At 29.6% G+C, this 115,343-nt stretch carries 111 protein-coding genes and 1 riboswitch (2 of these 112 running past the window's edge); of the genes, 68 read left to right on the forward strand and 43 right to left on the reverse strand.

The features are described from left to right. Window positions 1-108: the 3' end of a carboxypeptidase-like regulatory domain-containing protein gene (locus Q0997_RS08500; RefSeq protein WP_299887399.1), read on the forward strand. 690 nt of this gene lie to the left of the window's left edge; only the last 108 of its 798 coding nucleotides appear in the window; its start codon lies off the left edge, out of view; it ends in the stop codon at window positions 106-108. Here Q0997_RS08500 and Q0997_RS08505 read toward each other — a convergent pair whose 3' ends face one another. From Q0997_RS08505 to Q0997_RS08515, 3 genes are read right to left on the reverse strand one after another with little or no spacing between them, the layout of a single operon-like run. Further along, window positions 109-486: a VOC family protein gene (locus Q0997_RS08505; RefSeq protein ID WP_299887401.1), complete on the reverse strand. Its 378-nt coding sequence runs from the start codon at window positions 484-486 to the stop codon at window positions 109-111. It abuts the gene before it with no gap. 5 nt (window positions 487-491) lie between these two features. Continuing rightward, window positions 492-1,016, reverse strand: a complete 525-nt coding sequence (locus Q0997_RS08510) for an SRPBCC family protein (RefSeq protein WP_299887403.1) — start codon at window positions 1,014-1,016, stop codon at window positions 492-494. Window positions 1,017-1,048: 32 nt separating this feature from the next. Then, entirely contained in the window at window positions 1,049-1,708 is a 660-nt protein-coding gene (locus tag Q0997_RS08515; protein WP_299887404.1) for an RNA methyltransferase, read from the reverse strand. 31 nt (window positions 1,709-1,739) lie between these two features. Here Q0997_RS08515 and Q0997_RS08520 point away from each other — a divergent pair, with 31 nt between their 5' ends. Beyond that, window positions 1,740-2,411 carry an NAD-dependent deacylase gene (locus Q0997_RS08520; protein ID WP_299887406.1) on the forward strand — a complete coding sequence of 224 codons (672 nt, stop codon included), beginning with the start codon at window positions 1,740-1,742 and terminating at the stop codon, window positions 2,409-2,411. A 194-nt stretch (window positions 2,412-2,605) separates the two neighbouring features. Beyond that, window positions 2,606-3,550, forward strand: coding sequence for a DUF4421 family protein (locus tag Q0997_RS08525; protein WP_299887408.1), 945 nt, complete (start codon window positions 2,606-2,608; stop codon window positions 3,548-3,550). 17 nt (window positions 3,551-3,567) lie between these two features. Here the strand turns inward: Q0997_RS08525 and Q0997_RS08530 are convergent, their stop codons facing one another. From Q0997_RS08530 to Q0997_RS08540, 3 genes are all read right to left on the reverse strand, one after another. After that, a complete protein-coding gene (locus tag Q0997_RS08530; RefSeq protein ID WP_299887409.1) occupies window positions 3,568-3,768 on the reverse strand; it encodes a helix-turn-helix transcriptional regulator in 201 nt (66 codons plus the stop codon). Further along, a complete protein-coding gene (locus tag Q0997_RS08535) occupies window positions 3,768-4,217 on the reverse strand; it encodes a hypothetical protein (RefSeq protein ID WP_299887411.1) in 450 nt (149 codons plus the stop codon). The genes Q0997_RS08530 and Q0997_RS08535 overlap by 1 nt, the downstream gene beginning before the upstream one ends. 276 nt (window positions 4,218-4,493) lie before the next feature. After that, window positions 4,494-6,128 carry an ABC-F family ATP-binding cassette domain-containing protein gene (locus Q0997_RS08540; RefSeq protein ID WP_299887413.1) on the reverse strand — a complete coding sequence of 545 codons (1,635 nt, stop codon included), beginning with the start codon at window positions 6,126-6,128 and terminating at the stop codon, window positions 4,494-4,496. A gap of 214 nt (window positions 6,129-6,342) precedes the next feature. On the opposite strand from Q0997_RS08540, the gene Q0997_RS08545 reads away from it, so the two are divergent. Together Q0997_RS08545 and Q0997_RS08550 are read left to right on the forward strand one after the other, a co-directional pair. After that, entirely contained in the window at window positions 6,343-6,744 is a 402-nt protein-coding gene (locus Q0997_RS08545; RefSeq protein WP_299887415.1) for a DUF6326 family protein, read from the forward strand. Window positions 6,745-6,917: 173 nt separating this feature from the next. Beyond that, window positions 6,918-7,364, forward strand: coding sequence for a KTSC domain-containing protein (locus Q0997_RS08550; protein ID WP_299887416.1), 447 nt, complete (start codon window positions 6,918-6,920; stop codon window positions 7,362-7,364). A gap of 60 nt (window positions 7,365-7,424) precedes the next feature. Here the strand turns inward: Q0997_RS08550 and Q0997_RS08555 are convergent, their stop codons facing one another. The 4 genes from Q0997_RS08555 to Q0997_RS08570 all read right to left on the reverse strand — a co-directional run bounded on the left by Q0997_RS08555 (window position 7,425) and on the right by Q0997_RS08570 (window position 11,421). Then, window positions 7,425-8,030: a carboxymuconolactone decarboxylase family protein gene (locus tag Q0997_RS08555; protein WP_299887418.1), complete on the reverse strand. Its 606-nt coding sequence runs from the start codon at window positions 8,028-8,030 to the stop codon at window positions 7,425-7,427. Between the two features lie 2 nt (window positions 8,031-8,032). Beyond that, complete coding sequence (locus Q0997_RS08560; RefSeq protein WP_299887420.1) at window positions 8,033-9,601, reverse strand: serine hydrolase; 1,569 nt, start codon at window positions 9,599-9,601, stop codon at window positions 8,033-8,035. A 48-nt stretch (window positions 9,602-9,649) separates the two neighbouring features. Further along, entirely contained in the window at window positions 9,650-10,885 is a 1,236-nt protein-coding gene (locus Q0997_RS08565) for a glycosyltransferase (RefSeq protein ID WP_299887422.1), read from the reverse strand. 62 nt (window positions 10,886-10,947) lie between these two features. Continuing rightward, complete coding sequence (locus tag Q0997_RS08570) at window positions 10,948-11,421, reverse strand: heme-binding domain-containing protein (RefSeq protein WP_299887424.1); 474 nt, start codon at window positions 11,419-11,421, stop codon at window positions 10,948-10,950. A 75-nt stretch (window positions 11,422-11,496) separates the two neighbouring features. Between Q0997_RS08570 and Q0997_RS08575 the strand changes: the two genes are divergently transcribed. The 3 genes from Q0997_RS08575 (at window position 11,497) to Q0997_RS08585 (ending at window position 13,691) form a co-directional block, all read left to right on the forward strand. After that, complete coding sequence (locus Q0997_RS08575; RefSeq protein ID WP_367180210.1) at window positions 11,497-12,033, forward strand: adenylosuccinate lyase; 537 nt, start codon at window positions 11,497-11,499, stop codon at window positions 12,031-12,033. Window positions 12,034-12,134: 101 nt separating this feature from the next. Beyond that, complete coding sequence (gene purB, locus Q0997_RS08580) at window positions 12,135-13,478, forward strand: adenylosuccinate lyase (RefSeq protein ID WP_299887427.1); 1,344 nt, start codon at window positions 12,135-12,137, stop codon at window positions 13,476-13,478. Window positions 13,479-13,481: 3 nt separating this feature from the next. Beyond that, a complete protein-coding gene (locus tag Q0997_RS08585) occupies window positions 13,482-13,691 on the forward strand; it encodes a hypothetical protein (protein WP_299887429.1) in 210 nt (69 codons plus the stop codon). Between the two features lie 110 nt (window positions 13,692-13,801). On the opposite strand, the gene Q0997_RS08590 is transcribed toward Q0997_RS08585, so the two are convergent. From Q0997_RS08590 to Q0997_RS08605, 4 genes are all read right to left on the reverse strand, one after another. Then, the gene (locus Q0997_RS08590; RefSeq protein WP_299887431.1) at window positions 13,802-14,347 is read right to left on the reverse strand and encodes a DUF4252 domain-containing protein; all 546 of its coding nucleotides are present in this window, start codon (window positions 14,345-14,347) and stop codon (window positions 13,802-13,804) included. Window positions 14,348-14,355: 8 nt separating this feature from the next. Continuing rightward, complete coding sequence (locus Q0997_RS08595; RefSeq protein WP_299887434.1) at window positions 14,356-14,916, reverse strand: DUF4252 domain-containing protein; 561 nt, start codon at window positions 14,914-14,916, stop codon at window positions 14,356-14,358. A gap of 163 nt (window positions 14,917-15,079) precedes the next feature. Continuing rightward, window positions 15,080-15,541, reverse strand: coding sequence for a hypothetical protein (locus Q0997_RS08600; RefSeq protein WP_299887436.1), 462 nt, complete (start codon window positions 15,539-15,541; stop codon window positions 15,080-15,082). Beyond that, window positions 15,528-16,037: a sigma-70 family RNA polymerase sigma factor gene (locus Q0997_RS08605; RefSeq protein WP_299887439.1), complete on the reverse strand. Its 510-nt coding sequence runs from the start codon at window positions 16,035-16,037 to the stop codon at window positions 15,528-15,530. Before Q0997_RS08605 ends, Q0997_RS08600 begins: the two co-directional genes overlap by 14 nt. Before the next feature lie 125 nt (window positions 16,038-16,162). Here Q0997_RS08605 and Q0997_RS08610 point away from each other — a divergent pair, with 125 nt between their 5' ends. Beyond that, a complete protein-coding gene (locus Q0997_RS08610; protein ID WP_299887441.1) occupies window positions 16,163-17,578 on the forward strand; it encodes a S41 family peptidase in 1,416 nt (471 codons plus the stop codon). Continuing rightward, window positions 17,568-18,281, forward strand: coding sequence for a diphthine--ammonia ligase (locus Q0997_RS08615; RefSeq protein WP_367180211.1), 714 nt, complete (start codon window positions 17,568-17,570; stop codon window positions 18,279-18,281). The genes Q0997_RS08610 and Q0997_RS08615 overlap by 11 nt, the downstream gene beginning before the upstream one ends. 52 nt (window positions 18,282-18,333) lie before the next feature. On the opposite strand, the gene Q0997_RS08620 is transcribed toward Q0997_RS08615, so the two are convergent. Together Q0997_RS08620 and Q0997_RS08625 are read right to left on the reverse strand one after the other, a co-directional pair. Next, window positions 18,334-19,383 (reverse strand): YncE family protein, encoded by a 1,050-nt coding sequence (locus Q0997_RS08620; RefSeq protein WP_299887443.1) that lies wholly within the window; start codon window positions 19,381-19,383, stop codon window positions 18,334-18,336. Between the two features lie 12 nt (window positions 19,384-19,395). After that, a complete protein-coding gene (locus Q0997_RS08625) occupies window positions 19,396-21,228 on the reverse strand; it encodes a TonB-dependent siderophore receptor (RefSeq protein WP_299887446.1) in 1,833 nt (610 codons plus the stop codon). A gap of 27 nt (window positions 21,229-21,255) precedes the next feature. Continuing rightward, window positions 21,256-21,465, reverse strand: a riboswitch (cobalamin riboswitch). A 69-nt stretch (window positions 21,466-21,534) separates the two neighbouring features. On the opposite strand from Q0997_RS08625, the gene Q0997_RS08630 reads away from it, so the two are divergent. From Q0997_RS08630 to Q0997_RS08640, 3 genes are read left to right on the forward strand one after another with little or no spacing between them, the layout of a single operon-like run. Further along, complete coding sequence (locus Q0997_RS08630) at window positions 21,535-22,692, forward strand: ABC transporter substrate-binding protein (RefSeq protein WP_299887449.1); 1,158 nt, start codon at window positions 21,535-21,537, stop codon at window positions 22,690-22,692. Between the two features lies 1 nt (window position 22,693). Continuing rightward, complete coding sequence (locus tag Q0997_RS08635) at window positions 22,694-23,725, forward strand: iron ABC transporter permease (RefSeq protein WP_299887452.1); 1,032 nt, start codon at window positions 22,694-22,696, stop codon at window positions 23,723-23,725. Next, window positions 23,725-24,519: an ABC transporter ATP-binding protein gene (locus Q0997_RS08640; RefSeq protein WP_299887456.1), complete on the forward strand. Its 795-nt coding sequence runs from the start codon at window positions 23,725-23,727 to the stop codon at window positions 24,517-24,519. The genes Q0997_RS08635 and Q0997_RS08640 overlap by 1 nt, the downstream gene beginning before the upstream one ends. 21 nt (window positions 24,520-24,540) lie before the next feature. Here the strand turns inward: Q0997_RS08640 and Q0997_RS08645 are convergent, their stop codons facing one another. Continuing rightward, window positions 24,541-25,185, reverse strand: a complete 645-nt coding sequence (locus tag Q0997_RS08645; protein WP_299887458.1) for a hypothetical protein — start codon at window positions 25,183-25,185, stop codon at window positions 24,541-24,543. 202 nt (window positions 25,186-25,387) lie between these two features. Between Q0997_RS08645 and rmuC the strand changes: the two genes are divergently transcribed. From rmuC to Q0997_RS08680, 7 genes are all read left to right on the forward strand, one after another. Continuing rightward, window positions 25,388-26,707 (forward strand): DNA recombination protein RmuC, encoded by a 1,320-nt coding sequence (rmuC, locus tag Q0997_RS08650; RefSeq protein WP_299887460.1) that lies wholly within the window; start codon window positions 25,388-25,390, stop codon window positions 26,705-26,707. A 27-nt stretch (window positions 26,708-26,734) separates the two neighbouring features. Next, complete coding sequence (locus Q0997_RS08655) at window positions 26,735-27,094, forward strand: 6-phosphogluconate dehydrogenase (protein ID WP_299887462.1); 360 nt, start codon at window positions 26,735-26,737, stop codon at window positions 27,092-27,094. A 3-nt stretch (window positions 27,095-27,097) separates the two neighbouring features. Continuing rightward, on the forward strand, window positions 27,098-27,652 hold the full coding sequence (locus Q0997_RS08660) for an acyl-CoA thioesterase (RefSeq protein WP_299887464.1): 555 nt from the start codon (window positions 27,098-27,100) through the stop codon (window positions 27,650-27,652). A gap of 80 nt (window positions 27,653-27,732) precedes the next feature. Continuing rightward, window positions 27,733-28,119, forward strand: coding sequence for a hypothetical protein (locus Q0997_RS08665; RefSeq protein ID WP_299887467.1), 387 nt, complete (start codon window positions 27,733-27,735; stop codon window positions 28,117-28,119). 7 nt (window positions 28,120-28,126) lie between these two features. After that, window positions 28,127-28,978: a DUF5777 family beta-barrel protein gene (locus tag Q0997_RS08670; RefSeq protein ID WP_299887469.1), complete on the forward strand. Its 852-nt coding sequence runs from the start codon at window positions 28,127-28,129 to the stop codon at window positions 28,976-28,978. A 9-nt stretch (window positions 28,979-28,987) separates the two neighbouring features. After that, window positions 28,988-29,359, forward strand: coding sequence for a hypothetical protein (locus tag Q0997_RS08675; protein WP_299887472.1), 372 nt, complete (start codon window positions 28,988-28,990; stop codon window positions 29,357-29,359). Window positions 29,360-29,409: 50 nt separating this feature from the next. After that, complete coding sequence (locus Q0997_RS08680; protein WP_299887475.1) at window positions 29,410-29,961, forward strand: YceI family protein; 552 nt, start codon at window positions 29,410-29,412, stop codon at window positions 29,959-29,961. Between the two features lie 74 nt (window positions 29,962-30,035). Here the strand turns inward: Q0997_RS08680 and Q0997_RS08685 are convergent, their stop codons facing one another. Further along, on the reverse strand, window positions 30,036-30,395 hold the full coding sequence (locus tag Q0997_RS08685) for a T9SS type A sorting domain-containing protein (RefSeq protein WP_299887478.1): 360 nt from the start codon (window positions 30,393-30,395) through the stop codon (window positions 30,036-30,038). Window positions 30,396-30,660: 265 nt separating this feature from the next. Here Q0997_RS08685 and Q0997_RS08690 point away from each other — a divergent pair, with 265 nt between their 5' ends. From Q0997_RS08690 to Q0997_RS08725, 8 genes are read left to right on the forward strand one after another with little or no spacing between them, the layout of a single operon-like run. Continuing rightward, window positions 30,661-31,554 (forward strand): nucleotidyltransferase domain-containing protein, encoded by an 894-nt coding sequence (locus Q0997_RS08690; protein WP_299887480.1) that lies wholly within the window; start codon window positions 30,661-30,663, stop codon window positions 31,552-31,554. A gap of 2 nt (window positions 31,555-31,556) precedes the next feature. Further along, window positions 31,557-32,993, forward strand: a complete 1,437-nt coding sequence (locus Q0997_RS08695) for a radical SAM protein (protein WP_299887482.1) — start codon at window positions 31,557-31,559, stop codon at window positions 32,991-32,993. A 9-nt stretch (window positions 32,994-33,002) separates the two neighbouring features. Then, the gene (locus Q0997_RS08700) at window positions 33,003-33,944 is read left to right on the forward strand and encodes a hypothetical protein (RefSeq protein ID WP_299887485.1); all 942 of its coding nucleotides are present in this window, start codon (window positions 33,003-33,005) and stop codon (window positions 33,942-33,944) included. Next, window positions 33,945-34,739 carry a bifunctional 2-polyprenyl-6-hydroxyphenol methylase/3-demethylubiquinol 3-O-methyltransferase UbiG gene (locus Q0997_RS08705; protein WP_299887487.1) on the forward strand — a complete coding sequence of 265 codons (795 nt, stop codon included), beginning with the start codon at window positions 33,945-33,947 and terminating at the stop codon, window positions 34,737-34,739. A gap of 5 nt (window positions 34,740-34,744) precedes the next feature. Further along, window positions 34,745-36,142: a radical SAM protein gene (locus tag Q0997_RS08710; RefSeq protein ID WP_299887490.1), complete on the forward strand. Its 1,398-nt coding sequence runs from the start codon at window positions 34,745-34,747 to the stop codon at window positions 36,140-36,142. Then, window positions 36,132-36,887, forward strand: a complete 756-nt coding sequence (locus Q0997_RS08715; RefSeq protein ID WP_299887493.1) for a bifunctional 2-polyprenyl-6-hydroxyphenol methylase/3-demethylubiquinol 3-O-methyltransferase UbiG — start codon at window positions 36,132-36,134, stop codon at window positions 36,885-36,887. Before Q0997_RS08710 ends, Q0997_RS08715 begins: the two co-directional genes overlap by 11 nt. Before the next feature lie 30 nt (window positions 36,888-36,917). Further along, window positions 36,918-38,003: a GDSL-type esterase/lipase family protein gene (locus Q0997_RS08720; protein WP_299887496.1), complete on the forward strand. Its 1,086-nt coding sequence runs from the start codon at window positions 36,918-36,920 to the stop codon at window positions 38,001-38,003. Between the two features lie 3 nt (window positions 38,004-38,006). Then, a complete protein-coding gene (locus Q0997_RS08725; RefSeq protein ID WP_299887499.1) occupies window positions 38,007-39,110 on the forward strand; it encodes an SGNH/GDSL hydrolase family protein in 1,104 nt (367 codons plus the stop codon). A 5-nt stretch (window positions 39,111-39,115) separates the two neighbouring features. Here Q0997_RS08725 and Q0997_RS08730 read toward each other — a convergent pair whose 3' ends face one another. Both Q0997_RS08730 and Q0997_RS08735 read right to left on the reverse strand, forming a co-directional pair. Further along, a complete protein-coding gene (locus Q0997_RS08730) occupies window positions 39,116-40,534 on the reverse strand; it encodes a radical SAM protein (RefSeq protein WP_299887502.1) in 1,419 nt (472 codons plus the stop codon). Between the two features lie 30 nt (window positions 40,535-40,564). Beyond that, window positions 40,565-41,305 (reverse strand): glycosyltransferase family 2 protein, encoded by a 741-nt coding sequence (locus tag Q0997_RS08735; RefSeq protein WP_299887505.1) that lies wholly within the window; start codon window positions 41,303-41,305, stop codon window positions 40,565-40,567. Between the two features lie 101 nt (window positions 41,306-41,406). Between Q0997_RS08735 and Q0997_RS08740 the strand changes: the two genes are divergently transcribed. The 6 genes from Q0997_RS08740 to Q0997_RS08765 are packed head-to-tail and all read left to right on the forward strand — an operon-like array spanning window position 41,407 to window position 47,812. Beyond that, window positions 41,407-42,831: a hypothetical protein gene (locus Q0997_RS08740; RefSeq protein ID WP_299887507.1), complete on the forward strand. Its 1,425-nt coding sequence runs from the start codon at window positions 41,407-41,409 to the stop codon at window positions 42,829-42,831. Next, on the forward strand, window positions 42,803-43,819 hold the full coding sequence (locus Q0997_RS08745) for a polysaccharide deacetylase family protein (protein ID WP_299887510.1): 1,017 nt from the start codon (window positions 42,803-42,805) through the stop codon (window positions 43,817-43,819). Before Q0997_RS08740 ends, Q0997_RS08745 begins: the two co-directional genes overlap by 29 nt. A gap of 1 nt (window position 43,820) precedes the next feature. Next, window positions 43,821-44,747 carry a GNAT family N-acetyltransferase gene (locus Q0997_RS08750; RefSeq protein ID WP_299887512.1) on the forward strand — a complete coding sequence of 309 codons (927 nt, stop codon included), beginning with the start codon at window positions 43,821-43,823 and terminating at the stop codon, window positions 44,745-44,747. 2 nt (window positions 44,748-44,749) lie between these two features. Continuing rightward, window positions 44,750-45,595, forward strand: coding sequence for an FkbM family methyltransferase (locus Q0997_RS08755; protein ID WP_299887515.1), 846 nt, complete (start codon window positions 44,750-44,752; stop codon window positions 45,593-45,595). A gap of 32 nt (window positions 45,596-45,627) precedes the next feature. Then, window positions 45,628-46,677 carry a glycosyltransferase gene (locus tag Q0997_RS08760; RefSeq protein ID WP_299887518.1) on the forward strand — a complete coding sequence of 350 codons (1,050 nt, stop codon included), beginning with the start codon at window positions 45,628-45,630 and terminating at the stop codon, window positions 46,675-46,677. Then, window positions 46,670-47,812: a hypothetical protein gene (locus tag Q0997_RS08765; protein WP_299887521.1), complete on the forward strand. Its 1,143-nt coding sequence runs from the start codon at window positions 46,670-46,672 to the stop codon at window positions 47,810-47,812. The genes Q0997_RS08760 and Q0997_RS08765 overlap by 8 nt, the downstream gene beginning before the upstream one ends. 60 nt (window positions 47,813-47,872) lie before the next feature. On the opposite strand, the gene Q0997_RS08770 is transcribed toward Q0997_RS08765, so the two are convergent. After that, complete coding sequence (locus tag Q0997_RS08770; protein ID WP_299887524.1) at window positions 47,873-48,706, reverse strand: 2OG-Fe(II) oxygenase; 834 nt, start codon at window positions 48,704-48,706, stop codon at window positions 47,873-47,875. A 136-nt stretch (window positions 48,707-48,842) separates the two neighbouring features. Here Q0997_RS08770 and Q0997_RS08775 point away from each other — a divergent pair, with 136 nt between their 5' ends. Beyond that, the gene (locus tag Q0997_RS08775; protein WP_299887527.1) at window positions 48,843-49,898 is read left to right on the forward strand and encodes an SGNH/GDSL hydrolase family protein; all 1,056 of its coding nucleotides are present in this window, start codon (window positions 48,843-48,845) and stop codon (window positions 49,896-49,898) included. Between the two features lie 113 nt (window positions 49,899-50,011). Next, on the forward strand, window positions 50,012-50,725 hold the full coding sequence (locus Q0997_RS08780; protein WP_299887530.1) for a class I SAM-dependent methyltransferase: 714 nt from the start codon (window positions 50,012-50,014) through the stop codon (window positions 50,723-50,725). Window positions 50,726-50,796: 71 nt separating this feature from the next. Here Q0997_RS08780 and Q0997_RS08785 read toward each other — a convergent pair whose 3' ends face one another. Together Q0997_RS08785 and Q0997_RS08790 are read right to left on the reverse strand one after the other, a co-directional pair. Then, window positions 50,797-52,407 (reverse strand): glycosyltransferase family 39 protein, encoded by a 1,611-nt coding sequence (locus Q0997_RS08785; RefSeq protein WP_299887533.1) that lies wholly within the window; start codon window positions 52,405-52,407, stop codon window positions 50,797-50,799. Continuing rightward, complete coding sequence (locus Q0997_RS08790; protein WP_299887536.1) at window positions 52,404-53,465, reverse strand: hypothetical protein; 1,062 nt, start codon at window positions 53,463-53,465, stop codon at window positions 52,404-52,406. Before Q0997_RS08790 ends, Q0997_RS08785 begins: the two co-directional genes overlap by 4 nt. Window positions 53,466-53,710: 245 nt before the next feature. Here Q0997_RS08790 and Q0997_RS08795 point away from each other — a divergent pair, with 245 nt between their 5' ends. Genes Q0997_RS08795 through Q0997_RS08815 form a run of 5 tightly spaced genes read left to right on the forward strand, consistent with a single transcriptional unit; the run spans window position 53,711 to window position 59,156 of the window. Beyond that, the gene (locus Q0997_RS08795) at window positions 53,711-54,781 is read left to right on the forward strand and encodes a radical SAM protein (protein WP_299887538.1); all 1,071 of its coding nucleotides are present in this window, start codon (window positions 53,711-53,713) and stop codon (window positions 54,779-54,781) included. Window positions 54,782-54,806: 25 nt separating this feature from the next. Then, window positions 54,807-56,327: a radical SAM protein gene (locus tag Q0997_RS08800; RefSeq protein WP_299887541.1), complete on the forward strand. Its 1,521-nt coding sequence runs from the start codon at window positions 54,807-54,809 to the stop codon at window positions 56,325-56,327. A 12-nt stretch (window positions 56,328-56,339) separates the two neighbouring features. After that, complete coding sequence (locus Q0997_RS08805) at window positions 56,340-56,996, forward strand: methyltransferase (RefSeq protein WP_299887544.1); 657 nt, start codon at window positions 56,340-56,342, stop codon at window positions 56,994-56,996. Between the two features lie 5 nt (window positions 56,997-57,001). Further along, complete coding sequence (locus Q0997_RS08810; protein WP_299887547.1) at window positions 57,002-57,967, forward strand: acyltransferase; 966 nt, start codon at window positions 57,002-57,004, stop codon at window positions 57,965-57,967. 13 nt (window positions 57,968-57,980) lie between these two features. Next, window positions 57,981-59,156: an SGNH/GDSL hydrolase family protein gene (locus Q0997_RS08815; protein ID WP_299887550.1), complete on the forward strand. Its 1,176-nt coding sequence runs from the start codon at window positions 57,981-57,983 to the stop codon at window positions 59,154-59,156. Here the strand turns inward: Q0997_RS08815 and Q0997_RS08820 are convergent, their stop codons facing one another. From Q0997_RS08820 to rpmH, 6 genes are all read right to left on the reverse strand, one after another. Beyond that, the gene (locus tag Q0997_RS08820) at window positions 59,157-60,152 is read right to left on the reverse strand and encodes a hypothetical protein (RefSeq protein WP_299887552.1); all 996 of its coding nucleotides are present in this window, start codon (window positions 60,150-60,152) and stop codon (window positions 59,157-59,159) included. Window positions 60,153-60,159: 7 nt separating this feature from the next. Further along, complete coding sequence (locus Q0997_RS08825) at window positions 60,160-60,318, reverse strand: DUF5989 family protein (protein WP_299887555.1); 159 nt, start codon at window positions 60,316-60,318, stop codon at window positions 60,160-60,162. Between the two features lie 2 nt (window positions 60,319-60,320). Then, window positions 60,321-60,731, reverse strand: coding sequence for an SxtJ family membrane protein (locus Q0997_RS08830; RefSeq protein ID WP_299887558.1), 411 nt, complete (start codon window positions 60,729-60,731; stop codon window positions 60,321-60,323). Continuing rightward, window positions 60,718-62,472 carry a carbamoyltransferase gene (locus tag Q0997_RS08835; protein ID WP_299887561.1) on the reverse strand — a complete coding sequence of 585 codons (1,755 nt, stop codon included), beginning with the start codon at window positions 62,470-62,472 and terminating at the stop codon, window positions 60,718-60,720. The genes Q0997_RS08830 and Q0997_RS08835 overlap by 14 nt, the downstream gene beginning before the upstream one ends. 128 nt (window positions 62,473-62,600) lie before the next feature. Further along, window positions 62,601-65,453 carry a carbamoyl-phosphate synthase large subunit gene (gene carB, locus Q0997_RS08840; protein ID WP_299887563.1) on the reverse strand — a complete coding sequence of 951 codons (2,853 nt, stop codon included), beginning with the start codon at window positions 65,451-65,453 and terminating at the stop codon, window positions 62,601-62,603. A 101-nt stretch (window positions 65,454-65,554) separates the two neighbouring features. Further along, a complete protein-coding gene (rpmH, locus tag Q0997_RS08845) occupies window positions 65,555-65,716 on the reverse strand; it encodes a 50S ribosomal protein L34 (protein WP_013870629.1) in 162 nt (53 codons plus the stop codon). Between the two features lie 303 nt (window positions 65,717-66,019). On the opposite strand from rpmH, the gene Q0997_RS08850 reads away from it, so the two are divergent. After that, complete coding sequence (locus Q0997_RS08850; protein ID WP_299887567.1) at window positions 66,020-66,604, forward strand: DUF2892 domain-containing protein; 585 nt, start codon at window positions 66,020-66,022, stop codon at window positions 66,602-66,604. 73 nt (window positions 66,605-66,677) lie between these two features. On the opposite strand, the gene Q0997_RS08855 is transcribed toward Q0997_RS08850, so the two are convergent. From Q0997_RS08855 to Q0997_RS08865, 3 genes are all read right to left on the reverse strand, one after another. After that, entirely contained in the window at window positions 66,678-67,052 is a 375-nt protein-coding gene (locus tag Q0997_RS08855) for a sulfite exporter TauE/SafE family protein (RefSeq protein ID WP_299887731.1), read from the reverse strand. A 66-nt stretch (window positions 67,053-67,118) separates the two neighbouring features. After that, window positions 67,119-68,045, reverse strand: a complete 927-nt coding sequence (locus tag Q0997_RS08860) for a lytic transglycosylase domain-containing protein (RefSeq protein WP_299887734.1) — start codon at window positions 68,043-68,045, stop codon at window positions 67,119-67,121. Window positions 68,046-68,098: 53 nt separating this feature from the next. Next, window positions 68,099-68,761 carry an alpha/beta hydrolase gene (locus tag Q0997_RS08865; protein ID WP_299887570.1) on the reverse strand — a complete coding sequence of 221 codons (663 nt, stop codon included), beginning with the start codon at window positions 68,759-68,761 and terminating at the stop codon, window positions 68,099-68,101. Between the two features lie 123 nt (window positions 68,762-68,884). Between Q0997_RS08865 and Q0997_RS08870 the strand changes: the two genes are divergently transcribed. Continuing rightward, window positions 68,885-69,181 carry an N-acetyltransferase gene (locus tag Q0997_RS08870; RefSeq protein ID WP_299887573.1) on the forward strand — a complete coding sequence of 99 codons (297 nt, stop codon included), beginning with the start codon at window positions 68,885-68,887 and terminating at the stop codon, window positions 69,179-69,181. Between the two features lie 59 nt (window positions 69,182-69,240). On the opposite strand, the gene mtaB is transcribed toward Q0997_RS08870, so the two are convergent. Next, complete coding sequence (gene mtaB / locus Q0997_RS08875) at window positions 69,241-70,563, reverse strand: tRNA (N(6)-L-threonylcarbamoyladenosine(37)-C(2))-methylthiotransferase MtaB (protein ID WP_299887576.1); 1,323 nt, start codon at window positions 70,561-70,563, stop codon at window positions 69,241-69,243. Window positions 70,564-70,661: 98 nt separating this feature from the next. Here mtaB and Q0997_RS08880 point away from each other — a divergent pair, with 98 nt between their 5' ends. Then, window positions 70,662-72,290 (forward strand): ABC transporter substrate-binding protein, encoded by a 1,629-nt coding sequence (locus tag Q0997_RS08880; RefSeq protein ID WP_299887578.1) that lies wholly within the window; start codon window positions 70,662-70,664, stop codon window positions 72,288-72,290. Here the strand turns inward: Q0997_RS08880 and Q0997_RS08885 are convergent. The 6 genes from Q0997_RS08885 to Q0997_RS08910 all read right to left on the reverse strand — a co-directional run bounded on the left by Q0997_RS08885 (window position 72,277) and on the right by Q0997_RS08910 (window position 77,000). Then, window positions 72,277-72,981: a lysoplasmalogenase family protein gene (locus Q0997_RS08885; RefSeq protein ID WP_299887581.1), complete on the reverse strand. Its 705-nt coding sequence runs from the start codon at window positions 72,979-72,981 to the stop codon at window positions 72,277-72,279. The two genes, Q0997_RS08880 and Q0997_RS08885, sit on opposite strands and share 14 nt — an antisense overlap. Window positions 72,982-73,151: 170 nt before the next feature. Continuing rightward, window positions 73,152-73,856, reverse strand: a complete 705-nt coding sequence (locus Q0997_RS08890) for a lysoplasmalogenase (protein WP_299887584.1) — start codon at window positions 73,854-73,856, stop codon at window positions 73,152-73,154. Window positions 73,857-73,942: 86 nt separating this feature from the next. Beyond that, complete coding sequence (locus Q0997_RS08895; RefSeq protein WP_299887587.1) at window positions 73,943-74,629, reverse strand: lysoplasmalogenase; 687 nt, start codon at window positions 74,627-74,629, stop codon at window positions 73,943-73,945. A 42-nt stretch (window positions 74,630-74,671) separates the two neighbouring features. Further along, window positions 74,672-75,382 (reverse strand): lysoplasmalogenase, encoded by a 711-nt coding sequence (locus Q0997_RS08900; RefSeq protein ID WP_299887589.1) that lies wholly within the window; start codon window positions 75,380-75,382, stop codon window positions 74,672-74,674. 65 nt (window positions 75,383-75,447) lie between these two features. Then, window positions 75,448-76,623 carry a GlmU family protein gene (locus tag Q0997_RS08905; protein WP_299887592.1) on the reverse strand — a complete coding sequence of 392 codons (1,176 nt, stop codon included), beginning with the start codon at window positions 76,621-76,623 and terminating at the stop codon, window positions 75,448-75,450. Between the two features lie 125 nt (window positions 76,624-76,748). Further along, window positions 76,749-77,000 (reverse strand): type B 50S ribosomal protein L31, encoded by a 252-nt coding sequence (locus Q0997_RS08910; RefSeq protein ID WP_299887594.1) that lies wholly within the window; start codon window positions 76,998-77,000, stop codon window positions 76,749-76,751. 158 nt (window positions 77,001-77,158) lie between these two features. Between Q0997_RS08910 and Q0997_RS08915 the strand changes: the two genes are divergently transcribed. From Q0997_RS08915 to Q0997_RS08945, 7 genes are all read left to right on the forward strand, one after another. Further along, the gene (locus Q0997_RS08915; RefSeq protein ID WP_299887596.1) at window positions 77,159-77,689 is read left to right on the forward strand and encodes a DUF4199 domain-containing protein; all 531 of its coding nucleotides are present in this window, start codon (window positions 77,159-77,161) and stop codon (window positions 77,687-77,689) included. A 37-nt stretch (window positions 77,690-77,726) separates the two neighbouring features. Next, window positions 77,727-78,683: a glycosyltransferase family 2 protein gene (locus Q0997_RS08920; protein ID WP_299887598.1), complete on the forward strand. Its 957-nt coding sequence runs from the start codon at window positions 77,727-77,729 to the stop codon at window positions 78,681-78,683. Between the two features lie 62 nt (window positions 78,684-78,745). Continuing rightward, on the forward strand, window positions 78,746-80,476 hold the full coding sequence (locus tag Q0997_RS08925) for a phospho-sugar mutase (RefSeq protein ID WP_299887600.1): 1,731 nt from the start codon (window positions 78,746-78,748) through the stop codon (window positions 80,474-80,476). Next, the gene (locus Q0997_RS08930; RefSeq protein ID WP_299887602.1) at window positions 80,477-82,306 is read left to right on the forward strand and encodes an ABC transporter ATP-binding protein; all 1,830 of its coding nucleotides are present in this window, start codon (window positions 80,477-80,479) and stop codon (window positions 82,304-82,306) included. 318 nt (window positions 82,307-82,624) lie between these two features. After that, a complete protein-coding gene (locus Q0997_RS08935; RefSeq protein WP_299887606.1) occupies window positions 82,625-83,167 on the forward strand; it encodes an RNA polymerase sigma factor in 543 nt (180 codons plus the stop codon). A 33-nt stretch (window positions 83,168-83,200) separates the two neighbouring features. Beyond that, the gene (locus Q0997_RS08940; RefSeq protein ID WP_299887608.1) at window positions 83,201-83,677 is read left to right on the forward strand and encodes a hypothetical protein; all 477 of its coding nucleotides are present in this window, start codon (window positions 83,201-83,203) and stop codon (window positions 83,675-83,677) included. A gap of 13 nt (window positions 83,678-83,690) precedes the next feature. Further along, window positions 83,691-84,104, forward strand: a complete 414-nt coding sequence (locus Q0997_RS08945; protein WP_299887610.1) for a hypothetical protein — start codon at window positions 83,691-83,693, stop codon at window positions 84,102-84,104. A 103-nt stretch (window positions 84,105-84,207) separates the two neighbouring features. Here Q0997_RS08945 and Q0997_RS08950 read toward each other — a convergent pair whose 3' ends face one another. Further along, window positions 84,208-85,269, reverse strand: coding sequence for an oxidoreductase (locus Q0997_RS08950; protein ID WP_299887612.1), 1,062 nt, complete (start codon window positions 85,267-85,269; stop codon window positions 84,208-84,210). A gap of 123 nt (window positions 85,270-85,392) precedes the next feature. On the opposite strand from Q0997_RS08950, the gene Q0997_RS08955 reads away from it, so the two are divergent. The 17 genes from Q0997_RS08955 (at window position 85,393) to Q0997_RS09035 (ending at window position 111,684) form a co-directional block, all read left to right on the forward strand. After that, window positions 85,393-86,604, forward strand: coding sequence for an RsmB/NOP family class I SAM-dependent RNA methyltransferase (locus Q0997_RS08955; RefSeq protein ID WP_299887615.1), 1,212 nt, complete (start codon window positions 85,393-85,395; stop codon window positions 86,602-86,604). Between the two features lie 12 nt (window positions 86,605-86,616). Beyond that, entirely contained in the window at window positions 86,617-87,612 is a 996-nt protein-coding gene (locus Q0997_RS08960) for an endonuclease (protein WP_299887618.1), read from the forward strand. 47 nt (window positions 87,613-87,659) lie between these two features. Next, window positions 87,660-90,101, forward strand: coding sequence for an endonuclease (locus Q0997_RS08965; protein ID WP_299887620.1), 2,442 nt, complete (start codon window positions 87,660-87,662; stop codon window positions 90,099-90,101). A 174-nt stretch (window positions 90,102-90,275) separates the two neighbouring features. Continuing rightward, window positions 90,276-93,932, forward strand: a complete 3,657-nt coding sequence (gene purL / locus Q0997_RS08970; protein ID WP_299887623.1) for a phosphoribosylformylglycinamidine synthase — start codon at window positions 90,276-90,278, stop codon at window positions 93,930-93,932. 145 nt (window positions 93,933-94,077) lie between these two features. Next, window positions 94,078-94,884 carry an AraC family transcriptional regulator gene (locus Q0997_RS08975; protein ID WP_299887625.1) on the forward strand — a complete coding sequence of 269 codons (807 nt, stop codon included), beginning with the start codon at window positions 94,078-94,080 and terminating at the stop codon, window positions 94,882-94,884. Between the two features lie 263 nt (window positions 94,885-95,147). Then, window positions 95,148-96,920, forward strand: coding sequence for a long-chain fatty acid--CoA ligase (locus tag Q0997_RS08980; protein ID WP_299887627.1), 1,773 nt, complete (start codon window positions 95,148-95,150; stop codon window positions 96,918-96,920). A gap of 120 nt (window positions 96,921-97,040) precedes the next feature. Then, window positions 97,041-97,490, forward strand: coding sequence for a MarR family transcriptional regulator (locus Q0997_RS08985; RefSeq protein WP_299887630.1), 450 nt, complete (start codon window positions 97,041-97,043; stop codon window positions 97,488-97,490). A gap of 7 nt (window positions 97,491-97,497) precedes the next feature. Continuing rightward, on the forward strand, window positions 97,498-99,906 hold the full coding sequence (locus Q0997_RS08990; RefSeq protein WP_299887633.1) for a 3-hydroxyacyl-CoA dehydrogenase/enoyl-CoA hydratase family protein: 2,409 nt from the start codon (window positions 97,498-97,500) through the stop codon (window positions 99,904-99,906). A gap of 4 nt (window positions 99,907-99,910) precedes the next feature. After that, entirely contained in the window at window positions 99,911-101,104 is a 1,194-nt protein-coding gene (locus Q0997_RS08995) for an acetyl-CoA C-acyltransferase (protein WP_299887636.1), read from the forward strand. Between the two features lie 24 nt (window positions 101,105-101,128). Then, the gene (locus tag Q0997_RS09000) at window positions 101,129-102,931 is read left to right on the forward strand and encodes an acyl-CoA dehydrogenase family protein (RefSeq protein ID WP_299887737.1); all 1,803 of its coding nucleotides are present in this window, start codon (window positions 101,129-101,131) and stop codon (window positions 102,929-102,931) included. A gap of 95 nt (window positions 102,932-103,026) precedes the next feature. Then, a complete protein-coding gene (locus Q0997_RS09005; protein WP_299887639.1) occupies window positions 103,027-103,893 on the forward strand; it encodes a hypothetical protein in 867 nt (288 codons plus the stop codon). A 113-nt stretch (window positions 103,894-104,006) separates the two neighbouring features. Beyond that, on the forward strand, window positions 104,007-105,335 hold the full coding sequence (locus tag Q0997_RS09010; protein ID WP_299887642.1) for a M28 family peptidase: 1,329 nt from the start codon (window positions 104,007-104,009) through the stop codon (window positions 105,333-105,335). Further along, window positions 105,336-106,142, forward strand: a complete 807-nt coding sequence (locus Q0997_RS09015; RefSeq protein WP_299887645.1) for a M23 family metallopeptidase — start codon at window positions 105,336-105,338, stop codon at window positions 106,140-106,142. Beyond that, the gene (locus tag Q0997_RS09020) at window positions 106,135-107,787 is read left to right on the forward strand and encodes a M1 family metallopeptidase (RefSeq protein ID WP_299887647.1); all 1,653 of its coding nucleotides are present in this window, start codon (window positions 106,135-106,137) and stop codon (window positions 107,785-107,787) included. Before Q0997_RS09015 ends, Q0997_RS09020 begins: the two co-directional genes overlap by 8 nt. A 1-nt stretch (window position 107,788) precedes the next feature. Further along, window positions 107,789-108,361 carry a YdeI family protein gene (locus tag Q0997_RS09025; RefSeq protein ID WP_299887649.1) on the forward strand — a complete coding sequence of 191 codons (573 nt, stop codon included), beginning with the start codon at window positions 107,789-107,791 and terminating at the stop codon, window positions 108,359-108,361. A 50-nt stretch (window positions 108,362-108,411) separates the two neighbouring features. Then, window positions 108,412-110,466 carry a transporter substrate-binding domain-containing protein gene (locus Q0997_RS09030; RefSeq protein ID WP_299887652.1) on the forward strand — a complete coding sequence of 685 codons (2,055 nt, stop codon included), beginning with the start codon at window positions 108,412-108,414 and terminating at the stop codon, window positions 110,464-110,466. Between the two features lie 6 nt (window positions 110,467-110,472). Next, entirely contained in the window at window positions 110,473-111,684 is a 1,212-nt protein-coding gene (locus tag Q0997_RS09035; RefSeq protein ID WP_299887655.1) for a bifunctional alpha/beta hydrolase/OsmC family protein, read from the forward strand. Window positions 111,685-111,687: 3 nt separating this feature from the next. Here Q0997_RS09035 and Q0997_RS09040 read toward each other — a convergent pair whose 3' ends face one another. The 3 genes from Q0997_RS09040 to Q0997_RS09050 form a co-directional block, all read right to left on the reverse strand. After that, window positions 111,688-113,082, reverse strand: a complete 1,395-nt coding sequence (locus tag Q0997_RS09040) for a glycosyl hydrolase family 8 (protein ID WP_299887658.1) — start codon at window positions 113,080-113,082, stop codon at window positions 111,688-111,690. Window positions 113,083-113,144: 62 nt separating this feature from the next. Continuing rightward, complete coding sequence (locus tag Q0997_RS09045) at window positions 113,145-114,611, reverse strand: magnesium chelatase (protein ID WP_299887661.1); 1,467 nt, start codon at window positions 114,609-114,611, stop codon at window positions 113,145-113,147. Window positions 114,612-114,687: 76 nt separating this feature from the next. Beyond that, a protein-coding gene (locus tag Q0997_RS09050) for a VWA domain-containing protein (RefSeq protein WP_299887664.1) crosses the window boundary here: on the reverse strand, window positions 114,688-115,343 show its 3' portion. The gene runs 472 nt beyond the window's last position; 656 of the gene's 1,128 nt are visible here — the last part of the coding sequence; its start codon lies off the right edge, out of view; the stop codon is at window positions 114,688-114,690.

A 115,343-nucleotide genomic window follows, 5' to 3' on the forward strand; every position in this document is an offset into this window, starting at 1 on the left:
TCTAAAGAGTTTATAAATAGTGCAAACGATCTACAAATGCTAGATGCTATTAGCCAATGCTATGAAGAATACAAAGTTTTAAGTAGAAATAAGAAAAAGCGAATCTAATTAGGCATTAGTATATAAAGAAATTCTATTACCTTCAGAATCTATAAATACTCCCATATAACCAATTTCAGGTGAAATCTGTGTTTTCTCTTGAAGCACTTTCCCTCCATATTTTACAACATTTTTTAAATCTTTAGTAATATCATTTGAATTAAAATATACCATCACTCCTTTTGTTTCGCTTGGTATATATGCTTCATTATAAATTAATGAGCCAGATGCTCCTGGGTTTTTCTCATGCATTGGAAACCATCCCATTAATGTACCTTCAAAATCTTGTACAGTAACATTAATATTAAAAACGGCTTCATAGAATACTTTAGCCCTATCCATATTTAAAACTGGTATTTCAAACCAGCTAACTAAGTTAGCTTCCATAATAATTATTTTTCTAAAACTTGTTTTAACATTGTAAGACCTTCTTCAAAATCTTTCCCTACAGTTTTATCCATATTAAAAAACAGGAAAAACACATTTGATGGTGGTTTACTTTCTCCTTTAAATCCCCATGTCACTTTTGTTTGTCCATCACCAAGATCTTCTACTTTAGTAATAGCATCAGATTGTGATTTCCATGGTTTATAAAAACGTAATTGAGCCTCTATACTTTCGTTTTCTGTAATTCTTATAATCTCTTGTTCTCCAATTCCTACATCTTTATTGCCTTCCCATTTTGCAATGAAACCTACTTCTCCATCTGTACCAATATAATCTTGTTTCATATCTGGATCTTTAAGTTTCCATGGCGACCAATTATCTTGGTTCTTTATAAATTTTAAATACAGAAATACTTCAGCTAAAGGTTTATTAATAACAATACTCCTACTAACATTAAATTCTTTTGGCGCAATTAAAGTTAAAAGAATGAACAGCACTATAATTCCTAAAAAAACATATAAAATAAGCATAATAACGACGATTTTTGTAGACCTAAATATAGTTATTTTTTGCTTTCGTAAAACCGTCCAATAATGTCTTGATAGCTTTTTATTGTCTTTTTACACCAATCAAAACGCTTTTCAAGTGATTCGTTTTCAGTTATTTGCCAAGAAATATCAGTTTTTTTGAGTTTTGTAGTAACATGTTGTAATATAATTGCTGCAGACACAGATATATTTAAACTCTCGGTAAAACCAACCATTGGGATTTTTAAAAACACATCGGCTTCGTCTAAAACTTCTTGAGATAAACCTTCAGTCTCTCTTCCAAAGAAAAAACAAGACTTTTTAGTAACGTCGAAATCATGAAGTTCACAATCATCTGTATGCGGTGTAGTAGCAACAATTTGATAGCCTTTTGACTTTACATCGGTTATACAATCTTTAATAGAATGGTATCTATTTAAATCTACCCATTTTTGAGCTCCCATTGCAATCTCTCTATCAATACGTTTACTATTAATCTCTTCTACAATATTAATTTCCTGTATTCCAAACACATCACAACTACGTATAACTGCACTTGTATTATGTAATTGATAAACATCTTCAGTAGCTACTGTAAAATGTTTTGTTCTTTGTGACAGCACATTATGAAAACGTTCTAGACGATGTTCTGTTAAATAAGTTTCTAAATGCTCTAAGAGTTTAATATCTACCATAGAATTCAAAATTAAAGATTATTTTTAAAGCATGAAACATCTAGTTGTATTAACTGGCGCAGGAATGAGTGCCGAAAGCGGATTAAAAACCTTTAGAGATGCCAATGGCTTGTGGGAAGGACATAATGTTATGGAGGTTGCTTCTCCTGAAGGTTTTTTAAATAATCCAGAATTGGTTTTAGAATTTTATAATCAACGCCGTAAACAGTTATTAGACGTTAAGCCCAATAGCGCACATTTTGATTTAGCAGCTTTAGAAGAACATTATAAGGTAAGTATTGTTACACAAAATGTTGACGATTTACATGAACGTGCAGGAAGCAACACAGTTATTCATTTACATGGTGAATTACTTAAAGCACGAAGTATATTAAAAGAAGAGAATGTGTATTATTGGGATAAAGATTTAAATCTTGGCGATAAAGATAAAAACGGTCATCAACTACGTCCACATATTGTTTGGTTTGGTGAAGCTGTACCAATGATTGATACCGCTATAGACATCTGTAAAAGTGCAGATATTTTAGTTATTATTGGTACTTCTATGCAAGTGTATCCAGCTGCAAGTTTAAAAGATTATGTTCCAGAACATGTACATACATATTTTATTGATCCAAATCCAGCTGTAAATAATTCTACAAAATTAACGGTGATATCTAAAACGGCTACTGAAGGTTTAAAAGATTTAATTAATTTGCTCTAAATCTTTACAAAATTTCGTCAATTCGAGTGAATTTTATGTTGAAATATGTTTTCGATACGATTTTTTATTAAAAATCACTCGAACTGATAATAAATAATAAATATTGGAAATTAAATTTATCAATGAGTAAATTGTACATCTTTACAAAACAACATTTAACTGCTAACTGCGTTAAAATTACAAATGAACAATTAATGAAATACAGTCTCCTACTACTCTTTTTATGTGTTTACTCAAGTCTATATAGTCAAGAAAAAAACAGCCGTTCTATTGTTCAATTTTCAGATAAATTATTGATAAGAGCTAATTTAATTAAACAAAGTGAATCATTTTTAATTAACGACGATGATGAATCTACTATAATTGAAGCTAATAATACTTATAAGATTAAACTCTCAGGGAATTATAAGTTCTTAGGTTTAAGCATTGGATTTTCTCCAAATTCTGGAAATAGCAATTTTAAATCTAAATTTAGAAATGCGCAGCTAAGATTGTTTTATAACCAGTGGTTTCAAACTATAGAATATCGAAAAGTTCAAGGTTTTTATCAAGATGATTTTAATATAGGAGAACCTGTTGCTCAATTTCCCCATTTTAAAACCACAAATTGGACTGGAAGTACTTCTTATATATTTAATCCTGATTTCTCTTTAAAGCATTTGTTATCATTTAACGAATGGCAAGTAATAAGCGAAGGTAGTTTTGTTCCTAGTATAAATTATGGTTCTAATAGATTATCAGACTTTGTTGAAGATGGAAAATACGAACAAAATAATTTTGATATCGCCATAACACCTAGTTATTTTTATACTTGGGTTATTAAAGAACGTTGGTTTATATCATCATCTATTGCGCCAGCATTAGGTGTACGGTTTTCAAAAGAAAAAATAAGTGGTATTGAAACCGAAGATACATTTATTACTAAAGCACTAAACTTAAGTCTACAGTTTGGTTATACTTCAAATGATATAAGTGCTGGAGCCAAATTTAATTTCGATTCTAACGCTGCTAAAGAAAATGTTGAAAGAAACTTTGTGAACGATAAAAGTTATGCAAGCATATACTTTGGTTATCGTTTTAATCCTCCAAGATTTATAGAAAGAACTGCAGACTGGATTGAAGATAAAATTGGCTTATAATTTATACCAAATCTTATTTAATCTTCTTCAGTAAGTGAAAAGAAATCATTTATAGGCTTATTAAATACCTGCGATAATTTTAAAGCTAAAACTGTTGAAGGCACATATCTATTGGCTTCAATAGAATTAATAGTCTGCCTAGAAACACCAATTTTTTTTGCTAATTCATCTTGAGTTATGCTTAAAATAGCACGTTCTACTTTTATAGTATTTTGCATTATCTCATTTTTTTAAGTAACCAATAAAACCAGATTTGAATAAGTAACATAAAAAACAACAATTGAAAATCTCCTAACTGTAAAAAGTCTGCTTTATTTTCCTTACCTATTAAAGTAGCTATTAAATACGTTATATAAGGTTGAACCAAAGCATAAATTACAACAACAACAAATGCCATTTGAAACGCTTGAAGTCTTAATTTCTCTGTTAACTCATCTACTTCTACATCTTGAGAAATTGTTATTAATAACATTCCTGCAATCATTATTTTCTTAACTATATCTCTTAAAATTTCAGGTTCATTATCAATAAATCGCAATGCAATTAATATTGCAAAAGTTGTAAATGTTATAACAATTCCTGTTTTTTTAAAAGCATTAGGTAGTGTTAAATTCTGAAGCTTTTTAAATCGTTTTCTTTCACATTCTGCGATATTCTTTAAAGTCATAATCTCAAATTTTAATTAATAAGTATACTTTACATAAAGTAAAATTTAATTTACATAATGACAAATATACTTTACATTATTGAATTATGCAAATTTTTAGATTTAATAGAAGTAAATGTCAGTTTGAGTGATTTTGTAGCGATAACTATTTAGTACAGAATCTTATCGAGAGTAAATTTTAAGTTAAAACCTTTATTCTCGATACAAATTTTAATCATTGTATTCATATAATTTAATCGAATTGACGGGTTTTGTCAAAATGTATAGCTAGTAGTCTTAATTTAAATCTATAGCCTTTAAACTTTGAATACGATTACGCTCTAAGAAAGCATCAATAGTTTCGAAATGTTCTATAACACGTTGCTCTTTAAATTCGAATACTTTTTGAGATAAACCTTGTAAAAAATCACGATCGTGCGACACTAATATAAGTGTGCCATCGAAACTTAAAAGAGCTTCTTTTAAAACGTCTTTAGATTTTAAATCTAAATGGTTTGTAGGTTCATCAAGAATTAACAAATTTACCGGTTCTAATAATAGTTTCACCATCGCTAACCTTGTTTTTTCTCCACCAGATAATACTGATACTTTTTTATCTATATCATCGCCTTTAAACATAAAACGTCCTAAAATATTTTTAATCTGCGTTCTTACATCTCCTTTAGCAACCTCATCTACTGTTTGAAATATGGTTAAGTCAGGATCTAATAAAGCTGCTTGGTTTTGAGCAAAATAGCCAACTTGAACATTATGACCTAAACCACACTTACCTTCTACTTCTATTTCTCCTAAAATAGATTTTATCATAGTAGATTTACCTTCACCATTTCTTCCTACAAAAGACACTTTCTCTCCTCTAGCAATTGAGAAACTCGCCTTTTCAAAGACAACATGTTCGCCGTAACTTTTAGATAACTCTTCAACTATAACTGGGTAATCACCAGAACGTTGTGCTGGTGGAAATTTTAATTTTAATGCTGCATTATCTACTTCATCAACTTCTATTATCTCTAACTTCTCTAACATACGCTCACGAGAAGCCACTTGGTTTGTTTTAGAAAACGTGCCTTTAAAACGCTCTATAAAGGCCATATTATCTGCAATAAACTTTTGCTGTTCTTGGTATGCTTTTATTTGATGTGTTCTTCGTTCTTCTCTTAATTGTAGGTAATGAGAATAGTTCGCTTTATAATCGTAAATACGTCCCATAGTTACTTCTATAGTACGATTAGTAATATTATCTATAAACGCACGATCATGCGATATAACCATTACTGCATTAGCTTTATTTACTAAAAAATCTTCCAACCAAATCACAGATTCTATATCGATGTGGTTAGTAGGCTCATCTAATAATATCAAATCTGGCTTTTGTAATAAGATTTTGGCTAATTCAATACGCATACGCCAACCTCCAGAAAATTCATTAGTTAATCTAGTAAAATCTGCTTGTTTAAAACCTAATCCTTTTAGAGCTTTTTCTACCTCAGCATCGTAATTAATAGCTTCTATAGCATAGTATTGCTCCCCAAGTTCGCTTACTTTTTCTATAATAGACATGTATTCATTACTCTCGTAATCTGTTCTTGTCTCCAGTTGTTTGTTTAAAGCCTCCATTTCATCACGCATTTTAAAAATGTGCTTAAACGCTTTAGAAGCTTCTTCAAAAACTGTACAATTATCTTCAGTTAATAAATGCTGTGGTAAATAGGCAATTACAGTTTCTTTTGGATAGCTTACTTTTCCTCTAGTTGCTTTTTGTTCTCCAGCAACAATTTTCATCATTGTAGATTTTCCTGCGCCATTTTTACCCATTAAAGCAATTTTATCGTTTGGATTAATAACAAAATTAACTTCGCTAAATAAAGTGGTGCCACTAAATTCTACTGCTAAACCATCTACTGTAATCATATCGTACTTTTTGAAAGCGCGAAATTAAGAAAAAGTCCAATATTCTCCTTTATTAATGTCTTGACTTTATTTAAAATAAATATGACTATATAGATTAGAAATTTTCGCATTATACTATTTTAATTTATTGATGTAATTAAAAGTCAGGCAACCATATTGTCTTCTTTTACGTCTATATAAATAGATAAGCTAAACACCATTTAAATAGAATAAAATGTTAGAAAACCCAAAAGTTAATATCAAAATTAAACTATCAGCGTTATGGACATCTACCATATTTTGCTATCTATATGGAGACTATTTTGAGTTATATGTTCCAGAAAAAGTAAACAGTTTATTAAGTGGTATAAATATATTAGATAGTCCCACAAAATTACTTATTGCTTCAATAGTTTTAGCAATACCTTCAGTAATGGTTGCCTTATCTATTCTTTTAAAACCAAAAATTAATAGATGGTTAAATATTATTTTTGGATTATTATTTACCTTAATGATGTTATTAATTGCCGTCAATTCATTAACGGCTTGGTATAGTTTTTATGTTTTCCTAGCAATTCTAGAAAGTGTTATTACATCATTAATTGTATGGCACGCATGGAAATGGCCAAAAATATAATTAGAAAAATATTTCTTAAAAAAAACACTAATTTCTAAAATACTATTTGCAACTATTTTTATATTAGATTACTTCAATATGTTTATTCAAAAAATCGAACTTAAGCTAACATTCTAACCTCCAATCCAAAACAAAAGCCTACTTTCGCGCACTATTATAAAAAATCATTGATAATGAAGCGCATAAACGAATACAAAAAGCTATTTAATGTAGAGAAAGACATGACTTTAAAAAGTCTAAAAACAACCTATAGAAATTTAGTAAAAGAGTGGCATCCAGATAAATTTCAAGATAACGATGCTAAGGCTCAAGAAGCAGAAATTGTAAGTCGTAAAATTATTGATGGTTATCATTTTTTAGTAAGTATTGCTCCTGAAACTATTACAGCTAATTTAGATGAATACAATTCTACTATTAACACTACTATAATGGACTGGCAGCATAAGGGATTATTACTAGAAGTTACTTTCTTAGATGGTAATACTTACGAATATTTTGGTGTAAATAAAGCACTTTATATCAAGTTTTCTCAAAGTGATAAGCAAACGCGTTTTGGAAAACGAAATATTTTTAATTCTTTTACATATAGAAAGATAAAAAAACAAGACGTTATGGCTTAAACCAAGAATAAAGAGTAATAAAAAAGAGGAAGCCTTTATAGCTTCCTCTTTTTTATTACTCTATGAATGACTCCAATTATCTGGGTCATCACTATTATTAGGAGATAAGCCAATAATATCACCTTTAGTATTAACACCCAAACCTAAAACAGTTCTATTTACATAATTAAAATAGCTAGCAACTTGATTAAGTTCTAATACTTCGCCATCAGTAAACCCAGCAGTTCTAAGTTTTTCTATATTAGACTCCGTAATACTAGTATGTTCTAAGGTTAATAGTTTAGCATATTGTAATCCTTCCATATACTTTTCATTTAAGCACGCTTTAAAATCATCAATTTCAACAGCTTTAAAAATAGCTTTACTTTTATCATCGTTATCTAACAAACGACTTAATCCAGCAAAATGATGATCTACACAATAGCTACATTTGTTTAAATAACTTACATAAACGCCTATTGTTTCTAAATACCATTTTGGTAAGGTATTATTAGAGTTATGCAGTACATTTTTATACAATGCCATATGCCCAATTAAAGAGTGTGGTCTTAAGCTATGTATTGCTAATATATTATCTACATTATTATTTGGGCCTTTAACTTTATCATAAATGGTTTTTAAACGTGATTTTGCCTCACTATATGGTATTACTTTTATCCAGCTCATTCTTATTTTTTAACACGTTGTAAATCTAAATCTTGAAAATCGAAACTAAAATCAATATTTGGCGAAATTCCTTTTAAGGTCATACTTTGTGCTTTACCTTTATCATCTATACCAAAAGTTACAAAAGCATCTGCATTCATATCTTGATACTCCCATTTTACAGCAAATGTGTTGTCTTTATAATATTGTAATTCCCCATTTAATTTTGGAGAACGTAAAAACTTAATCCATAATTTACCTTTCGTTTTAAAAACTTCTGCTTTACCAAACCAATTATCTTTATAAAAACCAATATAGTTTTTAGGCTTTATAGTAGAAGCATCTACTATTGCAATCTCGTCCCATACTTTTTTTGTAATATCATCATTTCCTGTTGCTCGATTTTTAAAATAAGCAGCGTATTTATCTACCCAATTAAAATTATCTAAACCTAGGTAATCATCTGTAATTGCATTTGCAACCGCTGAAAATAAACCAGCACCATCATCACTTGTATTCGTTAAAATCACGACACCCAAGTTAAGATCTGGAATCATAACAGTATTAGATAACATTCCAGGTAAACCACCAGTATGCTCTACTTTCATGTTTCCTTTTACGTCCGATAAAAACCAACCTAGTCCATAACCTGCAAAATGAGAATTGTATCTAGGATTAGGATCTGCACTCATAACAGTATGCACTTTCCACATTTCTCTATGGTTCTGTTTAGAGAATAATTGTTTTTTTAAATCATCTCCAAACTTTCCTTTATTTAACTGTACTAACATCCATTGAGACATATCGTCTACGTTAGAAAATATCCCGCCAGCTGCACCATTCATCATTTCTTTAAAAGTAGGGATTATTCTAATTTCCCCTTTTTCTACAGCATGAGAAGCAGATAAATTACTAGTATCTTTTATTCTATCTAAAGATGCATAAGTATTATCCATATTTAATGGCTCAAGAATATTTACTTTAATAAACTCTTCCCAAGTCATACCACTTTTTCTAGCTATTAATTCTCCTGCTACTAGGTATAATAAATTATCATAGTCCCATTTGGTTCTAAAAGCAGATTCTGGTTTAAAATACTGAAAACTTGTTAGTAAATCGTTCATTGTAAAATCTGTACCATCCGGAAAGAACATTAAATCACCCATACCTAATCCTAAACCACTACGATGCGTTACTAAGTCTTGAATATTAAAATTATCTTCAACATACTTATTATACATTCTAAACTCCGGGATGTGATCTTTAACTTTATCTAGCCACGTTATTTTTCCTTCTTCAACCAAAATAGCTAATGCAGCAGTAGTAAATGCTTTACTATTAGATGCTATTGCAAATTGTGTATGCTCATTAACAGGACTTTTGGTGTTAATAGATTTTACACCATAGCCTTTATTATGTATTACTTTGCCTTCTTTTACAATTGCAACAGCACAACCAGCTACATTAAATTTACTCATGGCATAGTTTACTAATGAATCTAATTGTTTAGTATTCATTTGTGCATTTACAATGGTAGTAAATGCTATTGCAAATAATACTAGAGTTGTTGTTTTTAATGAGTCCATTTTCATGATAAAATAAGTATTTATAAGAATGAGTCGCCTGTTAAAGATAGGCTATTAAACTTTATTCTTCTCTTCAATCCATTTGCTCATAAACTTAGTACTTTGTAATGTATGGTGCATAAGCATGCTTCCCATAAAATTACTTTTTCTATGTACATCAAGTCCATTTTTAAGTGCTTCTATTCTATGAAGAAAATCGGCCGTAAATAATTGTTTATCAAAACGAAGATTAATAATATCTACGCCATGTTTTTGCTTTGCAGTCCAAAAGATTTTATTGGTATATAATTCTACTGCAATTTTTGCAAAATCTATAGGATCGTCTTCAATAAACCCATTAGGTTCTAAATTACCATACATGCCTTCTGCTCCAATACTAGTAGTAATACAAGGAATTCCGTTAAGCATAGCATCTACAATTTTACCTTTTAAACCTGCTCCATAACGTAATGGTACTAAACAAATTTTATAGTTCTTCATAACCTCATCAATATCATCAACAAAGCCTTTAATATAAAAGTCTTGACTTTCATCATTTAATTGTGTCACTTTTGCAGACTCGTAAGCACCATAAATATGCATTTCTGCTTTAGGTAATTTTTTCTTGATATATGGCCAAATAGATTCTTTTAGATATTTAATACCATCCATATTGGGTTCATGCAAAAAATTACCAACCGTAACAAAATGTTCACGTTGTTTAAAGTTTGGTAATGCATTCTGCTGCTTTAAAGAGACCGCTTCAAGTAAAAAAGGTAAATAACATAATAAATGCTCATCTACTTTAAACTGATGCATTAAAATTTCAACTTCTACTTGAGAAATCATTATACTTAAATCACATCTATAAATACTAGCTATTTCACGTTTAGCAGTATCATTATATAAATAATTAGTATCAAATATAGCTTGCTCTTTTAAAGCTTGAAACCTACCTTTTCTTAGACAATGTAAATCTTCTGTATCTAATAATCTTAAAGCATTAGGACAATGCTGTGCTACACGCCACCCAAATTGTTCTTCAATCATAAAACGATCGAAAAGTACTATCTCTGGATTTAGTGTTTTTATAAAATCATCAAAACTAGAATCATTTAGTTCTATAGTTTTAGTTTTTACTCCAATACTTTTTAAATCGAAAGCATTGTCACTTTTAGCACAGGCTGTTGCAAAAGTTATATCGTAATTTTTAGATTGAAAAATCTCAATAAGATGCATCATACGGCTTCCGGCGGCAGAACTTTTAGGTTCTGGCCATACGAAACCTATAATTAAAATATTATTATTCAAGAGGGAGAGAATTAATTAAGTTTTATTTTATGTATATATATAACTGTATTTTAAGTTAAAAATTATTCTGGTCTTGGTGCCAATGCATAACCAGCTCTTACAAGATTAGCCCAATCTACAATAGCTTTTATTTGCTCTTGAGTTAAATTAGCATCTCTATGCGTATAAGTATAACTTGGCAAAGGCATTTTTTTAGCTTCAACTTCTTCTACTAGCTCATCAAATTTATGGTCTTTTTTTTGTATTGAATAATTTTCCCACTTAGAAACGTTGAAATGCTTTTTTCCATGTTTAACGTGGTCTGCTAACCAATAATTCACCGGTGTAATATTATTATACCATGGATAATTAGTATTATCACTATGGCAATCAAAACAATTCTCTTTAAGTATTAGCTTTACATTTTCTGGCGGATTAGTTTCTGCTAAAAAGGCATTAACAGACTCTATAGAGCCACTGTTTTTTTCTGGCCTAAAAAATTGAGCAATTACGAAAGCTACTAATAAGACCAAAAGTATTTTTTTTACAATTTTCATTTTTGTTACATTTAAGCAATAAAAGTAATTAAAATCCTTTTGACAACAGAAGCTTTATACCAAGAATTAAATTACGTGAACCATTCGCGAGAGAAACGGTTATACTATGCAAATCTAGTGATCGATAATCCTAATTTAATTCCTAAATTATTAGATATTCTCTTTATGGTTGATGATAAAATTTCACCAAGAGCAGCATGGGTTTTCGAATTTATGTGTGGTGAAAATTTAGAAGCTATTATTCCTTATTTAGATATTTTTACAGAAAATCTTCATAAAGTACATTTAGATTCGGCAGTTAGACCAGTTGCTAAAGTTTGCGAATACTTAATTAAAGCATTTTACGGTAAAACAGAAACTAAAATAAAAGTCGCATTATTACCAAAGCATCGAGAAAAAATTATTGAAGCTTGTTTTGATTGGATGATAAACGACGAAAAAATTGCTCCAAAAGCTTATGCGATGAATAGTCTTTTTTTATTAGGCTATGATTACAACTGGATCCACTCTGAATTAATTATCATTTTAGAACGTGATTATCAAATGCAAAGTTCAGGTTTTAAAGCGCGTGCAAGGCATATTCTAAAAAAATTAGAAAAGAAAAAATTATAGTTAATAATTGCTTGATAACTAAGTAAAAGTTACGTTATACAGCTTCGGTCTTCTGTCTAAAAAAGTTATCTTTACTGCTTTCAAAAAAAGCAACACACACTATGTCATTAACTCACTTAAATGCCATCTCACCTATTGATGGTCGTTATAGAAATAAAATCGATAACTTAACTAATTATTTTTCTGAAGAAGCACTTATAAAATATCGTGTATTAGTAGAAATAGAATATTTTATTGCGCTTTGCGAACAACCTTTACCTCAACTATCTGGAGTAGATTCTTCAATTTTTGAAAGTTTAAGAGCTATCTACAAAGACTTTTCTTCTGAAGATGCTCAAGCTATAAAGGATATTGAAAAGGTTACTAATCATGATGTTAAAGCTGTTGAATACTTTATTAAAGAACAGTTCGACAAATTAAATCTTCAAGACTATAAAGAATTTATTCATTTTGGTTTAACCTCTCAAGACATAAATAACACAGCCGTTCCTTTAAGTATTAAAGAAGCTATGAACGATGTCTATGTTCCAGAATATTTTGAAATACTAAAGCGTCTAAAAGCATTAGCAACAGAATGGAAAGATATCCCAATGCTTGCAAGAACACATGGGCAACCAGCATCTCCAACGCGTCTAGGTAAAGAGATTCAAGTTTTTGTAGTACGACTAGAAGAGCAATTTAATTTATTGAATGATATTCCAAGTGCTGCAAAATTTGGTGGAGCAACAGGAAATTTTAATGCCCATAAAGTAGCATACCCTTCAATAGATTGGAAAGCTTTTGGAAGTACTTTTGTTCAAGAAAAATTAGGTTTACAACATTCGTTTCCTACAACTCAAATTGAACATTACGACCATATGGCTGCTTTGTTTGATTGCTTAAAGCGAATTAATACTATTATTATTGATTTAGATCGTGATATTTGGACCTACGTATCAATGGATTACTTTAAACAAAAAATTAAAGCTGGAGAAGTTGGAAGTAGTGCTATGCCACATAAAGTAAACCCAATAGATTTTGAAAATTCTGAAGGAAATTTAGGTATAGCTAATGCCATTTTTGAGCATTTATCTGCAAAACTACCTATTTCACGTTTACAACGCGATTTAACAGATAGTACAGTATTACGAAATGTAGGTGTGCCTTTTGGACATACTTTAATTGGTTTTAAATCTACTTTAAAGGGTTTAGGGAAGTTACTATTAAATGAAACTAAATTTGCTCAAGACTTAGAAAATAATTGGGCTGTAGTAGCTGAAGCGATTCAAACTATTTTACGTCGTGAAGCATATCCTAATCCATACGAAGCTCTAAAAGGTTTAACAAGAACAAATGAAGCAATTACTAAAACATCTATTTCAAATTTTATTGATACTTTAGAGGTTAGTGATAGTATTAAAACTGAGCTTAAGGCTATTTCTCCAAGTAATTACACAGGCATATAAATTATGTTTACTAATAGACAATCATTATTTCTATCTGGCGTAGTCGTTATAGGTTTTTTCCTGTCTGGCCTTTTAGGAATATTAGATTACTTTATCACAAAACTTGTACTAGCTAGTTTATTCTTATTGGTTATATTTAATTTATTTATGACTAAAAAAGACATTTCAAGTGAAACTGATGATGCAAATCCTGATGATAAAGAAGAAATGTAAATTATAAAAAAGATTCCTGCTTTCGCAGGAATGCATTAAAAAAGGACTGCGCCAACAGTCCTTTTTTCTATTTATATATCAACATATAAACTCTAATATATAAACATGAATTATTCTTTAAAATAATCCATAAGCTTATCAAGCTGGCTCCCATCAACATCTGCATTCTTCATTTGATCCATAAGCTTGTATAATTCTTCAGGTTTCATATTATCACCTAAAACTCTTACCACTGCAAATCCTGTTTCACGAGAACTTGCTAAAACTAAAAACTCATCTACAGTATCATCATTTCCAATAGTATTTACTCTAAATTTAAAGCCACTATCGCTAAATTCCATTAGTTCTTCATACTTTTCATTTTTAAAAACAGCTTTAGCTTTTTCAAATTCTCTAGTATAACTCTCGTCATCTCCATTAGTAGTTTTGTAAGCAATAATACTTATTTTCTCAAATGAATTATAAACTTCTAATTCCTCTTCACTTAATTCTGCCTGAGACAAATCAACCATTTTAGGAGATAAATCTAATGTTAAGAACTCAGGTCTATCTTGATGATCTACAACGTAGGTTTGTATTGAACCTTCGTCTTTACAGCTAACTATAGCTAATGCTAAAAGCAGCGTATAACATATGGTTTTTAATTTCTGGTTCATAACTGTTATTATTTTTTATCTAACTTATCTCCGCCTGGTAAATTCATCTGCTTAGTTAACTTAGAAACTTGATTTAAATCAATATTACCAGTTAAAGAGATAACTACAGTTTCAATGCTTCTCTTCTTACCATTAATAGTTACTTCAGAATCTTTCATCATAGCTTCCAAACCATTAACAAACATTAAAAGTTCTGCAACGTGATCGCTATCTTTTCCTTCTTTAACGTAGAATTTAACAATCATTCCATCATCTTTCACTTCCATTAATTCTTCAAGAGAATTAGAACGTGACTTTACCCATTTAGTAATATCTCCAGCTATAGCTTTATTGTCTGTAGCAATAGTTTTAAAACTAGTAATGCTGTTTACCATATCTATATAACCCTGTGATTCTTTATCATCCGATTCTATGTCCATTTTAGCTAACATTTGAAACATTTTTGGTTTAATAGATACATAAGTAACATCACTATTATCGCTATACTTAGCAAAAATATCGTTTTGAGCCATTGCAGTTAATGGCATTAATAGTATTGCAAAAGCAAATACAATTAGGGACTTTTTCATTGTGTTTAATTTATTTATAGTGTTCATTTTTGTTCTTTTTAATTTGTTAATACTGTAAAAATGTGTTCGCGTATTTATGTTCTTCTATAGAATAAACATCATCTTGCGCTCGGTTCATTTTTTCTATTTTTAATTGTTAATACTTTAATCCTAAGAGTGCAATTTATTTTTTAAATATGCGTCCCATTGGATTGTTAATCTCTTTTAAATAGTCAACTTGTGTGCCAGCTTTATTTATAGCATCTAAATAGCTCACTTGCGACGTAGCTTTATTTAAGTGTTTAGACACTAAAGCTAAAGCAGCTTTTGCATTATTGTAGTCTAATTTATCCTTAGCTGTGATTTCTTCAGCCTTATTAAAGTAGACACTTAACATAAGAACCGCAACTGCTGCGACAGATAACCACTTAAAATTAAATTTCCTTTTAGTGTTTAGTGGAATGTCTTTAGTGAACTGTTCTTGGTGGTTTACCAAAAAATACTGAAACATTGGTTTATACATTTCTAAATGCGGCGCTACAGTTTCTTGCGAAAAATAGTTTTTTAACTGCTGCTCTTCAATTAGTGATGTCTCACCGTTTTCGTACTTTTCAAGTAAATGTTCTATATTCTTATTTAACGCCATAATTATGGGTTTTAGTTAATTGTTCTCTTATTGTTTTTCTCGCTCTAGATAAAGCAACTCGCACTGCTGTTTCATTCATATCTAGCATTTTTGCAATCTCTTTAAAATCGTATTGTTCAATATCTCTTAATTGTATTACCATTTTTTGTTGTTCTGGCAACTGCTCCATAATTTTCCCAACCCAACCTATACTATCATTTAATTCAACTTGCTTCTGTAAAGCAACATTATGGTCTTGGTAATTACTATGTACTATTTTCAAATTTTGAGCTTGTTTAGATTTTAATTTATCGAAACAAAAATTCTTTGTCATTGTCATTGCAAAAGCTTCAATATTTCGATATTTTTTAAAATCATTATTCTTATTCCACAATTTAATTAACACTTCTTGCGTTGCATCTTCAGCTTCTTCTGTAGAAACTAGAAGTCGCTTTGCTAAACGAAAGACCTTGTCTTTAAAAGGTGTCACAATATTTATAAATTCTGACTGCGTCATTTAATTTGGTTGGTTTATGTTATTACGACGATACACTTTCAATTTTGTTACAAAAAATTTTTTGTTTCATAAAAAGTAAGTACATTGTAATCACACCTACAATAAAAAAAAGAAAAATTATTATAATGAAAAAAGCTGCAAAAGTCCTATTTCTATTAGTGTTTACTGTTTCATTATCTGGTTGTTTTGATGATTTTGACGACACTACTGTATCAACCTCTTCTATTAACGATTTTGTTTATAGAGCAATGGATATTTTTTACCTCTATAAAGAACAAGTACCAGATTTAGTTGAAGATAAACAATCTGGTTCAGATTATAATGGCTATCTAAATAGTTTTAATTCTCCTGAAGCTCTGTTCGAAAGTTTAATTTTTGATCGTCAAAATGTAGATAGATTTAGTTGGATTACTAGCGATTATATTGCTTTAGAGCAACAATTTAGTGGTGTCTCTAAATCTAATGGTATGGAGTTTGGCTTATTAAGATACACAGCTGGTAGTGATGATATTTTTGGTTATGTACGTTATATTTTACCAAATACAAGTGCCTCTAATACAACTTTGCAACGTGGTGATTTATTTTATGGTGTAAATGGCACGCCATTAACTGTAAATAACTGGAGAGATTTACTTGGACAGGATAATTATACTATTAATTTAGCTACATATGATGATAATGGTACAACAACTACAGATGATGATACTGTTAATCAAACAACAAACGAGATTAGCCTTAGTAAGGTAGTTTATACAGAAAACCCTGTTTTTAAAACAGAAATACTTCAAGTAGAAGGAGAAAATGTTGGCTATTTAATGTACAATAACTTTGTTTCTGATTTTAATACCGCTCTAAATGATGCATTTGCAAACTTTCAAGGTAATAGCATTCAACATTTAGTTTTAGACTTACGTTACAATCCTGGTGGCTCTGTAAATACTGCTACGCTTTTAGGAAGTATGATTACTGGACAGTTTAATGGTGATTTATTTTCGAAATTAGTTTATAACAATCAATTACAAGCTAATAATACCGATTTTAACTTTACTAATAGTTTTGATAATGGAGCTATTAACAGTTTAAACTTAACTAAAGTCTATGTTTTAGCTACAGGATCTTCTGCATCTGCTAGTGAGATGGTAATTAATAGTTTAAGTGAATATATTGAAGTTGTACATATTGGTAGCAATACTGTAGGTAAATCTCAAGCTTCGATAACGCGTTATGATTCTCCTGACTATTCTAGAAATAATGTAAATCCAACACATACTTATGCATTACAACCGCTAGTAGCAATAAGCGTAAATGCAAATGATGGTGTTGTACCATCTAATGGATTAGCTCCAGATATTTCGCTTAATGAACAAGTTAATAATTTAGGTATTCTGGGTGATGAGAATGAGCCGCTATTAGCAGCTGCCTTAGCAGATATAGCTGCTACTAATAGAGTTTCTACTACTAGACAAAGTATGCAAATAGAAAACATTGGTGATAGTAATGATCTATTACCCCATAAGAAAGAAATGTATATTGAGCATTAAAACTTATTTTAATTGGAGCTCTGGTAAAGATTCGGCTTTAGCGCTTTACTATTTGTTACAAGATTCTAATTATTCTATAAATAAGCTGGTAACTTCTGTTAATAGCCATTATAATCGTGTATCTATGCATGGTTTACCTATTAATTTATTAGAAGCACAAACCAATGCTATTGGTATTCCATTACAATTAATTAAACTACCAGAGCAACCTAGTATGCAAGATTACGAGGCAATAATGGATACTACGGTAAACACATTAAAAGCTGAGCAATTTACACATGCCGTTTTTGGAGATATTTTTCTAGAAGATTTAAAACGTTATCGAGAGGACAACTTATTAAAATATAATATAAAAACAGTTTTCCCTTTATGGAAGAAAGACACTACTAACTTGATAAATGAGTTTATAGACCTAGGCTTTAAAGCTGTAATAGTTTGTGCTAATGCTAAGTATTTTTCTGAAGATTTTGTTGGACAAACCATAACTAAAGAATTGATACAAAACTTACCTAAAGCTGTCGATGTTTGTGGAGAAAATGGAGAGTTTCACACCTTTTGTTATGATGGCCCCATTTTTAAAGCACCTATCGCTTTTTCAATTGGGGAGAAAATATATAGAGAGTATAATACACCAAAAACAGAAGACTCTGTTTGCGATTCCGGCAAAACAGGTTTTTGGTTTTGCGATTTGGTATTAAAATAAAAAAGCCTGCATTAATGCAGGCTTTTTTTATTACTGGTTTACTATACACTTTTTAGTTAAAATAAAAACCATTAGGAGCATTACCTTGAACCGTTCTAGATTCTAATAAATCACCATCTATACTATATTCAAAAGCTTGACCATTAGAATTAAAATCACCTGCATCTGAAATATGAATTACCCCATTTTCAACATTAAAACCGTACATAGATCCAAAAGCAGACGTCGATACATATGTAGCTATTGGAGTTGTAGAAATTGTTGTGTCATTTATTCCTAAACTATACACTGATGTTCCAGAAGTAAAATATAACATACCATTTTCTAAATCTAAATTCTTAGGAGATGTCAATACTGTAGGTATATCTATAGGTGTATCTAAAACATTATTAGTTAAATTAACTTTAATAAGTTTTTGAGAACTAGTTAATGTATATAACGTATTACCTTCTATTGACATAGAATTTGGAGAATTTCCAGCACCTAAATCTATAGGAGTAATAACTTCAGTAGTAGGATTTAAAACAGTAATCGCGTTACCACTACCAAAAGTTCCATTCATAATATAAATATTACCGTTATTATTAGTTATTCTTTCTACATAATCTCCAACAGCTATTTGAGATGTTGAATAATCCTCTAAATTAATAACAGTAATAAAATCATCTGTTCCTGTAGAAAAGGAATCTTGATTTGTTACATAAGCTTTTCCATTTAGAACTGTACCATATCTTGGTGTACTAATATTTGAAGTAATAGTAGTTATGTACTCAAAAGTATAACGATTGTATACAGTTACAGAATTTGTTGAACCTGAAACAATAAATGCTCTAGTATCATCAAAGAATATATTTTGTAAAAAAGTTCCTATTTCTGCTTGATCTGGGTTTTCTATTCTAAATACATCATCGGTTTGAGTTCCGTTTTCACTTATATAAGTAACAGAAGCTGTCATTGTATTAGAACCGCCTTCATTTAATATAAAGTATCCATTTTCATAAGCACCTAAAGGTTCTGGAGTCGTTATTGCATCATCATCATTACTACACGATGATAAAAAGGCAATACTAACTAAAAATAAAAATTTGCTTACTTGTTTCATTGTTTTTGTTTATTAAAAATTAAAATTGATATAAAAATTGTAATGTCTTCCTGGCATAAAACGACCAGCTATACTTTCGTAGTTTTCGTTAAATAAATTATTGACTTTAGCTCCTAATTTATATTGTTTACCTAAACTATAATCTAAACCAAAATTAGACACATAATACTCATCAACATTAAATTTAGGATTATTATCAGATTGCGTAAAAACATCTCCAACATATAAGTATTGATAATATGCTGACCATTTTTTATAATTATAACCGAGATTAGCAGTAACTTTATAAAAAGGAACATATATAAGTTGTTTCTTAGTTTGTTTGTTTTCTGAAATAGTATAGGCAAAAGTAGAATTGAATGTAAGTTTGTGATTATTAAAAGCTTTATTAGCTTCAAGCTTAGTTTCTATACCATAAGTAACAACTTCATCTGTATTAATTGGTTTCCAAACGCCATCTATAGGTAACCATCTTATCATATCTGTAATATCGTTATAAAAACCAGTAATATTAAAACCAATATTCTTAAACTGAAATTGTTGACTAACTTCAATTTGTTTTGAAGTTTCCGGTTTTAAATTCAAGTTACCACTACCTTCCCAATACAAATCGTTAAATGTTGGTATTCTAAAGTTTTTAGAACCGTTTATATTTATTGAATACACTTTAAATGGTTTGATTTTTAAGCCTATACTATATAGAAATGGGCTTGTGTAACTATTAGTAGTTTCTTGTCTTACAGTTGTCTCATATAAGAACCAATGAACAATTTTATGTTTAAATAATAGGTTAAACGCTCCAATTCTTCTGTTAACACTTTGAATACTTGTTCCATTACCTTTGTTTTGAGTGTAAGCTACAATAGCATTTAAAAGCATACTTTTATCAAAACTATATGAAGCATCATATTTTAGGATAGAACTATTAACTTTAGCTTCAGAAAAATCTGATCTTTGTATATTTTGAAAGTATTTATAAGCTTCTGTTAAATAAGCTAGTTTAATTTTAGATGTAAATTTCCCATAAAAACCATTCCACTCTAATAAATGTCTAGTATCAAAATTATCATACTTTGAAGGTGTTTCAGAAGGAAGCGCTAATGAAAAATTGCGACTTCCATCATAAATATTTGAATATAGCTTTAGTATGTTAGATTCATTAAATTTAAAACCTACATTAATTGATGCATTTTTATTATTAAACTGTCCGTTTAAATTTTGATTATCACTATCAACGTAATCATAATCATTATCACTATTCACGTAACCTAAAGCTGCGTTTATACTCCATTTTTTATTAGCAAAATCCCCTTTATAATTTGTGTTTAACGTGTTAAAACTTCCATAATTAATATTTAAATTATTAGAGAGTTTTTCTTTAAAACTAATGATATTATTTAAATGTACACTTCCTCCTATAGCTCCACTTCCATACAAAACACTACCTCCTCCACTTCTTAATGTAACCTGATCTGTAACGGTTACATTAATAGTATTAAAATCGGTTTGGCCATTTAATTGCGAATTAATATTAATACCATTCCAAACAACAGAAGTTTGTTGAGCTGTAGTACCTCTAAAAGCAACTGAAGAAACCATACCCAAACCATTTTCTTTAAAATAAATTGGACTATTATTATTTAATAAATCTGTTAGTGATGATTTACTTTTTTCTATAATACTGTCATTAAGTGTTAATAATGATTGTGTATTAGTAAAAGTTTTTAATTGAGAATCAGAAATCAACACTACTTCTTCAAGTTTTTGAATAGAGTCTTGCTTAGTTTGTGCCATAGAGCAAAAACCAACCAAAATAAATACTAAAAATAGAATTCCTTGTTTCATAAATCTTAAAATCTTTTTCCCGAAGATTTTTTTGATGTTGAAAATGGCAGGTCTCCTGACTCTCGTCTTATTATCTGTCTTCCCAGAACATTTTTCCAGTGACTTGAAGGTTGATAATAAGCATTCACAATAGTGAACTAAGATTACAGTTGCGGGAACAGCTCAAGATTTTCACTTGATTCCCTTTTAATCAATTTCGCTTCATTGCAAAATAGAACCAAAAATCGGTGCAAAAATAACCTTTTTGTTTAATGTTACACACAAAAGATTAAATAATATTACTTTTGGTATCTAAAACTTTCCATTTTGAAAAAAGTAGCCTTTTTATTTATATTCATTATTTTTTATTCTTGTAAACAAGATAAAGGTATTAGCGTACCATTGCCTCCATTAGAAACTGTAACTAAGGCAAATACCACTAGTATTGATTATGCTGAAGGTTTTACAATTATTAATAATAGTAATCATGATATTTTAGAGATTAAAAGTCCATGGCCAAACAGTGAACAGACGTTTCGTTATGTTTTAATTTCTGCTGAAGAGGCGGCCAAAACGACATTTATGAGCGATCAATATGATGGTATTATTTTAACACCTATTAAAACAATAGTAGTAACCTCTACAACACATATTCCTGCTTTAGAACTTTTAGGTGTCGAAGAAACGCTAAGTGGTTTTCCTGGCACTGATTATGTATCGTCTGAAAAAACAAGAACAAGAATTGAGAATAAAGAAATAAGAGAGTTAGGAAAAAACGAAGGTATTAATACAGAAGTTTTATTAGATATCAATCCAAATGTTGTCGTTGCTTTTGGAGTTGATGGCAAAAGCAAATCGTTAGAAACTATAAAAAAGGCTAATATTCCTGTAATTTATAATGGTGATTGGGTTGAAAAGTCACCTTTAGCAAAAGCAGAATGGATTAAATTTTTTGGAGCACTTTATAATAAAAACAAAGAAGCAGATTCTATTTTTAAACGAATAAAAAAAGACTATAATACAGCCAAAACTTTAGCAAAAAATGCTAGAAACAAGCCAACAATTTTATGTGGTGCAATGCACAAAGATGTATGGTATTTACCAAATGGCACTAGTACAGAAGCTCAGTTTTTAAAAGATGCTAATACTAATTATTTATGGAGTAACACCACTGGAAAAGGAAGCCTGTCATTAAACTTCGAAGTCGTTTTTGAAAAAGCAAAAAATGCCAATTTATGGTTAAGCCCATCATATTACACTAGTATTGAGGCACTAGAAAAAGCAAATGCACATTACACAAATTTTGATGCTTTTAAAAATAAGAAGATATATACTTTTTCAAATACTACTGGTAAAACTGGCGGCGTTTTATACTACGAATTGGGCACAGCAAGACCCGATTTAGTGTTAAAGGATATTATTAAAATTTGCCATCCAGAATTACTTAAAGATTACAAACCTTTCTTTTTTAAAGCTTTAGAATAAATTGATTACAAACAAATCATATAAAATTCCTTTTTTAATATTAGCAATCCTTTTATTACTTCTTTTTCTTGTTAATGTAAGTTTAGGTTCAATCTCTATTCCTTTAAAAACAATTATTAATAGTTTTTTTACTACAGCAGAAAACTATACTAATCAAGAATATATTATTCAAAATTACAGGTTACCAAAAGCCTTTACCGCTATACTTGTTGGCTCCGGTTTAGGCATTTCTGGATTATTAATGCAAACATTATTTCGTAATCCTTTAGCGGGACCTTTTGTATTAGGAATAACATCTGGCGCTAGTTTAGGAGTTGCTTTGGTTATTATGGGCTCTTCAATTTTTGGTGGGTTATTAGCTACATTTTTAATCTCTAAATGGAGTATAGTAATTGCTGCTAGTTTAGGTAGTTTTCTAGTATTATTAACTGTCTTAATTGTATCGTCAAGAGTTAGAGATACTATGGCCATTTTAATTATTGGTCTTATGTTTGGAAGCATTACTGCGGCTGTAGTTAGCGTGCTGTCTTATTTTAGTTCTGCAGAAGAATTACAGCAATACATTTTTTGGGGGTTTGGAAGTTTAGGTGATTTACAATGGAATGAATTAAAAGTCTTTACTATAATATACTGTATAGGAATACTATTCAGTATCGCTTCTATAAAAGCATTAAACACACTATTATTAGGTGAAAACTATGCAAAAAGCTTAGGTTTGAAGCTAAAACAAAGTCGACTATTAATTATAATTGCTACAAGCTTGCTAGCGGGAACTATTACAGCTTTTACTGGTCCAATTGCTTTTATAGGTTTAGCCGTACCACATTTAACGCGTCAAATATTTAATACTTCTAATCATAAAATATTATTACCAGCAGTATTCTTATTTGGTGCTATTATTATGCTTATTTGCGATAGTATTGCTCAATTACCAAGTACAGATTATACACTACCAATTAATGCTATTACCTCTTTAATTGGAGCACCTGTAGTTATATGGTTACTTGTGAGAAAAAAGAAGATGATTTTTTAATGACAAAAGAAAACCAAAATATAATCCTTAATACCACAGCACTTTCTATTGGATATCAATCTAAAAAGAAAGATAATATTGTAGCCTCAAATATAAATATTGAATTACAGCAAGGTGAATTAATTGGTTTAGTTGGCGCAAATGGTATTGGGAAATCTACACTATTAAGAACGCTTACTAAAGTTCAACCTCCAATAGATGGTGATATTGCTATTCATTCAAAATCTTTAAATAATTATACTTCTATAGAATTAGCTAAAGCATTAAGTCTTGTATTAACTGAAACTATAGCATCTAAAAATTTATCTGTTTTCGAATTGGTAGCTTTAGGAAGACAACCTTATACCAATTGGGTTGGTAATTTATCTAATGATGATATTTCTATTATAAATTTAGCAATTGAGAAAACTAATTTAACCGATTTAAAGCATAAAAAATGTTTTGAATTAAGTGATGGACAACTTCAAAAAGTAATGATTGCTCGTGCTCTAGCTCAAGATACATCATTAATTATTTTAGATGAACCTACAACTCATTTAGATATGTATCATAAAGCTTATGTATTGAAACTACTACAAAAGCTAGCAAAAGAAACAAATAAGACCATTCTTTTTTCTTCTCATGAAATAGATTTAGCGATACAATTATGTGATTCTTTAATTGTTATGACTAATAATGGTATTATTCAAGACTCTCCAACAAACCTTATTAAACAAGGTGCATTTAATACTTTATTTCCTCAAGACTTAATTGTTTTTGATGAGCATACTGGAGCTTTTAGAGTGAAAAAATAACTAATATTTAAAATATTTCTTCTAATTAATCACTTTAACACCATCAACTCCATTTAAAGTGAATTCGAAAGTACGCTCATGGCTTTCCCAATTAAATGCAAATTTAGCATCCGTTTTAATTTTTACATTCAATACCAATTGTGGAATTGGATTTTGTTTGGTTCCCATATTAGAGACATAAGTGCTATCTATTATAGCACTACCATTAATAATCCAAGGAAAATTTGCATCGCATTTTATAAAAGTAATATGCACATTAGGAATCCATTTCCCTCCAAAACTTGGATTAGTAGCCTTATAAGTACCTGCAGCTTTAAATTTCACAGTGTAACAATTAACGCCCGCAAAGTTATTAAGTTTATAGGTTATTTCTTCAGATTCAAAATTCTTAGCTAATTCATAATTTTCCCAGTTATCATCTTTCGCAGACAATACTCTAGATGTGGTTGCTTCTGTAGCTGCTTCTGCTTTAGAATCTTTAATAATATCCCACACAAATTTTGATACCTTAATAATATCATCTACACTTCCTTTAGAAGCCATTCTTACTCTACTATTCCTTAAGGACTTTTCTTTAGCAGCTAATTCTTTAAGTGTTCCTTCATTAGAAATCACTTCTTTACCACCAACTAATACAACTTCTACAAATCGCTCTTCTTGTGACATATATTTTATTTTTTTTAGTTTCAAATCAAAAATATAATATTAACTACTCATAAAATAAAGTACATCAACTCGGTTTTAATATCAGGTATTTCTACTTGTAAAGTTGAAATTATTACTAAATTAAGAATATAAAACTAGTACTTAGTTTCCGCAAAAATCTGTTTAAATTTTAATTACCTTTGATTTAATTTCAATTAAATAAATGAACGACAATTTCATTCTTATTCTTGCCATACTTATTTCTGCTGCTATTGGTGGCTATTTAGGAATACTATTCAATAAACTAAAAAGTAAAAGTGATAAAAGTACTCTAGAAGAGCGTCAAAATCAAATGGGTTTATCTATAGAGTCTTTAAAACGTAATCTTGCTAAAGTAGAAAATGAACGAGAAGACATTAGAAGAGAAAAAGAGTTTTTAAATACTGAGTTAGCTCGAAAAAACTCTGAATACGAAAACCTTCAGCAATTAAACCTAAAAAGAGATGAAGATTTAGCAAAACAACAAGAACAACTTCGTAAAGATTTTGAACTATTAGCTAATAAAATTCTAGAGGAAAAATCTGAAAAATTTACACTTCAAAATAAAGAGAATATCAAGAATATACTAAATCCACTTCAAGAGAAAATTCAAGTTTTCGAAAAGAAAGTAGATGAAACACAGAAGGAAAGTATAAGTATGCATTCTGCTTTAAAAGAGCAATTATTAGGTTTAAAAGATTTAAACCAACAAATGACAAAAGAAGCCACCAATTTAACAAAAGCCTTAAAAGGAGATAGTAAAATGCAAGGTAATTGGGGAGAATTAGTATTAGAACGCGTATTAGAAAAGTCTGGCTTAGAAAAAGACCGTGAATATTATGTACAACAAAATTTCACTTTAGATGATGGTTCTCGTGTTTTACCAGATGTAGTTTTACATCTACCAGATAACAAACGAATGATTATTGATAGTAAAGTATCTTTAACAGATTATGAACGTTATGTAAATGCAGAGCTTGAAGAAAGGGACCAATATTTAAAAGCGCATATTAACTCAATAAAAAGGCATGTTGAACAGCTATCTGACAAAAACTACCAAGATTTGTATGATATCGAATCTCCAGACTTTGTGTTATTATTCATTCCTATTGAACCCGCTTTTGCCATTGCCATAAATGAAGACAATTCACTCTACAACAAAGCATTCGAACGTAATATTGTTATTGTAACTCCTTCTACTCTTTTAGCTACATTACGTACTATAGATACCATGTGGAATAATGAAAAGCAACAACGAAACGCTATAGAAATAGCTAGACAAGCTGGAGCACTTTACGATAAATTTGAAGGACTTGTTAAAGATTTAACTGGAGTTGGGAAGAAAATAGATGACGCCAAAAAAGATTACTCTGCTGCAATGAATAAACTAGTTGAAGGGAGAGGCAATCTAATTACAAGTGTTGAAAAACTTAAAAAAATGGGGGCCAAAGCAAAGAAAGCATTACCAGATGCTATTATAAAACGAGCTAACGAAGAAGATTAGCTAAAAATTATAAAAACACCATAATACATGATAAAATTTCTTTTTAAATCACTAATAGTAATACTATTAATTGTTGCTGCCTATTTCAGTTTCATATACTTTATAAGTTATAGCGAAGGTGTACGTGCTGGTGAATTAGTAAAATTCAGCAACAAAGGTGTTATATTTAAAACTTGGGAAGGAGAAATTAGTCAAGGTGTTAGTGAATCACAAATTTTTATATTTTCGGTTGAAGATAAAGAAACTAAAGTAATAGAAGACCTTAACAAATATCAAGGTCGTTTAGTAAAACTAACTTATTTCGAACGTTATAAATCATTATTTTGGCTGGGTGACACAAAATACTTTATTACTAAAGTAGAACTAAATACTCCCGATAATTTATAACATATGGAAGCATACAAAAAAGTTGACGCCTCTCGCATAAGTATTTCAGAATTAATGTTGCCTTCACATTCAAATTTTAGCGGTAAAATTCATGGTGGTTATATTTTAGGTTTAATGGACCAAATAGCTTTTGCATGCGCAAGTAAACATTCTAAAATGTATTGTGTTACTGCTTCTGTAGATACTGTAGATTTTTTAAACCCAATAGAGGTTGGTGAATTGGTAACCATGAAAGCTTCGGTTAATTATGTAGGCAAAACGTCTATGGTAGTTGGTATTAGAGTTGAAGCAGAAAATATTCAAACTGGAAAAATTAAACATTGTAACTCGTCTTATTTCACTATGGTTGCTAAAGACAATAATGGAAAATCTATAGAAGTTCCTGGTTTAATTTTAAATGATAAAACAGAAGTAAAACGCTATCTTAAATCATTAAAACGAATAGAGACTAAAAAAGCAAGACAAGAAGAGTTTGATCATCAAAACTTTTCTCATCAAGATTATTTAGAGCAACTAAAAGGTTATAAAGTAAAAATAGAGCTTCCAGAAAATTATTAAAACTCCTTTTTTTTTAAATCCAGAAAAGTATCACAACTTTTCCGTATTTTAGTTTCCACGGTAATAAAACACAGATGATTATGAAAAAAATAAAATGGATTGCTTTACTCCTAATTGTTGTGCTTGCATATTTAGGTTATAATTACATTTATCAAGACCATAGAAACATTAGTGAAGAAAAAGCAGCATTTTCTGTAACAGCTGTTAGCCTTCAAGAAAAATTTAGTAATGACACACAGGCTTCTGAAACAAAATTTTTAAATAAAGTTATTGAAATCACTGGACAAGTATCAGAAATTAATGAAACAGATTTCACTTTAGACGATGCCGTATTTTGTAGTGTAGACAAGTCTAATGCATTATCTAAAGACAACTTGTCTAAAACAATTACCATAAAAGGCCGTTGCATTGGTTATGATGACCTTTTAGAACAAATAAAACTTGACCAATGCACAATAATTAACTAAAAACATAATGAAAAAATTTCTATTATTCTCTTTAATATTCATTCCATTATTTTTATTTTCTCAAGATGATTTACTTGGTGAAATAGACCAAGACTCTCCTGAAGACAATTATGCGACAGCTACATTTAAGGGTTTAAAAATTGTTAATTTTGAATCTACAAAACTTACAGCTAAAAAAGAATTAACTTTAGTAATAGCACACCGTTTTGGTAGTATTGAAAATGGTTTTGATAGTTTTTTTGGTTTAGATGATGCGTCTACAAGATTTAATTTTATTTATGGTTTGACTGATGCCATAAACATAAGTGTTTCAAGAAGTTCCTTCCAAAAAATATATGAAGGCGCTATAAAATATAGACTAGTTAAGCAACGCAAAAATGGCTCTCCTTTTACTATAGTAGGTTATAATTCCATATTAATAAACACCGCTCTTGATAAAAAGAATCTCCCAAAATTAGAGTTCAAAAATCGTATTGGTTATACTGCTCAAATGCTTATTGCTAGAAAATTTAGTAAAAAATTATCATTAGAACTAGCACCAACTTTTTTTCATGATAATTATGTTTTAGATAACAATCAAGATAATTCACAATTTGCATTAGGACTAGGTGGTCGTTACAAATTAGGTAAACGTTGGTCTCTAAATGCCGATTATGGTTGGCATTTAAATAGGTCTAGTACTTCTCCCTTTAAAAACCCACTATCCATTGGTATCGATTTAGAAACTGGAGGCCATGTTTTTCAAATGCATTTTAGCAATGCACAAGGCATGAATACCAATAGTTTTTTAGGTCAAGCAACAGGAGATTGGGGAGATGGAAACATCTATTTTGGATTTAATTTAAGTAGAGTATTTTAAAAAAAAAGCATGAAAAGAATTATATATACAACAGCATTACTCTATACAATTTTATTTGTAGGATGCTCAAATGTAAGTGAAGAAGATTTACTAGAACCTATTATTACAGGTGAAAAGGTTGTTTATGCAGATATTCAACCTATAATACAAAACAACTGTACATCTTGTCACAGTAATCCACCTCAATTTGGAGCTCCAATTGCTTTAGTTACATATGATAATGTAAAAAGCGCTGTTGAAAACTCTAATTTAATTAATAGGATTTCTTTACAATCTGGAGAAAGCGGAGCTATGCCATTTGGAGGTCCAAGATTACCTCAAGATTTAATCGATTTAATGATACAATGGGAAGCAGATGGCTTGTTAGAAGATGAAGAATAGCTACTATTTTTTTGGCAGGCTATTTGATTATTAATTAAAAAACTATTATTATGAAAAAACTTATTGCATTATCACTATTATTAAGCGTTAATTTTGCTATCTCACAAAATAAATTTCTAACTAAAACTGGTGTTGTTAACTTTGAAGCTTCAGTACCTTCTTTTGAAGAAGTCAAAGCTAAAAATGAAAATACAACTGCTATTTTAAATACAGGAAATGGAGAATTTGCTGCATTAGTATTAGTGAAAGGTTTCCGCTTTAAAAATGCTTTAATGGAAGAGCATTTTAATGAAAACTACGCAGAATCAGATGAATTTCCAAAAGCTACTTTTAAAGGTACTATTTCGAATTTTAATATTGAAGACTTAAACTCTTCTGAAAAAGAAATGGAATATAATGGTACATTAACGTTTCATGGGAAAACTAAAACATTAGATGCTAACAGTATAAAAATAACTCTTAATGCAGATAATACAATCTCTTTATCTGGAGAATTCAAAGCAAATGTTTCAGATTTTGATATAAAAATACCTAAGGTTGTTAGTAATAAACTATCAAAAACGGTGGATGTAAGCTATAATTTTACATTAACAAAAAAATAAAAAAAACTCCCATACAAAAAAACCTTCAGTAAAACTGAAGGTTTTTTTGTATAATCATTTATTATAATAACGCCTTATAACTTTACAAATCGCTTGGTTAATTTTATATCTTGTTTTTGATTTAAAGAAGTCAATCGTACTAAATACAATCCACTATTCCATTTAGATATATTAATTTTAGTGTTTAAATCACTTAATGTTTCAGAAAGTACTTTTTTACCTAATACATCAAAAACGTCTACTTTCAAACCATCATTAGACAAAAATGATACATCAATATTCATCTTATCATTTCCAGGATTTGGAAAAATGGAAAATTTAACTTGTTCTTGATCAACGCTATTTGATGAACCGACTACTTCATTTGTATTAGTTTGTGCATAAAACACTAAACTAAATAATAAAGTAAATATTAATAAAGTAGTTTTTTTCATGTTTAGTAGTAATTAAAATCTGGGGTATTATCTAAAGTTATAAAAATAATATTTTTTATGCAAAAAAAATGCCATAACTCTGATTAAAATGAACTTTAACTAAAAAAATGAGTATAAACTATTCTTTTTTTGCCTTATTACCTTAAACATGATAATTTTAAAATATAAATTATTATACAGTTTATTATTTGACTTTAAACAAAAAATAACTGTATTTATTTATGTGTTTATTTAAAAATATAAATTAATTTCACAAAAAAAAAGATTGCCTGTACTCGAAACATTACTGTATTTTTCTGTTTTTAATTACCCAGTAACTAAAGATGAAATTTTTAACTTTTCCAAAGTTGCCTCGCTTGAAGAAGTTGATAAACAATTAGAGTACTTATTAAATAAAGGCGTTATTTTTCAATTTGGTCTTTATTTTTCGGTTATAAATAATATACAAGATGTAAATCGTAGAGAGTTAGGAAACAAAAAGGCTAAAGCGATTCTACCAAAAGCTAAAAAAGTAAGTAAATTTATATCTAAATTTCCTTATGTAGAAAATGTAAGTATATCTGGTGCATTATCTAAAGGTTATTATGATGACGAAGGTGATTTTGATTTTTTTATTATAACTACTCCTAATAAATTATGGATAGCTAGAACACTATTAATTATTTTTAAAAAAATATTTTTACTTAATTCTAAAAAGTATTTTTGTGTTAATTATTTTATTAGTAGTAATCATTTAAATATACCTGAACGCAATAGATTTACTGCTACAGAAATTACGACTCTAATACCTGTTTATGGGAAAGCGCCTTTTTCTAAATTTATACAAGAAAACAATTGGGCTAAAAATGAATTCCCAAATAAAAAAATTGTTAATTCTGAAACGATAGAAGCTATAAAAAAACCAATAATAACTAAGTGTATAGAACGTGTTTTCAATACTCATTTTGGAGATTTACTAGATGATACTTTTAGAAAAATGACATTGAAAAAATGGAAGATTAATTTTAATCATATGAGTGAAGAAGATTTCAAAATAGCAATGAAATCTACAAAAAATGTATCTAAACATCATCCTCAACATTTTCAAAAAAAAGTAATAAATGAGCTAGAATATGCTTACAATGATATAACGCAAAAGTATAATTTAGAATACGTATAATAATGTTTGACGTACTTTTTTCACACTCTTATTTTTATAAGTTTGACCAAAAGCAATGGGATAACAAAACTCCTTTCCCTCCTTTGGGCACGTTATATGCAGCTTCATTTCTAAGAGAAAATGGTTATAAAGTATCTCTTTTTGACACTAATTTAATAGATAAACCTGAAAGTATTTTTGAAAAGTTAAAAACGGTAAAACCAAAATTTTTTGTTCTCTACGACGATGGGTTTAATTACCTAACAAAAATGTGTTTAACAACAATGAGAGAAGCAGCTTTTAAAATGATGTCTATAGCTAAAGAAGCTGGTTGTATTGTTATAGCGAACAGCTCAGATTCTACAGATCATTTTGAAAAATACTTAGATAATGGTGCCGACTTTATTATTAAAGGCGAAGGTGAAGAAGCTTTAAAAGAACTAATAGATAGCATTACTTTAAATCAAGCGACTACTACAATTAAAAGTATTGTATATAAAAAAGAAAATGAAATTATAGAAAACCCTAAAAGGCCTGTACTAAGAGATTTAGATGTATTACCATTACCTGCCTGGGATTTAATAAACATAGATGATTACAAAGCTATTTGGGAGTTAAGTGGTAAAGCATTCACTTTAAATATTGCAACAACAAGAGGTTGCCCTTTTAAATGTAATTGGTGCGCTAAACCCATATATGGCAATCGTTATAATTCGCATTCACCAGCTTATATTACAAAACACATTAAATACCTATCCGATACTTTTAATGTTAAACGTTTTTGGATGTGCGACGATATTTTTGGTTTAAAACCTAATTGGGTTCAAGAATTTAATATTCAATTAAAAACTCATAAATTAAATATTTCATACTATATACAAAGTCGTGTAGATCTGTTACTAAAAGAAGACACTATAGATGCATTAGTTGAAAGTGGTTTAGAAGAGGTTTGGGTTGGTGCAGAAAGTGGCTCTCAAGCTATTTTAGACGCCATGGATAAAGACACTAAAGTAGAGCAAATATACGAAGCCACTAAATTACTTAAAACTAAAAACGTTAGAGTAGCATTTTTTATACAATTTGGCTATTTAAATGAAACTAAAGAAGACATTGATAAAACAATACAAATGATTAAAGAACTGGTTCCAGATAATATAGGAGTTTCAGTTTCTTATCCATTACCAGGAACAAAATTTTATGAGAAAGTAAAAGATGATTTAATACTTAAAGCAAACTGGACCGACTCTGACGATTTAGCAATGATGTTTAAAGGTACTTATAGCACTGAATTCTATAGAAAGTTACAACGCTACGTTCATAAAGAATATCGTAAAAGTCAAGGGTTATATAACCTAAAACACTTTAATATTAGTAAAATAAAATCTATACTTAAATTAGCCTACTATTTGCCAAGTGCTTTTTACGATAAATTTCTTTTAAAAAAATTAGCGAAACAATAAATTAGGTTTATGAATTGGAAAATTAAAGCCTTACTTCAAAAAGTTTTATCCGCTACAAAGTTAGGAGATAATTTAAATCATATTCCAGCTACTTTAAACAAAAAATACAATTACAATACTACTTTATACCAAACACATGAATGCATAAGAAAATTTAGTTATTGTAACATAGACCTTTCTTTAAAGAAAACAGCATTAGAAATAGGAACTGGCTATTCATTAATTTCTGCTATTGTGTTATCGCTACTTGGATTTCAAAAAATAATAACTATTGATATCACTAAAGACGTACGCGTTTCAACATATAAAAAACAAAAGGAATATTTAGATCACCCGGAAATTCTTAAATTAATATACTCTAATAGTATCTATACAAAGATAGAAGTAATAAATAGGATAAATAAAATTAAAGAAAGTAACACATTAGAAACACTTCTTAAGTTATTAAACATAAAATATATCGCCCCTTATACGTTTGAAGACATACTTAAAGAACACAAACAAATTGACTATATATCTTCCCAAGTTGTACTAGAGCATATTACACCCAAAACATTAAATAAATTATTTAAATTCACAAAAGAGACAATTAGTAAAGGTCAGTTTTGTGTACATACTATTAATTTTATAGATCACTTTACCAATCCTGGTTTTTTTCAAGATAAAACAATATCTGAATTTAATTTCTTAAAATATTCAAATCGATTTTGGAGATTTTGGGCAGGAAATTCTATAGCATATACTAATAGATTGTCTTATATATACTATATTGAATTATGTAAAAAATATAATTTAAAAGTAATTGATTTTATAGGTGAAAATTATAAACTAAGAAAAGAATTAAGGCCTGAATTAATCCATCAAGATATTTTAAATAAATATGATTCTAATGTTAATCTTGAAGATTTAACAAAATACCAAAGAGGCACACTAATAATTTCTAATATATAAATGAAAGCTGATTTTGACATAGCATCAAGTCAATACGATACTATTTTTACCTTTTCTAATATTGGTAAAGCGCAACGTAATCGTGTATATAAACACATCACTCCATTATTAAAACAAAAAAAGAAATTATCTATTTTAGAATTAAACTGCGGTACAGGTGAAGATGCCATACAGTTTGGAAACCTAGGGCATAATGTAATTGCAACAGATATCTCTAAAGGGATGATTGAAATTGCAAATAACAAACCTCACCCTAAAAATGTTAGTTTTAGCACATTAGATATTAATTTAATTTCCAAAGCTTCATTCTCAAATAAATTTGACATTATCTTTTCTAACTTTGGAGGACTAAACTGTTTGTCAAAAGAACAATTAAATACATTCTTAAAAGAATCTATCAACTTACTAAATACAAATGGTAAATTAATATTAGTTATTATGCCTAAAAATTGCCTTTGGGAAAGATTATATTTTTCGTTAAAAGGAAACTTAAAAAAAGCGAAAAGAAGAAATACAACAAAAAGTGTTATAGCAAATGTTGATGGTGTTGGTATAGAGACATGGTATTACAATGCTGAAGATATTGTATCTTTAACAAATGGATTATACACATTAAAAACTGTAAAACCTATCGGTCTGGCTATTCCGCCTTCATATCTTGAAAATTCTATTTTGGCTAAAAAACCACTATTATCTATTTTTAAAGGCATTGATGCTTTATTTACAGGAGCTTTTTGGGCAAAATATGCAGATCATTTTTTAATTGAATTAACAAAAAACGAGCAACAGATATAAGTTTAATGAGTATTGTACTTACACATACCTATTATTTATTTGAAGACCCAAAAGAACAATTAATCATGCGGCCCTATGCCCCACTTGGGTTATTATATATATCATCTTATTTAAATGAAAATGAGGTAGAAAATCATGTGTATGACTCTACATTTTACTCTAAAGAAGAACAACTTGATTTTATTGCTAAAAAACAACCTAAAGCCCTTGCCATTTACACCAATTTAATGACTAAGATTAATGTTATAAAACTGGTAAAAACTTTAAATGAAGACCCAAAATATGGATTTCCAAAAATTATATTAGGTGGCCCAGATATAACATACAACTGTGAGAACTATTTAAACACTGGAGTCGATTTTTTAATTATTGGAGAAGGTGAACAAACTATGTTAGAATTATACACTGCCATAATTAATAATAATGACTATAGTGAAATTGACGGTATTGCTTATTTAAAAGATGGTAATTTAAAAAAAACGCCTCCACGCATGCGAATGAAAAGTCTTAAAGAATTACCTCTGCCAAACAGAGCTGCCATTCCTGTAGAGAAATATTTAGAGACTTGGAAAACACATCATGGACAAAGTTCAATGACAGTAAGTACACAACGTGGATGTCCATACACATGCAAATGGTGTAGTACGGCTGTATATGGACAAAGTTACAGAAGACGTCCTCCGGATATGGTAGCAGCAGAATTACTTATGCTAAAAAATACCTACAAACCAGATAGTATTTGGTTTGTAGACGATGTATTTAGTGTTAGCCATAAATGGATAGAAAAATTTCATGAAGAAGTAATAAAACAAGGCGCTATTATTCCTTTTGAATGTATTACTAGAGCCGAAAGATTAAACGATGAGATATTACAACTTTTAAAAGAAGCTGGCTGCTTTAGAATCTGGATTGGTGCAGAAAGTGGTTCTCAAAAAATAATAGATGCTATGGACCGTCGTGTAGACGTAGATGTAGTAAAAACTGCTATTCAAAAAACAAATGCTTTAGATATAGAAACTGGAACTTTTATTATGGTAGGTTACCCTGGTGAAGACGAACAAGATATTAATGAAACCATAAACTATCTTAAAGCTGCAAATCCAACACACTTTACTATTACAATAGCATATCCAATAAAAGGAACATCTCTATACAATGAAATAGAAGAAAAAATAATAGTACAACCAAACTGGGAAACATCTACAGATAGAGATATTGATTTTAAGAGAACTTATCCTAAGAAATTTTATGATTTTGCAGTTCGACGTATAGTAAATGAAGTCAATTTTAATAAGGAGTTATTAAAAGGAAAAAACAAAAGTATTTTAAAATCTTTAAAGCTTAAAACAAAATCTATAGTAGCGCAAACTGGAATGAAATTATACAAAACGCATGGAAATTAATGCGCTACATAAAGCAAATAATGTATTGTATTTAACCACAGTACAATCGCAATTTTCTAATATGTACATTGCTGTTCGAGAAAAAGAACAACGCCTTTTTACAGATGAAGAAATTAGTAATCTTCCGTATACATCCATACAAAATGTACACGCTAAAGAATGGAAATTACGCCAAAAATCGACAACACGATTTACATACTATCTAGAAACAAAACAACAACCACAAATCATTTTAGATATTGGTTGTGGAAACGGTTGGTTTTCTAAAGAAATGGCTCTTGTCTCTAAAAAAAATCACATTATTGGTTTAGATGTCAATACTGAAGAATTAGAACAAGCCTCACGAATTTTTAAGTATTCAAACTTACAATTTGTGTATGGAAACATTTTTGAAATCGATTCTTTTTCAAAACAATTTGACATCATAACATTAAATGGAAGCGTACAATATTTTCCAGATTTTAAAGAATTATTCCAAACATTACAATCGTTTTTAAAACCTAAAGGAGAAATTCATATTATTGACAGTCCTTTTTATGCATCGCATAAAATTATAGAAGCTGGAAATAGAACCTTAGACTATTATACAACACTTGGTTTTCCAGAAATGGCTGCAAATTATCATCACCATGAAATAAAATATGTTTCAAATTTTGATGTATTATACAAATATCAAAGAAGTATTATTAATAAATTATTAGGTAAAAAAGATTCCCCCTTTTCTTGGTTTCGTTACACCAAATAAAACATTATTAAAGATTTATAAATTTACCTCATGAAGTATTTACAAACAAGACTCTTAAAAAGACTAGCCTTTTCAGGACTTGTTTTTGTTCTTTTATTAGTTATAGCAGAAATAGTGCTTTCTTGGCTAAAAATATTTCCTAACGATTATTATACTAATACACCAAATGCAAGCAATAAGTATAGTGAAAACCCAAGTAAAATAGATGGTATTTCGGGGTTTTATGAGATATCATACGATGCTCTAGGTTCACGATCTGTTTCAGATTACTCAAAAGCAACTAATAAGATTGTTGCTATTGGAGGAAGCACAACAATCTGTTCTGTATTAACTCAAGAAAAAACTTGGACTGCTTTACTTGATAAAAAACTAGGAGACACTTATTGGGTTGGTAATTTTGCTAGAAGCGGAAATAGTAGTAATCACCATGTATTTCAATTTCAACATATTCTAGACAAGCCCGAGTTAAAAGATACAAAAGTAGTATTGATGTTAGTTGGTGTAAACGATTGTCGAGGCTACTTAATCTCTAAAGACAAGTATATGCATATGCCTGATATACTAGTTAAAAAAAGTGCTTTTGGCCATATCCCAAATTCAGAATTACCTTTCTTAAAAAGACTAACATTATTCAAACTGGCAAAAAAAGCAAGGCAGAGAATTCTCTTTCATTCCCAACCTAGAAGACCTCTTGATTATTTAGAAACGTATGTGAGCGAAACAGAACCAATTACTAAACTTCCGGATTTAACAGATGGTTTAAATCATTATGAAAATAATTTAAAAAAAATTATAAGAGAAGCACAAAAACGAGATATTTCAGTAATTTTTATAACACAGCCTACGCTTTGGCAAAAAAACTTATCAGATAAATATAAAACCTTACTTGCTGCAAGAGCTCATTATAATAAAACACCTTTGTATACAGGTGAAGCTTTAAATAAAATTATGACTATTTTCAATAAACGCTTGATCAAAGTATGCATTCAAACTAATACAGAGTATATTGACTTACAATTACCAAAAAATCAAACTATTTTTTATGATGATATGCATTTTAATGAATCTGGAGCCGAAATTGTTGCAGAAAAAGTATATCAATTTTTAAAAAACTAATTTATGAAATACTTATCCTTGTCTTTTTTAAAAAAACTTGCCTTATCCGGACTTGTTTTAGTAATTTTAATAGTATTCGCAGAAATCATTCTTTCTGCTCTAAAAATATTTCCAGACGATTATTTTACAATGACTCCAAATTCTGGTTTTACTTGGATAATTAATCCTGATGAAATAGAAGGCATTCAAGGAGATTCAGAAATTGCATTTGATGCACTTGGCGCACGGTCTATTTCTAATATAGAAAACAAAGAACATAAAATAGCTGTTTTTGGAGGAAGTACTACCGCTTGTTTTGCATTATCACAAGAACGAACTTGGACAGCTTTATTAGAAAAAAAATTAGGAGACAAATATTGGGTTGGTAATTTTGGACGACCAGGAAACAGTAGTAATCATCATATACTACAGATAGATCGCATTTTAGATAAGCCAGAATTAAATAATGTTGAAACGGTATTGGTTATGCTAGGTGTTAATGATTTTGTTGGTTATTTAGTCTCTTCAGAACAATATTTACATTCCTCGGATACTGAATTACAAAAGTTTGCTTTCCAGCATACACCGCCAAGTAAAGAATCTTCATTTCGTCAAAAATCCACTGTATATAGATTGATGGCCAAAGCAAAAAAAAAGATTAAATTCTATTTTTCTCACCAAGAATATTTAACTAAAACTTCAGATGATATTAAAGCTATAAAACGAAAATCTGAAACTGTTGATAGTCTCCCATCATTAACTTTGGGTTTAGAACATTATCAAAAAAACATTGAAAGAATCATCCAATTGGCCAAAGAAAAAAACATAGATTTGGTTTTCACTACACAAGCTACGATGTGGAAGCCTAATTTAGAAGAAAAGTATGAAAAATTACTACTAACAAGTGGTTTTAAAGACAATAAGAAATTCTATAGCACCGAAGCTTTTTACAACGGAATGCGTGCTTTTAATGAGCGTTTAATAGCTACTTGTAAAGAAAACAATATATCATATATAGATATTGAAGATCTTCCAAAAACTACAGTATCATTTTATGACGATTTCCATTTTAATGAATCTGGAGCTAAATTAGTTTCTGAAAAAATCTACAAAGGTTTAAAGAAATAATATGATTATGCCAATTGCTGTTTCTTAAAAAAGATGTCTACCATTTTCTTTTCTATTGGAAAACTAAAAAACTTGTACTTACATCTTAACTTAGCTAATATTTGCAATGGTTTGTATATTGTTTTTTGTTTAGAGTAGCCAAACTTCATATAAAATTTAAACTTTTCAAAGAAATCGTATTTTTCATCACTAACCCATGGACCTACTGATCCAACAAAATCAAAATCTGCCCACTCTTGTATTGTTTGAGGCAGGACATATCCTTTTTTTACAACATCATCAGTAATTTTGGTACCAGGATAAGGTTTAAAATAAAATATTGGTGTTTGAAAATTAGGGTGCATACTATTTAATTGATGCGCTACTTTTACAGTTTCTACTATACTTTTATTTGATTCTTCAGGAAAACCTACAATAAAGGGAAACTGCACTGCAATACCTAAATCTCTACAACGCTCGGCACACATAAATACATGCTCCAATTTTATATCTTTTTTTAACCAATCCATCATTTCTTGCGAGCCAGACTCTACACCAATTAATAAACGTCTTAATCCTGAATCTTTACATATTTTAAAGTCTTCTTTAGTCAATCTAGATCCTTGATCGGCACGCATTGTTGCTGCCCAGGTAAATTTCAATTTCTTCTCAATAATTAATTGTGAAATTTCAATAACTCTATCTCTGTAAGTAAAATAGGTTTCATCTTGTAAGTTAACATCGGTAAATTTATATTTATTATAAAGTTTCTCTAACTTATTTACCATTATTTCTGGAGAAATAGCAGTCCATTTTCTATTATAAACAAATGGGTCTGCACAAAAGCTACATCTAAAAAAGCAACCTGTAGATGATATATAATCAAGCTGTCTTCTTCCCTTTTTTTCGAAATATTTTTCTACATCAATTAAATCATAATTAACCTCAGCAAAGGCATCCATTTTAACAATGGTTCTTGGCGGGTTTTTTATTATATCACCAGTATTAGTTCTATAACATATACCTTTTACTTTAGATATATCTTGGTTAGCCACATAAGTTTCTACAAGTTCTTTAAATGTATCTTCTCCTTGACCTTGAACAGTAACATCAATACATAACTCGTCTTTTAATGTTTGTTCTGGAAATAAAGAGGTATGCCAACCTCCCCAAATAATAGGAATATCTTCTCGTAGGCTTCTAACCGCTTGTGTTACATCTAAGGCATTTCTTATTGGCCTACCAGTTAATGAGGTTACACCAAAACAAATCGCTTCATCAATATGCTCTTGAATTACTTTTATTGGATCTTCTTCAATACGACCGTCAACAATAATAACTTCATATTTTTTTGGGTCTAAAATTGAGCCAATAGCTAATAATGCCAATGGCATATCAAAAAAAACGGCTATCGGATTGTATAAAAGGACCTTATGTCTACTCAAAATAAATGTTTTTTTGTTAAATATACTCAACTATTTAAAGATTTGGAACCTCATGAGTTTCTTTTTGTGCAAAAAATATTGAATTGAAATTTTTAATACTCCTAAACCATAAATCATACTTCTTTTAAAATTAATAGAAGAGCTTTCACTAGAATAAGTTGTCGGGCATGTTATTTCGGCAATTTCATAACCTTTATTAAAAATTTGACATAACATTTGATTGTCAAAAATAAAATCGTCAGAATTATGTTCTAGAGTTAAAGAGTTTAATACTTCTGCTGAAAAAGCCCTAAATCCTGTATGATATTCTGATAACTTTTGATTAATGAGAATGTTTTGAAATAAAGTTAAAAAACGATTCGCTATATATTTATACATAGGCATACCTCCTAACAAAGCTCCTTTTCCCAAAATTCGAGAGCCTAATACTACTGGGTAAACATTATTTGCAATTAAATACACCATTGAATGAATTAATTTAGGTGTATATTGATAATCTGGATGTAACATAATAACAATATCTCCTCCCAATGATAACGCTTTTTTGTAACAGCTTTTTTGGTTAGCCCCATACCCCTTATTCTCATCGTGCTTTATAACGTTATTTATTCCTAACGCTTTAGCTACTTTAATTGTTTTATCCGTACTATTGTCATCTACTAATACCACTTCATCTACTATATCAAAAGGTATTTCCTCATAGGTTTTTTGTAATGTTCTAGAGGCATTGTATGCAGGAAGAACTACAATAACTTTTTTTTCATTAATCATGATTTTTGGGATGAATTACGTGTATGGTATAAAAAACAATAGTATTTTTTTACTATAGCCAATTTAACAACTATATTTATATACACAAAACAAAAATAGTATTGAAATCTCAGAAAACCAGCACTTCTTTTTACAAAAATTCAATTCTATTTTGTATTCCATTAGTTTTTCTTCTTGCCCTTAAATTAATTGGTTTTGATGGTTTATATGGTCAAGATTCTTATGAGTATTTACGCTATAGTATAGCTACTCAAGATTATATAACTCAAGGAACACATCCTGGCAATTATTTCTGGCCAGTTTTATATCCTTTTATGGGAAGCATATTAAGTTTTATTTTTGGTAACGTCCTAGCATTACAACTAATAAGTTGTGTAAGTTTTTCTATAACTTCTATTTTTATTTTTAAAACAATTAAATTACTATACACAAAAACCCAATATCATTTTTTCTATGTTTTAATTTTCACTGTTTTCTGCCCATTTTTATTAAAAATGGGATTAATTGTTATGTCTGATGCATTGGCCGTAATGTTTGTTGTATTATCGTTTTACTTCTTCTTTAAATCATATTATAAAAGTACAAATCTTACTCCTGTTTTTATATTTACCACTTGTGCTTTAATGACAAGGTATGCTTCTTTTTTTATTACGCTACCTATTATATTTTATGCTTTATATTTAGTCTACAAACAAAGAAAATACAAACAATTTATAATTGCTATACTATTAAGTTTTACAACTACTATTCCTTTTTTAATTCTTCAATGGGGCGCTTTATTTGATGCTACTTCAAATTATTTTTTAAAAATATGGTCAATAGCTAATTACTTTAAATCTAGTTACACTACACAAGATGGTACACAATATTACTTATTCCCTAACATAATACATACGCTATATTTATTTTTTCATCCTGGTTTTATTTTTATTGGAAGTATTCTAAGCATTATCATGCTAAGAAATTACAAAATATTATCTCCTTTTCATCAAAAGACCCTATTAATCTGTAGTACATTATATATTCTTTTCATAGCAGGAATACCATTTCAAAACCCAAGAGTTGTTGGATTAGTGTTTCCTCTTATTTTAATTTTGCTATATCCTGCTTTTATTAAGCTAATGCATATAAAATTTATTAAACGCTTTATTATTATTATCGGAGTTATATGTGTAGGATTACAATTAACTTTTTGGAGCCTTACATTTCATTCCATTTTTTCTCGAGCTATAATAGAAAAAGAAATCGCTACAATGCTAAAACCATATCAAGGTAGAAATTTGTATAGCTTTGATCTTGATTTGGCTATGCAAGGTCGTGGTTTAGATTTCCAGTACAAAAATATGTATATGAAACGCTATAAAAATTTCATAACAAACGATTTAATACTCTTTGACCCATTACGATATAAGGTACAATGGAAAGATAAAAATCCAATGATTAATTGGGAATTTATACAGAACAATTATAAATTAAAAATAGTAGAAACACATCCTGATGGATGGAAATTATATCAAATTGAATAGTATGCTTTGGATGCGTATAAAATACCGTTTAGGATTAATCTATAAAACCATTTTATTCAAACTTGGGTTAGGGAAATCTTTATTAAAAAATCGTTATGGTGAACGCATTTTGGTTTTTCATGGTATTGATAGTTATGGTGAAACAAAACTTAATAGTCGTTTTATTTCAAAACTATTCTTTGAAGAGTTTATAAAATATATCACAACGCATTATAATATAATATCATTAGATGATTACTACAATAAGAAATTTAAAAAAAACACTTTAAATATTGCCATTACTTTTGATGATGGTTACTTAAATAATTATAAATACGCAGTTCCTATTTTAGAAAAACATAACGTTCCCGCATGTTTTTATATTACCACAATACATAAAAAAGCGCCTTATTTATGGGCAGATTTTCTTGATATAATTTCTTTTAATACTCAAAAAAAAGACGTGTTTTTTGAACAAAAATCATATAAAAAAAATAATAAAAATGAATTTGTAAACAATGGTATGTCTTTGAAAAATATTGCCAAAACATTACCCTATGATACAATAAAACTTATGTATGAGATCTTTAATGATGACTGGAACGCTTTACCTCCAAAACAATTTGAAGACTACTGGAAATTAATGAATAAAAAGCAAATTAAAGAGATTTCAAAAAACCCATTATTTACAATTGGTGCGCATGGAGAAACACATGTAAGTTTAACCGACATTCCATTAGAAGAAGCCAAACGTGAAATTTTAACTAGTAAACAACAACTAGAGTTAATTTGCGAACAACCTATTACCGAGTTTGCTTTTCCATTTGGTTACTATAATCATGAAACTGCAAAATATTGCGAAGATATAGGCTTTAAAAAATTATTATTAGTAGATTACAATACTAAAAATGATGCTAAAAATGAAACGTGGAAAAATCGTTTTGTTATGAATCCTTATATATCCTTAGAACAACAGTTAGCATGTTTATTAAAAGGATCATATTTTTAATATGCTATACAAAGAGATATACCGTCTTAAACAACTTGATAAAAATGATTTTCCAGCTGTAAAAGAACTCTTTTGGAAAGTTTTCAAGAAGAAAGTATCTTTAAAATACCTCGAAAATAAATACGACACATCTTATCTAGGTATAAAATATATCTGCAGTATTGCATATGTAGATAAAGTTCCAGTTGCATTTTATGGAGCTATACCTCAAAAGTTTGCAAATAATGACACATATTTATATGTTGCTCATGCCTGTGATTCTTATACATTAGCAGAGCATCAACGCAAAGGATTACATTATCAATTGGCAAAACTCGCTTATGAGATTATGATAGAAAATGACATAAAATATGTCTATGCTTTTCATAGTGAAAACACTTACCGCAGCACTAAAAAATTAGGATGGAAAGAACATGAACACTTACAGCGATTTCATATTAAAATAAATACAATTCCAATTGCAAAAGTCTTAAATAAACTAGGTTATAATAGTATTTATGATATCTTTTTTAATAAAAAAATTACACAAACTAATTTAGAAAAATTAAACTCTGAACACAAAGAAAAATATAGACAAGTGTTAACAAAAGAGTTTATTAATTACAAAAATAGTTTTAAAAGCCATTATTGTATTGAAATTGAAAACTGTGTCTTTTGGGTAAAAATACAGGCTATTATGCATATAGGTTTATTTTATGCGCCTTCTGATATTGAATTAAAAAACGCCATTCAAAAATTAAAACGAAAAGCTTCTTTTTTAGGTATTACAGAGTTCCTTTTTCAAGTTGACGCTTCTTCAGTAATGGCTAAACAATTACAAACAATTACTAAACCTAAAGAATCTTGGCTAGCTGGATATTTGGACTTTGACCCAAAAATCAATTTAAAAGATTTTATATTTACTTATTCAGATTTAGACACTTATTAAATATGCAGATTAAGCTTAAAAATCATACATTTAAAATTGATCCGGGGCAGAATAAGCATTATTGGACTCACATAAATTCTATAGATTGGGAACCACATACATTTTCAATTTTTGATTACTTTATAGATAAAAACGATACTGTATTAGATATTGGTTCTTGGAGTGGTGTTCTAACCTTATACTCTGCAAAAATTGCCAAAGAAGTTCATGCACTTGATCCTGATCCTGTTTGCTTTAGTGAATTAGAAACTAATATTGCGTTAAACCCATCTATCTCAAAAAAAATAAAAGCTCACAAAGTTGCAATTTATAATAAAGCACAAAAACTACATTTATCTGCTCGAAAAGCATATGGACAATCTTCTAGTAGTGTTTTAAAACGTAAACGAGATATAGAACATTCATTAGAAATAGAAACGATTTCGTTATATGAGTTTTTAAAAAAAGAAAATATTACGAAAGTCGATTTTATTAAAATCGATGTAGAAGGTGCAGAATTTAAAATTTTACCTACTTTAGGAAAAGCTTTAAAGAAATGTAATTATCCAACATTATACGTCTCGTTCCACTATCATTTTTTAAATGAAAACATATACCATAATCATATTAGTTCTGGCTTTTTAAATAAATTACTGATGAGATTAGAAACTATTTTTGGTTTTCTATTATTTAAAAATAAGATTCGAAAGGAAATCGCTAATTTATTCAACGACTTAAAACCATATGAATACATATATAAAACAGATGGCACTCAAGTTTCTTTTAATGAGTTACATTTAAAACCCGAATTAATAAAAAATACAGATTTAGTATTTAGTAATAAAAAATGGAGTTCTAAAAATCTTTAGACTGTATTTTACTTAAGCTAGAATTTGGCACTATGGAAAATAAAAATCAACATATCGTTTTTTTAACCCCAGGTTTCGCAGAATCTGAAGCCGATTCTACTACCATTCCTGCACTACAAGTATTTTTAAAATCGTTACGTAAAACAATCCCTAATGCCAGTTTAACAATACTTGCATTTCAGTTTCCTTTTTCTAAAAAGAAATACAATTGGTATGGCATTGAAGTAATACCACTAAATGGGCAAAATAAACGCTATAAAAAACTTTTGGTATGGGAAAAAGCATTTAGAATACTTCAAAAAATGCACAAAACTAAAAAGATCGATGCTATTCATAGTTTTTGGATTGGTGAATGTTCACAAATTGGGCAACGGTTTTCTATTAAGTATAACATAAACCATATTATAACTGTTATGGGGCAAGATGCCTCAATTAAAAATTTATATGCAAAAAAACTAGTTAATTCTAATGCAAAAATAGTCTCTCTTTCTCCAAATCACCAAGCAAAATTATTAGAAACACATAACTTATCTTCAATTATAATTTCATGGCACATAGACACATTAAATTTTCCAGATTTACAGGATAATACAATAGATATTTTAGGTGTTGGCTCACTAAATACAATTAAAAATTATAATAATTTTATTGAGATAATTTATACAATAACAAAAACATATAAAACATTAAACATTGCAATTATTGGTAATGGTTCTTTACAAAAAGAATTACAACAAAAGATTAAACTTTTAGGTTTAGAACATACAATTACTTTACTTGGTGAACTAACTAGAAGTGAAGTTTTAAATACAATGGCAAAATCAAATATCTTATTGCATACCAGTAGTTTTGAATCGTTTGGGTTTGTTTTCTTAGAAGCCTTATATTCAGGAATGCACCTTGTATCCTATGATGTTGGAATAGCAAAAACATCTAAAAAATGGACTATTGGCAATGACAAAAGTGAACTTATTGAAGCCTGTAAAAACTTACTTTCATTACCTAATAGACAAAAAAAACGTGTTGAATTAAATTCAGAATCGGCCACTATAAATGCTTATTTAAATTTGTACAGTGCGTAAATTAATAACCATAGGAATTAATACTATTCAAGGATTTGCAAGTCCTGTATTTAACTTTTTGATAGTGGTTTTTGGTGTCAAAATCTTTGGAAAAGAAGATTGGGCAAGTTTAATTAATGTAATGCTATGGGTTTTTTTTATAACATTTATATTTAGCTGGGGTAATCGTGATCATTTACTTCGAAAGTATAGCGAAAAACCAAGCAAAATGTATCATGCCTTTTTTAGCAACTTTTTATCAAGAAGCATATTATTACCATTTTCTCTATTACTATTTCTATTTTTCCCTTTACAAATCGCTTTTTGGTCAATACTACTTATTATTCTCATATTTATATATTCATCATTAAGTACATTAGTGGTATATCATCAAAAATTCAGTTCGCAATTGTTAGCAGAAATTGTAGCCTTTGTAATTATTTTCGGGAGTCTTTTTTACTTTAAATCATTCAATTTAGAAACATTTTTAAAAATATATGCTTTAGCAATAACAATAAAATTAGTGTTATTAAGTGTGCAAATAAATTTTTGGAAAGAACCTTTTTCGGCAACCATTTCTATACAAGAATACAAATCTGGCTTGCCCTTTTTTATTCTTGGTCTTAGTGGTTGGCTTCTTTCAAAAATAGATATTTACATAGTAGATTTACACTTAGAAAAATCACAATTATCTGAATACCAACTATTAATAACTGCTTTTATAATGTTACAAGCACTAGCGGCATATATTACTATTCCATTTACAAAACATGTCTATCGTGTATCTAGTAAAGTATTAGAAAAGATTAAATATAAATTATATATAGCAGCGATACCACTTACTGCTACTGGAGGCTTCTTTATTTGGGTAATCATGGAACGTTTTGTAAAATTAGGTTTTACCTACAAATATTATGTAGTGGGTGGATTAATTGCTTTGCCATGTTATTTTTATACATTTAATATTATGGAGCTCATGAAAAACCATAAAGAACGTACTATTATCTACATTAGTTTTTTGGGCTTTTTCGTAAATATTAGCTTAATTTTTCTTTTAATTGAATCCTATGAGATTTTAGGTGTTTTAATTAGTGTTTGTATCTCACAATGGCTTTTGTTAATTATGTTTAAATCACACAAACTAATTACTAAATAAGTAATTATATATAGTATACATAGGATATTGAAAATTATCATCAAATAAAAAACGATAAACTTATTTTTTCCTTCTAAATGTATTCAATATTTTACTAACAAAGTCATCATTAATCCCTAATACCCCTTTAAGTTTAGTATATATTGCTATCATTTTTTTATCTATCCAAATAAAAACAGTTTTAAATCCATCACTTGGACGCGCACGGTAGTTGGTAGCTCTTCTCTTAAATGAGCCAGACTCTTCTTCGGTAAAATAATATAAAGCAATTGATTTACGAGTAATACCATCTGGGCACTGCATTGGTTCTGGAAAACCGTGATAGGAATCTTCATCCGTATTAAAGACAACGATTCTATTAAAAATGGGTTCAATTTTAACCACACATTCAGACATATCTTTTTGCCATAGTTCCAACGCTCCACCATAAGAAGTTGACCAATCTTTATTTAAATAAACTAAAACATTTACACGTCGTCTCCAATTTTTTTTATGTGGATGCACGGTAAAGTCAGCATGAATATTTAAATAACCTCCTTTTTCACTTTGATGAATTCCTCCGCCTTCAATAGTAGTATCTGGTAATAAATTATTTATTCCAGTAAGACGCTCTAAATATTTAATAAACTCGACAGAGTTCAATTCTTTTATTATTCCATCTTTAATAAATTCAGGAATTAATGATAGTTTATTAAGGCCATGTTTTTTTTCATTTACATGTACATAGTGAATCCAACCTTCATCTTTAATTTTTGGAAAAACATTCAATGCTTTTTCTGCAGCTTCAGTTTCTAAAAAATCATCTAGTATTATATGTGGATATGGTAAAGCATTTTGATAGTTTTTAGTATCAATTGCCAACATTTTAGTCCTTTTAGAATAATCTAGAATCATTAGATAGTTTCCTTGTATTTTGGTATAAATGTAAGCAAAATATAGGATTCATTTTATGCAATAGAATATCCTTTTAATAATTATATCCTTTTTTGATTGTTATATATTTTTAGTTCCTTTGTTTCAAATTCTATTGATGAAAAGATTACGTCTACTACTTATTAATTTATACGTTCTTATTGGATTATTACTATTAGTAGGTATCATAGCATATTTTATAGCAGTACATAGAATGCAATCATTTTTCGAAATGACTGGACCAAACCAAGTAGCCTATCTTCAAAAAGACTCCTTAGCTATGTTTGTTCATATTCCTAATATAAAAATTTATGATCATTGGGGAACACCTCAACAAAAATTAACTACTGAACGAAGAACAAATAACTTAGGATTTAGAGAGGATAACGATATTATTGAAAAACGACAAAATGAATACCGTATTTTAGTTACAGGTGATTCGCATACTGATGGCGTTTTAAAACATAACCCACAATCATTTGTAAATATTTGGGAAGAAAAACTAAACGCTTCTGATAGTCTTTCATATTATAATTGTATTAATGGAGGTGTTGGTTATTATACCTTTAGAAACTATTTAGGTTTCCTAAAAAAATACACGCATTTAAAACCTGACATGTACATTATCAATGTGTTTACAGGAAATGATTTTAGAGAAGCTCCAGTTTTTGAAGATGATAGAACTAATATTACCAACGTTTTTAAAAACACATATACACGTATAAAAAAACGATTCTATAAAGCAGAAAAAAAGGCAATTCCTTTTACTCAAGGAATTGAGCAAACCTTATATTTTTGTTCTTTCCCAAGTGAAAAAGAAAAATCTTTACGACTTGCAAAAAAATATATGCAAGAAATAAAAAAAATATGTAAGCAAGAAAACATCCAATTGGTAGTAACTTTATTACCTTCTAAAATTGAAACCAATCCTATATTTAAATCCAAAATTCAAAACTTATTTGATTTGAATGATGATGAAATTAAAACTACCGAATTACTCACCAATAATTTCGCATCTTGGTTAAGCTCAGAAAATATTTTAAATTATAATTTAAAACAACCTTTGGAGCAAGCCACTGAAAAAGTATTCTGGGACGAAGATTTGCATATCAATGTAAAAGGACACGAAGTTGTTGGAGATTTCTTTTTTAAAAATATTAAAATAAAGCATTAATTATTATAACAGTTTAGAATGAATAAATCGAGAAAAGTAATACGATTTAAATAATTATTACTTTTATTTAATAATCTTATATCAAGGGTTACCCTTGTCACATAAATATCAATATGATTTTAAAAAAAAAATATAAAACCATTAAAAGTGATGTTTTTCTTAAAAGGATTAAATCTACAATTATTGGAGAAGGCATGTTACATGAAGGGAATATATATTTAATGGACTATGCTATAGAAAATATGCCAAATGATGGTATTGTTTTTGAAATAGGATCATATGCTGGTTTATCCACCAATGTTATGTTACATTTATTGAATAAGTATAATAAAAAACATCTTTTTATAGGTTGCGATGCGTGGGTTTATGAAGGCATTAATGATTATAAAGGAATAATTGAAAATCATATAGACGGTAAAGTTGATGTGAGTAGAATAGATTATGTAGCCTATATAAAAAATGCATTTATTAATGCAACAAATCTATTGCATCCAAATGCAAAACCATACACATGTCACTTAACTTCTGATACTTTTTTTAAAAAATGGAAAAACAATAATAAATTCACTGATGTTTTTAATAGAACATTTAGTATTGATCAAGGTATTTCTTTTTCTTATATTGATGGAAATCATTCTTACGAACAAACTAAAAAAGATTTTGAAAATGTAGATTCAAAATTAAAATTAAATGGTTTTATTTTAATCGATGATTCTGCTAAACATCTAAATTTTGGGAGTTCTGATTTTATTAAAGAAATTAAAAAAAATACTCGATATAAAATAATAGATAATAATCCCAATTATTTAATTCAAAAAATAAAATAGCAGTCCGCTTTTTTTAATAAATTTCTACTCTAAATTTTAGAATTATATAACTAAAGTCAATTGTAGCATACCTACTCTATTTTTTTTGCCATCGTTTTATCATATACCAAATAAATATCATTATTACCTGGTAACCATCGACTATAATTTTTACGTTTTAAAATAGTAACTCCAGATGCTGGTTTAAATACAACTGCATATACGGGAATTACATTTTCCCACCATTTTTCTTGAGTTTCCGAAAATTGATGCCAAATAGTAAACTCTGCTCCACCTTGAATATAGTCTACATCTACACCTGAATCTTTTAACTCATTTAGTATTTCCCAACGTATACGATTCCACGCCAAATAATCATGCGTTGCAGCAATCGAAAATACGCCCAATAATATTGTAAAAACTATAGTGATAGTTTGTAAACGCATAGTGATAACTTCATGATATTTATAAACTAATACTACAATAACCATAGGAATAACAAAAAGTAAATACCTATCGTAGACACTAACTAGTAAAAATGGGGTTAAGTATATTACCATACATAAAACTGAAAAAACAAGTATGGCATTTGTTTTTTTACGTTGTAAGGTGTTAATAGCAATCGTCTTAATACTAAATAGTAAGCCAACACTGGAAAAAATTCCTAAAATAGTCATGAACCATCGTAGTAGCATCGGCGCTTTTATGTCTGGTGCTAGTTTAAAGTACCCATAGTGATCGTACATAGTTGTTGGTCCAATACCTAAATCGATCCAAACATTATCTAAAGTTGGAATTGTTTTCCCTACATAAATAAGATACCCAGCACCAAGAATTGTAAATATGATAATAATATATGGTTTTATCCTGTTCTTGAATATATATACTAAATGCATTGGTGATAGTAAAAATCCAACATAACTCAAACAAACTAAAAAATAGATTAAAATACTATTTAGTTTTTTCAGGCTTAGATTCTGAATAGCTTCAAATAACTTATATAATTTATCATTGTATCGTTCTTGCAACAATCCTAAATATTGCATAATAAAAGTATATAGAAAATACAATGTAGTTAGTATCAATAAAGGAAATATAGCCTTAATAAAGTTTTTAATGTTTAGTTTTTTTGTAAAAAGGAATGTTAAAAACCAAGCCAATGGTAGTACTAATGCTATTTGGCGAATAAGTAATGCCCAACAACTAAATAGAATTGCAATAATTAACGGCTTCCATGTATTACCTTGTAATGCTTTTAAATAAAAATAAAAACTCCAAATTACAACACAATAAAATGGTACATCTGTCATAAATGAAAATGACAACCCAAGGAACAATGGGTTAACCATAGACACTAAAGCACTTAAAAACGCTACTTTTCTTGACGCATTTATTAAGATACAGAGTTGATAAATTCCAAGTATAGAAGCTGCTCCCATAACTAAAGTTGACCATCTCAATACTGTAAAAGAAAAACCAAATACTTTGGTAAATAAAGTCCCCCAATAAACATGCGCTAACAAAGTCATCTCTCCCCAATTGTAAAGTTTTAAATAACCATCTTTGTATAAGGTTTTTACCGATTTACCATAACACCAATCGTCATTAAGTGGAAAATCTCCTATGGGGTTTATTAACAAAATAAACAATAGCCAAATAAGAAGTAGCGTAAAGTGATATTGATATTTTCTGATAAATATCATTTATTTTTGTAATAACTAAAATTTGATTCAATCTGTTTTTTAGCAAAAGCATTTCCTGCTTCACTCCAATGCCCGTCACAGGATAAAAATAGAGTTTCACATTGTTCAATAGTAAAGCTTTCTGTTTGCGGTAATAAATCTAAGTACTCAACATTAATACTATCACAAATAGCTTTTAATTCTCTTCCTAATGGGTTTTTCCCGTGTTCACGATAAGCTATAATTTCTTTATAGATTGGAATACTATATACCATCACTTTACGGTCACCTGCTAATCTTTTTATTTCCTCTATAGAAAATCGCATGCGGTTAAATTGTTTCTGAGAATAATTAAAATAACTTGGTATTTTTGATTCATCTAACAACTGGTCTTCCGGAATTGCCTTTATACCTTTCATTACACGCAAATAGCGGTACATATTATAAGAATATGTGAAATTTTTTAAAACCTTATATATAAAACTATGGTTTACAGGTTTTGCTTTTGATTTATTAATACTGTCGGTGTGGTATACCAATTCATAGTTTGGATAATGACCTTTGAAAAATGGTTGATAGCGATCTCCTCCAACTTTTAAACTAATCTCATAATCATCATCTATAAAATCATTTGAAGGTAAAACACCCAATAAAATGGCTTCATGTGAATATTTTTTAGCTAGTGTTTTATACATCATTAAGTATTGCGTAGGCCCAAAATTTCCTGCCAATCCAAAATTTAAATGTGGTATCTTATTTTGTTTTTCTAATAGATTCGTCAAACGATCTTCCAATTGCACACCAATTCCTTCCGTAAATGAATCTCCTAAAGCAACAACGCGTTTGGTCACTGTATATTCTTGACGTTCTATATCACGAAGTCCTTTTGAATTGGATTTGTAAATAACATCAAAGCAATATTTTTTTTGTCGATATTCACTATTTGGTAAATGAAGTGTCCCAAAGTTTTCGTCCAAATCAAACCAAAATCCATAGGTGTTTTGAAAGGTATAAGTTGGTAATTCTATTTTGATTTCAGCAGTACGTATATAAATCGCTAATACAATTTCTAATAACACAAATGTAATTCCGAAAATAACAATCAGGTTTTTTAGTAATTTAAAAATGTATTTTTTTAACAAAATATATTCTATATAAAATTGGCACAAACAAATATACAGTCTCTCTAAATAGATACTGCACGAAATTTAAAAAATAAAACGCATTCTCATATACTTTATCAAGATAGTATATTTTGCATATTTTAAATGTAAATTTGAGCGGTTTGATTCGTAGATTTACAATAACGTAAAAATAAAGTACCATGGGTGTTGCCACATTAAAAAAAATTAATAAAAAATTTCTTCCAAATAATTATCTGTTTGCACCAGATTGGATTATTTTGGGAGTAAATAATGTATGCAACTTACATTGTAAAATGTGCGATGTCGGAACCAAAAGCTTAGATTCAAATTTTGCTCAAAATTTAGTAGGGACTCATCCTATAAACATGCCATTACCACTTATCGAAAAAATTATTGATCAAATGGTAGATTCTTATCCTTCTTCAAAATTAGCATATGCGTTTACAGAACCATTAGTGTATCCACACTTAGAAGCTTCTTTACAGTATGCTAAACAAAAAGGGGTAGGTACTTCTATTACTACAAATGCGCTTACTTTGCGACAAAAAGCTAGTATTGTATCAGATACAGATATTTATATTTCATTAGATGGCCCACAAGACATTCATAACGAAATTAGAGGACATAAAAAATCATTTCAAAAAGCTGTAGAGGGCATTGAAGCTGTATTAGCTATCAATCCAAATGCTACGATTGGGGTTTTTTGTGTGATTACAGAATGGAATATTGGTCATTTAACTGAGTTTTTAGAATTTTTTAAAGACTACCCATTACAACAAATTGGATTTATGCATTCTAATTATACAGAACAGCGTATTGCAGATATGCACAATGAAGTTTGGGCAAATTCATATCCTGCTACTGCGTCTAATATGGATGAAGTAAATATTGATAATTTTGATTTAGAATTACTTTGGGATGAAATTGCGACTATAAAATCCTTTTCGTATAATTTTCCAATTAGTTTTTCTCCTGAAATTGCTTCTAAAGAAAAATTATACGAGTTTTATCATAAACCAGAGATAAAGATTGGAAAAATGTGCAATGACGTTTTCACCAACGTGATGATTAAATCAGATGGTAGCGTAATCCCTTCGCATGGAAGATGTTACAACTTAGAACTTGGAAATATTTATGAGAAAAGTTTAAAACAAATTTGGAATAGTAACGTTTTGTCTAAATTTCGTTCAACACTTTCTAAAAATGGAGGATTATTGCCTGCATGTAGTAGATGTTGCAGTGCTTTTTAATCATTAAATAATACTAAAAAAATTGATGGGAAATAAGATTATTATATTCAATCCAAGAAGTGCTAGAGCGAAGCATCGTTTGCCAAATACTATCATTCAGGTTGGCGCTGCTATTCATGGAAAATATGATTATATTTTTGTAGATGGCAATATGGAAACAGATCCTTGGGAAACCATTGATAGTTATTTTAAAACAGGAGAGTTTAAATACTTTTGTTTGACAGTTATGCCTGGTCCTCAACTAAAACAGGCAATTCCTTATGCTAAAAAAATAAAACAGTTATATCCTGACTCTATTAATATTTGGGGAGGCTATTTTGCTTCTAACCAATACAAAGCCTGTATGAATTCTGGTTATGTAGATTATATTATTAATGGCCCTGGGGATAATGCATTCCCACAATTAATAGATATTCTTGAAGGGAAAAGTGATGAAAAATTACTATTTGTCCGTAATTTAATTTATAAAAATGAGGAAGATGAAATTATACAAACGGTAAAAGAAAAACTACTAGATCAAGATTCATTACCGTCATACCCATATACTTATTTTAATACGTTTTATCCTCTAGAGCGTTATTTAGCAAAAACTTTTATGGGGAGAAGAACCTTTGCGTATCATTCAAGTATGGGATGCCCGTTTTCGTGTTCTTTTTGTGCTGTTGTACCTATTTATAATGCTAAATGGAAAGCAAAATCGGCAGCTACAATTTATAAAGACCTAACCTATTTTAAAGAAAAATATAATATTGATGCTGTAGAGTTTCATGATAATAATTTTTTCACATCTAGAAAACGTGTTATGGAATTTTCTAAGTTGGTAATAGATGATAATATAGAATGGTGGGGAGAAGGACGTATTGATACAATTAACAAATATTCGGATGAAGACTTGCGTTATATGAGAAAAGCTGGTTGCCGCATGATGTTTTTAGGTGCAGAAACCGGAAATGACGAAGTATTAAAACAAATGAATAAAGGAGGCACGCAATCTGGCCAAATGATTAAAGATTTTGTTAAACGCATGAAAGATGTCGATATTATTCCTGAGCTTTCATTTGTTCTTGGACTTCCTGGAGATAATGAAAAAAAAGTATACGAACAGATCCTTTGGGATATTAATTTTATTCGTGAAATCAAATCAATTAATCCTGATGCTGAAATTATTATTTATCTATATAGTCCAGTACCAACAGAAGGATCTGAACTTTACCAACAAATAGTAGATGCTGGTTTCTCTTTCCCTTCAAAATTAGAAGAATGGATTGAGCCTAGCTGGGAAAAATTCGATTTAAGAAAAAACCCTTTAACACCATGGCTAAAACCATATATGATTGACAAAATTCAAAATTTTGAAACAGTTTTAAATGGTTATTATCCAACAGCTTCAGATTTTAGAATTAAAGGTTATAAAAAATGGTTATTGAAATTAGTTTCAGGCTATCGTTTTAAATATGGATGGTATAAGTTTCCCTACGAAATAAAAGTATTACATAAAATTTGGAAATATCGCCAACCAGAAATTGAAGGTTTTTATTCAGAATAATTAGGTAGATTTATGCTTAAAAAAATTAAAAAAATAATATTTCCTATAGCTAAATTAGCATTTGATACATATCATTTAAAACATCGAAATTATACATATGAAGGTATTGAAGTAGAAATTAGCTCAGAAGTATTTCCGCCACATTTTACTATAAGTACAAAAATTCTTCTCGACTATATAAAACCTCTAAATATAACAAACAAAAACTTTTTAGAGCTTGGTTGTGGCTCAGGAATTATTTCATTATTTGCAGCTTCTAAAGGTGCAAAAGTAACGGCTTCAGATATTAACAAAATAGCAATTAATGCTCTTAAAGATGCCGCTTCTAAAAACAACTTTGATGTTGATGTTTTGTATTCTGACTTGTTTGAAAATCTTTCAGAAAAGCAATTTGATTATATTATTATAAACCCACCATATTATCCTAAAGCACCTCAAAGTGATAAAGAACGTGCCTGGTTTTGTGGTGAAAACTTTGAGTATTTCAAAGAATTATTTGCTCAATTACCTCAATACATTGCGCCAAATACTTGGATGATTTTATCTGAAGATTGTGAAATAGAATATATAAAACAGTTAGCTATTAAAAACGGACTTATCTTTGAACTTCTTCAAGAGAAAAGTGTTGTAAAGGAGAAAAACTATATCTTTAGTATTCATAATTCATAACTCTTTTGCATAAAACTTCGCGAAACATACTATTAGATATTTTAAAAGTCATCTCAGCGCTTTTCGTAATTTGTACACATTGTGGTTTTTTATTTGAATATAGCGAAGTAGCTTTTCAAACTATTACAAACGGAATTTTTAGAATTGCTGTTCCGTTTTTTTTCTGTGTTAACGGTTTCTTTTTATACAATGTATTTAAGAATAATCGTATGCGAATATGGTTAAAACGTGTTGGTATATTATACCTTATTTGGATGTTATTTTACACTTATTTTTGGGTGTTTTTAAATGATTTTAATTTATTAAAAATTATTACGACATTTTTATTTGGCTTTAATCATTTATGGTATTTGGCTGCGCTTCTTTTAGGTGGATTAGTACTATATATACTTCGAAATGTTTCAAATACAATATTAATTGTAAGTACGTTAATTTTATTTTTGATTGGAATTACTATTCAATATTTAGGACAGCTTCATATATTTTCACAACAAACCACATTAGATAAGTTGATTAATTATCCACCATTACATCGAAATTTTTTGCTATTCGCATTACCGCTTTTAAGTATTGGTTATGTATTAAGACGCACAAATTATCATACTAAACTCAGCAAAAAATTTGTCATAAACGCAGTCATTATAAGCTTGATGCTTTTAGTTGCAGAAAATTTGATTACGTATTATTACATAACAGGCAATCTAATCCTCAACACCTATCTTTCCTATATCTTTTTGGCTCCTGCACTGTTGATTGCTGCGTTTACTTTTAAAATAACATCCAATCTTAACAGTAAAGTAATATCATTATATTCTATTGCTCTTTATTTAATACATCCGTTAATTATCTTTTTAATTCTTCATTTTTTTAAATTAGAATCCACACCTTTAACCTTTGTAACAATTTTATTGTCTGGAATTTTAAGTTACTTGCTGATTGCACTCAATAAGAAATTAAAATACATTTTATAAAACTCTTATACTTTTGAAAAAGAAACTCAAATTTGTCTATATACTATTCCGAAATGTGTTTATTTCGTTTCTTCTCTTAGAAATTGGATTAGGTATTTTTTATAATTATCACGATAAAAGTGGTATTGATGGTAATACAGAACGTATTATAGCTTCAGGTATATATAATGGTACAGACCTAGATGATACAGCCATCAAAGAAATTCATAGAGAACTTCGTGAACAAGACATGATGTGGGAACCATATTTACATTATCGTTTTAAGTCAATGAATGGAAAGCACAATACAATTTATGAAAATGGACGTCGAAAAACAGTCAATCCAAGCTTGAAAGATTCGGCAACAGCTTTAAAAATATTCTGTTTTGGCGGTTCTACTATGTACAGTTCAGGCGCACGAGATGAACATACAATTCCATCAGAGTTATCAAAATTAATTCGCACCTCTTTTCCTAATCAAAATGTAGAAATCACTAATTTTGGCTGCCATGGTTATACTAGAGCTACTGAGAATATTCAACTCCAACATGAATTAATTAAAAACAATATTCCTGATATTGTCATTTTTTATGATGGTGTAAATGAAGTCATCTCTGGCCATCAAAATAATGAAGCTGGAGCACCAACAAATGCATACAATCGACGCAAAGAATTCAAAATTGCACACAGTTATAAAAAACGGATTGCATTAATGGTGTATTCAAGCAATTTATATAGATTTACCACTACCCTACAACGTAAATTGTTAACTAAATCTGCCTACAAACAACTCGGTCCACGTTCAGACACATTAGCTATAGATATTGCAGATACGTATATTGGATTGGTTAAAATTTCGAAGAGTTTTGAAAATGATTATAATTTCAAAGTATTCAACTTTATGCAACCAAATATCTATTCTAAAAAGAATCTTAGTGAATACGAACAAGGAGCTTACGAAAGTCAACAGTATTATGAAAATTTATACAGATTGTCGTATGAAAGAGTTCGTAACGATTCCTTAATGATAAAAGATAATACATTTGTTGATATTAGCAATGTATTTGATACAGCTAAGCAAACCATTTATTTCGATTTTTGCCACACAGGCGAACTTGGTAATCAATTAGTTGCCAAAAGAATTTTTGAATATATAAAACCTGAATTATCTATAAAAAACACTACTGACCATGAATTTAATAATGATTAATTATTGAATTTTATTTTGTAAAAATGCATGTAATGCATAATTCCCATCGTAATTAATATGTGGATCATTGGCAAAATATAATCTAGAATTCGTTGTATCTTTTGATTGAAAAAATGTTAGCGGATTTAGATGTCTAACATTTTTATAGCTACTTAAATCTTTTTCTGCTTTATAGAAAAAAGGATAATTATTTTGCTGAATAATTTTCTGGTCTCCAAATATTGCCCCAAGTGTTTTCATGTTTTCATAGTAATAATCATTTACTTGTACCGCATGGGGAATCCACAATAAATATACTTGTACATCTTTAGGGATAACATCTAAAAAATCTTGCATATGTTCTAACCAAGACAAGTAACGTTTTTTGAAATCCCCTTTTAATAATAATACATTATCTAAATAAGAAGCATCATATTGTAAAAAACGTTTAGTACGAATGTCATAAAGATTCGCATCAAATTCGTTTTTAACCATACCTTTTAATCTAAAATCTTTTTTAACATTAAGAAACGATAAACGCTGGTTTAAATACCCTAAACTTAAAAAATGATCTGAAGCTTCCCAATATAAATTCCTTGCTATAGAAAATTTCTCTAAATCCCATAAATGATTAACATCTATTAAGTCGTTACCAACATATACTTGATATAGAATAGCTTTGGGCTTCTGTTTTTTTATTTTTTTTAGGGCAAATGTATTGACTTGTTTAATACCAAATCCCGGAACACTATAATTTACTATCGAAAAATTATTAGAACTTTCTCGTAGCATATCTAAATAATTAATCGCTTTGGATGTCGCAGAAAAAGAATCTCCAAAAACCATTAAATCTACGTTATTATTTTCTAGTTCTTTTTTTGTATTTAAACCTTCACTTTGAATTTTATAGAAGTCTATTACATTATAACGATAACATATTTCAAATAAAAATAATGTTACAAGAATTATAATTGAACATTTAAATAGTAGTTTGCAAATTCTTTTTAAAAACAGCATTTGTTAATTAAAACAAGGTATAAACAAATGGAGCTATTACTGAATTCTCAGTAAAAAGAACTAATGCTGTTAATAGTACTAAAACAATAATGATAGGTATTAGCCAAAACTTTTTTTGTTCTATTAAAAAAACACCTAATTGTTTTATGGTTTGATACTTACTCATAACTAACTTAATTTTTTATAATCTATTTTCCTTGTAACTGTTTTCCATTCTGGTTTATACGGCTTGTCTTTTCTAGAAAGCCTTAAGATAAGAGATATTGGAGAAAAAAGCACAAAATAAACAGCTCCCATAATTAAAAAACTTGAAATAACCCCTAATAATTCACCTATTAATAGCCATATAATCAAGAAAGGTAATAAAATACGTCGGATAGTAAAAGTGATAAATAAGATCAAAAAGAACGCTGTAATAATTATAATTTGCGATTGATTTAATACAATACCATTTTTATATATAGAAACACCAAAAACGATTACAAGAACGACCAACAATAAATAACCAAACTCCTTTTGCTTTTTGGGTTGGCGACTAGATTGTAAAACTTTTTCTAAAATAGATTTAATCCAATTCATAACTTAAATTTATAGTTAATCTTTTATCTACAGTCGAATTATCTAATTTTGTTAAAATAAAATTACCTAAAACCAAGACATCCATTTTTGTATGAAAGAAACACTTTAAAGCATCTAATGGTGATTCTACAATTGGTTCACCTCTTACATTAAATGATGTATTTATTAAAATAGGGCAATCTGTTCTTGCTTTAAAGTTAGTCATTAATTGATGTAATAAAGGGTTTTCTCCTCTATTTAATGTTTGAACCCTTGCTGTATTATCCTCATGTATGCAAGAAGGTATTTTATTTTTTTTATCACTTTTAAATGTAAACAACATGTATTTAGAAATACTGCCTTTCATATCAAACCATTCATTACAATCTTCTTCAAGAACAATAGGTGCAAATGGTCTAAAGCCTTCCCTAAACTTAATATTTAAATTAACATGCTTCTTCATATCTTCAAATAATGGACTAGCTAATATACTTCTATGTCCTAAAGCTCTGGGACCAAACTCCATTTCACCTTGAAACCATCCAATAATTTTTTTATTCTGTAGCGCTAAAGAAACCGTATCACAAAGTGTCTTATCATCCAATTTCTTATAAATTAAATTATAAGTCTTTAAATACTGTTCTATTAGAGTATTGTTATATGAAGGCCCTAAATATATTTGATTATTTAGAGTGTTTTTTAAATACACTCTATCTTTTTTTAAATAATGATTCCAGCCAATAAATGCAGCCCCTAAAGCACAACCAGAGTCACCAGAACCAGGTTGAACCCATACTTCATCAAATATTCTCTCTCCCAGAATCTCTCCATTAGCTTTACAATTTAATGCTACACCTCCAGAAAGGCACAAATTATTTAAACCAGTTATAGATTTAGCATAAGTTAGTATAGAAATAATAATATCTTCAATAACGGATTGAATCGAGCTAGCAATATTACAATAGAAATCGTCCATCTTATCCTCTAAAGCTCTTTGTTTCTTTCCAAAAACGTTACAAAACGTTGAATTTATTGTTGATTTTCCTTTTTCAAAAGAAAAACAATCTAAGTTTAATACTACTAAACCAGAATCATCATAGCTAACTATATTATCTAAAATAAGTTGTTTGTATATAGGTTTACCATAAGGCGCTAATCCCATTAATTTATATTCACCAGAATTAACCCTAAAACCACAATATTGAGTAAAAGCAGAATATAGTAATCCTAAAGAATGTGGATAATGCTGTTCTTTTATAAGATCTATCTTATTATCTTTTCCAATAGCTATAGTTGTACAGGCTTTTTCTCCAACGCCATCAATAGTAACAATAACTGCTTCTTTAAAAGGCGATGTAAAAAAACTTCCTGCAGCATGAGCTTCATGATGTTCACTGTAAATAATTTCTCCTTTATAATTTAACTCTTTTGTAATCTCACTTGAAACCCACAGTTTACTTTTTAACCATGACATTAGGGTCTTTCTAAACAAATTAAATGTAGTAGGTGCTTGGTTTTGTAGTGTATTAATAATACGATCAAACTTAACGAAAGGTTTTTCGTAAAATACTACCAACGTAACTGCAGAAATATCGATTTCAGCTTGCTTTAAACAAAAATTAATGGCTTTAATTGGAAAAGAAGGATCATGTTTTATTCTTGAAAATCGTTCTTCTTGTACTGCTGCTATAACTTCACCTTCTTTAATTAAACAAGCAGCAGAGTCATGATAAAAAGCCGAAATTCCTAAAATATAATCCACTTACTATTTGTTTTTAATATTTTGGTATATAGTATTGATTTAATCTATTTAAATCATTCCTTTAAATAACAAAACTATAGAAAATTTAATTTTCTATAGTTTTATTATTATATAAAATCAATAAGATTTTATTTACTCAAATACATTTTACGTCTTGAATATAAATTATAAAACTCATCATCTTTTAAATCATCAATAAATAATATACTTTCACCAGTACTTTTCATTTCTGGCCCTAATTGTTTATTTACATTATGGAACTTATTAAAAGAAAATACTGGTTGTTTTATAGCATAACCATCTAATTTTGGATTAAAATTAAAGTCCGTTACTTTTTTATCTCCTAGCATTACTTTTGTAGCATAATTAACATAAGGTTCTCCGTAGGCTTTAGCTATAAAAGGAACAGTTCTTGATGCTCTAGGATTAGCTTCAATAATATATACCATATCATCCTTTACAGCAAATTGAATATTAATCAAACCTACTGTATTTAAAGCTAATGCTATTTTTTTAGTATGGTCTTTTATTTGTTGCATTACTAAATTACCTAAGTTAAAAGGAGGCAACGTAGCATTACTATCTCCCGAGTGGATACCACAAGGTTCAATATGTTCCATTATCCCAATGATGTATACATTCTCCCCATCACAAATAGCATCTGCTTCTGCTTCAATAGCGCCATCTAAATAGTGATCTAAAAGTAATTTATTACCAGGAATACTGCGCAATAAATCAACTACATGCTCTTCTAGTTCCTGTTTATTAATAACAATTTTCATGCCTTGACCTCCTAAAACATAAGATGGACGTACTAATATTGGAAAGTCTAATACATCTGCTATTGCCAATGCTTGTTCTGCAGTTTCTGCTACATCAAACTCAGGATAAGGAATATTATTTTCTTGTAATAATGTTGAAAAACTACCGCGATCTTCTGCTAAATCTAAAGATTTAAAGCTTGATCCTAAAATTTTAACACCATAACGTTCTAGTTTTTCAGCTAATTTTAAAGCTGTTTGTCCACCTAATTGTACAATAACGCCTTCTGGTTTTTCATGTTTAATGATGTCATAAATATGTTCCCAGAATACAGGTTCGAAATATAATTTATCTGCAGTATCAAAATCGGTTGAAACCGTTTCTGGGTTACAATTAATCATAATCGTTTCATAACCACATTCGGCTGCTGCTAAAACACCATGAACACAGCAATAATCAAATTCAATACCTTGACCTATTCTATTTGGGCCAGAACCTAAAACAATTACCTTTTTCTTATCTGTAACAACACTTTCGTTATCTGCATAACGCTTGCCATCTGGAGTTTCTACATCATTTTCGAATGTTGAGTAATAATAAGGTGTTTTTGCTTCAAATTCTGCTGCACAAGTATCTACTAATTTATAAACACGATTTATTCCTAATTCTTCTCTTTTATTATATACTTGACTTTCTAAACAGCCTAACATATGAGCTATTTGTCTATCTCCATATCCTTTTTGCTTTGCTTCAAGTAATAAGTCTTTTTGAATAGAATCAATTTCAAATGTAGAGATCTCTTTTTCTAAAAGATATAACTCTTCATATTGTTTTAAAAACCACATATCAATTTTTGTGATTTCGTGAATACGACTTAATGGAATTCCCATTTGTATAGCATCGTAAATTACAAATACGCGATCCCAACTTGCATGTGTTAATTTATCTATAATTTGGTCATAATTTTTATAGCCTTTACCATCTGCTCCTAAACCATTACGCTTAATCTCTAATGACTGAGTTGCTTTATGCAATGCTTCTTGAAACGAACGTCCAATTCCCATTACTTCTCCTACAGATTTCATTTGAAGCCCTAAAGTTCTGTCTGAACCTTCAAACTTATCAAAATTCCAACGTGGTATTTTTACAATTACATAATCTAATGTAGGTTCAAATAATGCAGAAGTAGATTGAGTTATTTGATTACTTAATTCATCTAAATGGTAACCCATAGCCAATTTCGCAGCAATTTTTGCAATAGGATACCCTGTTGCTTTACTTGCTAATGCCGATGAACGAGATACTCTTGGATTAATTTCAATTGCAATAATATCTTCATTTTCATCTGGACTTACAGCAAATTGTACGTTACAGCCTCCGGCAAAATCACCAATGCTTCGCATCATGTGTATCGCCATATCTCTCATTTTTTGATAGGTCGTATCACTCAATGTCATAGCTGGTGCAACGGTTATAGAATCTCCAGTATGAATTCCTATTGGATCCATATTTTCAATAGAACATATTATTACAACATTATCATTAGCATCTCTCAAAAGCTCTAACTCATACTCTTTCCAACCAATTAAAGCTTTATCAATCATAACTTCATGGATAGGAGAAATTTCTAATCCACGTGTTAATAACTCATCAAAATCTTCTTCCCTATGAACAAATGAAGCTCCTGCTCCACCCAATGTAAAAGAGGCTCTAATAATTAAAGGAAACCCAAACTCTTGAGCAATTTCTTTACCTTTTAAATATGATGTTGCTGTAGCTTGTGGCGCCATTGGCACTCCAATTTTTAACATCAATTCTCTAAATTTCTCTCTATCTTCTGTAATATTAATAGCATCAATATCTACACCAATAATCTCTACTCCAAAATCATCCCAGATTCCTTTTTCATCTACTTCAATACATAAATTTAATGCCGTTTGCCCACCCATTGTTGGTAAAACAGCATCAATTTGAGGATGTTCTTTTAATATTTTAATTATTGATTTTGAATTTAATGGTAACAAATAAACATGATCCGCCATAGATGGATCTGTCATAATTGTTGCTGGATTAGAATTGATTAAGATAGTTTCAATTCCATCTTCTCTTAAGGATCTTAATGCTTGTGTTCCTGAATAGTCAAATTCGCAAGCTTGCCCAATAACAATAGGTCCTGAACCTATAATAAGTATCGATTTTAATTTTGGATTTTTTGGCATTTTAATAGTTATGATTGTGTGTGCAAAAATAGTTATTATTAGATACAAAAAAAGGCGTTACACCTAAGTAACGCCTTTTAAATATTAACAATTGTTAATCATTATTTTTTATGTCTAGTTTCAGATGAAACAGATAATTTCTTTCTTCCTTTAGCTCTTCTACGAGCTAATACTTTTCTACCATTAGCAGAAGCCATTCTTTCTCTAAAACCATGTTTATTTCTTCTCTTTCTTTTTGATGGTTGAAACGTTCTTTTTGGCATTGTCTTATGTTTTTAAAATCTGAATAGTATTTATTTAACTTAGTTCTAGTCTTTACCTAAAACTGAGCGCAAATATACAACGACTTTTTTATTTCACAAACCTTATTTTGAAAATATTTTATTCTAAATTATTTAATGCTTAAAACCCAAGTGTTTTGGCTTAAAATAAGCTTAAACAGAAGTATAAAAGCAGTTTATGTAGCTATATATTTCAGAAAAAATGATTTTCTTTGCAGTCTAAAATAATAAAAAAACGCTTAATAGTTACTTAGCGCTTTTCAGAATTAATAAAACTAAATAAAAATGTACAATAAAATATTCAAATTAATAATCGCAGGTTTAATTTTAGCCGGAGCAATATGGCAATTCACTGAAGGTGGTATTGGTAATGGTATTATGCTAATTTTTTTAGCATTAATATTTGTGTTTTTATACTTTAAAAACGAATTCATATTGTTGGCTTTTTTAAGATTAAGAAAGCAAGATTTTCCTGGAGCACAGAAATGGTTAAATAGAATTAAAAACCCAGAAGCGGCATTAGTTACAAAACAACAAGGTTACTTTAACTATTTACAAGGCATTATGGTATCTCAAACGGATCTTAATGCAGCCGAAAAATTCTTTAAAAAAGCTGTAACTCTTGGTTTAAGTATGGATCAAGATTTAGCAATGGCAAAATTAAATTTGGCCGGTATTGCTTTTTCTAAACGTAGAAAACAAGAAGCTAGCATTTTAATTAATGAAGCCCAAAAGTTAGATAAACAAGGTATGCTTAAAGATCAAATTAAAGAAATGAAAGCAAACATGAAACGTGCTCAAGGAGCTCCAAACCAACATTTTGGCCAAGGTGGATCTATGCGTGCACAACGTCGTGCTTCTCGAAGATAATATTAGATTTAAATAATCATAAATAAAAAAGAGACTTAATTATAAGTCTCTTTTTTATTTATGATTATTTTTTCTACTTACTAAAAAACATCTTTATTGCCACTAAAACTAAAAGTATACTAAACACTTTTCTTAATAGCGTTTCATTAATTGAAATTGCTATTTTAGTACCAAAATAACCTCCTAAAACAAAACATGATGCTATAATTAATGCGTACTTAAAATTAATAGGGTTTTCGCCTGTTTTATGATAAGTATAAGCTGCTAAAAAAGTAACAGGAACTGCTAAAACGGCAAGACTTGTACCTTGAGCTTCATGCTGTGTATAGCCTAAGGCAAATATCATTAAAGGAACCATTATAACACCACCACCAACGCCAAACATTCCACTAAAAACACCTGCTAATAATCCTACAATTATTAGTATAATTATAATCGATAAATCCATTTTAGTTTTCAATTGTTAGAAGTAAAATATTGTGTAGAACATTATCTAAGTATGGTTAAGTAAACCTTAAGGAGCTGTATAATATCCTTCTCTTGGGATCTCTATATAATATTCTTTTCTTGATTTATTATTTAGTACGTTTTGCCTTAACCAAGGGTTATGCAATTTTAAAATTTTATAATTAATACCAAAACCTTTAGCAAATTGAGCAAAATCTTTTACTGCGGTATCTACGGCTACTTTATAGGTTGGGATTTCAGAATACAAATCTTTATCTCTAAAATTAAAACCATATTTATTAGGGTTAGACAGGATCTCTTTTAATGCAATAATTCTAAACACATATCTACCTGTTTCTTCCCCTAACAATAAGTCGTAATAAGTATTTACTTTTTGAGCTTTTAAACGCTTAGAAATACCATAATTCCCTGCGTTATATGCTGCTGCTGCTAAAGTCCAGGTTCCTAAACGGGATTTTGATTTATTTAAATATTTACAAGCTACTTCTGTTGCCTTTTCTAAATTATAACGTTCATCTACATTTCCATTAACTTCTAATCCATGTTCTCGTCCTGTAGCTTTCATTATTTGCCAAAAACCACTTGCTCCAGCAGGTGATTTCGCATTTGTTAACCCACTTTCTATAACTGCTAAATATTTAAAATCATCTGGAATACCATGTTTTGCTAGAATTGGTTCTATAATTGGAAAATACTTTTGAGCTCTTTTAAACATTAACAAGCCATTAGATTGCCAATAAGTATTTACTAATAATTCTTTATCCATTCGTTCTAATATATCGGGATTAGAAAGCGGGACTTGCTCTCCAGCAAAATCTAAATAATCAGGCACTTGCAATGCATATACATTATAATCGTTAATTATTTTCTTTTCTAAATTTTCATCGGTTGGCGCATCTTGAAAAGCATTTATAAAAAGTGCTGCTAAACACACTAACCCCACAAACATCAAGCTTTTCTGTAATAGTTTCATCATCATTTCGTTTTTTATAAAATTATAAATAATTTATCGGAATGTCGTTCTATTTATTCTAAAATTAATTTTGGTAAATTTTCATTGAACCATTTATACCTATCAATTATCATAATATGTGTACCTCCTTTTATAGTAATACAACCATTGACGCAATGGTGAGGAAAAACAATATCCTTTTCACCATGGATATGAATTGACTCTGGTATAGCTTCCTTTTGTTCCCAGTTTATAATTTGTTCTATAGACCAATCTAAATAATATTTATCGTTGACTGATAAATATTTTTTGTATAACTCTATTCTTTTTTTTATTAGATCTCCAAATGCAAATTTTGCTAATAAATCTAGATTACTCGCTAATTGAGTTGGTAATAACTTATATGCTTTTGTAGCCTTTAAAATTTTAAACCGTTTAGGTAATTCGTCTTTTGTTTTAACACTAGAAACTACTATTAGTTTTCTTAACTTAATATGCTTACTCATTTCTTGAACCAAAATACCACCAAAAGAGACACCTAATAATACAACGTTATCATGCTTTATCTTTTTAGTCATTCTAAGCGCATAATCGCTTATTGATTCTTGTTTTACTGGTATTTCCCAATGCAACTTGTGTAATTGGAATTGATTGTTTGGTAGCAAAAGATTATCAAAAATGGATGGGTTCGCCGCCATACCTGGCATTAAATAAACATGTATTATCTCTTGATTCATAAGTATTTAACAGAAAAATTAAAGGTCATCATGATATTTTTTTGTACTTTTGCAAAGTGTAAAGCTAAAAAATAGTTGGCACTATTTTTGAATCCCTAAAAATAATTAAAAATTATAATTTATATGATTGATGCTGCAGAGTTAGTTGACAATGAGTTTTTACGTCAATTTGAATTAAAAAATGAAAATCATTTTGCTAAGATTGAATATTCTCTACAAGAACGCAAAATTTTCTTAACAAAACTTATTATTCCAGAAGGTATTAAAGATGAAAATTTCACTGAAGATTTTTTAAAATTAGTTTTTACTCATATTGAAGATATGAATAAGAGTATAGTACCAACAAGTCCTGAAATTGCTAAGTTTATAAGACGAAATAGGCAATACAAAAAATTATTACCTGTAGGTTTAAGAATATAATTACATTAGCTATTAACTGTAAAAAATAAAGAAAGTTGAAATTAAAATTTCAGCTTTTTTTATACACTTACATTTACAAATTCGAAACGTACTATACCATCTTCATCAATTTTAGAAAGTTCTACTTGATGTAGTGTATTTACTAATTCTGGATCCCATGGAGCTTTAACTTTTACATAGTTTTCTGTAAAACCATGAATATAACCTTCTTTATTTTCGCTCTCAAATAATACTGTTCTTGAAGAACCTATTTGTTTTTCATAAAATGCGCGGCGTTTTTTTACGCTTAAACCTCTTAGCATTTTACTACGTTTTGCTCTAATATTTTTAGGTACAACGTTTGCCATACTTGCAGCTACAGTATTCTCTCTTTCAGAATAAGTAAAAACATGTAAATAAGAAATATCAAGAGTATTTAAAAAGTTGTAGGTTTCTAAAAAATGGGTTTCTGTTTCTCCTGGAAAGCCTACAATCACATCTACACCTATACAAGCATGTGGCATGACCTCTTTTATCTTATTAACACGATCTATATATAATTCTGTCATGTATCGACGTCGCATTAGTTTAAGAATTTCATTATTTCCACTCTGTAAAGGAATATGAAAATGGGGCACAAATGTTCTACTATTAGCAACAAAATCTATCGTCTCATTTTTTAATAAATTTGGCTCTATAGAAGAAATTCTAAGACGTTCAATACCTTCAACATTATCTAAAGCCTGTACTAGTTCATAAAACGTATGCTCATGCTTTTTGTTTCCAAATTCTCCTTTACCATAATCTCCAATATTAACGCCAGTTAATACAATTTCTTTAATACCCTTTTCTGAAATTTCTTTTGCATTTTTTAGTACATTTTCCAATTCATCACTTCTAGAAATGCCTCTAGCTAAAGGAATAGTACAATATGTACATTTATAATCACATCCATCTTGTACCTTTAAAAAAGCACGTGTTCTATCTCCTATTGAATAACTACCAACATAAAAATCGGCATCATTAATATCGCATGAATGTACCTCGCCAAAATCATTTTTAGTTAAATCGTTTAAATAGTCTGTAATCTTAAATTTCTCTGTTGCTCCAAGTACTAAATCTACTCCATTAACATCTGCTAATTCTTGAGGTTTTAATTGAGCATAACAACCTACTGCTACAACAAAAGCTTCCGTATTTACTTTTTGCGCTTGTTTTACTATCGTTTTAAAACGTTTATCTGCATTTTCTGTTACAGAACAGGTGTTAATAACATAAATATCTGCCATTTCAGAAAAATCTACACGAGTAAAACCTTCATTTTTAAAACTCCTTGCTATAGTAGAAGTTTCAGAAAAATTTAGTTTACAACCTAAAGTATAAAAGGCAACTTTTTTATTCATTTTATAGTTTTATCATTTTCGTGCAGATAGAAATCTCTTATATTTACAGTGACTCGATCTTCTTTTTTGGAAGCGCAAATTTACAACTAAATTATAGAATGATAAAATTGAAAAACAGCCAACATCTACTTATAAAATACTATTTTTCAATAGCTTGTCTATTTTTTTTACTTTTTGCTTGCGGAAATGATAACAATTCAAACCAAAATCGGCAAGTTTTTAGATACAATGAACATAAAAATATAGGATCTTTAGATCCGGCATTTGCAAAAGATAACGCAGATATATGGGCAGTAAACCAACTTTTTAACGGTTTACTACAAATGGATGAGAACTTAAATGTACAACCATCAATTGCTAAAAGTTATAGCGTTTCTGAAGATGCACTCACTTATACATTTAACCTTAGAAATGATGTTTATTTTCATAAACATCATTTATTTGGTAAAGACTCTACAAGAATTGTAAATGCTTCAGATTTTGAATATAGTTTTAATCGTTTAATAGATAAAAAGGTGGCTTCTCCTGGCCGTTGGGTTATGGATATGGTCGAGAGTTTTTCTGCAGAAAATAATGATACTTTCAAAATAAAGCTAACACAACCATTTCCTGCTTTTTTAGGACTACTAACCATGAAATATTGCTCTGTTGTTCCTAAAGAAATTGTAGAACATTATGGTAGTGATTTTAGATCTAACGCTATTGGTACTGGTCCTTTTAAACTTAAGCGTTGGGAAGAAAATATAAAACTAGTATTTAGACGACATAATAATTATTTTGAAACTGATGACAAGGGCAAAAAACTACCTTATTTAGAAGCTGTAGCAATTACTTTTTTACCAGACAAACAGAGTGAATTTTTACAATTTATACAAGGTAATTTAGATTTTTTAAATTCTTTAGACGCTTCGTACCAAGATGACATTTTAACTTCTCAAGGACAATTAAGAGACAAGTATGTTCAGGATATAGATGTTATTCGCGGTCCATATTTAAATACAGAATATCTTGCGTTTTATATGGATACTAACCTAAACGAAATACAATCAAAACTATTAAGACAGGCTGTAAATTATGGTTTCGACAGAAAAAAAATGATGACTTATCTACGAAACGGTATTGGAATTCCTGCCAATGGTGGATTTATACCTAAAGGTTTACCAGGTTTTAATAGTACTATTGGGTTTAATTATAATCCAGAAAAAGCTAAATTACTAATTTCTCAATTTAAAACAGAAACTGGTAATAACTCTCCAGAAATAACAATTACTACAACTAGTAATTATTTGAATTTTTGTGAATACATACAAAGGGAACTACAAAAAGTGAATTTAAATGTTAATGTTGATGTCATACCTGCTTCTACATTAAAAAGTGCAAAAGCTAATGGTAAACTAGATTTTTTTAGAGCGAGTTGGGTAGCAGACTATCCAGATGCACAAAATTATCTATCTCTATTTTACAGTAAAAATTTCGCTCCTAATGGGCCAAATTATACGCACTTTAAAAACGAACAGTTTGATAACTGGTATGAACAATCATTTGTAGAAACAAACATTAAAAAAAGAGAAGAACTGTATGCCAAGATGGACAGCCTTGTTATTAATGAAACACCTATAGTACCTATGTATTATGATGAAGTTATTAGATTTAAAAGAAAAAACATTTCAGGTTTAGGTAACAACCCAACAAACCTTCTAGAACTAAAATCTGTTAAAAAAGAATAGACTCTTCTTTTATTTTTCTTTCGTTTGTTATACCCATTACTATTAAATACTGAGAAATACCATATACTAACATTATTAATATTTCATGAAACGGAAAGTTTTCATAATAGAAAGATTGTATTAAACTTATACTGTCTGACACTACTGCCGTAAAAACACCAGCTATAACTAATAAATAACTACTTTTAATCACCTCATTTTTTCTTAAGAAAGCAAATAAAATCACTATTAAAGAAGCAAATAAATATACCATAGCTGGAATAAAAAAGTCTCCTAAATTGTCTATTACTAGAAGCATAATTAAAACCATATATATAAAACAAATAATAAAATATGGCATAAGACTAGTTAGATTAAAATCTTTTTCATTAGAAAATCTAAATGCATAAAACAACTTTCCAATTATAAATAACAAAATGCCAATTATATATGCATTTGTAATCTCATAAAAGATTAATAATATATCACCTATTAAAAAACTTGAGAGCGCAATACACATATAAATAAAACGTCGCCTATGTTCTTCTTGGTTATTTAGTAAATAATAAATTATTAAAGACCCTACAATTATTGGCTTAGTAATAAACCTAAATGGTATTGCTTCTAAATTTAATTTAACAAAAATGTCAAGCAACAATATTGCAAAAAACAGAGTCGTAAAAAAGGTTTTGTTTTTAAAAATAACTTGCATCGTGTTTTGATAGGACTTACTAGGTGTAATAACAAAGTTAATCAACAATTTGATTACCAAGTATTTTTATTTCATTAATTATATATTTAAACTAAGATCTTAATAACTATTACTAGTTGTGGCATAAAAAAGTAAAGCACTATAAGGTATTTAAAAAACAATAAAAATTTCTATTTATTTTTAAGAAAACTTATATCTACATTCTCTTTTACTAAACCTACTAAAATAAAATATTGAGAAGCTCCATAAAAAAACATTATTGTATAATTATTGTATGCTATATCAAAATTATAAAACTCTTTTAAAAGATTTATACTATCTGAAAACATAGACAATATAATACCAATTAAAACGAACCAATAACTTGAATTATTTACTGCATTCTTTCTTAAATATGCAAATTGAGCAGTGAGCATTACAATAAACAAATACAGTAATACAGGTAAAAAGTAATCTCCCAAATTATCATATATAAATAGCATTACTACACTCATATATGTAAAGCAAAACAACAAAAAAGGAATTAATTTTAAAATATTAAAATCGTTATTGTTAGAGAATCGAACACTATACAAGATTTTTGCAATTGCAAAAAAGATAACTCCAGTAGTCAATAGCGTTTTATTCTCACCATTAATTATGAAAAAATCTCCAATTATAAAGCAACATATTGCAGTTACTACTAAATATACTTTGGTTCTACTCTCTTCATTTTGATTCACAACATAAAATATTAATAGTAATACTATTAAACTAGATTTAGTAATATATCTAAGGCGAGTAGGCGTTAAATTGACTTTAACTACAGTATCTAAAACAAAGATTGCAAAATACAATAGTGTAAAATATAGTAGGTTTTTAAAAAGCGAGTTCATACAATTTGGGAAAAGTATATAGTCACAATATATAAAATTTCAATTTGTTAATAAAAAAACATATTAAAAACCTAAATATCAATTCATTAATTATTCATAATAACTTCTCCTTCATCGACTATTCCTAAAACTATCATAAATTGAGAAAGCCCATAAAATATCATTATTGCAGAATCTTGGTAATTCATTTTAATATGAAAAATACTAAGCGCTACTATAGTTTCAGAAACAATAAAAGCAATCACTCCAAACAGAATTAATAAATAACTTTTAGAACTTACAGATCCTAACCTTAAATAAGCCATTAATAATAAAATTTGAGAAACGAAGTAATACAGTAATACAGGAATTGTAAAACTCCCTAATCCGTTAAATATAAAGTGAAGTAAGCAAATAATATAAATGAAACTAAAAATTAATAAAGGCAATAATTTCAAAATAGTAAACTCTTTATTAGTAGAAAACTTATATATATAAATTAACTTTCCTGCTATAAAAAATAACATTCCCAATAAAAAAAATAATTTATTTGAATCATCTATTAAAAAAAAATCTCCAATTAAAAAACATAGTATTCCAATTAAAAAAACAACATTCTTCACCCTTTTATTTCTATTGTAAATAAAAAAACATAAAATTGAAAGCATTACTAAAGGCTTAGAAATAAATCGATAAGGAAACGCCTCTAAAGTTAATTTCACAAAAACATCTACTCCAATTATTATAGAGAAAACAATAAAAAAAATACGTTTATTTTGCAGGATATATTTCATTGTAAATAGTTTTAGGGACTATTCTATTTCACTAATAATAGGCTAACTTAGATTTACTTTAGTTTTTTTAAAATTAGTACTTTCTTTAACAAGGCCAACAACAATAAAATATTGAGACAGACCATAAAAAAGCATAATTGTATATTCATTATATGCAATCTCTGGATCATAAAACTCTTTTAGAAATGTTATACTGTCTGAAAACATAGACAATACAATCCCAATAATAACTAGCCAATAACTAGTAATATTCACATTATTTTTTCTTAGATACGCAAACTGAGCAGTTATCATCACAATAAATAAATATACTAATACAGGAAAAAAATAAACGCCTAGATTGTTATAGATAAATAACATAACCAAACTCATGTATGCAAAACAAAATAGTAAAAAGGGTATGAGTCTTAAGATATTAAAATCGTTATTATTAGAAAATCGTATAGTATAAAGAATTTTAGCAACAGCAAAAAAGATAGCGCCAACTGTTATAAAAAGTTTAGATTTACCATCAATTATAAAAAAATCTCCAATAATAAAACAGCATATAGCAATTACTACTAAATACATTTTACTCTTATATTGCTCATTTTGATTTACAACATAAAACAATAGTAATAATAGCATTAAGCTAGACTTAGTAAAATATCTAAGACAAGTTAACTCTATATTAACTTTAACAATTGTATCTACTATAAAAAACACCAAATACAATAATGTAAAATACAGTATATTCTTAAAAAGCAGGTTCATATAATTGGGGGATTATATATAACCGCAATATAAATGTATTCTTATAAAAATCAATGTATTATTTATTAATCGCGTCTAAATTTTTTAGTTTCATCAAAAATATGTTCTAAAATTATTTGATCTTCAGATGAAAATTCTATACTACGTCTTGACATAACTACTTTGGCAACTTCAAATGCTTTTTTTGTTAAATACGTAGTAAAACCTCCACTTCCGCCCCAACTATAACTAGGCACAAAATTTCTTGGAAAACCGCTACCAAATATATTAGCCATAACACCTATTACTGTTCCTGTATTAAACATTGTATTAATACCACATTTACTATGGTCTCCCATCATAAGACCACAAAACTGCAAACCAGTTTTAGCAAAACCTTCAGTTTCATAATCCCACAAACGTACTTCTGCATAATTGTTTTTAAGATTAGAATTATTTGTATCTGCTCCTAAATTACACCATTCGCCTATAACAGAATTACCTAAAAAACCATCATGACCTTTATTAGAATAACCAAAAACAACCGAGTTATTTACTTCTCCTCCTACTTTACTATGCGGCCCAATAGTAGTAGGTCCATATATTTTAGCAGCAAGTTTTACTGTAGCGTTATTACAAAGTACAAAAGGGCCACGTATAACACTAGTTTCCATAATCTCTGCATTCTCACCTATATAAATAGGTCCAGCACTTGCATTAAGAGTTGTAAACTCTAATTTAGCACCTTCTTCAATAAAAATATTTTCTGGAGCAATAATATTATTTGATTTTGGAATTGGTTGCGATTTCCTTCCTTTAGTTAACAACTCAAAATCCTGAATAATAGCCTCTCCATTTTTAGAAAATATATCCCAGGTATTTTCTATTACTATTAAATCACTATCAAATTCAATAGCTTCAAAAGTAGCTAAATCTATATCTTCTTGATTTTCAGAAGTAAAAAAAGCAACAACGTCTTCTCCTTTAAAAATAGCCTGATTATTTTTTAAGTTTCTAATCTTTTCTACTAATTCTTTTGTAGGACAAAATGATGCATTAATCATTATATTAAATTCTAGTTCTACCATTGGCCATTTTACAGACAAATAGTCTTCTGTTACTGTCGTAGTAGTAACCTCTAAATATTTCTCCCACTTTTCACGAATAGTTAAAACACCAACTCTAATATCTGCAACAGGACGCGTATATGTAAATGGTAATAGTTGATTTCTTGATGGTCCATCGAAAAGAATGTAGTTCATTATAAAGTATTAGGATTAAAATTGACAATTCAATTTAAAAATATAGTCAAAAGTAAAGTAATTACAGAAAACAAAAAAGCCTTTCAGTAAAACTGAAAGGCTTTATATGGTTTAAAACGCTATAATTATTTTTTGAATTTAGCGTATTTGTTTTTGAATTTATCAATACGTCCAGCTGTATCAATTAATTTAGATTTACCAGTATAAAATGGGTGAGATGTTCTAGAGATTTCCATTTTAACTAATGGATACTCAACACCTTCAAATTCTAAAGTTTCGCTTGTGTTAGCTGTAGATTTAGTAATAAAAACATCATCGTTAGACATGTCTTTGAATGCTACTAATCTATAATTTTCTGGATGTATATCTTTTTTCATCGCTAAATGCTTTAAATGTATTCTATTTTTCGAGGTGCAAATTTAAGCAAATTTTATAAATCAACAATACTTTTTATAAAATTTATTTAAACTTATTTATGTAACGTTTTTCTATCTTTGGGTACTAACATACATAATTAACATATAAACCAAAAATTATGGAAACTTCAACAAAATCTTCATCAATTAACTATGGCCTATACTTAGGTGTAATATTAGCAGCCATAACTGTACTATGCTATGCTATAAAATTAGAATTATTAGTCAATTTTTGGTTAGTTCTAGTAGCTTTACCTATTTTAATAATTATGTTTGGTGTTATATCTGTAGTTAAATCCAGAAATATATTAGAAGGCTTTATAAGTTTTAAACAAGCCTTTTCATCTTATTTTATTACTGTTGCGATAGGAATAATTATTAGTACCATAATAAGTTATCTAATTTTTAATTTTGTAGATCCAGAAGCTGCTCTACATTTAAAGAGTTTAGCTATTGAAAAAACTGAAATAACAATGAAAAATTGGGGAGCTCCACTTGATGAAATAGCAAAACAAGTAGAAGCTATGGAAAATCAGGATTCTCAATCTATAAGTGCTCAATTATTCTCTTTAGCTCAAAGCTTAGTATTTTTTGCAGTTATAGGACTAATAGTAGCTTTAATAATGAAAAGAAACCCAGAAAACGCATAATAGTTATATATTTGAATAATCATTTTCAAATACATTTATGAACATATCAGTAGTCATACCACTACTTAACGAAGAAGAATCACTTACAGAATTACACGATTGGATTGCAAAAGTCATGCAATCCAATCGTTTTTCTCATGAAATTATATTTATTGACGATGGCAGTACAGATAAATCTTGGACTACCATAGAATCTCTATCTCAAAAGGACAATAACGTTAAAGGCATACGATTTTTAAAAAACTTTGGAAAATCTCAAGCTTTACATGCTGGATTTGATAAAGCTAAAGGAGACGTAGTAATTACAATGGATGCCGACTTACAAGACAATCCTGAAGAGATCCCATCACTTTACAATAAAATCACAAAAGAAAACTTTGATTTAGTATCTGGCTGGAAAAAGAAACGATACGATAATAAATTTACAAAAAACCTACCTTCAAAACTCTTTAATTGGGCTGCGCGTAAAACATCTGGAGTAATTCTTAACGATTTTAATTGCGGTCTTAAAGCCTACAAAAATAATGTTGTAAAAAACATTGATGTTAATGGCGAAATGCATCGTTATATACCAGTACTTGCTAAAAATGCTGGGTTTACAAAAATTGGAGAGCAAATAGTAAAACACCAAGCTAGAAAATATGGCGAAACCAAATTTGGTATGGATCGTTTTATTAATGGCTTTTTAGACCTTATAACCATTTGGTTTATTTCTCGTTTTGGTAAACGTCCCATGCACCTTTTTGGAGCTCTAGGTGTTATTATGTTTACTATTGGCTTTGCTTTTGCTGCTTATATAGGAATTGACAAAATATTTTTCCACACTTCAGGAAGACTTATTACTCAAAGACCTCAGTTTTATATAGCTTTAACGACTATGATTATTGGGTCACAATTTTTTATTGCAGGATTTCTAGGTGAAATAATATTACGTAGCAAAGAAAATAAAAAACGTTACTTAGTAAAAGAAGAACTAAATATTGTTCTAAATTAACAAGGCCTTAATTTTTAGCTTTTTTAATATTGCGTATTTTTGCGCACATATAGTACATAATTATGATATACATAGAACCAGAATTATTAAAACGTGTAAATACATGGTTAACACCTTCATTTGATAAAGATACGCAACTATATATTAAAGACTTAATTGGTACCAACCCAAAAGAACTTAAAGAGAGTTTTTATAAAGATTTAGAATTTGGTACTGGCGGTATGCGTGGTATAATGGGTATTGGAACTAATCGTATAAACAAATACACTTTAGGGAAAAATACGCAAGGCATAAGTGACTATATGTATAAAGTATTTCCTGACGAAAAACTAAAAGTTGCTATAGCTTTCGATTGTAGACATAATAGCAAATCTCTTGCTAAAATTGTTGCCAATGTTTTTTCTGCAAATAATATTGAAGTTTTTTTATTTGAAGACCTACGTCCTACGCCTGAATTATCTTTTGCTTTAAAGCATTTAAACTGCCATTGTGGTATTGTTTTAACTGCATCACATAATCCTCCAGAATACAATGGTTACAAAGTATATTGGCAAGATGGTGGGCAATTGGTTCCACCTCAAGATTCAGAAATCATTAATATTATAAATACTTTAGATTATGCTGAAATTAAATTTGAAGCTAATGAGGCGCTTATTAATTATATAGGAAAAGAAATTGACGATATATTTATTAACGCTTCGGTAAAAAACGGAAGCTTTAACACTTCTGCCGCAGCTAGAGAAAAATTAAATATTGTTTTTACATCACTACACGGCACATCAATAACAACTATTCCTGAAACGTTTAAACGTGCTGGTTATACTAATGTAAATATTGTTGAAGAGCAAAGAAAACCTAATGGAGACTTTCCTACTGTAACATCACCAAATCCTGAAGAACCTGAAGCTTTAAAAATGGCTTTAGACTTAGCTCAAAAAGTGAATGGTGATATAGTTATTGGTACAGATCCAGATAGTGATCGTGTTGGTATTGCAGTAAGAAATCTAAATAATGAGTTAATATTGCTTAACGGAAACCAAACGATGGTTTTAATGACTAATTTTTTATTAAAACAATGGAAGATTAACAATAAGATTAATGGCAATCAATTTATAGGAAGTACTATTGTTTCTACACCAATGATGAGTACTTTAGCTAAAGCGTATAACGTAGAATGTAAAATTGGGTTAACCGGTTTTAAATGGATTGCCAAAATGATTAAAGATTTTCCAACTGTAGATTTTATTGGCGGCGGAGAAGAAAGTTTTGGTTTTATGGTTGGTGATTTTGTTCGCGATAAAGATGCAAATACATCGGCTTTATTAGCTTGTGAAATTGCAGCTCAAGCTAAAGAAAAAGGAAGTTCATTATATAAAGAATTAATTGACATATATAATGAACATGGTTTCTATAAAGAACGCTTAGTCTCAATTACCAAAAAAGGTATAGAAGGCGCTCAAGAAATTAAACAAATGATGATTGATGCCAGAGAAAACCCATTAACAGAAGTTAATGGTTCTAAAGTAATAAGCATTGAAGACTATCAATTATCTATTACTAAAAACATTGCCACTGGAGAGACCAATACTATTACAATACCTAAATCTAATGTATTAATTTATTATACAGAAGATGGAAGCAAAATAGCACTAAGGCCAAGTGGTACAGAACCAAAAATAAAATTTTATATAAGTGTGAATACCGCATTAGACAATGTGGCAGAGTTTATAGAAACGGAACAACAATTGGAAACAAGGATTGATGCAATTTTAAAAGACATGAATCTTAACTAAATGAATTATTATTTAAAAAAAATATTAGCTTACGCTATACCTTATAAAAGGTATGCCATTTTAAACATTATATGTAATATTTTTTACGCATTATTTAGTACTCTATCTATGATAGCCTTAATCCCTATGGTTAATGTCTTATTTGATGATACAAAAAAAATATTTATTAAACCTACTTGGAATGGAATAATACATTCTAAAGATTATTTTGTAAAACTTTTTAATTACACTATAACTCAAAAACAGATTAACGAAGGACCTGAAAGCACTTTGTTTTTTATAGTCAGCATAATAATTGTATTGTTTTTACTAAAAAACTTTTTCGGCTATCTTTCATTATTTTATATAACCTTTTTAAGAAATGGAGTATTAAAAGATGTTAGAAATAAAATGTATTCTAAAATTTTAGATTTACCTATTTCTTTTTATTCTGAAAAACGAAAAGGTGATACTATATCAAGAATAACTACAGATGTAGCAATAGTACAAAATTCCTTTTTATCTGTTCTAGAATTAATAGTTAGAGAACCTCTAACTATTATTTTCGCAATTACTGTCATGCTATTTTTAAGTGTTAAACTTACTATTTTTGTTTTCCTATTTATACCTATTTCTGGATTTATCATTTCATTCCTTGGTAAAAACTTAAAAAAGAAGTCACATAAAGTTCAAGGTGAAGTTGGTATTTTTCTGTCTTTATTAGAAGAAACTTTAGGAGGATTAAAAGTAATCAAAGGTTTTAATGCAGAAGCAAGTTTTAATAATAAATTTCAAGAATCTACAAGTCGTTATTTTAATTTCTCTAATTCTCTACTAAACAGACAAAATTTAGCTTCTCCTGTAAGTGAGTTTTTAGGAATTCTAACAATAGCTGGTGTTTTATTATATGGAGGAAATCTAGTTTTTATTCAAAAAACATTAGATGGAGGAAGTTTTATTGGGTTTATGCTTTTAGCTTATCAAATTCTAACACCTGCAAAAGCTATTAGTAAAGCATCGTATTCTGTAAAGTTAGGAAATGCAGCAGCAGAACGTGTATTAGAAATAATAGAAACAGAAAGCTCAATAGCTGATAATATTGATGCTAAATTAAAGACTCAATTTAATAATGAAATTAGTATAAATAATATTTCATTTAAATATGAAGATCATTATGTTTTAAAAGATTTTAGTATTAAAGTCCCAAAAGGAAAAACTGTTGCCTTGGTAGGGCAATCTGGTAGTGGAAAAAGTACAATTGCAAATTTAGTAACTCGATTTTATGATGTTAATAAAGGTAGCATTACAATAGATGGTGAAAATATAAAAGACTTAACAAAACACTCGTTAAGAAGTTTAATGGGTTTAGTAACTCAAGATTCTATTCTATTTAATGAAACAATTAAAAACAATATTCTTATTGGCAAAGAAGATGCTACAGACGAAGAAGTTATTGAAGCCTTAAAAATAGCAAATGCATGGGAGTTTGTTAAAGAATTACCTAATGGCATGAATACCAACATTGGCGATTCTGGAAATAAATTATCTGGCGGACAAAAGCAGCGTTTAAGTATTGCTAGAGCTGTACTCAAAAATCCTCCAATCATGGTATTAGATGAAGCAACCTCAGCACTTGATACTGAAAGTGAACGTTTAGTACAAATTGCACTCGAAAACATGATGAAGAATAGAACATCTATAGTTATAGCACATAGATTATCTACTATTCAAAATGCAGATGAAATTATTGTAATGCAAAAAGGTGAAATTGCAGAACAAGGAAAACATGATGAATTAATTGCAAAAGATGGTATCTATAAAAAGTTAGTAGATATGCAAAGTTTTGAGTAACTCTAAAAACTTAAAAAAATAAAAAAGGATAAACTATATAGTTTATCCTTTTTATTCTCTGCTAGATTTGGGGCAAAAACTAACAATGCTTAGTAGGTTTATTGATGTAAAAATATATTAAAAAAATGTTAAAAACAAATTTTTAACGCTTTTAATCGATACTTATCAACACTTAATCGATGTTTTTACTTGCAAAATACTGATAATCAACATTTTAAATTGTTAATAAAAAACACCATTTATTTATAACAAAAAATAAAAAATCAAACTAATTTTAAACCAAAACAAATTGTTAGAGTCTAAAGTAAAAATCAAAGTTTGACAGACGACAAAACACTTGTAGCACAATTACAGATACCTGAAAAAAAAGATATAGCCTTTAAAGAGCTTGTATCTCTTTATAAAGAACGCTTATATTGGCACATTAGAAATATTGTTAAGTCTCATGACGACACAGATGATGTATTACAAAATACGTTTATAAAAGTATATAAGGGTATTGATAAATTTAAAGGTGACAGTAAGTTATACTCATGGCTATATCGTATTGCAACAAACGAAGCAATAACACAACTAAATAAAAATGCTAGACGCTTACAAATTACAAGTGAAGAAGTACAAAATATAGCTATTAATAATTTAGAATCCGATGTTTATTTTGAAGGAGATGCCATTCAATTAAAACTTCAAAAAGCAATAGCTACTTTACCAAACAAACAACAACTCGTTTTCAATATGAAATATTTTCAAGATTTAAAGTACAAAGAAATGTCTCAAATATTAGAAACGAGTGAAGGTGCTCTAAAAGCATCTTATAGTATTGCTATAAAAAAATTAGAAGCTTATTTAACAAGTAATTAAACCATTTATAATATATATAGTCTTATAAATAAGATGAATAATAAAAATTTACATAATATAAAGAATTCAGGATTCAAAGTTCCTGAAAACTATTTTAGTAAACTTGAAGACTCTATTATAACAGAAGTTAAATTAAAAAATTCTGCAAATAATACTGGTTTTAAAATACCTGAAAATTATTTTGATGAATTTGAAGTTCCTATAAAAAAAGAAACAAAGATAATTTCACTTTTTAATAGAAAAAATATAATAACGATTTCTAGTATTGCTGCTGCTATTGTATTATTGTTTAGCTTAAATATATTTAACAATAAAACACTATCTATTAACGATTTAAACACTGAAACTGTAGACAATTACATTTTAGATGAAACAAACGATTTTGAGTTAGCAGATTTATTTCTAGAAAACGAACTTGATGAAACTCAATTTATAGACTACGATATTAGTGATGATACTTTAGAATCTTATTTAGAGTCTGTAGAAGTGAATGAACTATTTATAGAATAAAAAATTAAAAAAAATGAAGAAATTATTAATCCCATTTATAGTTTTATTTATATCGGCAAATACTTTTGCGCAAAGATTAAATAAAGACAAAGTAAAAGCTTTAAAAATTGCTCATATTACTGAGGAATTAAATTTAACAGAAAAAGAAGCACAAGCCTTTTGGCCTATTTATAATGCAAATGAAGAAGCCCGAATTAAGCTTAAAGAAAACTCAGGGTTAAAGCGAACAAAAAGTATCGATGACTTAACTGAAGATGAGGCAAAAAGTCATTTAGAAGGTATTATCAAAATGGAATATAAAAAACAAGAATTATATCATAGTTATTTATTTAAACTTAGTAAGATATTGTCAGCTAAAAAAATATTGAAACTCATGAAAGCAGATCGATCATTTAGACAAAAAATGATTAAAGAGTTTAAAGACTGACATCGAGGAGAACGAAAAGAGTTTAAAAAACGTAAACAACAAGAACGAAATTAAAATAAAAAAGCAGCTCATGGCTGCTTTTTTACTTATTATAATTTACTTATTATCTAAAAGTAAGTTTCGCTATACGTTTACTACCTGCGGCATAGGCTACACTATCATTTACAAAACGTAAAGTATAAAAACCTTCATCGCTTAAATGTTTCCAACTAATACCTGCATCATTTGAATAATCTATTCCTTTAAATCCAACTACTACTAATTCTTCACCTTTTCTATTAGGAATATATTGAACACAACTTCTATAACCCGGATTTTGATATTGTGCCACTAAATCCCATGTCTTTCCGCCATCTTTGGTTTTTATTTTATTTGCAATATTATCTTCTGGTTTTGTGTAATCGCCTCCAATAGCAAATCCATTATTCTCATCATAAAAATCTATAGAATACATTCCTGTAGTTTCTACACCTTGTATAATTGGTGTTTCAAAAACGTCCCATGTTTTGCCTTTATTTGGAGAGAATAACACGCGACTTGCCTTTCCTCCTGTTGCAACCCAAGTTTTATCTCCTACAATAGCAATATTAGTATCACTAGCCGCAAAAGCAGCTTCACCTTCTTTTGCCTTTGGTAATACATCGCAAGGCAATTTAGTCCATGTTGCTCCGCCATCTCTAGTAATAATAACACTCATACAATCGTCTGTTGGATCTCCTATAGCAATTCCCTCTTTATCATTCCAAAAGTCCATTGAATCGTAAAATGCTTTTTCGTGGTTTTCTTGATAAACTAATTCTCCATCTTTAAATAATTTTGCAGGACTTCCTATTGATAACGTATATGAATAATCACCTTGAAATGCAGAAGCTCTAAAATTATTCACTTGAAGAGAGTCTTCTTCGTATTTAAAATAGTTTCCTTTTTCAAAACTATCCATATGACTCAAAATCATTCGATATATCTCACCATTTGATGTTGCAGCAATAACTCTTCCTTCATTCACTTCCAAAGCTCTAACATTTAAAGTAGAATCTTGCAACAATAAACCTATTTCTACTTCTTTAATATCTCTTGGCGTAAATTCTACTTCTGTTTTTTTAATATCTTTTTTACAAGAAAAACAAACAATTAAAAATAGAATTAAAATAATTTTATATTTCATGTTTTATATTTTTTTAGAAAGATAAAACTTTCCAATTAACTCATAAACAAAACAATCAAATAAACTTTTTAACGTACCTTTGCACGCTGTTTTTCAAGAAATTCAGGCAATAATTTATAGACAATGAGATTACACAGAAATTTATGTTTTGCAACGGTTGATGGTTTATTACTAATCTTTAACGAAGGTCAATATGCAGATAAAGTAGTACAACAACTTTTAAAGCGTGATAAGCGTTGGGGAAGTAGAGACAGAGGCTTTGTTGCAGAAACAACTTATGATATTGTGCGTTGGAAACGATTGTATGCAGAAATTGCTCAGGTAAAAGAGCCGTTTTCTCGTGACGATATTTGGAGATTATTTGCAGTTTGGGCAACACTAAAGGGTATTAAATTACCTGATTGGAAATATTTTGAAGGTACGCCTACACGAAAAATAAAAGGGCGGTTTGACGAACTATCGAAGATTAGAAAAATAAAAGAATCTTTTGCAGACTGGATGGATGCTTTAGCTGCAAAAGAATTAGGAGAAGCAACTTGGAATAAAGAAGCAGTAGCTTTAAACCAACAAGCAGATGTTATTTTAAGAGTAAATACATTAAAAACCACTAAAGAAAAATTACAAGCTGAGCTTTTTGATTTAGATATAGAAACAGAAGCTATTAAAGGTTATCCTGATGCTCTTAAATTAGCCCAACGTGGAAATGTATTTACAACTGAAGCTTTTAAAAAAGGGTTTTTCGAAGTACAAGATGCCTCTTCACAATTGGTTGCAGAGTTTCTTGATGTAAAAGGTGGAATGAAAGTTGTAGATACATGTGCAGGTGCTGGTGGTAAAACATTACATATTGCTGCCTTAATGGAAAACAAAGGACAAGTAATTGCAATGGATATTTATGAAAATAAATTAAAAGAGCTAAAACGTCGTGCTAAACGTAATGGAGCTCATAATATAGAAATGCGCGTTATAGACTCTACAAAACCAATTAAAAAATTATACGATAAAGCAGATCGTGTGTTAATAGACGCACCGTGTTCTGGCTTAGGTGTTTTGAGAAGAAATCCAGATGCAAAATGGAAATTACAACCTGAGTTTATTGATAAAATAAAACAAACGCAGCAAGATATTTTAAATAGTTATTCTAGAATGGTAAAACCTGGAGGGAAATTAGTTTATGCTACTTGCTCTATTTTACCTTCAGAAAATCAAGAACAAGTTAACAACTTTTTAGCATCTGAAAACGGAAAAGCCTTTAACTTTGTAAAGGACAAAAAGATTTTAAGTCATGAATCTGGTTTTGATGGATTTTATATGGCATTATTAGAAAAAAAATAAAACAATTGTAATATGAAACACTTTTACACCATACTAACTTTATTTTTAACAGTATACAGTTACGGGCAATTAACACCGCCAACAGAGTTACAAGCATATTATAATGATGTCGATTTTACTACAACTGGCACTACTCTATTTGACGATTTAGCAATAGAAACAATAGCAAAACATACAAACATATTAGATTACAGCGAAAGACACGATTATCTATATGATGCAGATGAAGATCTAACATTACCAACTCCATCTAATGTTATTTTAATGTATACTGGTGAGAGTCGTAGTGATGATGAGTGGTTATCTGGTTCTAATCCCAATCCAACTCAAACATTTAACACAGAACATGTATATCCACAATCTTTAATTGGAAATACTGCTCGTGGAGATTTACACCATTTAAGAACTTGTGACATTACTATTAACTCTAATAGAGGAAACGATCCTTTTGCCGATGTTGCAGTACCTAGTGGGTATCAAGATTTAGGCAATAGTTGGTTTCCTGGAGATGAATGGAAAGGAGATGTTGCCAGAATGATTATGTATTTAAATCTAAGGTATGATGAGCCCTTTAATGATGTTGGAACACTAGCCCTATTTTTAGAATGGAATGCAGAAGACCCTGTTTCAGATTTTGAAGACAACAGACAATCTATTATTGCTGGAGCACAAGGTAATAGAAACCCTTTTATAGATAATCCATATATAGCTACAGTTATTTGGGGAGGAACTCCTGCTGAAAATCGTTGGACTAATCTTTCAGTAGATGAGTTTTCAAAAAAAACTATTCGCATTTACCCAAACCCATTAACATCATCAATTTTAACAATTGAAACGAATACCAATACCAATTATAAAATTTATGATATCTTAGGGAAACAAGTCCTTTCTGGAAAAGTTAGCCAACAAAATAATAAAGTAAATACTCAAAGTTTAAATAAAGGGGTTTACATATTAAAATTAGAAACTGCAAAAGGAAAAATCACCAAGAAACTAATAAAATCATAAAATCAATAGTTCCCCAAAACCATTGTTTTATTTAAATCCTACTAAGAATGAAAAAACTATACTTTGCGTTAAGCTTAATATTAATAAGTACTCTTGCTCTTGCTCAAGTTCCTGCTAATTATTATAATAGTGCTAATGGTTTAACTGGCTACTCTTTAAAAACTGAACTAAGAAATATTACTACTAGTGGTCACACACCAAGAAGTTATGATCAGTTATTTGATGGAGCAGGAATTTCTGGATCACAAGGTTATATAGATACCCACTCTGATGTTAGTGTATCTTCTGGACAAAATTATGAAAATGACGGAAGCATTTTAGATATGTATTCTGAAAATCCAGAAGACAATGATACAAATCCATTAAATGCAACACCATATAATGATCCCTATTTATATAATCATGGTTTAAAGCAATGCGGTAATCAATCAGCCGAAGGTGACTGTTACAATAGAGAACATTTAGTGCCATCATCGTCATGGGGTTCATCAGAATCGACGCCAATGTTTACAGATATTCATCATGTAATTCCAACAGATGGAAGAGTAAATAATTTTAGAGGCACCTTACCTTTTGGAAAAGTAGTAGAACCAAACCCTACAGATTTCACTTCATTAAATGGTTCAAAAAGAGGTCCTAGTGATACTGTTGGCTTTTCTGGAACTATGTTTGAACCTATAGATGAATTTAAAGGTGACATTGCTAGAGCTCTACTGTATTTCGCAACTCGATATCAAAACAATGTAGATACCTATAATTTTGATATGTTTAATGGGACTGAAAATCAAGCATTTGAAGATTGGGCCATTGCTATTTTACTAGATTGGCATAATAATGTAGATCCTGTAGATCAAAGAGAAAGAGAAAGAAATGATGCCGCCTATAATTTTCAAGGCAATGCAAATCCTTTTGTTGACCATCCAGAATATGCGAACTTAATATGGAATCCTACACCAGATAACATAGACCCAACAACGCCAACAAATCTAATAGCTTCAAATCCTACTGCTTCAACAGTCGATTTAGCTTGGACCGCTTCAACAGATAATATTGGTGTAGTAACATACGATGTATATGTAAATGGGACATTTTATGTAACAACAAACTCTATAACTACAACCTATACCGTTACAGGCTTAAATCCTGAAACTACATATGTTTTTACTTTATTAGCAAAAGATGCAGCAGGTAATATGTCAATGCAAAGTAATTCTGTTAACGAAACAACAATCGCTGGACCACCAACAGGCACAGATTGTGTTAGTGAAACCTTTGAAACCATTCCTAATAACGGTTCTTCTTATTCAAGTTTTTCATGGACTGGTATAGATGGCATTACTAATGGATGGAATGCTACAGATTCTAGAACAGATCAAACTATTACAGCAAAAGCAGTAACTGTTAGAAATGGAACATTAACCTCTCCATCAATAGCTGGAGGTATTGGAGAACTAACTGTAACTACTAAACGTGTTTTTAGTGGTGGCAGTGGTACATTTACATTAAGAGTAAATGGTTCTGCAGTTGGAACTGTTGCCTACAGCGATGTAGAACAAAACATCACTATTTCTAATATTAATATAGAAGGAAATGTCTCTATTTCTTTTACAGACAAAGCATCAACATCAGACCGTGTATCTATTGATAATTTATCTTGGACATGCTACTCTGCACCAAGTGATTTAAAACTATCAGCAAAGGTATATTTACAAGGTCCGGCTATAAATAGAAGTGCTGTTATTGGTGAAGAAAATTGGATGCGAGATGATTTAAGAGTAAATAACTTAATACCAACTACCAGTCCATATGATGTAACAACATGCGATGCGTCTATTTTTAATACAACTGGAGCAAATGCAATTGTAGATTGGGTTTTAGTACAATTACGAGATGCAAATAATAATACTTCAATAATAGAAAGTCAATCGGCGTTACTACAACGAGATGGAAATATTGTAGCAATAGATGGAGTTTCTGAATTAAGTTTTAGCTCTCCTCCTACCGATTATTTTATTACAGTAAAACACCGTAATCATTTAGGTATTATGACTATTGGAGCTGTTACGCTTTCAAATACAATATTAGTGGTAGACTTTACAGATAACAGTACTCCTATTACTAATGGAACAGACGCTCAAACTTCATTTGGAATGCCAAATGGAATCTTAGCAATGTGGGCAGGTGATAGTAATAGCGATGGCCGCTTAAATTACTCTGGCGCTTTATCTGATGTTCCAGGAATTAGAAGTCAAGTATTCAATGATCCTAATAACTCTGTATTTGGTGGACCTCCAGTAGCTAGTTACCCATCTTCTGGTTATAATTCTACAGATATAGACATGGATGGTGTTACTGTATATTCTGGAGCTTCAAGTGATGTATTACATGTAAGAAATAACATCTTTAATAATCCATCAAACTCAGTATTTGGTGGACCACCAACATCTACTTATGTATTTATACAACAACTTCCTGAAGGTGCTAATTAATAATATATGACTTCATAAATACTTTAATAAAAAAGCGATTCTATAGAGTCGTTTTTTTTATGGTTAATAACCAAGTGAATAACTCTATAATTAATCGTTGTTTTTTATAAAAGAATACTACTAAAAAACTTAAATTTGTGCTTTTAAAAATCAACATACAAACTAAACAATATAATGATTCACTTCTTCGGAAACCAAAACAGTAAAGTATTTGCTGTTCAAGCAACAAAAGAATTATCAACTGAAACCATTTCAAAATTGACATGGTTATTTGGCAACCAACCAAAAATAAATGCAGCGTCTCTTGACGCTTTTTTTATTGGTCCTCGTGCTGCCATGATAACACCTTGGAGTACTAATGCGGTAGAGATCACTCAAAACATGGGAATTGAAGGTGTTATTAGAATTGAAGAATTTAAAGCGTCTACAGAAGATTTCTCAGATTTCGATCCAATGATTTCTGAAAAATTTAACAGCTTGAATCAAGACATGTTTACAATCGACATTCAGCCAGAAGCCATTCTTAATATTAAAGATATTTCTGCTTATAATCAACAAGAAGGTTTAGCATTAAGCGATGAAGAAGTTGATTATTTAGAAGGTGTTGCTAAAAAAATTGGTCGACCTCTAACAGATTCTGAGGTTTTTGGTTTTTCTCAAGTCAATTCAGAACACTGTAGACATAAAATATTTAATGGGACTTTCATTATTGATGGTGAAGAAAAGCCAACGTCACTATTTAAATTAATTAAAGAAACATCAAAACAACATCCAAATGATATTGTTTCGGCTTATAAAGATAATGTTGCCTTTATAAAAGGGCCAAAAGTTGAACAATTCGCTCCCAAAACAGCCGATAAGCCCGATTTTTATAAAACAGAAGATTACGATTCTGTAATCTCTCTAAAAGCAGAAACTCATAACTTCCCGACAACTGTAGAACCATTTAATGGAGCTGCAACTGGTTCTGGAGGAGAAATTAGAGATCGACTTGCTGGAGGAAAAGGCTCTCTACCTTTAGCTGGAACAGCAGTATATATGACTTCTTATTCTCGTTTAGAAGAAAACAGACCATGGGAACAAAAAATGGAAGCTAGAGATTGGTTATACCAAACGCCTGTAGACATTTTAATAAAAGCTAGTAATGGTGCTTCAGATTTTGGAAATAAATTTGGCCAACCATTAATTTGCGGTTCAGTTTTAACTTTTGAACACGAACAAGATGCAAGAAAATTAGGCTTCGACAAAGTTATAATGCAAGCTGGAGGTATTGGTTATGGCAAAGCTAATCAAGCTATAAAAGATACACCTAAAGAAGGTGATAAAATAGTAATTCTTGGTGGTGAAAATTATCGTATTGGAATGGGTGGAGCTGCTGTATCTAGTGCCGATACAGGAGAGTTTGCTTCAGGAATAGAACTTAATGCTGTGCAACGTTCTAATCCTGAAATGCAGAAAAGAGCAGCCAATGCTGTTAGAGGCATGGTTGAGAGTGATGAAAACTTTATTGTTTCAATTCACGATCATGGAGCTGGCGGACATTTAAATTGTTTAAGTGAATTAGTAGAAGATACAGGTGGAAAAATAGATTTAGACGCTTTACCTGTTGGTGATCCAACATTATCTGCTAAAGAAATTATTGGTAACGAATCTCAAGAACGTATGGGATTAGTTATTGCAGAAAAACATATAGAAACATTAAATAAAATTGCAGATCGAGAACGCTCACCTATGTATACAGTTGGTGATGTAACTGGTAAGCATCGTTTTACTTTCGAGTCTAAAACCAAAGGAGACAAACCTATGGATTTAGCCTTAGAAGATATGTTTGGAAGTTCACCAAAAACTATAATGAATGATGTTACTGTAGATAGAAACTATGGTGGTATTTCATATAATCCAGATGAATTTTATAACTATTTAGACCAAGTTTTACAACTAGAAGCTGTTGCCTGTAAAGATTGGTTAACAAATAAAGTTGACCGTTGTGTTGGTGGTAAAGTTGCTAAGCAACAATGTGTAGGTCCATTACAAATACCACTTAATAATGTAGGTGTAATGGCTTTAGACTATAAAGGAAAAGAAGGTATTGCAACTTCAATAGGTCACTCCCCTATTTCTGGATTAATTAATCCAGTAGCCGGAAGTCGTAATAGTATTACAGAAGCGTTAACTAATATTATTTGGGCGCCTTTAAAAGACGGTTTACAATCTATCTCTTTATCAGCCAACTGGATGTGGCCTTGTAAAAATGAAGGAGAAGATGCGCGATTATACGAAGCTGTACAAGCCATCTCTGAATACGCAATAGATTTAGGTATTAATGTTCCAACTGGAAAAGATTCTTTATCAATGAAACAGAAATATCCTAATGAAGAGGTTATTTCTCCTGGAACTGTAGTTATTTCTGCTGCAGGTAACTGTAATGCTATTTCAAAAGTTATAGAGCCGGTTTTTAACAAAAACAGTGGAGATATTTATTACATTAATTTATCTCAAGACGATTTTAAATTAGGCGGAAGTTCTTTCGCTCAAATTTTGAATAAAATAGGAAATGATGCACCAAATGTCAATGATTCTGGATTTGTAAAAAATGTATTCAATACTATTCAGCAATTAATAAAAGATGAGCAAATTGTTGCGGGTCATGATGTTGCTTCAGGAGGATTAATAACTACTTTATTAGAATTATGTTTTGCTGATACTAATCTAGGTGCAGAACTTGACATTACAGCTTTAAACCAAAAAGATTCTTGTAAAGTATTATTTGGAGAAAATGCAGGTATAGTATTTCAATCTAAAGACGCTTCAATTGAAGAAGTATTAGCCAATGCTAACATAGAATTCTTCAACATAGGAAAAGTTACAGAAAGTGACACACTTAGTGTAATTAATCAAGCAGAAGTATTTACTATGACAATTTCACGTTTACGAGATGTTTGGTATAAAACCTCTTTCCTACTCGATCAAAAACAAACTGCTAATAATTTAGCTGAAGCGCGTTATAAAAATTATAAAAATCAACCTTTAACTTATACATTTCCTAAACACTTTACGGGAAAATTACCAATAATTGGAACTAACAGACCAAAAGCAGCAATTTTACGTGAAAAAGGCTCAAACTCAGAGCGTGAAATGGCAAATGCTATGTATTTGGCTGGTTTTGATGTTAAAGATGTACACATGACCGATTTAATTTCTGGTCGTGAAGACTTAAAAGACATTCAGTTTTTAGGCGCTGTTGGTGGATTCTCTAATTCAGATGTTTTAGGCTCTGCAAAAGGTTGGGCAGGTGCTATTAAATATAACGACAAAGCAAATAAAGTGATCAACGATTTCTTTAATCGTGAAGATACTTTATCTGTCGGTATTTGCAATGGATGTCAATTATTCATGGAGTTAGATCTTATCAATCCAGAACATGATATTCATGGTAAAATGATTCATAACGATTCTCAAAAACATGAAAGTGCATTTACTTCAGTAGCTATTCAAAAAAACAATTCGGTAATGTTATCCACATTAGAGGGAACAACTTTAGGTGTTTGGATTTCTCATGGAGAAGGTAAATTTAACTTACCAAAAACTGAAGACCAATACAATATTGTAGCAAAATATGGTTATGAAGGCTATCCAAATAATCCAAATGGTTCAGATTTTAATACTGCGATGCTATGTGATAAAACTGGAAGACATTTAGTAACGATGCCACATATAGAACGTTCTACATTCCAATGGAACTGGGCAAATTACCCAGAAAATAGACAAGATGAAGTTTCTCCTTGGATAGAAGCATTTGTTAATGCTAGACTTTGGATTGAAAAGAAATAACCTATAAATAAAACAAAAAAAGTAGCAAATAGCTACTTTTTTTATTCTTCAATAGTTTATCTAATAGATTGAAAATAAAGTGAATTATAGTTTTTTTAGTAAGTAAATTCCTTACTTTTGCGATAATTTACCATCGCTATATTTAATGATTTTCAACTACTTTCAAAGTGAGAAAGCTTCGCATATAATAGATAATTTTTACGAAGTTTATTTTGAGTCCAAAGATATTCCTTTTGAATCTAGGATATTACCAACAGGGCAAAGCCATTTCATTTATGTCGAAACAGAGAAACCTTATGAAATTACATTTTCGAAAGGCACCTTTTACAATAAAGGGTTAATCATTTTTGGTCAATCATTCAGATCGTATAACTTAAAAATTGATAACGAAAGTTCCAATTTTGGCATTAGTTTTCATCCAACTACTTTATATAAGCTATTAAAGGAAGATTTATCAAAATATACCGATAAACATTTATGTTTAAAAAAAGTAAATCTAAAAATATATGAAACTATAAATCCCATCTTTGAAAAAAAAATAAAGAACATAAATAAAGTAAAATTACTTGAAACGGCTTTATTAAACTTACCCATTTACGAAGATAAGTATACAAAGATTATTGATAAAACAATAAAATTTATAAGAGAACATAATGGTTTAATAACTGTAGAAAATATTTTAAATACAATTAACATCTCTCAAAAAAATTTAGAAATTCAGTTTAAAAAAATTGTAGGGCTTACGCCTGGGAAGTATATAAAGTTATATCGTTTTTTTTCGTTAATGAAAAAATATGAAAGCCATGAAGTACAATTAAAAGAGTTGATTGATATGTATAACTATTATGACAGATCTCACTTTATAAAAGACTTTAAACTCTTTATGAATCAGTCTCCAAAAGAGTACTTCAAAAAAAATAATTCGCTTCTCAAAAAGTATTTAAAAGAGTAGATATTACGATTTTTTACTTTTTTGTTTGTCCAATTCTACTTACATTTACATAGAATTTATACTAAATATTTATTTAATTAAATGAAAGTTAAGGGATTCATTTAAAAATAGTTAGTTATTAAATAAACTTAGGTAACGTATAAATTCATGCTATCAATCAATTAGCAGAGGAGCTGTTTTTAACAGCTCCTTTTTTGCCTGTTATTTGTAAATCCCTTATTTATTCATATTTTGCAAGACATTTTAAAATGTTAGCCATACAAATGACAGAAATAACTCGCCTTTTTGATTTTCCTTATTATCAACTTGAAAAACACAATCTTGATAGTGCTTTGGTAACAAAGTACAACGGGAAATGGACTCCAATTTCAACAAAAGAATATGTTGAAAAAGCAAATATGATTAGTCGAGCATTGTTAAGACTTGGGGTTAATAAAAATGATAAAATTGCTATTATATCCACTACCAATAGAACAGAATGGAATATAATGGATATTGGAGTATTACAAGTAGGTGCGCAAAATGTTCCTATTTACCCAACTATTTCTGATGAAGATTATGAATATGTATTAAACCACAGTGGTTCTACATATTGTTTTGTTTCTGATAAAGAAGTCTTAGAAAAAGTAAATAAAGTAAAAGCAAATACCCAAATTAAAGCCGTATACTCTTTTGATAATATTGAAGGATGCAAACATTATTCTGAATTGTTTGAACTTGGAAAAGATGACAGTAACCAACAAGAAGTTCAAGCAAGAAAAGATGATGTAAAACCTGAAGATCTAGCTACAATTATATATACATCAGGTACAACAGGAAAACCAAAAGGCGTTATGTTATCTCACGATAATATAACAAGTAATGCTTTAGATGCATCGCATCGTTTACCAAATTTAGGGCAAGAAACTAGAGTTTTAAGTTTTTTACCAATATGTCACATTTTTGAACGTGTTCTTATCTATATATACCAATATGCTGGTACAACTGTATACTTTGCAGAAGGCATAGATAAAATTGGAGACAATGCTAAAGAAATTAAACCTAATTTAATGAGCGTTGTGCCAAGACTCTTAGAAAAGGTTTTTGATAAAATCATGGCTAAGGCGGAAGATTTATCTGGTATAAAAAAGACATTATTCCATTGGGCAGTTAATTTAGGTGAGCAATGGGAACCTTATGGAAAAAATGGAGCTTGGTATGAATTTAAATTAAAAATTGCGAACAAGCTCATTTTTAGTAAATGGAGAGCTGCTTTAGGAGGAGAATTAACAACTATAGTTTCTGGCTCTGCCCCTTTACAAACTAGATTATCGAAAATATTTTCTGCTGCCGGAATGCAAGTGATGCAAGGCTATGGTCTTACAGAAACCTCACCAGTAGTTTCTGTAGAAATGTATGCCAACAAGCATTTTAGATTAGGAACAGTAGGAAAACCAATTAAAGGCGTCGAAGTAAAAATCGCTGAAGATGGAGAAATCTTAATTAAAGGAAGAAACGTAATGATGGGGTATTTTAAAGATCCAGAAAAGACATCTAGCGTTATGACAGATAACTATTTTCATACTGGTGATAAAGGAGAAGTAGACGCAGATGGTTTCTTAAAAATTACAGGTCGTAAAAAAGAAATGTTTAAAACATCTGGTGGAAAATATGTTATTCCTACACTTTTAGAAAATGAATTAAAACAATCACGTTTTATTGAGCAAGTTATGGTTCTTGGTGAAGGTGAAAAAATGCCAGCAGCTCTTATCCAACCCAATTTTGAGTTTATTCAAGATTGGATAGACAGAAAACAAAAAAGTACAGGAAAATCTGGAGAAGAAATTGCAAACTCTCAAGAAATTAAAGATCGTATTCAAAGAGAAGTAGATACTTGTAACAAAAAATTTGGTAAATGGGAACAAATAAAACGTTTTGAACTCACTCCAGATGTATGGTCTATAGATGGTGGGCATTTAACACCTACAATGAAAATGAAACGTAAGATTATTAAAGATATATATCAAGACCTTTACGATAAAATATATAGGTGTTAAATCTATAAACACCTATACTCTCGCTATTTTATAATTCTAAATTATTTATTTATCAATTTATTATGCGTGCATAATAAATTTTTACTATATTTGGATTTCTATTAACAGAACTCCATTTAAATGAAAGATAAAACTATTGATTATTTACTAAGAACCACATGGTTAGCAGTAAATAAGATGTATAACGAAGAAGCTGCCAAATTCGATTCTACAATGGCAACTGGTTTTACATTATTAAGTATTGATCCTGAAAACGGTACACCTTCAACATCTCTAGGCCCAATTATGGGAATGGAAGCAACTAGCCTTTCACGCATTTTAAAAAAGATGGATGAGTTAGGTTTAATAGAACGTAAACCAAATCCCGAAGATGGTCGTGGCGTTCTTATACATCTAACAGATTTTGGAAAAGAAAAAAGAGAATACTCACGTGATCGTGTATTAACTTTTAATGATGCTGTTAGAAACAATCTTTCTGAAGAGAAACTAAAACATTTTCAAGAAGTTACAGAAACAATTATTGAATTGATCTCAAACAAAAAAATATACAATCAAAAACAAACTGTTTAAAAATAATATGAGCACACGTAGAATTAAAAAAGTAGCGATTATTGGTTCCGGAATTATGGGAAGCGGTATTGCTTGTCATTTTGCAAATATTGGTGTCGATGTCTTATTATTAGATATTGTACCAAGAGAACTTAATGCTAAAGAACAGGCTAAAGGATTATCTCTAGAAGATAAAGTGGTTAGAAATCGCTTAGTAAATGATGCTTTAACAGCTTCATTAAAATCTAAGCCTTCTCCAATTTATCATTCATCTTTTGCAAAAAGAATTACAACTGGAAATCTTGAAGACGATATAGCTAAAGTAAAAGATGTCGACTGGATTATGGAAGTTGTGGTTGAAAGATTAGACATTAAACAACAAGTTTTTGAAAAACTAGAAAAATATAGAACTCCTGGTACATTAATTACTTCGAATACTTCAGGTATTCCTATTAAATTTATGAGTGAAGACCGTTCAGATGATTTTCAAAAACATTTCTGTGGCACACACTTTTTCAATCCTGCTCGTTATCTAAAATTATTCGAAATCATTCCTGGGCCTAAAACTGATGCTTCTGTTTTAGAATTCTTAAATGGTTACGGTGAAAAGTTCTTAGGAAAAACTTCGGTAATTGCTAAAGATACACCAGCATTTATAGGAAATCGTATTGGTATTTTCTCTATCATGAGCTTATTCCATGCTGTAAAAGACATGGATTTAACTATTGAAGAAGTAGATAAATTATCTGGTCCAGTTATTGGTCGCCCTAAATCGGCAACTTTTAGAACTGTTGATGTTGTAGGTTTAGACACTTTAGTACATGTAGCTAATGGTATTGGAGACAACTGCAAAGACGATGAGCGTTTAGAACTTTTTAAATTACCTGATTTCATCAATACCATGATGGAAAATAAATGGTTAGGTAGTAAAACTAAACAAGGTTTTTATAAGAAAACTGTTTCTGCTGAAGGCAAAAAAGAAATTTTAAGCTTAGACTTAAACACATTAGAATATCGTGCAGCTAAAAAAGCAAAATTTGCCACTTTAGAATTAACAAAAACTATTGATAAAGTAGCAGATCGTTTTAAAGTATTAGTAAAAGGAAAAGATAAAGCAGGTGAATTTTATAGAAAAAGTTTTTCAGCATTATTCGCCTATTTATCTAATCGTATTCCTGAAATCACAGATGAGCTATATAAGATTGACGACGCAATGAAAGCTGGATTTGGATGGGAACATGGGCCATTCCAAATTTGGGACGCTATTGGTGTTGAAAAGGGTATTGAAATGATGCAAGCTGAAGGCTTAAAACCTGCAGACTGGGTTGTAGACATGATAGAATCTGGTAGCGATAGCTTCTACTCTATTAAAGATGGTGCTACTTATAGCTATGATATACCTAAGAAATTACAAGAAAAAATTCCTGGACAAGATGCATTTATCATTTTAGATAATATTAGAAAAACTACAGAAGTTTTCAAAAACTCTGGAGTATCTGTCCAAGATTTGGGAGATGGTATATTAAATGTAGAATTCCAATCTAAAATGAATACCATTGGTGGAGATGTTTTAGCAGGAATTAATAAAGCTATTGATATGGCAGAAAAAGATTTCCAAGGTTTAGTAGTTGGAAATCAAGGAGCAAATTTTTCAGTAGGAGCAAATATAGGCATGATCTTTATGATGGCTGCCGAACAAGAATATGATGAGCTTAATATGGCTATCAAATACTTCCAAGATACAATGATGCGTATGCGTTATTCATCAATTCCAACTATTGCAGCTCCTCACGGAATGTCTTTAGGTGGTGGTTGTGAATTGTCAATGCACGCAGATAAAGTTGTTGCAGCAGCAGAGACTTATATTGGCTTAGTAGAATTTGGCGTTGGTGTTATTCCTGGAGGCGGAGGTTCTAAAGAAATGGCTTTAAGAGCTTCAGATACGTTTAGAAAAGGTGATGTAGAATTAAATACATTACAAGAATATTTCTTAACTATAGGTATGGCTAAAGTAGCTACTTCTGCATACGAAGCTTATGATTTTGGAATCCTACAAAAAGGAAAAGATATAGTGGTGGTTAACAAAGACCGTCAAATAGCAGTTGCAAAACAACATGCTAAACTTATGGCAGAAACTGGTTACACACAACCGGTTAAACGTAATGATGTAAAAGTATTAGGAAAACAAGCTTTAAGTATGTTCTTAGTAGGAACAGATGCTATGGAAGCCTCTAATTACATTAGTGCTCATGACCATAAAATTGCTAATAAACTAGCTTATGTTATGGCTGGTGGTGATTTATCCGAGCCCACTTTAGTTAGCGAACAGTACCTATTAGATTTAGAAAGAGAGGCTTTCTTAAGTTTATGTACAGAACGCAAAACTTTAGAACGTATTCAACATATGTTAACAAAAGGAAAACCTTTAAGAAACTAAGACAATGAAACAAGCATATATAGTAAAAGCATATAGAACAGCAGTTGGAAAAGCTCCAAAAGGCGTGTTCCGTTTTAAAAGAACAGATGAATTAGCGGCAGAAACCATCAAACATATGATGACAGAGTTGCCAACTTTAGATCCAAAACGTATTGATGATGTTATTGTAGGTAATGCAATGCCAGAAGGTTCTCAAGGATTAAACATGGCACGTTTAATCTCATTAATGGGATTAGATATTGTTGATGTTCCTGGAGTAACTGTAAACCGTTTTTGTTCTTCTGGAATAGAAACTATTGGTATGGCTACAGCAAAAATTCAAGCAGGAATGGCAGATTGTATTATTGCTGGTGGAGCAGAAAGTATGAGCTCTGTACCAATGACAGGTTTTAAACCAGAATTAAACTACGATGCTATCGTTAAAGCTGGTCACGAAGATTATTACTGGGGCATGGGAAATACTGCAGAAGCAGTAGCAAACCAATTTAATATATCTCGTGAAGACCAAGATGAGTTTGCTTATAATTCACATATGAAAGCATTAAAAGCGCAAGCAGAAAATCGTTTTCAAGATCAAATTGTACCAATAGAAGTTGAACAAACTTATATTGATGCTAATGGAAAAAAAGCAACAAAATCATATACAGTAACAAAAGACGAAGGTCCTCGTAAAGGAACCAACAAAGCAGCTTTAGCAAAGTTAAGAGCAGTTTTTGCTCAAGGCGGTAGTGTTACAGCTGGTAACTCATCACAAATGAGTGATGGTGCAGCTTTTGTAATGGTTATGAGTGAAGATATGGTTAAAGAGTTAAACCTTGAACCTATAGCTCGATTAGTAAATTATGCAGCAGCTGGAGTTGAACCTAGAATTATGGGTATTGGGCCAGTAAAAGCAATACCAAAAGCATTAAAACAAGCAGGTTTAAAGCAAGATGATTTATCATTAATAGAATTAAATGAAGCCTTTGCCTCACAGTCATTAGCTGTTATTCGTGAATTAAACCTAAATCCAGACATTATTAATGTAAATGGAGGAGCTATTGCTTTAGGTCATCCTTTAGGTTGTACAGGCGCAAAACTATCGGTACAATTATTTGACGAAATGCGTAAACAAAATATGACAGGTAAATATGGAGCAGTTACCATGTGTGTTGGAACAGGTCAAGGCGCATGTGGAATATTTGAATTTTTAAACTAAAAAAAAGAACATAAGTTATATAATATAGAGATGGAAGAAAAAGAGTTATTAAGAGGTGGACAATTCCTAGTTAAGGAAACAAAATGTGAAGATGTTTTTACTCCTGAAGATTTTTCAGAAGAACAAAATATGATGAAAGATGCGGTTATGGAGTTTAATGATCGTGAGATTATACCTAACAAACCTCGTTTTGAAGCAAAAGATTATGCTTTAACAGAAGAATGTATGCGTAAAGCTGGAGATTTAGGTTTCTTAGGTGTAGCAGTTCCTGAAGCTTATGGTGGATTAGGAATGGGCTTTGTTTCTACAGTATTAACTTGTGATTATATTTCTAGTGGTACTGGTTCTTTTAGTACTGCATTTGGTGCACATACTGGTATTGGTACTATGCCAATTACTTTATATGGAACAGAAGCTCAAAAACAAAAATACGTTCCTAAACTAGCTTCTGGTGAGTGGTTTGGTGCTTATTGTTTAACTGAGCCTGGTGCTGGATCTGATGCTAATTCTGGTAAAACTACTGCCGAGTTAACCGAAGATGGAAAATCTTACAAAATTAACGGACAAAAAATGTGGATCTCTAATGCAGGTTTCTGTAGTGTATTCATTGTTTTTGCTCGTCTTGAAGATGATAAAAATATTACTGGTTTTATTATAGAGAATGACCCTTCAAACGGTATTACTCTAGGTGAAGAAGAACACAAATTAGGTATTCGTGCAAGTTCTACTCGTCAAGTATTCTTTAATGATACAATTGTACCTATCGAGAATATGTTAGCTGGACGTGGAGAAGGTTTTAAAATTGCTATGAATGCACTTAATGTTGGTCGTATTAAATTAGCTGCAGCATGTTTAGATTCACAAAGACGTATTACTACATTAGGAGTGCAATATGCAAATGAACGTAAGCAATTTAAAACTCCTATTTCTAATTTTGGAGCAATTAAAGTAAAAATAGCTGAAATGGCTACTAATACATATGCTGGTGAATCTGCAACCTATAGAGCTTCAAAAAATATTGAAGATCGTATTGCTTTAAGAGAAGCAGCTGGAAATACTCACCAAGAAGCAGAACTTAAAGGTGTAGAAGAGTATGCTATTGAGTGTTCTATCTTAAAAGTAGCGGTATCTGAAGATGTACAAAACTGTGCAGATGAAGGTATACAAATCTTTGGTGGTATGGGATTCTCTGAAGAGACACCAATGGAAGCGGCCTGGAGAGATGCTCGTATTGCTCGTATTTATGAAGGTACTAATGAAATTAACAGAATGTTATCTGTTGGTATGTTAGTAAAAAAAGCAATGAAAGGTCATGTTGATTTATTAACACCTGCAACTGCAGTTCAAAATGAATTAATGGGGATTCCTTCTTTTGAAACCCCAGATTATTCTGAGTTATTTTCTGAAGAGAAAGCCATGATAGGAAGACTTAAAAAAGTATTCTTAATGGTTGCTGGCGCAGCGGTTCAAAAATTTGGACCAGATTTAGAAGAACACCAACAATTATTAATTGCAGCAGCAGATATCTTAATTGAAATCTATATGGCTGAATCAACAATTTTAAGGACTGAGAAAAATGCAAAACGTACTAGTGAAAAAGAACAAGCTGTACAAATTGCTATGTCTAAATTATATTTATACAATGCTGTAAGTATTGTTGAAGGTAAAGGAAAAGAAAGTATTATTTCTTTTGCTGAAGGAGATGAACAACGTATGATGCTTATGGGGCTTAAGCGTTTTACTAAATATACAAATTACCCGGATATCGTTGATTTAAGAAACGAGATTGCAGAAAAGGTTAAAGCAGAAAATCAATATTGCTTTTAATTTAGTTTTAATTATCAAGTAGTTAAAAAACCGTTCCTCCCAAAGGAACGGTTTTTTTATTTATGTATCTTTAGTACTTAAAATCATTCAAAAAAATGAAATCATTACTCTTAATTTTATGTTTTTCTTTAGGCTGTTATGCACAAACAAATACAGAAGTATATCTTTTTAATCTAACGACTAAAAATGGTAGCTATCAATTGTCCAAAGGAGAAAATATTTCTAAGAATGAAGGTTATGATAATCAACCAAGTTTTTATAATGATAACATTTTACTCTTTGCATCAACTAGAAATAACCAAACAGATATTGCAAAATATAATATTAGAGATAAAAAAATCGACTATATAAGTAATACGCTTAATGGAAGTGAATATTCTCCTCAAAAAATATATGGGCAAAAAAAAGTATCATCTATTCGTTTAGATAAAGATGGTAAGCAATTGCTATATAGTTATGATTTTAAAACGGGTGCAAATAATGTATTAATAGAAGATTTAGTTATTGGCTATCATACATGGCTCGCTAAAGATCATTTAGCTTCATTTGTTATTAGAGGAGATTCTTCATATTTAGTGAGCTCAAACCTAAACAATAAAACGAATAAAATATTAGATAAAAATATAGGTAGATCATTACATAGAATTCCTAACTCTCAATTATTTAGTTATATAAGTAAAGTAGGTGATTCTTGGGCAGTTAATTCTATGAATCCAGAAACTGGAGAATCTAAAAAAATAATAAATACAATTTCTAAAAGCGAAGACATGTGTTGGCTTATTAATGGTACTATATTAATGCCAAAAGGAAATACTATTTATAAATTCAATCCTAAAACAGATCAAGACTGGAGTACTTTTAAAATTTTCGAAAACCCAGACTTACAAAATATTACAAGAATAGCAACAAATGAAATAGGTACTCTACTTTCATTAGTATCAGAAGTGTCTTCTGGTAATTAATTTAAAATTGTTTTGTCTAGTAATTCTTAATTAACATATCTAAGACTTGTTAAAAAGTACTTCTACCTCTAAGCCACTTTTATTTTTTAGTATTTTAGATGAAAATTCATTCTATGAAATATTTTATCATCCCTTTTTTATTTTTTTCAGTTGTGATATCTGCACAAACTAATCAAAAAATTTACGACATTATAGATAATGTTTCGGCAGAACGCATAAAAAAAGACATTGAAACTTTAGCTAATTTTGGTACTAGAAACACCTTTAGCGATACTATATCTAACACAAGAGGTATTGGTGCAGCTAGACGTTGGATTAAAAATGAATTTGATGCAATTTCTAAAGACTGCAAAAACTGCTTAAATGTATTTTATCAAAAAGATTTTGTTACAAAAGAAGGAAATCAGCGTGTTCCCCATGATGCATGGATAGTTAATGTTATTGCCGTTCAAAAGGGAACAAAATATCCAAATCGTTATATAATTATGAGCGGCGATATTGATTCTCGCGCTAGTGATACCATGGATTTTACCACAGATGCACCTGGCGCCAATGATAATGCTTCTGGAATGGCAGGTACAATTGAAGCTGCTCGTGTGCTTTCTAAATATAATTTTGAAAGCAGTATTATATATGTTGGTTTATCTGGTGAAGAACAAGGTTTGTTTGGTGGCGCTGGATTAGCAAAATATGCAAAAGATAAAGGTTGGGATATTATTGGTATTCTTAACAATGATATGATTGGAAATATTGAAGGTGTAGATGGTGTAATAGACAATAGAACCTTTAGAATTTTTTCTGAACCTGTACCTCCAACTGAAACCGAGAGACAACGTAGATTACGTCGTTTTTATGGTGGAGAAGTTGATGGTATTTCTAGGCAATTGGCTCGTTATGTTCATAAAAATGTAAAAACATACATGCCAGAAATGAATCCAATGATGGTATATCGATTAGATCGTTTTGGTCGTGGTGGACACCATAGACCATTTAATGATTTAGGATTTGCAGGCATTCGTATCATGGAAGCACATGAAAATTACACACAACAACATCAAGATATTCGTGAAGAAAATGGTATAAAATACGGTGATGTTGTAGAGCACGTAAATTTTGATTATGCAAAAAAATTAACTGCTGTAAATGCTATAAATATGGCTAGCCTAGCTTCTGCTCCTCCAGCTCCAAAAAATGTTGCAATTGGTGGTATTGTAGAACCTGCCGCAAAGTTTAAATGGGAAAAAGTAAATGGAGCCATTGGGTATAAAATTTACTGGCGAGACACTACTTCTCCAACATGGGACAATAGTAAATATGTTGGAGATGTTTCAGAATACATATTAAATGGCATTGTTATTGACAATTTCTTCTTTGGAATAGCTTCTGTAGGTAAAGATGGTTTTGAAAGCCCAGTAGTATTTCCAAATAAAATTTTTAGATAAATGAAATTATTTTTTTTACTACTAAGTTTATTCATTTTACTTTCTAGTTGCGCAAAAAAAATCATTAAACCTAGTTATATAAGTTTTGAATTAAGTAATGATTCAATTTATATAAAATCAATAAACAATTACAATTGTCCAGTATTTAATACTATTAAAAACTTGGAGACTGGAAAAAAAAACTATATTCAATTTAAAGCTCTTGAAACAAAAAACATTTTAAGTTTTCATATAAATGAAGAGGATTCTATATCTATTTTAGAAAAAATAAAATTCAGTAGACATTATGGATATTTTGATAAAAACAAACAATCGCACGACAGTCTTTTTAATTATGAACTACCATATTTAAAGGGGAAAACATATAAAATAATTCAAGGTTACAATGGAAACTTTACTCATAACAATAATGTATCAAGATATACACTAGACTTTAACACAAAAAAAGGAGATACTATTACAGCGTCAAGAGGTGGTATTGTTATTAAATCAATTATGAATAATGATAAACAAGGTACAACTTCTAAGTTTAGACCTTATGCAAATTATATTATTATATACCACAAAGACAATACTTTTGCGCAATACGTTCATCTAAAAAAAGAATCTAGCTTTATTAAAGTTGGAGATTCAGTAAGAATAAATCAGCCAATAGCTTTATCTGGATTTACTGGTTGGACAACAGTACCTCATTTACATTTCGGAGTCTTTAAATCTAGCAAAAAAGGAATATATTCTATTCCAATAATTTTAGATTCAATAGCTGGTAAAAATTACAAAAAAAACAAAACATATTTAAATGATTAATTTTAGACAAATTATATTTTATTCAATATTATTAGTATCCTTTTTAGGTTATCCTCAAGGTTTACTAGAAGACAAAAATAATTTCACTAGACAAGACACATTGCGAGGAAGTATCACTCCTGAACGAGAATGGTGGAACCTTACTTATTACCATTTAGATATTAAAGTTGAACCAGAAACAAAAACCATATCAGGAAAAAACACAATTCAATATAAGGTATTGAAACCTCATCAGGTTATGCAGATTGATCTTCAACCTCCATTACAACTTACAAAAGTAACGCAGAACGGAAAAGAATTAGAGATAAAACATGACGGGAATGCTCATTTTATTTCTCTTAAACAACAACAAAATATTAATGAAATAAATAGTGTTATTGCTTATTATGAAGGCAAACCTAGAGAAGCTGTTAATGCGCCTTGGGATGGTGGTATTTCATGGAAAAAAGATAACAACGGTAACCATTTTGTAGCATCATCTTGTCAAGGTTTAGGAGCTAGTGTTTGGTGGCCAAATAAAGATCATATGTACGATGAAGTAGATAGTATGGATATTAGTGTAAATGTCCCTAAAAAGTTAATGAATATTTCTAATGGCAGGTTAAAAAAGGTTGAACAAAAAACCAATAACACAACAACATATCACTGGACAGTTAAAAACCCAATAAATAATTATGGTATAAATATTAATATTGGAGATTATGCAAATTTTTCTGAAGTATATAAAGGAGAAAAAGGTAATTTAGATTTAAACTACTATGTTCTAAGAGATAACATAGATAAAGCAAAAGAACATTTTAAAGATACCCCAAAAATGATGAAGGCTTTCGAGCATTGGTTTGGACCTTATCCTTTTTATGAAGATAGCTTTAAACTTGTTGAAGTACCATATTTAGGTATGGAACATCAAAGCTCAGTAACTTATGGTAATCAATATAAAAAAGGTTATCTAGGTAGAGATTTATCTGGTACTGGTTGGGGACTAAAATTCGATTTTATAATTATTCATGAAGCAGGACACGAATGGTTTGCTAATAACATTACAAATAAAGACATTGCAGACATGTGGATTCATGAAAGCTTTACTGCTTATTCTGAAAATTTATTCTTGGATTATTATTATGGAGAAAAAGCATCTGCAGATTACGTGATTGGCACACGTAGAAATATTCAAAATGACAAACCACTAATAGGCAAATATGATGTAAACCATAGTGGTTCTAGTGACATGTACTATAAAGGAGCTAATATGTTACATACTCTACGTCAATTAATCGACGATGATAAAAAGTGGCAAAACATACTAAGAAATCTTAATTCTACATTTTACCACCAAACTGTAACAACAAAAGATATTGAAAACTACTTAGCTCAAGAATCTGGTTTAAAATTAGACGCATTTTTCAATCAATACCTTAGAGATACTAGAATTCCTACTATAGAAATCAAAACAGACAAGGACAGTATTAAATATAGATACACAAATATAGTAGATGGTTTTAATATGCCATTAATTCTCAATATTGGTGATAAAGAACATTGGGTTACACCTAATGAAAAATGGCAAACCAAAACGATACAATCACATAAACGTCCTATAACTGTAAAACGTGACTTTTTTGTAGTTTTAAAAGAAATGAAATAAAATGAACCGTCAAGAACTTTATTTTAAAACCGATATAGAGTGGCGAAACTGGTTATCAAAAAACTATGATAGTGATGAAGGTGTTTACCTCATTTTCTATAAAGTAGAAAACCCAGAGCCTTCTATGCGTTGGGAAGAAGCTGTAAAAGTAGCTTTATGTTATGGTTGGATTGATTCTACTGTAAAAAGTTTAGGTAACGGAAAACGTAGACAATACTTTTGTAAACGTAACTCTAAAAGTGTTTGGAGTGCTTTAAATAAAAAATATATAAAAGAACTTACAACAGAGAATTTAATGCATAAAAGCGGGCTATCTATTATTGCTACTGGCAAAAAAAATGGTTCATGGACAGCACTAGATACTGTTGAGAAAGGAATAATTCCTGAAGATCTCAAACTTCAATTTGACAAAAACCCTAAAGCGTTTGAAAATTATAATAATTTTGCACCGTCTTACAGAAAAAGCTATCTATACTGGTTAAATCAAGCAAAACGAGAAATTACTAGGCAAAAAAGAATTGTTGAAATAATAAAATTTTGCAATGCAAATATAAAATCAAGAGGTAATTGGTAATCCTATTCTGATAAAAAATTAGTAAATTTAAGTCTAATACCGACTTAATAATGAAAAGTAAATCTCTCCCGTGCTTATCATATTTGTTCTTTTTTTTCTTGTTTTTATTATACAATTGTGATTTCAAATCTCATCTATCAGAAAAAGAAAAACTTTATTTATCTAACAATCCAGATATAATTGTTGGTATTTACATATACTATCCACCTTTTGAATTTATAAATGAAAATGGACAAGTAAATGGGATTCTAATAGAGTACTTTAATAAGTTAGAATCTAATATAGATCACACATTTAAAAAAAGATATTATAATGATTGGCAACAATTAGTAAAAGATGCAAAAGCAAATAAAATAGACGTTATTCTTGAAATTCAAAATACAGAAGAAAGACGTAAATATTTAGATTTTACTGAACCTGTTTTTGTTGGTAGACATATTATATTAACAGAAAAAAATAGTACAAGTACAAAAATTTCAGATTTATATAATAAAAAAATATGCGTTTGTGAAGATTACTCTATAGAAGAATACTTAAGAAAGAAATACCCAAATATTACTCGTGTATTAAAACCAAATGAAAAAGCTTGTATAGATGCGCTTTTAAATAATGAAGTTGATGCTTTTATTGGGTTAGAAAGTGCTATAAACTATTTTATTACAAAAGATGGTATATCAAATTTAATAATACAAGGTTCAATAGGTTATGACAATGAATTAAGCTTTGCCATTAATAAAGAAGAACCCATACTTTCTGAAATAATAAAAAAAGGAAATAATTCTATATCATTAGAAGAAAAAAATGAAATTCTTAATAAATGGCTTCTAGATATAGCTAAACCTTTTCATAAAAAAGCTAGTTTCTGGAAAACACTATTATTAATATTAGGATCTGTTTTACTCCTTTCATTTATATTTAGTTTTTACTTAAAGCAGATAGTAAAAAAAAGAACAGAAGAACTTATAAAAGCGAAGAAAAAAGCAGAAAAAAACAATGAATTAAAAACGTTATTTCTTCAAAATATCTCTCATGAAGTAAGAACACCATTAAACAGTATTATTGGCTTTGCAAGTTTTTTAAAAGAAAATAGCATAGAAGAAGCAGATAAAACTGGCTTTGTAGATACTATACTTCAACAAAGTTCTAATCTAACGAATATTCTAAATAATATTATTGAAATTTCAGAATTAACTACAACAAAATCAAAACCTAAAAATCAAGCTTTATGTTTAGAAAAAGAGCTTAATATTATTGCAGAAATATATAAAATTAAAGCAGAAAATAAAGGTTTAAGTTTTAAATTCAACAACCAAGTTAATAGACCAGAAAGCATTATTTTATCTGATAAATCAAGGTTAACTAAAACCATTAGTAACCTGCTTGACAATGCTATAAAATTTACAAATAATGGCTCCATTATATTGTCTTCTAAAATTGAAAATAGCAATATAATAATACAAATAACAGACACTGGTATTGGAATACAATCTGAAAAATCTAAAGCAATTTTTGATGAATTTTATCAAATAGAACAGGAACTATCTAAAAAATATGATGGTTTAGGTATTGGTTTAACTATAGCTAAAGAAAATATAAAGTCTTTAAAAGGCTCAATTACTTTAGACACTAATCTAAAAGGCGGCACATCTTTTACAATTACGTTACCATATAATCCTGCCCCAAATGATTTAGAGACTAAAGCTCCTAAACTAATTAGCTCAACATTAAAAATTTTAATAGCTGAAGATATGAAGTTAAATTATTTAGTCTTACAAAAAATGTTAGATAAAATAATTTTAGACGACAAAACAATCATCTGGGCAAAAAATGGTCAAGAAGCAATAGATTATATTAATGAATCCAACTTTGACATTATTTTTATGGATATTAAAATGCCTGTATTGGATGGTTATGAAGCAACAAAACAAATTAAAGCTATTAGCCCAGATATTTATATAGTTGCGCAAACCGCTTATGCAGATGAAGAAGATTATAATAAAGCAATAGCTTCTGGTTTTGATGGCTATTTAACAAAGCCCATAAACTCTAATGCTTTAAAGATTACATTACAAGATTTATTTGCTATAAAAACGACTTCAGATTAATTAAATATGAATATTAAAAAAGTAAGTTTTACTAATCCTGAAGGCCAATTATTAGTTGGCCGTATAGAACTCCCTATAAACCAACATCCACATAACTTTGCGATTTTTGCGCATTGTTTTACATGTAACAAAAACCTGTCTGCAGTAAAAAATATAAGTCGGGCATTAACACAAAATGGCTTTGGTGTATTACGTTTTGACTTTACAGGTTTAGGAGAAAGTGATGGTGATTTTGAAAACACCAATTTTTCTGGAAACGTAGAAGATTTAATAAGCGCTGCAAATTTCTTAGAAAAAGAGTATGCTTCCCCAACGCTTTTAATAGGGCATTCATTAGGTGGAGCAGCATCTATTTTTGCTGCTGCAAAAATAGCATCTGTAAAGGCTGTGGCCACAATTGGAGCACCATCAAACCCTAAACATGTACAACATTTATTACATAGTAGTATAGACGAAATTAAGGCTAATGGGAAAGCTAAAGTAAATTTAGGAGGCAGAGAGTTTACAATAAAAAAGCAATTTCTAGATGATATTGAAAGTAAATCATTACCCGAAGTAGCACAAAATTTACGTAAAGCAATACTTGTAATTCATTCTCCTCAAGATACTACTGTTAGTATTAAAAATGCCGAAGACATATATGTAGCTGCACGTCACCCAAAAAGTTTTGTTTCTATTGATGGAGCCGACCATTTATTAATGAGAAAAGAAGATTCTAGATATGTTGGAAATATAATCTCAAATTGGTCTAAACGTTATGTTACAATACCAGAGAGCGAAAAACTATCTACAAAACATCAAGTTATAGCAAGTTTAGATACTGCTGATGGATTCTCAACTCAAATGAAAGTAGGCAATCATTATATGATGGCAGATGAACCTTTAAGTTTTGGAGGTAATGATTTTGGTCCTTCTCCATACGAACTTGTTTCTGCTGGATTATCTGCTTGTACAGCAATGACTGTGCAAATGTATACCAAGAGAAAAGAATGGGATTTACAAAATATAGAAGTACATACAAGTTATACTAAAACTCACGCAAAAGATTGTGAGGATTGTGAAGACAACACTGCAAAAATCGATACGTTTTACCGTGAAATAAAATTAGTCGGTAATTTAGATGACAAACAAAAAGCCAGAATATTACAAATAGCAGATAAATGTCCTGTTCATAAAACATTACATAACGAAACACAGGTTATTACAGAATTAGTTTAGTATTTAAGACTTTATAATTTTAAAGTTTTCTTCATTAATTTTTAAAAAATAAATACCAGCATTAAGTTGGGTTAAATCCAATTGGGTTAACATACTATTCTCTTTCTTTAGAATTAATTGCTTTCCATTGATTGAATGCAAACTAATCGTTTTGGGTTTTGATGATTTAAAAGAAATATTTAAATAATCTAGAACGGGATTAGGATATATTTTAAATGATTCCTGATTAACTTCAGATATACTTAATACATTTTCGGTTAATGCATTGTACATATTCCCAGATAAGGCAAACATATATAAAGCTCTTAAAGTAGCTCCAAAATATGCAGTAGTTACTTGATTTTTTAATTCAGTATAACCATTATTAACAAAGTTCTGATTGGTTGAAGACATTGCAGCAGAAGCATATGCTCCCGTGAATGTTGGATCTTTGTAAGACGTATTAATAGCGATACCAGCTTGAGAATACCCTGGATAAATTTGATTGAATCCACCTTGGGCATTTACAAAATCGTTACATAAACCAGAATAACTTAATGCTTGCGAATCTCCAGACCAAACATAATCTATAACCATTCTCCATGGTGTTCTTGCTGCATCATAATAATAAGATTTCCCTTCGTTATAAGCCCAAGAGACTTCATTTGAATAGGTTCCATCTGCTTTACACCAATCTGAAACCAAGTTATAAACAGCATTGTTTTGAGATAAGTTATCATTTAAAATAGCGTAACTCTTATTTGCTACTGCATTCCAAAATGTTATGTCATTAGAATATATTCCAAAAACTCTAAAATAACCTGGAGATAAATATGACGGATTTGTATTATTACTGCCACCCCAAGCATCACCTGGCTTTAAAACATTAGTACCATTTTCAATTTCGTATGTTTTTATAGCTGCAATTAATGTTAAAGCATCATTTTGGTAGTTAATTACTCCTGCATTACCCCAACGTTTATCTGCTACAATTAATGCATAAGCAGCATCTAACTCTGCATCAGTAGCTCCATTTTGTCCAATTACAGAAGTACAGCCATTAATCTTCCAATTCATAACGCCGTTAGCATTAGAAAAATCTTGATAGTACAACCACAATCCATCAAATAATTCTTTATCATTAGCATAAACAGATAGTAACATGCCATAAGCTATACCTTCAGAAACGGTTTCTGATGACGTATCGAATTTTATACGGTATCTTCCATTTGCGCATGGATCTGCAAAGGTATTACGCCACGAGACATACACATCATATATATCATTAGACTGAATATTTGTTGGTTGCGTTCCATAGCTATAATTAGCATTTACAAAACTAACTGCTGAAATTTGTGCATAAGCTGTAAATGATATTATAAGTGTGAAACAAAAAATAAAGGTGTAATGCTTTTTCATATTTGGGTTTGGTATATTGATTTATTAATATACGTCCCAAATCTATTAATGGATTTTAAAAATTAAATACCACTTATAAAACTACCATACGGATCTTTAAATTGAAGTCCTTCTGTAAAACGGTATTTACTCAATTGTTTATACTCTACCAATGCCCATAGTACAAATTCTTTTACAAAATAACTCTCTTGCTTAGATAGTTTAGACTGGTATTCTCCAAGCAAATCGTCTAATGGAGATACAGCATCTAATAACGTTTTATATTCTTTATCTCTTAAATCATCTAGTAATTCAAAACCCTCAGAATGATTAAAAAACCAAGATACTATATCATCGTATGGACTTTCATCATCTTGTTTTTGTAGTTTTTCAATTTTTGGAAAAAACTCAGGAAATAAACTTTTTACTGCTTCCCCAATTAAATTATAAGCAACTTGTGCTGCACCTTCTTGTTCTCCTTCATACACTAACTCTACTTTTCCTGTAATAGCAGGAATAATTCCTAAAAAATCTGATAGTCTTACTGTTGTATTTTCATCTCCTGCTTTTAATGCTCGTAATTCTGCTGTACTTAATAAGTTTTCATAGGCAGTAATGCTTAATCGCGCACTTACGCCACTTTTTTCGTCTATAAAATCGCTTTCTCGAGCTTCAAAGACAATTTGTTCTAATAAGTCTTTTGCTAATTCTGGAACATGAATAGCATTTTCCTGACGACTGTCTAGTTTAGCCTCTTGCTCGGTAATAGTTTTAGCAGTTTCTATATCTGCTGGATAATGCGTTAAAATTTGAGAACCTATACGATCTTTTAAAGGTGTAACAATACTTCCTCTATTGGTATAATCTTCAGGGTTTGCAGTAAAAATAAATTGCATATCTAAAGGCAACCGCAGCTTAAAACCTCTTATTTGAATATCACCTTCTTGCAAAATATTAAATAACGCAACTTGAATTCTGGCTTGTAAATCTGGTAATTCATTAATTACAAAAATGCAACGATTTGCTCTTGGAATCATGCCATAATGTATCACACGATCATCTGCATAACTTAATTTCAAATTCGCAGCTTTTATAGGATCTACATCACCAATTATATCTGCTACAGTAACATCTGGTGTTGCTAATTTCTCAGCAAAACGCTCACTTCTATGTAACCATGTAATTGGTGTGTTATCTCCTTTTTCTTTTATTAATTCTATTGCATAACGCGATATTGGCTGTAAAGGATCATCATTAATTTCGCTACCAGCTATAACAGGTATATATTCATCTAAGAGATTCAACATTAAACGCGCTAAACGCGTTTTTGCTTGACCGCGAAGGCCTAATAAATTAATATTATGTCTCGATAAAATAGCACGTTCTAACTCAGGAATTACTGTATTTTCATAACCGTGAACACCTGCAAATGTGGTTTCCTTATTTTTTATTTTTTCAATTAAATTATCTCTTAATTCATCTTTAATAGATTTGCTTTTATATCCCGATTTTTTTAAAGCCTCTAAAGTTTTAATTGTTTCTATTTTCATATTTATTTTTAGCTTTTTTGCTATTGGCTTTCAGCCTTTAATTCTTAGTCTTATGTTTTATAACAGCTAGTCGCTATTAACCTTTAATTCTTTTTTTTCTATTGGTTTCGTAATCTTCAAAAATCATCTCTCCCAAACCTTTTAAACCTGTATAAAAAGCTTTCCCTTGATTAGCATAAGTAAATTCTTGAACAAATTGCATTAAATATCGATCTTGAGCGATCATAAATGTTGTAATAGGAATATGTAATTTTCTAGCTTGCTGCGCCATAGCATAGCATTTATTAGTAATATGCGGATTTAAACCATTACTATCCTTATAATAAGTTCCATCTGGTAGTCTCAAACAACTTGGTTTACCATCGGTAATCATAAAAATTTGTTTGTTAGTATTACGTTTCCTCCTTAATAAATCCATTGCTAATTGTAATCCTGCAACTGTATTGGTATGATATGGGCCAACATTTAAATATGGTAGGTCCTTAATTTTAATTGGCCAAGCATCATTACCAAAAACCAAAATATCTAATGTATCTTTTGGATAGCGCGTAGTAATCAATTCGGCCAGAGCCATAGCTACTTTCTTTGCTGGTGTAATACGGTCTTCGCCATATAGAATCATACTATGACTAATATCAATCATTAAAACTGTACTCATTTGTGATTTATGAATAGTTTCTTCTACAACGAGATCATCTTCTGTTAAACGAAAATCACCAATACCATTATTAA

The organism is uncultured Lacinutrix sp., assembly GCF_947500325.1.
Classification (GTDB): Bacteria; Bacteroidota; Bacteroidia; order Flavobacteriales; family Flavobacteriaceae; genus Lacinutrix.

Coding starts and splice junctions, on each gene's coding strand:
- Q0997_RS08905 (WP_299887592.1), bottom strand. CDS start 76,623: ATGAACTACATTCTTTTCGATGGACCATCAAGAAATCAACTATTACCA.
- Q0997_RS08715 (WP_299887493.1), top strand. CDS start 36,132: ATGGAAATTAATGCGCTACATAAAGCAAATAATGTATTGTATTTAACC.
- Q0997_RS08945 (WP_299887610.1), top strand. CDS start 83,691: ATGAAGAAATTATTAATCCCATTTATAGTTTTATTTATATCGGCAAAT.
- Q0997_RS08895 (WP_299887587.1), bottom strand. CDS start 74,629: ATGAAATATATCCTGCAAAATAAACGTATTTTTTTTATTGTTTTCTCT.
- Q0997_RS08980 (WP_299887627.1), top strand. CDS start 95,148: ATGACAGAAATAACTCGCCTTTTTGATTTTCCTTATTATCAACTTGAA.
- Q0997_RS09005 (WP_299887639.1), top strand. CDS start 103,027: ATGAAATCATTACTCTTAATTTTATGTTTTTCTTTAGGCTGTTATGCA.
- Q0997_RS08745 (WP_299887510.1), top strand. CDS start 42,803: ATGGATGGAAATTATATCAAATTGAATAGTATGCTTTGGATGCGTATA.
- Q0997_RS08555 (WP_299887418.1), bottom strand. CDS start 8,030: ATGAGCTGGATAAAAGTAATACCATATAGTGAGGCAAAATCACGTTTA.
- Q0997_RS08675 (WP_299887472.1), top strand. CDS start 28,988: ATGAAAAGAATTATATATACAACAGCATTACTCTATACAATTTTATTT.
- Q0997_RS08820 (WP_299887552.1), bottom strand. CDS start 60,152: ATGCTGTTTTTAAAAAGAATTTGCAAACTACTATTTAAATGTTCAATT.
- Q0997_RS08795 (WP_299887538.1), top strand. CDS start 53,711: ATGGGTGTTGCCACATTAAAAAAAATTAATAAAAAATTTCTTCCAAAT.
- Q0997_RS08680 (WP_299887475.1), top strand. CDS start 29,410: ATGAAAAAACTTATTGCATTATCACTATTATTAAGCGTTAATTTTGCT.
- Q0997_RS08910 (WP_299887594.1), bottom strand. CDS start 77,000: ATGAAAAAAGATATACATCCAGAAAATTATAGATTAGTAGCATTCAAA.
- Q0997_RS08855 (WP_299887731.1), bottom strand. CDS start 67,052: ATGGATTTATCGATTATAATTATACTAATAATTGTAGGATTATTAGCA.
- Q0997_RS08890 (WP_299887584.1), bottom strand. CDS start 73,856: ATGAACTCGCTTTTTAAAAACCTACTATATTTTACACTATTGTATTTT.
- Q0997_RS08990 (WP_299887633.1), top strand. CDS start 97,498: ATGAGCACACGTAGAATTAAAAAAGTAGCGATTATTGGTTCCGGAATT.
- Q0997_RS08955 (WP_299887615.1), top strand. CDS start 85,393: ATGAGATTACACAGAAATTTATGTTTTGCAACGGTTGATGGTTTATTA.
- Q0997_RS09035 (WP_299887655.1), top strand. CDS start 110,473: ATGAATATTAAAAAAGTAAGTTTTACTAATCCTGAAGGCCAATTATTA.
- Q0997_RS08915 (WP_299887596.1), top strand. CDS start 77,159: ATGGAAACTTCAACAAAATCTTCATCAATTAACTATGGCCTATACTTA.
- Q0997_RS09010 (WP_299887642.1), top strand. CDS start 104,007: ATGAAATATTTTATCATCCCTTTTTTATTTTTTTCAGTTGTGATATCT.
- Q0997_RS08770 (WP_299887524.1), bottom strand. CDS start 48,706: ATGATTCTAGATTATTCTAAAAGGACTAAAATGTTGGCAATTGATACT.
- Q0997_RS08610 (WP_299887441.1), top strand. CDS start 16,163: ATGAAAAAAGCTGCAAAAGTCCTATTTCTATTAGTGTTTACTGTTTCA.
- Q0997_RS08545 (WP_299887415.1), top strand. CDS start 6,343: ATGTTAGAAAACCCAAAAGTTAATATCAAAATTAAACTATCAGCGTTA.
- Q0997_RS08930 (WP_299887602.1), top strand. CDS start 80,477: ATGAATTATTATTTAAAAAAAATATTAGCTTACGCTATACCTTATAAA.
- Q0997_RS08850 (WP_299887567.1), top strand. CDS start 66,020: ATGTACAATAAAATATTCAAATTAATAATCGCAGGTTTAATTTTAGCC.
- Q0997_RS08540 (WP_299887413.1), bottom strand. CDS start 6,128: ATGATTACAGTAGATGGTTTAGCAGTAGAATTTAGTGGCACCACTTTA.
- Q0997_RS09025 (WP_299887649.1), top strand. CDS start 107,789: ATGAACCGTCAAGAACTTTATTTTAAAACCGATATAGAGTGGCGAAAC.
- Q0997_RS08950 (WP_299887612.1), bottom strand. CDS start 85,269: ATGAAATATAAAATTATTTTAATTCTATTTTTAATTGTTTGTTTTTCT.
- Q0997_RS08645 (WP_299887458.1), bottom strand. CDS start 25,185: ATGTCACAAGAAGAGCGATTTGTAGAAGTTGTATTAGTTGGTGGTAAA.
- Q0997_RS08985 (WP_299887630.1), top strand. CDS start 97,041: ATGAAAGATAAAACTATTGATTATTTACTAAGAACCACATGGTTAGCA.
- Q0997_RS08685 (WP_299887478.1), bottom strand. CDS start 30,395: ATGAAAAAAACTACTTTATTAATATTTACTTTATTATTTAGTTTAGTG.
- Q0997_RS08515 (WP_299887404.1), bottom strand. CDS start 1,708: ATGGTAGATATTAAACTCTTAGAGCATTTAGAAACTTATTTAACAGAA.
- rmuC (WP_299887460.1), top strand. CDS start 25,388: ATGAACGACAATTTCATTCTTATTCTTGCCATACTTATTTCTGCTGCT.
- Q0997_RS08865 (WP_299887570.1), bottom strand. CDS start 68,761: ATGAATCAAGAGATAATACATGTTTATTTAATGCCAGGTATGGCGGCG.
- Q0997_RS08960 (WP_299887618.1), top strand. CDS start 86,617: ATGAAACACTTTTACACCATACTAACTTTATTTTTAACAGTATACAGT.
- Q0997_RS08655 (WP_299887462.1), top strand. CDS start 26,735: ATGATAAAATTTCTTTTTAAATCACTAATAGTAATACTATTAATTGTT.
- Q0997_RS08805 (WP_299887544.1), top strand. CDS start 56,340: ATGCTTAAAAAAATTAAAAAAATAATATTTCCTATAGCTAAATTAGCA.
- Q0997_RS08530 (WP_299887409.1), bottom strand. CDS start 3,768: ATGCAAAATACTATAAAAGTAGAACGTGCTATTTTAAGCATAACTCAA.
- Q0997_RS08600 (WP_299887436.1), bottom strand. CDS start 15,541: ATGGCGTTAAATAAGAATATAGAACATTTACTTGAAAAGTACGAAAAC.
- Q0997_RS08560 (WP_299887420.1), bottom strand. CDS start 9,601: ATGAAAATGGACTCATTAAAAACAACAACTCTAGTATTATTTGCAATA.
- Q0997_RS09030 (WP_299887652.1), top strand. CDS start 108,412: ATGAAAAGTAAATCTCTCCCGTGCTTATCATATTTGTTCTTTTTTTTC.
- Q0997_RS08825 (WP_299887555.1), bottom strand. CDS start 60,318: ATGAGTAAGTATCAAACCATAAAACAATTAGGTGTTTTTTTAATAGAA.
- Q0997_RS08535 (WP_299887411.1), bottom strand. CDS start 4,217: ATGACTTTAAAGAATATCGCAGAATGTGAAAGAAAACGATTTAAAAAG.
- Q0997_RS08520 (WP_299887406.1), top strand. CDS start 1,740: ATGAAACATCTAGTTGTATTAACTGGCGCAGGAATGAGTGCCGAAAGC.
- Q0997_RS08510 (WP_299887403.1), bottom strand. CDS start 1,016: ATGCTTATTTTATATGTTTTTTTAGGAATTATAGTGCTGTTCATTCTT.
- Q0997_RS08925 (WP_299887600.1), top strand. CDS start 78,746: ATGATATACATAGAACCAGAATTATTAAAACGTGTAAATACATGGTTA.
- Q0997_RS08505 (WP_299887401.1), bottom strand. CDS start 486: ATGGAAGCTAACTTAGTTAGCTGGTTTGAAATACCAGTTTTAAATATG.
- Q0997_RS08660 (WP_299887464.1), top strand. CDS start 27,098: ATGGAAGCATACAAAAAAGTTGACGCCTCTCGCATAAGTATTTCAGAA.
- Q0997_RS08550 (WP_299887416.1), top strand. CDS start 6,918: ATGAAGCGCATAAACGAATACAAAAAGCTATTTAATGTAGAGAAAGAC.
- Q0997_RS08525 (WP_299887408.1), top strand. CDS start 2,606: ATGAAATACAGTCTCCTACTACTCTTTTTATGTGTTTACTCAAGTCTA.
- Q0997_RS08760 (WP_299887518.1), top strand. CDS start 45,628: ATGGAAAATAAAAATCAACATATCGTTTTTTTAACCCCAGGTTTCGCA.
- Q0997_RS09020 (WP_299887647.1), top strand. CDS start 106,135: ATGATTAATTTTAGACAAATTATATTTTATTCAATATTATTAGTATCC.
- purB (WP_299887427.1), top strand. CDS start 12,135: ATGTCATTAACTCACTTAAATGCCATCTCACCTATTGATGGTCGTTAT.
- Q0997_RS08590 (WP_299887431.1), bottom strand. CDS start 14,347: ATGAACCAGAAATTAAAAACCATATGTTATACGCTGCTTTTAGCATTA.
- Q0997_RS08750 (WP_299887512.1), top strand. CDS start 43,821: ATGCTATACAAAGAGATATACCGTCTTAAACAACTTGATAAAAATGAT.
- Q0997_RS08860 (WP_299887734.1), bottom strand. CDS start 68,045: ATGAAACTATTACAGAAAAGCTTGATGTTTGTGGGGTTAGTGTGTTTA.
- Q0997_RS08570 (WP_299887424.1), bottom strand. CDS start 11,421: ATGAAAATTGTAAAAAAAATACTTTTGGTCTTATTAGTAGCTTTCGTA.
- Q0997_RS08900 (WP_299887589.1), bottom strand. CDS start 75,382: ATGAACCTGCTTTTTAAGAATATACTGTATTTTACATTATTGTATTTG.
- Q0997_RS08995 (WP_299887636.1), top strand. CDS start 99,911: ATGAAACAAGCATATATAGTAAAAGCATATAGAACAGCAGTTGGAAAA.
- Q0997_RS09015 (WP_299887645.1), top strand. CDS start 105,336: ATGAAATTATTTTTTTTACTACTAAGTTTATTCATTTTACTTTCTAGT.
- Q0997_RS08920 (WP_299887598.1), top strand. CDS start 77,727: ATGAACATATCAGTAGTCATACCACTACTTAACGAAGAAGAATCACTT.
- Q0997_RS08585 (WP_299887429.1), top strand. CDS start 13,482: ATGTTTACTAATAGACAATCATTATTTCTATCTGGCGTAGTCGTTATA.
- mtaB (WP_299887576.1), bottom strand. CDS start 70,563: ATGAATAAAAAAGTTGCCTTTTATACTTTAGGTTGTAAACTAAATTTT.
- Q0997_RS08785 (WP_299887533.1), bottom strand. CDS start 52,407: ATGATATTTATCAGAAAATATCAATATCACTTTACGCTACTTCTTATT.
- purL (WP_299887623.1), top strand. CDS start 90,276: ATGATTCACTTCTTCGGAAACCAAAACAGTAAAGTATTTGCTGTTCAA.
- Q0997_RS08705 (WP_299887487.1), top strand. CDS start 33,945: ATGAAAGCTGATTTTGACATAGCATCAAGTCAATACGATACTATTTTT.
- Q0997_RS08620 (WP_299887443.1), bottom strand. CDS start 19,383: ATGAAACAAGTAAGCAAATTTTTATTTTTAGTTAGTATTGCCTTTTTA.
- Q0997_RS08965 (WP_299887620.1), top strand. CDS start 87,660: ATGAAAAAACTATACTTTGCGTTAAGCTTAATATTAATAAGTACTCTT.
- Q0997_RS08640 (WP_299887456.1), top strand. CDS start 23,725: ATGACAAAAGAAAACCAAAATATAATCCTTAATACCACAGCACTTTCT.
- Q0997_RS08710 (WP_299887490.1), top strand. CDS start 34,745: ATGAGTATTGTACTTACACATACCTATTATTTATTTGAAGACCCAAAA.
- Q0997_RS08735 (WP_299887505.1), bottom strand. CDS start 41,305: ATGATTAATGAAAAAAAAGTTATTGTAGTTCTTCCTGCATACAATGCC.
- Q0997_RS08665 (WP_299887467.1), top strand. CDS start 27,733: ATGAAAAAAATAAAATGGATTGCTTTACTCCTAATTGTTGTGCTTGCA.
- Q0997_RS08605 (WP_299887439.1), bottom strand. CDS start 16,037: ATGACGCAGTCAGAATTTATAAATATTGTGACACCTTTTAAAGACAAG.
- Q0997_RS08700 (WP_299887485.1), top strand. CDS start 33,003: ATGAATTGGAAAATTAAAGCCTTACTTCAAAAAGTTTTATCCGCTACA.
- Q0997_RS08755 (WP_299887515.1), top strand. CDS start 44,750: ATGCAGATTAAGCTTAAAAATCATACATTTAAAATTGATCCGGGGCAG.
- Q0997_RS08940 (WP_299887608.1), top strand. CDS start 83,201: ATGAATAATAAAAATTTACATAATATAAAGAATTCAGGATTCAAAGTT.
- Q0997_RS08670 (WP_299887469.1), top strand. CDS start 28,127: ATGAAAAAATTTCTATTATTCTCTTTAATATTCATTCCATTATTTTTA.
- Q0997_RS08775 (WP_299887527.1), top strand. CDS start 48,843: ATGAAAAGATTACGTCTACTACTTATTAATTTATACGTTCTTATTGGA.
- Q0997_RS09040 (WP_299887658.1), bottom strand. CDS start 113,082: ATGAAAAAGCATTACACCTTTATTTTTTGTTTCACACTTATAATATCA.
- Q0997_RS08595 (WP_299887434.1), bottom strand. CDS start 14,916: ATGAAAAAGTCCCTAATTGTATTTGCTTTTGCAATACTATTAATGCCA.
- Q0997_RS08885 (WP_299887581.1), bottom strand. CDS start 72,981: ATGCAAGTTATTTTTAAAAACAAAACCTTTTTTACGACTCTGTTTTTT.
- Q0997_RS08695 (WP_299887482.1), top strand. CDS start 31,557: ATGTTTGACGTACTTTTTTCACACTCTTATTTTTATAAGTTTGACCAA.
- carB (WP_299887563.1), bottom strand. CDS start 65,453: ATGCCAAAAAATCCAAAATTAAAATCGATACTTATTATAGGTTCAGGA.
- Q0997_RS08880 (WP_299887578.1), top strand. CDS start 70,662: ATGATAAAATTGAAAAACAGCCAACATCTACTTATAAAATACTATTTT.
- Q0997_RS08720 (WP_299887496.1), top strand. CDS start 36,918: ATGAAGTATTTACAAACAAGACTCTTAAAAAGACTAGCCTTTTCAGGA.
- Q0997_RS08870 (WP_299887573.1), top strand. CDS start 68,885: ATGATTGATGCTGCAGAGTTAGTTGACAATGAGTTTTTACGTCAATTT.
- Q0997_RS08725 (WP_299887499.1), top strand. CDS start 38,007: ATGAAATACTTATCCTTGTCTTTTTTAAAAAAACTTGCCTTATCCGGA.
- Q0997_RS08800 (WP_299887541.1), top strand. CDS start 54,807: ATGGGAAATAAGATTATTATATTCAATCCAAGAAGTGCTAGAGCGAAG.
- Q0997_RS09045 (WP_299887661.1), bottom strand. CDS start 114,611: ATGAAAATAGAAACAATTAAAACTTTAGAGGCTTTAAAAAAATCGGGA.
- Q0997_RS08830 (WP_299887558.1), bottom strand. CDS start 60,731: ATGAATTGGATTAAATCTATTTTAGAAAAAGTTTTACAATCTAGTCGC.
- Q0997_RS08625 (WP_299887446.1), bottom strand. CDS start 21,228: ATGAAACAAGGAATTCTATTTTTAGTATTTATTTTGGTTGGTTTTTGC.
- rpmH (WP_013870629.1), bottom strand. CDS start 65,716: ATGCCAAAAAGAACGTTTCAACCATCAAAAAGAAAGAGAAGAAATAAA.
- Q0997_RS08780 (WP_299887530.1), top strand. CDS start 50,012: ATGATTTTAAAAAAAAAATATAAAACCATTAAAAGTGATGTTTTTCTT.
- Q0997_RS08975 (WP_299887625.1), top strand. CDS start 94,078: ATGATTTTCAACTACTTTCAAAGTGAGAAAGCTTCGCATATAATAGAT.